The organism is Nocardia sp. NPDC055321, assembly GCF_053645575.1.
Genome location: NZ_JBSHMS010000003.1, coordinates 368,850 through 484,192, shown reverse-complemented (window position 1 = coordinate 484,192; position 115,343 = coordinate 368,850). Strand labels below are relative to the sequence as shown.

The following is a 115,343-nucleotide window of genomic DNA, read 5'->3' as shown; positions in this document are numbered from 1 at the left end:
CGACGCCGACGGCGTCCTCCTGGCGACCGCCACGAGCGCCTGCCTGATCATCGGCGCCTGAGCGCGGCGGCTCGAATCTGATCCGGCCGCAGAGCGTCTGCGGTGAGTTGCCAGCCTCGGTGACCGGCGTCTCGGACGATGTCAGCGGCGCGGCCGGGGCTTATCGTCCGCCGGTGCCGGGCACACCGATGGGCTGATCTCGAGCCCGGACCGAACACCGTGGGGCGCGTTGAATCACGCACGATCGACCCCGCGACAGCGGCAGCGGCGTCGATGGCACATGTTCGAACCGGCGGCAGCCCCGTGGCGCGCCGGACCGGAGTCGTTCGGCGCTCAGGGCACCGCGAGGTCCAGGACCGTCAGGGCGAGCTGTTCGGCGGCGTCCGGGTGGCCCATGGCGTGGGCGGCCGCGCCGACGGCCTTGCGGGCCTCGGGGTCGGTGAGCAGTTCGAACAGGGCCGCGCGCAGGTTCGGGGCGGTGGCGTCGTCGCCGATGACCGCGCGGGCCGCGCCGTTCTCAGCCAGGATGCGGGCGTTGCGGATCTGCTCGCCGCCCACCGAATGCGGGTAGGGGATCAGCACCGAGGGCTTGCCCAGGGTGGTCAGTTCGGCGAGAGTTCCCGCCCCGGAACGGGATACGACCACGTCGGTGAGCGCGAGCACGTGCGGGAGCTCGGCGCCGAGGAAGTCGCGGACCAGGTAGCGGGGGCGCAGGTCGGCGGGCAGGGCGGCCGCGCGCTCGCGGACCTGGTCGTAGGAGCGCGCGCCGCACTGGTGAATCACGTTGGCCACGGTCAGCAGCTCGGGCAGGAACTCGTTGATCAGGTCGTTGATCTGCACCGCGCCCTGGGCGCCGCCGGTGATGTACACCGTCGGCAGTCCCGGGGTGTAGCCCTCCCAATTCAGCGCGGGCACAGCGTCTTCGGCGCGGCCGGTGGTCAGCGCGGGCCGAATCGGGTTGCCGGTCACCACGGCTCGGGCGCGGACCCGGGCGGGCAGCAGTTCGACCGAGGCGTCCGAACTCAGGGCGATCCGCGTCGCGGCGCGCGCCAGCAGCTGGTTGGCCTTGCCGATGCCGGTGGTCTGCTCGTGGATGACCAGGGGGCGGCGGCGCAGCGCGGCCGCCATGCCGATGGGTGCGCACACGTAGCCGCCGGTGCACAGCACCGCGTCGGGCCGGAACCGCCGCACCACCGCTTGCGCGGTGAACACGCTCAGCGGCACCCGCACCGCGTCCTTCGCGTTGTCCGCGTTCAGCATCTTGAGGGGGTTGCGGTCGCGCCGCAGCTTGCCCGCCTTGATGCCGGTGAAGGCGATGTCGTTCTCGCCCGCCACGCGCTGTTCGAGGCTGTCCGGGGTACCGACCCACAGCACCTCGACCTCGCTGCCCGCCTCGGCGACCAGGTCGCGCAGCGCGCGCATGGCCGAGACCGCCGGGTAGGTGTGCCCGCCGGTGCCGCCGCCGGCGACGATCACGCGCACCTTCGCGTGTGCGCCGACCCGGCGCAGGATGGTGGCGCGGTCGAGGGCGGGACGTGGCATGGGCGAGCCTCCTGGGTGGATCGGTCGGCTGACGGGGCGGGGCCTGGTCCGGCCGCAACGCCCGGTTCAGGCTAGCGCGCGCCCGCCGGCCGGGCGTGGGAGCCCGCTCGGCAGGCTCGGCGCCGTCGATACTGGTCGGTCGCCGATGATTGCGGGGTGTTGGCTATCGACCAATGGGCCTTTACCATTGTGGTGATTCGGATCACCGTGCAGCCGTGCGTGTTCCGATGCCGGTGCCGGATGCACCGGTGTGCCGCCGAGCGTTCGCGCCGTCGTACCGGGGAGAGGGGCCCGCCATGCCGCTCCCTGGCCGTCCGGCGCTCGATTCGCCTGTCCGGCAGTGCTTCTCCCGCTCCGCAGCCCCCGCGCCGCCGCCCTGTCGCCGCGGCCCGGACGGGCTCCTCGGCCCTGTGCTCAGCACCCCGGCGACGTCGTATCGCGCACCCGCGCGCATCCGATAGTCGCGATACATAGCCCGGCGAGTCACTGGAGGTAGCCATGAGTTCGTCGACCGCGGCGGATCCCGCATTCGGCTCGGGATCGGAGTGGGAAGACCGGTGGGGCACGATCATCGGCCCGGAGGGCGAGGGAGCGGATCCGCTGGTGCGGGCCCAGCGCCTGACCACCCCGATTCTGCGCGGGGCGGTGGACAACCTGCCCGCCGAGCTACGCCTGATGGCGGGCTACCACCTGGGCTGGTGGGACGCAGAGGGCATTCCGGCCGCCACGGATTCGGGGAAGGGCCTGCGGCCCGCACTGGTGCTGGCCGCCGCGCGAGCGCTGGGCGCGGGTCCCGACGCGGCGCTACACGCCGCCGCGGCAATCGAACTGGTGCACAACTTCACCCTGGTGCACGACGACGTCATGGACGGGGACGTCATGCGGCGTGGCCGGCCGGCGGTGTGGCACGTCTGGGGTGTGGACGACGCGGTGCTGGTCGGCGACGCCCTGCACGGTCTGGCCATCTGGACCCTGGCCGACGCGCCGCGCGCGGCGCAGACCGGGATGGGCCGCCTGGCCGAGGCGGTGATCGAACTCTGCCTGGGTCAGCATTTCGACTGCGCCGAAACGAGTTTCGCGCTCACGGTGGAGGACTGCCTGCAGACCCTGCGCTACAAGACCGGCGCGCTGCTCGGCTGCGCGTGCGCACTGGGTGCGGTGTGTGCCGAGGCGCCGGCGGAGACGATCGCCGCCATGGACGGGTTCGGCCGCGAGCTGGGTGTGGCCTTCCAGCTGGCCGACGACCTGCTGGGCATCTGGGGCGACCCCGCGCTCACCGGGAAGCCGAAGGGCAGTGATCTGTTGCGGCACAAGCGAACCCTGCCGATTCTGGCGGCATTGGAATCCGACACCCCGGCGGGCCGCGAGTTCGCCGAGCTCTATTTCGCGGATCGGCCGCTGGACGATTCGACGGCCGCGCACGCCGCCGATCTCATCGAACGGGCCGGCGGAAAAGGCTGGGCGCAGTCGGAATCGGCGCGGCACGTGCGGGCGGCCAAGGCTTATTTGTCGGAATTATCCGGAACTACCGGATTCGCCGATCCCCGTGAGCTGTTCGCGCTGGCCGACAGCGCGATCGACCGGGAGCGCTGACGTCATATATCGGGCAAATCGGAATTGAAATTCGACCGCCCGGTACCGGTAGGGACTTTGGTACTCAATTGAACGGAGTCCATTGCTCCAAAACCGCTGTGCTGTCAGGATTACTTGCGAGCGGTGATTCGGAAGCTCGAGACACCGCCGAAAGTTCAAGCAGGCGTAGTTCTTTCGCAATCTTACGTGTGCCCACGCGAATACGCCTGTGTCAGTGCGGTTATTCCCAGGAGTGCCAACATGACGACGGGGCCATTCGCCGAGTCGGGACGATTGCTGGCACTGGGGCGAGAGCCCACCCGGGAATTGGTGGCGGAGCTGGTGCGCGCCGCCACCACCGCACGCACCGGAGTTCTGCGCGTCTCCGGTGAACCCGGTGGCGACCTCTATATCGTGCACGGCCAGGTCGTCGCCATCGAAACACCCGGTGCTCCCGGTGTGCGCGAATTGCTTTCGCGTCCCGGACGTACCTGCGGAGGCGTCGCCGACCTGCGCGTGGTCGCCCTGATGGCCGCGCTCGACGGCGCCTTCGCACTCACCTCTGGCTGGATCGGCGACTGTACCTGGCAGGAGCTGCCCGCCGGCCAGAGGTGGCCGGACCACCCTGTACCGCCAGTTCCCGGTGTGGAACCCGGCTGGTTGCTGTCGGAGACCGAGCGGCGGCTGCGCGCCCTGGCGCACGGCCGGGTCTCCCCGCACCGCAACCAACTGGTGCTCACCGATCCGGGCCGCGCCCTTCTCCGCGGCCCGGACGGTGGGCAGTGGGCGGACATCCTGCTCTGGGTGAACGGCAGGCACAGCTGTCGGGATATCGCGATGCTGTTGTGCCGCAGTCTGTATGGGGTGACCGTCGAAGTTGTTCGCCTTCTCGACAACGACCTGGTCGCCATAGCGCCGCCCGTGCGGGAGCCGGCTCGCGAACCCTCGCGCGAGGCCGAACCCGCACGGGGCGGTCCCGGCCGTTCCATGCTGCCGCGTCGCCGGCGGGGTGCCAGCGGCATCAACGACACTCTGCTGCCGCGCGCTCCACAGCCGGTGATCGGCGCCTGATCGCGGACCGCGCGCGAACCCGAAAGGACGTCATGAATTCTCCCAACGGACCCGGCACGGCCAGTCTGGCGGATCGAATCGGGGTGCTGGTCAAGGATTTGCGCACCGAGGTCCCCGATTGCCTGGCCTCGGGTGCGATCGACATGTCGACGGGCATGCTGCTGGCGGTCGAGACCGTCGACAACCATCCGCAGGAGGTCCTGGATCTGCTCGCCGCCGCGACGCTGGATCTGTTCCAGGGCCGCAATGTGGTGATGATCGAGGACATTTGGAAGGAGCGCCGCGGAATTCGCCAGGAGCGGCACTACTTTCAGGAGATCCTGGTCAACAGCGACAACCTCACCCACCTGTTCATTCGCACCGAGAGCCGCGACGACGTGGTGATCGTGGTGGTGTGCCGCAAGGCGGTGAACGTGGGGATGCTGTTCGCGCAGACCCGTCGCGTGCTCAAGGACACCGGGCGGCTCTGAATCGCTCGGTGTCGCCGGGCGCGCGTTACGGAATGCGCGCGACCGCGCCGAGCATCGAGACGGCCTCGGCGCGCGGATGCGGGCGGTAGATCTCGGGCCGCCACTCGGTCACCGCGCTGATGCCCGGGGTCACCATGTCGAAGCCGGCGAAGAATTTCGCGAACTCCGCGCTCGAGCGCAGCTGGAACGGCACCCCGCTGCGCTGATTGGCCTCGGTGGTGCGGGCCAGATCCTCGGCTTCGAGGTGATCGCTGGTCGCATGGGACATGACCAGGTAGCTGCCCGAGGGCAGCGCCTCGCACAGCCGCCGGACGAGGTCGTAGGGCTGCTGGTCGTCGGGGAGGAAGTGCAGGACCGCGACCAGCATGAGCGCCACCGGCCGGGTGAGATCCAGGGTGGCCAGCAGGTCGGGATGGGTGAGGATGCGTTCGGGATCGCGCAGGTCGGCGTCCAGATACGCGGTCTTGCCCGCGGGGGAGCTGTGCAGCAGCGCGCGGGCGTGCGCCAGCACGATCGGGTCGTTGTCCACGTAGACGATGCGCGATTCCGGGGCGATGTCCTGGGCGATCTCGTGCACGTTGCCCGCGGTGGGCAGGCCCGCGCCGATGTCGAGGAACTGGCGTATACCGGCCTCGCGGGCCAGGTAGCCGGTGGCGCGTCGCAGGAAATTGCGGTTCTCGACCGCGGCCAGGCGTACCGTGGGGAAGGCCTCGGCGACCGCGTCGGCGGACTCCCGGTCGGCCGCGAAGTTGTCCTTGCCCCCGAGCCAGTAGTCGTAGCGGCGCGCGGGATGCGGTTTGGTGGTGTCGATCCGATCCATCGCGGACTCCGAGTTCACAACGCCCCCAATCCATCTGGACTACTGTTTCGATCATGGTGCCGAGCTACAGCCCGTACGACTTCGATGTGCACGCCGATCCGTACCCTTACTATGCCAGCCTCCGTTCGCAGGCCCCGGTCTACCGTAACGAGACCGACGATTTCTGGGCGTTCTCGCGGCACGCCGATGTGCTCGCCGCGCTGCGCGATTCCGACCGTTTCTCCAGCGTGAACGGCATCCGGATGGAACCCGCGTTCTGGGGTCCGCAGGCCGAGCGCTTCTTCTCCTTCGTGGCCATGGACGCGCCCAAGCACACCCGGTTGCGCGGGCTGGTGTTGCGCGCGTTCACCGCGCATCGGGTGCAGGGTCTGGCGCCGCGACTACGGGAGATCGCGCGCGGGATTCTGCAGCCGCTGCTCGAGCGCGGCAGCTTCGATCTGATGACCGATTTCGCCGGTCCCTTCCCGACCGATGTGATCTCCGAGCTGGTCGGGGTGCCCGAGGCGGATCGGGAGATGATTCGCAAGCTCGGCATGGAGATCATGTACACCGACGCGGAGTCGACCGATCTGCGGCCCGAGGCCATGGCGGCCATCGGCGCGCTGGTCGGGTACTACACCGAATTGACGATCGAGCGGGCCAAATCCCCGCGCGAGGATCTGCTGTCCGGGTTGCTCGGCGCGGCCGACGGGGCGGACCGGCTCACGCCGGAGGAGATCGTCGGCATTCTGATTCTGCTGGTCGGGGCGGGGATCGAGACCGCCATGCTGACCTTCGGCAACACCTGGCACGCGGGGTGGCTGCATCCGGACGCGCGGCGGGCGGCCCTCGGCGGGCGGGTGGACGACTGGATCGCGGAGTCGATGCGCTGGGATCCGTCCTCGCAGAGCCAGTTGCGGACCACGACCGAGGCGCTGGAGCTGCACGGCGTCGCGATTCCGGCCGGGGCGCGGATTCTGCTGCTCACCGGCGCCGCGAATCGTGATCCCGAGGTCTTCGCCGACCCCGATACCTTCGATCTGGATCGGGACACGAGCGCATCACTGGTGTTCGGCAGCGGCCGGCACCACTGCCTCGGCTCGAATCTGGCTCTGCTGGAGCTGCGCATCGCGCTGGGCGAGATCGCGGCGGCGGTCGCCGACTACGACATCGACCCCGCCGGGTTGCGGCGCGTCCACTCTTCGAACAATCGCGGTTTCGCGAGTCTGCCGACCACGGTCACCCTGCGCTGAGGGTTGCCCGTCGATCCCGGAAGGTGCTGCGGCACGGCCCGGTTCGGCGCAGTGGGCCCACTGCGCCGGCCGGAGCCCACACGGCCTACTTCAGGCTGAGGGTGATGACCAGCGTCTCGTCCTCGACGGCGGCGACGACCTGCCCCGGCGCTCCGCCCGCGATGCCGTCGAGGTCGATGACCGACCCCACGGTGCCGGCCGCCAGCTGCACCAGCGCGCCGCGCCGTCCCGAGCCCGCGACGTAGACGATGGAGTCGTCCCCGCTATCGCCCGGCTGCGGGAAGTTGATGTCGTCCGAGGACCCTCCGGCGTTCAGGTCCAGCTGCTTGAGATGCCCGCCCGCGGCCTCGAACGCCGGGAACTGCCCCTCCTGGTACCGCACGTCGTACCGCAGCGAGGTCCCGAACCCGAACGCGACGTCACGCCCCTCCTGCCCCCACAGCACTTCCCTGATCTGCAGCGACCGGTACTTGTTCCGAACCTCGAGAAACTTGACACTGCCCGGCTGAAAGTCCGACAAGACCCCGCCCCTTCCTGATGCTCCGCCGGCCCAAGTACCGGCACCCCGCCGGACTCTACCACCGCCCGAACCAATCCACCTGCCCCAGAACAACTTTGAGCAAACCGTCCGCAAACGACGAATAGTCAGGCGTTTTCGTCGTCTGCGGACTCAGCGGCACGCGGCTCGGTTTGCTTGGGTGCGGCGGGAACCCACCCGCGCAGCGGTTGCACGACCGCGCCGTAGAACGCGTCGGTCGCGGCCTTGACGCTCGTGATGAAGCTCGCCGCCGTTCCGGAACGGCCCTTGCCCATCGTGAAGGTCTGCTGCAGGACGAACGAGGTGATGTCCCCGGTTCGCCCGGCCGTCAACGACTTCGGATCCGAGCGCAGGGTGCCGAGCAGCTCGCACGCCGGGGTGCTCTGCCCCGAGAACGCCGCTTCGACCTGCAGATCGGCGGGTGCGTCCTCGAGCTGCTTGAGCAACCAGGACACCCGCCGGCCCGCGGTGCCCTCGTTCGGTGCGTCCAGCGTGGTCCGGCAACGCACCTTGTTGACGCGCAGATCGGCGCACACCGTCAGATCGCCCGCGGTATCGGGGATCTGGAATACCGCCTCGAAGCTGCCGTCGGCCGCCAGCCGCTCGGCCACCGCGGCATTGCGCGCGACGGGATCGGTGCGATGCCGCCGGGGCAGTACATGTTTGACGGTGACGCCGAGTTCGGCGGTCAAGCGCAGCGCCAGATGGCGGGAGAGCGAAACCCAGGTGTCGGCGACCGCGAGCGCCTTCTGATCACCCCCGCGCAGCGTGCCCGCGGTGACGGCGTCGCGCACGGCAACCCAGTGCCGTCCCATGTCCACGAACTCCACCGCGCCGGACCGGGGATGATCGAGGTAGCGCAGGAACTCCCCGAGCATCCACGCCTGCAGCGGATCCTCGATACCGCCGTGTGCCTGCAGCATGCGCGCCTCGTGCGCCACCTCCGCCCAGGACAGATGGCGCAGCGCGACCTTGGTCAGCTTGCGGCGGTCCACCTGGACCGGCAGTTCGCCCGCGCTCGCGGGTACATCGTTGGACAGGCTGACCACCACGTCGTACTTCTGCCTGCGCGCGATATCGAGATAGTTCTCGAGCTGCTCGCGCCGGAGCTTGCCGTTGCCGGTCTTGACCTCGAGCAGGCCCGTCCACATGCGACTGCCCCGGGACACCTTGAGCACCGCGTCGGGGATGACCTTCGATTCGCCCCTGGTGTACTGAACCTCGACATAGCCCTCGAAAGAGCCTGCCGGAGCGCCGATTCGAGCACAGACCGCGCGGGCGAAAGGACGCACCGCCTGCATGGTGGCGATCAGCGCGGAGGTAGCGCGTCCCTCCTGCTCCTCGCCCGCGCCGACGCCGACGACCGAGAACAGCCGGGCGGGCTGCCAGGATTCGAGCTCGGCGAACTTGAACTCGATCGGCTTGACCTTCTTCGGGGGCTGCTTGGCGGTGCGCACACCGCGCGGCTTCGCGGCGGGTCGAGCACTCGGCTGCTCCGGCTGCCTCGCAACGGGTTCCGCGGCGATCGTGTCACCGGCCTCGACCACGGCCGACTTGATCAGGTTCGCGGTGTCGCCGGAGACCTCGGCCTGCTCCTCGCCCTCGTCGTCCACGGTGACGCCGAAATCCGTTGCCAGTCCGGCGAGCCCGGAGTCCCAGCCCTGTCCGACGGCGCGGATCTTCCAGGCCCCGTCGCGGCGGTACACCTCACCGAAGAGAAAGGCCGACTCGACGGTGGCATCGGCCGTGGCGTACTCGGCCAGCGAATCGCCCGCCGCGTCCACTACCCGCAGGGCGAGCTTGCCCAGATCTCCGAAGGTTCCGGTGGTCAGGCTGCCGACCAGGGCGACGGTGTGCACCTTGTCGGGCACCTCGGAGAGATCGATGGAGATCCTGGCCTGTGCGCCCTCCTCGGTGGCGCTGCGACCCAGGAATCGCACGGAGCCGTCCGGGGATTCGGGCTGGTTGTAGAAGACGAAATCCTCGTCCGACCCGACCGTGCGATCGGCTCCCAGCAGCAGCGCGGAGGCGTCGACCTCGATTTCCGACTCGGTCCAGCCCAGGACGACGTCGATGCGGAGCGCATCGTCCGGCAGCGGCAGATTCTGACCCTTGACCAACATCGACGTCACAGCGCTCGCCCTCCCGGCAATTCGGTACTCGGAACCGCAGGCAATGACGAACCGACCGGTTCCCGTACCGCCCCCGATTGTCTGTGCCACGCGCGAGCGCGGCACCGCACTGTTCTTCGACGCCCGCCGTCCGCGTGTTACACGCGTCACATCCGGTCCGGTTCGCGCACAAGGGATTCGGGCAAAACGGGCCGGGATGGGTGTGCCTGCGGCGAGCGTTCCGCCGGGGCGGCCTCAGAAGCTGAAGCGTTTGCGGCGGGGTTTGGGTGGGGTGGGGAGGGGCTGGAGGCGTGGGGGGTGGGCGGCGGCGGGGTCGAGGGTCAGGATGTCGGCCACGCGGTGGGGGAGGTTCAGGTGGCGGCGGAGGTGGGGCCAGGCGGGGGTCAGGAGGTCCACCAGGGCGGGGGAGTCCAGGTCGAGGGCGCAGGTGGCGCGCATCAGGGCGTGGGGATTGATGTTCTCGTGGCGGGCGCAGGCGGTCACCAGGGCGGGGAGGCGGTCGTGGGGAGCGCAGGTCAGGACCTGGGCGAGAATCGCGGCGCCGCTGGTGGATTGGGAGCGTTCGGCCATGCAGCCGGCGACGTAGTCGATGTCGGCGGCGATCGCTGCGTTGAGGATCTCGAAGTGCTCCTCGATGACCAGGCGGTCGTCTACGGCGGCGCGCAGTATGCCCGCCACCTCCGCCTTGCTCCACAGGCCGTCGGTGCGATTGCGGTTGAACACGTTGAGCCGCAAGCCGAATCGGTTCGCGGTGGCAGCCGGTGTGGCGGGCGAGGCATCGAGCGTCGTTACCGCCTCCAGGGCCTCGGGCAGGCCGAGGCAGCCGCGCAGCCGGCGCCAGGCGGGCTTGAGGGCGGCGACGAGCTCCTCGGGTTCGGCCTTGACCAGGGTGACGGCCTTCATGAGTTCGAAGGCGTCCACGGCCTGGTACTTGGCGCATTCGGCGACGAGCCGGGGCAGCTGATCGTCGGGGGCGCACGCCAGGATCTGTTCCAGCACATAGCGATCGCGGCTGTTGCAGGAGACGTTCACCAGGAGCTGGGCGACGATCGCCAGGTGCGAGTGCATGGCCGAGCGCAGCAGCTGGCTCGACCCGGTGTGCACCGCCGGATCGCTGATCTCGGCGCGAATGGTCTCGTACACCAGGAAACGGTCGGGCGAGGCGATGGCGTGCTCACGCAGCGCGCGATGGCGCCGCACCTGGTCCAGGATCCGGTTGCGCTCCTCGGTCTCCCCGGTGGCCCAGTCCTTCTTCAGTTGCGGCCATACGACTTTGGCATCGCTCGCGGACAGCGACCCGTTCTCCAGCCGCCGGAACGAGGACTCCACGACCACCGCGCTGATGTCGAACCCGAGCTGCTCGGCGACCCGCGTCGCGCGCGCGTGCCCGCGCGCGTCGGCCAGTACGTAGTCGGTCAGCGTCTTCTCGAAGGTGTTCAGCACCACCGTGTGATGGTCGATGGCGGCCAGCGCCGCGGCCACCTCCGGGTTGTCGATCGCCAGCGTCACGGCCCGGCGCGCCACGGCCTGCTCGATGAACCAGTCCGGGCCCAGGGTCGGATCGGTGATCACCCGCACCAGCTGCCCGTCGTCCAGCAGCGCGGGTTCGACGGTGCGCAAATGCTGTTGGTAGCACCACTGCCGGACGTCGTGCACGCTGCGCAGCGTCGCGGGCACCGCCAGCCCGGCCCGGCGGTGCGCGACGATATCGCGGCCGAGGCGCGGATAGGTCTCGGCGTCCGCTTCCACGTAACTGTCGGGGTTGATGGCATGGCGGCCCGCGGGCAGCGGCGTATCCCACCCGACCACCGTGCTGATCGCCGGCGCCTCCGGTGAATACTCGGGCCCGGTCGAGAACGTCAACTCCCGCAGCAGATGTCGCGGCAGCACCCCGTACAGCGCCTTCAGCATCGTCACCGAGTCGCGCACCTGCTCGACGTGCAGCGCGATCGGCGGCCCCTGCCCGGCCAGCAGCGCGAGCACCGCCCCGACCAGCACCGGCAGCCACGGCTGCTCCTGCGATGCCGCCGCGGCGCCCTCGAACAACGTCTCGTCCGGCTCCGCCGCGGCCGCGGGCCAATGCTCGGTCGGCGACACCCCGTCCTGCAGCGAGGTGACCAGCGCCCCGGATTCGAAGAGCCGCAACGCCACACCGCCGTCGAACGCTCCGCGCTCACCCGCGACCAGGTGCGTCACGCACGTCCCCGGCCGCACCTCGGAGGGCGTCTTGAGCCCGGCGACCGCGATCCCGCGCGCGAGGGTGAACTCCAGCACGAATCCCGGCGCGTTCTCGACCGGCGACACCAGTTGGCCGAGCTCGCGAACCGTGGATCCCAGTGCCGCGGGCCAGTTCCCGGACCGCGCGACCACCCCGACCCCCGCGCCCGAGGACTCCAGGTTCACCAGGGCCCAGCCGCACACCAGTTGCGCGTAACCCGTCATGCGCGGATCCGCAGGTCGTCGATCATGTCGAGCATGTATACCACCGGGTCGGCCGCTCCGTAGGGCTTGAAGACGGGATAGGTTCCGTCGCTTCGCTTTCCGCAGCCCACCGCCGACACCGGGAAATACATGTTCCACGGGAAGTGAATGCTCAAGGCCGAATCCACGGCCGGGAACAGTCGCCGCACCAACCCGCGCGTGATCTCGGCCCGATGGGTGATCTGGGCCGGGTCATAGGAGTTGCCCGCGCCGTTGGCGCTGATCGGGCTGTCCGCCCAATCGGCGGGCGGTGCGACCATGTTGATCTCCGGCAGCGGAATCAGCGACAGCAGATCGGTTTTGGCGATGATCGTGGACACGTGCACGCGCGGCGGTTCGATCTGCCGGTCGATGGGGAACGAGTTCGCCGCCCGCCACAGCTTGGCTATCTGATCGATCATCAGGGTCGTGCGCCCGACGGTCTGCGAATGCTCCACCGCGTTGGTCAGACTCTCCTGATCCTCGTCGCCGGCGTGCTCGCGCATGAGCGCCAGGTACTGCTTGTTGAGCGTGGACGGCACCACGAACCACAGGAAGTCCGCCACCGTGAGATGCGGGCTCACCCGCGCCGCCACCGCGCCGTCGGCGATGTCCTCACCCGCGACGTCGATGAACGCCAGGTTCACCGCCCGCGCCGAGTGCAGCGAATACGCCGTCACCAGAATGGGTTTGCGCTGTTCGAGCCCGGCCCACACGTGGCCCTGGGTCTGCCGCTGGGTCTGCACCGTGATGCCGTCCGAGCGCTGGGTCATGTCCATGGTCATGCGCCGCGGCCCGGTGGCGTCGAGCGCGCGCCGGTCCAGCAGCCGCGCCTCGAGCTGGGTCCACAGGCTCGCGGATTTGGGCGAGACGATGAACGAGTACCGGCTCGCGAGGTTCGGATCGTTCATCATCGAGTGGATCATCGACACGATGAGATGGCTTTTCGACGAGGCGGATTCGCCCACGAAGCCGATCACCTTCGTCGGGTGGTCCAGGGTCACCGGATCGAGTTCGCACCCGCGCGGGCAGCGCAGATTCAGCTTGTCGAAATAGGTTTCGATCTGCTTGGCGTGCCCGCTGTTGCGCTGGCGGATCACGGTGTACCAGCGATTGTGCTCGCGGTCGTACTTGAACTCGGTGAGACAGTTCAGGCACACGGTTCGCATCGGCCGCACCTCAGCTCAGCACGGCGATGGTGAGCAGCACGATCGTGCAGCCGAAGGCGACCGCGCCGACGCGGAACGCGCGGCGCAGCCAGGTGGAGGCCCGGGAGCCGGGATACACGTAGAGCTGCCACCCGGCGCCGGTCGGTCGATTCACTGCTCAGCCTCCCACGAAGTTCACGACCTGCACGCACACCCAGGTGAGCAGGATGAAAGCCAGTCCGCCCGTGAGGATTCCCACGGTGACGGCGGTGGCCAGCACGCCGCCGATGATGCGAAAGTCGTCGCGATGCAGCCCGGCGAGAATCCGCTGGCGGGATTCGATCATCGGCGCGGTCAGGAATTGCCAGGTGGTGTGCGTCGGCAGCGCGGGGGCCGGCGGCTCGGGGTCGAGATGGCCGGTGTCGCCGGGCGTCAGCAGGGTGGTCTGCATGCGTTTGGTGGTCTCGAGCTCGGGCGGGGGATTGCGGACCGGGTGCATGGCCCGGTCTATCGCCTGCCGGAACAGGTGCTGGAACTCGGCCGCCGAGCGATGCCGCAGCGCTGGGTCCAGCGAGCGGGCGCGATCGAGTTCGAAGCGCAGATCGGTGGGCAGGGGCTCACCGCCGTAGGCGAATTCGAGGGCCTCGGCGCACACCACGGCGAAGGAGTAGACATCGCTGAGGTGGGTGATCTCGCCGTGGTGCAGGTATTCCGGGGCCGCGTAGGGCTGGGTGCCCAGGGCCCGCTGATCGTGGGTGAGTCTGCGCATGGTGGCGCGCATCTCGATGGCGATGCCGAAGTCGGCGAGCTTGGCCGGGCCGTCGCGGCAGATCATGATGTTCTCGGGTTTGATGTCGCGGTGCACGACGTGTTTGGCGTGCGCGTAGACCAGGCCCTCGAGTGCGTCGGTGAGAATGCGGAAGAGCGCGGGCAGGGAAGTGTTCTGCTGGTCCCGCAAATACTGGCGCAGGTTTCTGCCGTGGATGAATTCCATGACCAGGAACGGGTAGCGTCTGCCGTTCTCGGTGAAGATGCCGGAATCGTGGACTATCACGATATTGCGGCAGTTCATCTGCGCGGCGATATGGGCTTCCTGTTCGAAGCGCTGCCGCTGTATTCGCTCATCTCGTTCGAGCGGCGGCAGACTCCCGGAATCGAGCACCTTGACCGCGACCTGGCGGCGCAACTGTCTGTCCCACGCTCCCCAGACCTCGGCCATTCCCCCTCGGCCGACGAGTTCGCGGAGCTCGTAACGGTTATTGATGAGCCTCAAGCGCGTGCGATCCCTCCACCCCGGATGGTTCGCCGGCCGGCCTCCTTGGACGGCTTGTCGGACGAACCAGAATCACCGCCGAGTGTACGCGGGCGTCAGAACGGCCGCCCCGATATTTTCTTCCGCCCCAAGTCATCTGACGGCCATTCAGCGACGATTGAAACCGTCTGTTTGGTTGGTCGCGTCATCGTCCCCGCGGGTGCCTCGAACGTCGTTCGGCGCGGTTCGGGCCTGCGGTTTCTCCAGTGCTGCGGAATTTCCTGCGCCGCCCTTGTCCGGCACGGCGGTGTATCGCGGCCGCCAATGGGCTTGCGCCACCGCGGCAATGGCGACCGCGGTGCCGCCGAGAATGGTGCCGCCCACCACATCGGTGAGCCAGTGCACCCCGAGGTATAGCCGCGTGAGGCACATGGTGATGACCAACACCACCCCCAATGCGACTGCGCCCCAGGCCCGCAACCGCCCCGGCCGGGTGCTCAGGTATGTCAGCAGCACCACGCCCACCAGCGCCGTGGTGGCCCCCGCGTGCCCCGAGGGAAACGACATGTTGGTCACGACCGTCATCCGGGTGTCGGCCGGCGGCCGCGACCGGTCGAGCACCTGCTTGAGCATCGCCCCCGCGAACGCCGCCCCCGCGACGGTGCCCCCGATCAAGACCGCCGCCCTCCAGTCCTTGGCTCGCCACCCCACGAATACAGCAACCGCTGCCGCGACGACGGTGGCCCGCCCCGGGTTCCCGAAGAACGTGAACTCCCGCGCGGTGGTACTCCACCCGTCACTCCGGTGCGCGACGAACCACTCCAAAACCCCCACGTCCCACCTGGTCAGCCATCCGCCCGCAACCACCTGTGCGGCGACAATGACGAAAAGCCCGACCCCCATGAGCACCCACCGCACTCGCAGAATGCCCCCCACGACCTTCTCGCCCCAACCGTGTCCCATGTAGCCCAACATTAACCCTCTCGCTGGCTCGTGCTCGCGGTCTCGCCCCACGGCCGGCACCCGGGTCCACACGATTTGCCCTGACCCCCAGGTCATGGTGTAACTTCATCCCCGCACTCGGACACCGAGCGCAAGGTTCGGGGCTATGGCGCAGCTGGTAGCGCACCACACTGGCAGTGTGGGGGTCAGGGGTTCGAGTCCCCTTAGCTCCACAGAAATAGCAGGGCGGGCCGGATCTGAGATCCGGCCCGCCCTGGCTTTTCCGTGCTGCCCCCGAACCTCCGTTTTGGCCATGTGTTTGATGGACGCGGCCTGCAGACTGCTCCGGCCGCAGTTTCGATCACTACCTACCTCTGTCGCAGGTTCGATTCTTCGGCGGGGCGCATCGAAAATGGGAACGGGGACCTCCTGCGGTTTTCGGGAGGGCAGTTGGTGATCGAAGCCAACTCCCGTTGGCTCGGTCCACGTCATCCAGGGCGAACCAAACAGGTCCCATCATCAACAGCACTTCCTGCTACAAGGAGTAGTTGGCCTTCAAAGAGCCAACTGAAGCGGGATGCCCCAAACCTACTGCCGGTTCACATCAGGATGGCGTGCGTCGGGCGTGCAGTCTGTGAGAAGGTCGTGGGCGATCATCGGTCAGATCCACGAGTTCATCCAGGGGTACTGCGTGCGCGTCAGTCGGGTCCGTATCAAGAACTTCCGAGGTATCTCCGCGGGACGAGTTGATTTCAACGGCAACGCGCTACTCGTTGGTGGCAACAGCGTAGGTAAGTCAACGGTGTGCGAGGCGCTCGATCTAGTCCTGGGTCCTGAGCGTATGTTCCGGCGGCCAGTTATCGATGAGTACGATTTTTTCGGCGCCGACTACCAGCCATGCGGTGACTCGACCCCTCAGGTCGAGATCGAGGTCGTCCTTGTTGATCTCAGCAACACTGCGCTGACCAGGTTTGGCAACTTCGTCCGGAAATGGTCGGTTGGAAAGCGTGACTTTGCCGACCAGAACCCCGATGCCGTCGACACTGCCGATGAACACCCTTGGTGCCTTCCGCTTGTATTCTTGGGACGGTTCGACGCGAGGGAGGACGACTTCGAGGGCAACACCTTCTTCGCCCACCCCGATCCGGTCATCGATGACCTGTCAAGCGCATCAACTGAGCTCGGCGAAGGTCGCCGTATCTTCAATCGCGATGACAAGCGCTACTGCGGGTACTTGTACCTGCGAACCAACCGCACGGGCACCCGGGCCATGAGCTTCCAACGGGGCTCGTTGCTCGACACCATCGTTCGCCTCGAGGATCAGGCCACCGGAGACCTGTGGGAACGCGCCCGTGCCGCTCTAGCCGACCTCGACCTGCGCGAGAAGTCCAAACTCGACGCAGTCCTGAACGAGGTGCAGACCCGCGTTGGCAAGTTCATGGCACTCGATGACCGAGGTGTGCATGTTCACCCGTCGGACCTGACACGTGAGTCAATCCGCGAAACCCTGCGAATGTTCGTCACAGCGTCGCCGGGCCACCACGCCGTGCCATTCAACCGCCTCAGCACCGGCTCTCTGAACCTGCTGGTCTTCGCGCTACTCACTTACATTGCTGAACTCAAGGGTGACCACGCGGTAATTTTCGCTATGGAAGAGCCAGAGATTGCGCTGCCGCCGCACGCGCAACGCCGTCTCGTCGACTTCGTGCGTGGCCGTATGGGGCAGGCCATCGTCACCTCTCATTCGCCGTACGTCATCGAGCGATTCGCACCCGAAAGCGTCTTGATGCTGTCACGGACAGATGAGGGTGTTCTCACCAGCGACCCATTTGATCTCGGTGCCTTGATGAAGCCGAAAAAGGTGCGGGAGGAACGCCGCCAGTTCGCCGAAGCCATCCTCGGTCGAGGAGTCCTGGTGGTGGAAGGCGGCACCGAGGCTTCTGTCATACCTGCGGTCGCCGATGTCATGGAGGCCGATCCGACCGTGACCTACACCCATCTCGACCTTGCTGGTGTCTCGGTCTACGACGCCAAGAGTGACGCTTCCGTCCCTACGCTAGGTCCCGTTTTCAAGGCACTCGGCAAGCGTTGCTATGGCCTTCACGACACCCCCAACAGCCCATTCCCAGCCGATGCTGCGCAGCAAGCCCAAGCGTTCGACATCTACATTCAGATACCCCACAAGAGCATTGAGAAGCTGCTTATGGACGAGATGCCGATTCGACCCAAGCGAGCCTTCCTTGCCACGGTTGCATCACGGTCGGACTACCCAACAGAATGTGGCTACCTCGACCCAGGCGACGATGACCAGGCTGCAGAACGACTGGCGGAGAAGGTCCTGCTCACCCGTAAGGGCGCGTACTACGGCTATGCCGCCCTGCTGGTTGCCGAGGCCGCGGACGTCAGCGAGCTGCCCAAGACCTACGTCGACTTCCTGCGAGCTATCGACGCGGACATTGCCATGAGCACAAATGCCGTTGCGGCGTCGAATACCCCGAGTGACGAGCAGGGCGCCGTGGCCGATCCCGTTGCGCAGTGAAAGCGATCGAACTCGATGAGCAGCGAAAGGCCATCCTCGCAGCTCCCGGCCACATTGTCATCGAGGGCGGACCTGGATGCGGCAAAACGACGATCGCGCTCCTCAAGGCAGCCAAGGACAGTACGGAACTTCATGCCGAGCAGCGCATCTTGTTCCTCAGTTTCTCTCGGGCAGCCGTCCGCCAGGTATCCGACCGTATGCAGAGCACCCTGAATCGCGAGCAGCGGTCGAGCCTCTCTGTAAGGACATTTCACTCGTTCTTTCTCGATCTCGTGCGTAGTCATGGCCGCCTTCTAACCGGCGCACAGGCGAGATTTATCACCCCAGAACGAGAAGCGCAGAGACGCGCGGACTTCGATGGAGATGCGGACGCCTGGGCAGTCGAGAAGCGGCGTCTCGCGGCCGAAGAGTCGCTGTATGTCTTCGACACACTCGCGCCGACTGTGGCGGAACTTTTCGAGCGCAGCGCGGACCTGCGCAATTTATACAGCACTCGCTACCCTGTGGTCATCGTCGATGAGTTCCAGGACACCAACACCGACCAGTGGCGAGTGGTTCGCGCGCTGAGCAAGAGAAGCACGATCATCTGCCTCGCAGACCCAGACCAACGGATCTTCGACCACATCGAGGGCGTCGACGAGCATCGCCTCGAGGAAGCGAAGAAGACACTTGAGCCAGAGACATTCGACCTGTCCTCGGACAACCACCGCAGTCCCAGCTCGGGAATTCTCGAGTACGCCAACGCAGTCCTACGCAACACCCCTATCTCGAAACCAACCAACGTCCATCCGGTGCGGTATCGCTACGAGAAACCGGAACAGGTGACTCATCGGGTTGTCCAACGCGTATTGGAAAGGCTCCGCGAACAGCTATCAGTCCCACCCACTCTCGCGGTTCTCACACGAGTGAACGCGTTCGCGGGCAGGATCTCCACAGCCCTGTCTCAAGACGAAGCCCTAAACGGCGATGATCTGAGGCCCATCGATCACATTTTATACTGGGATCCAGAGTTGGCAGCCGCTTCTGCTCTTGTCGTCGGCAGCATCCTCGAGTGGCCGACGCGCTCGGCCGAACAGGGCACAATCAGCACACTTCAGAGCCTCGCCGACTACTACCACGTCAAGGTCGGCCTCGGTACAGCTGGCGCACGGAGCAAAATAGCGACGCTCGAACGCGCCATACGCGCCATCCAGAGCGGAAAGAAACCCGTCTCAAAGACCGCGACATGGCTACTCCAATCAGCCGAGGCCGCACCGTCGTTCACCGGTCGATCAGTCACAGACTGGCAGATCGCACGAACCACCCTGCGGGGCAGTGCTGAACTCGATGAGGTCGCCACCAAGGCCCGCCTGATCCGACTCCTCAACGCGACTGACGCCGTAGCGTGGGCGCTATCAGACACGTGGAACGGCACATCCGGGTATCCCGGGGCCGTCGATTCCATACGGACGGCGCTGGCGACCGAAGCCCTCGACGTGCAACAACCCAGTGACTCAGCCGTACACCTCATGTCGATGCACAAGTCCAAAGGCAAGGAGTTCGATGCTGTCGTCATCGTCGAAGGTCGCCATGATGTGCCGCTCCTCGACTCTGATCCAGTGTCGAAGCAGCAGCAGGCCGACCGTCGACTTCTGCGAGTGGCTATCACTCGCGCCCGCCATCTCGTCGTACTCGTCCGACCAAGCGGCGCACTAGCCTTGACACCCCCACCACCATGAAACTGAATCGGCCTGGTGAGTCTGGAGACTCATCAGTGTGACAGCTCGGCGGGTTGCTGAGCGTAGTAGGCGGCTTCCATCTCGGCGGCGCGGCATATCGCCGCAGTACTAGTAGGGCCGCCGGCGGTTGAACCAGTCCACCCATTCGGCCGTGGCTAACTCGACCTGATCGACCGTGCGCCACGGGCACGGGTTTGATCAGGTCGGTTTTGAACGCTCGTTGATCATCTCGGCGAGGTGTTGCCATATGGCGAGCCGACCGTTCCGACCGAGGGCTGGATCCCGGCTTCGGCGAGCCGTTCGGTGACGGCGATGGAGATGTATTGGTCCGCGATCATGATGGTAAACAACATCTTTCACGTCCCAACCGTCCCGCTCACGAGTCCAGCGACGCCCCCGCGGTGGTGCCTCGGTCCGTAGGGGCGTCGTCGAAAATCAGCGCTAGATCTGGCTCGATTTGGCACCATCCTGGCTGTCGTCGTCCGTTTTTAACGAGACGTTCCAGTTGTCGTTGCTGTCGCCATTAGGCCCCGGCTCCTCAATGAGCGTGTCCACTTCATCACCTCCCTTCGATCCTGTTCCGCACGTTGGGCTCTCGCGGCTCCCAGCGTTCTCGGCGAGCCGGGCGAAGACCGCGCTTGCGGACACACCCGCCCCGATGGTCGGGTTCTCGCGACTGAGGGCTTGCTCGGCGAGCCGGGCGAAAACCACGCTGGCAGGCAGGCGCATCGCATCGAACTCGTGGACAGGGATCAAGGAGGGATCGCGCAGCAGGTGAAGCAACATGTGTTCCACGCCCATCCTGTTGGCGCTCTCGGCCTCGGCGATCTCCAACCCGCCACTGATGGCGGCCCACACCCTGTGTCCGCATTGCATTTCGGATTGCGGCCGACGTGCGGGGGCGACGAGTGCCTCGCCTGTGCGGGGGATTTCGTTCTGGCGTTTCTCCCGGTCGCCCGGCAGCTCGGTCGCATTCACGGCGACACACCTCGCACGGTCCCGAGATTCCGGTGCTTGGTCCAACCGGACCGGCGAAACGCCAAGTCGCCGCGGTCGGTCGACCGGTACCTCGCCGGACCTTGATTGGTGTGGGATACGAGACCGTCGCGGGTCAACCGCGCGAGCGCGCGGCGGATCGTCGACTCGCCGATCTCGATCGTGGCGCGAAGCTCGTTCACGGTACGAGAGGCAGGCACGTCGAGGTCGGTGAGCTCGGCCAAGATCTCAGCCTCATACGGCGTCAGAGTCATTGGTCACCTGCGCATTTCGGGAAGGCGGGCGCGATCGAGTTCGGCCTCGATTCTGGCCATGATCGCCGCGACGCCGAACTCGTCGTTGCGGCGCGGGCCTCGATCGAATTGGGTCGCGGCGCCGAGCACCAGCGCGACGACCGCGAGCAAGAGGATGATTTCCATGTCGGGTGTTCCTCCAATTCCCTTACGACGGATGGAGAGCACCCGACGCCGGGGGTTCACCCGGCGTCGAGGCCAATTTCAGCCTCATCCATTCGCCTCTCTCATCCCACCCACGGAGCTACGACGCTGGTCGTACGCTTCTCCTACGAACCGTTGCGAGGGGGAGCGATGATCGTCGAGAAGTGGACAGCTACCGAGGTCAAGGCGTTGCGCGAGGCGGCGTTGCGTATGACGCAGGAAGAACTCGCCGCGGTCATCGGCTTCGATCTGTCCACCATTCAGAAGTGGGAACAGCGGGCCACCAGCGAGCGGCCGGTCGTGCGGCGTTCGGCCGAGGCGCTCGACACGATGCTCGAGGGCTTGAATGCCGCTCAACTCGACCGGTTCACCGCCGCGCTTGTCCCTGCACGATCGCAAAGTGGACGGCATCCTGGACTCAATGGAACCGAATCCTCCAATCCGGCAACGGGTACGCCGGACTCGTTCGGTGTGTACGCATGGGAGGTCGACGACAACGTGAGACGCCGCGAATTCGGACAGTTGGCCTCGCTCGGCGCGGTGGTCCTGCTTGCTGGTGAACAGGATCGTCTCGACACGGGAGACGTGCGCCGTCTGCTCGCCGGTGTCGACGCGCTGGAACGTGAAGACCAACAATCGGGTGGCGCAGCTCTGGTCGACTTCGCCGTGAAGCAGCTTGCACTCGCCAAGAACAAGCTCGATACCTGCGCCTACGATGACGCGACAGGGGACGCATTCGCCAGCGCGACAGGACATCTCGCCGTCCTGACCGGCTGGCTCGCGTACGACGCCGACCGGCACCCGCTCGCACGCCGGCTGTACGCCGATGCGATGGCGCTTGGTACGGAAGCCAACGATCCCGATCTCATTGCTCACGCCTGCCTGAACGGAGCAAATCAATCCATCGCCCTGAGCAGGGCCGGCGCGGGAAGCCCGCACCATGCGCTCAAGCTCATTCGCCGGGCGCGTGATCTCATGCGCGGGCGTCCGCCGGGCCGTATTCATGCACTCGTCGCCGTGCGTGAGGCGCAAGCCTACGGCGTGATCGGCGACCGGCTGGCTTTCGGTCGCGCCCTCGCAACGGCATGGCGCGAAATGGACAGTGCCGCACACTACGAACCTATCGACGAGTGCCCACACTGGTTGCGGTTCGTGACGCACTCAGAGATTGCGGGACACGAGGCCCGCGGGTATGGAGACATGGGCGAGATCTCACGGTCGGTTGAGCTCTACGGTGCCGCGTCCCATAAGGAAGCGAGCACACGCAATGCGATTCATCTCAGTGCGTGGTCGGCCGCAGCGCGGGCGCAGATCGGTGACATCGGCGGCGCGGTTGATGAGGGATTGCCGGTCCTGGCGAGCCTTGCATCCGTGTCGTCCACGCGAACCCTGAAGGTTCTCGAACCCGTCCGATCGGCAGTCGACGGGCTCGCGCTCGGTGACGAGTTCCGCGGCCGGTTCGACTCTCTCACAAAGGCAATCGCATCGTGAACACACCACTTGCCGGGCTGACATTCGAACACTGCTCGGCCACGAGGGCACGCGAAATCCGAGAGGTCGTCGAGGATATCTACCGCCGGTCGTACGTTGACGCCATCGCATCGGGCGACTCGTTCGAATCACCAGCCGAATTCATGCGCAGGTTCGAGGCCTATACCGACCCCGACCGCGGCAGCGGGTTCGAACTGGTCCTCGCACATGTCAACGGTGCGCCCGCTGGCCAGACCTGGGGCTGGCCACTCGGAGTAAATGCGCGGTGGTGGTCGGGGCTCGTGCTCGACGAGGGTGACCACGACGAGTTCATCGCCGAGGACGGAACACGAACCTTCGCCCTCAGCGAGATCATGGTGTGCGCGGAGTACACCGGCCATGGACTCGCTCGCGCGCTACACGACAAACTGCTCGCTGCGCGGTCGGAGCGCCGTGCGACGCTGCTCGTCCAGCCGGCCAACGAGCGCGCCTACAAGGCATATCGCAAGTGGGGGTGGCGGAAGGTCGGTGCTCTGCGCCCGAGTTGGCCTGATGCGCCGCATTTCGACGTGCTCATTCGCGAGCTGTAGCCGCATTCGTTCGTTCCGGAGGCAGCGGAGTTCCTCGGGATGTGGATGTCCGACTAATCCTGCCGGGGGAGATGGTTCATGACCCGCTCACGCAACGCCTCATACCGCCGTCGCGTGCTGTCGTAAGACAGGCAGTACTCGCGAGTCGAGGCGAATTCCTTCGTTTTCGGCCTTGGATCGGAAAACCGGGTACCCGCGGGGAACTGCGTTCGCGTCAGGTCGACGAACCTGCCGGCGACGCTATTGAAATAGTGCGAAACCTGCTCGCCACCGGGCAATGTCGCAGTTGTGTGGAGGATCTCTCCGCCGAGGTCGTCCTGAACCACGCAGGCGGTGACCGCGCACTGGCCCTTCGCGCGATTGACCTCGGACCAGCCGGACCCGGCGGCCGTGTCAGCCGACCATGACTGCTCTACAGCGTTTCTCAGGGCTTCGAGGGATGCCGCTCCCATGCCCGAAACCGTAGCGCGGTCGAACCGTGGCGACGAAAGGCATTGGAGAATTTTTGGTTACAGACGCGCCCACCGCACACATCGTTGGTGCCGGACGCCCCGACACGCGTAATATGTCCCGCAATAGAGCAATTGTGCGAGGAGGCGAGTGATGGGCGCGTTGACACAGGGACCCAGTCGCGTCACCCGGGTGACGCTCACGTCGGAGCAGATCGCCGAGCGCCGTCGCGAAGCCGAGAAGATCCTGAAGCGGAAACTCGCGCGTGCCGCTTCGGTTCTCAAAACAGCCAAGTAGGGCGGCGGGCAGCGCCACTGCCCGAACGAACCGCTGCGCGACATCGAATGTGCCCGGCCCTCCCGCGACTGCGGGCGCTGAGAGGAGCGCAAGTGCGGGCGGGGAGAACACCAACTGATTGCGTCCGCGTGGACGGCAATCAGTCGGCCTACACCTACCTCTGACCCCGCGGAATCAGTTCATCTTCCCCTGCATCGGAATATAGATCTCCGCCGCTTCCACGAATCCGCCGCCGATTCGCACCGCCAGCGCGAGAGCCTCGTCGGTCTTGCGCAGCGCGGTGCGGAGGTAATCGTCGCCGTCCTCCTCCTCGGCGAGCAGCTCGTCGGAATTGCGCGCCAGCCAGTGGCGGGTCAGCTTCACCGCGGCGGGGCTGACGTAGCCGCCGACCTCGTAGTTCGCCGGAATCGTGTAGTTGGCTTGCCATTCGAGTGACGGGAATTCCGACTGCAGCATGCCGAGCAACGCCGAGTTGTCGACCAGGCCGGAGTAGCCGTCCAATTCGGCGGTGCGCTCGAGCAGCGTCGGCCACGCCTTTCCGCGCTGAATCCAGCCGGGCAGGATGTACGAGAGAAACTCGACCAGCACGAATTGCAGGTTCCCGACCAGGATGTCGCCCGGATCGGCGCGCTCGCCGTCCGGCTTGACGAACGGCTGCCCGGACCGCAGTGCGCGAACAGCGTTGCGCAGCAGCACGATATGGCCGCCGACCTCGTCGGCGAGGTGGTGATCCGCGGGCAGTGTGCCCTCCGTATCGGGCCGCACGCGGCCGGGCAGCCGCCGGTCGAGCAGCGACAGCTGATGCGTCGCGAGCTGATCCACCTGATCAACCGTGCACCGGTTGTACTGCAGCACCGCCTCGGCGACATCCTCCGGCGCCTGCGCGGTAATGAAATAGGGGCGGCCCCACACGTACAGGTGCGGGTCGAAGCCGTCATCCCCGCCGAGCGCCTGCATAGCGCCCAATCCCCACCCGTTCGCCCGGAATCGGACCTTCGCCTGTTCCACCCCGAACCTGATCAGATCATCCAGATCGCGTTCATCCCCGTACCGTTCCTATTCGGTGAGCGATGGTGAGTGTCGCTCGGTGGCGGTCCGAACGGTCTTGACCGCCGACGCAGGCTGCTGACCGCCGGACCCGTCCGGCCGCCCGTAGGGGCCGGGGGTGGGACAGTGCTTTGTCTGCGTCACGCGTACCCGAGGTGAGGCTCCCGCCAGGCTCGAGGGTTGACCCGCCACGCTCCTCCGTGCGTGAGGGGGACCACTCGAGTGACGCGAGAGTTTGAGCCCGAGTCCACGTCGACCGATCGCCACCGCCGCCCCGTGATGAGCGGTGACGGTGGGACCGGAAGTCTGTGATTGTTCCTGCAAGAGCGTGCGCCAGTGCTTGGCACCGGCCTTGCTGGTGTACGCGGGATCGACCGCCACCACCGCGACACCACGCTGGGTGCCCATGCCGCACAAGCGGTCCCGGAACCGGGCGGTGGGGATTCCCGCGACCGTGCGGCGAAAGCGTTTACCGCGTGTGCCGCGTCCCAGGGTTTCGCGGCCGGTGGCGCGCGCGTCGGCGAAGTCGAGGTTCTCGATCACGACCGCCGAGCACCCGGCGACCTCGGCCTGATCCAGCACGGTGGTGAGCGCGGCGCGCAGGTGCCCGTCCCGTCGTGAAGACGAAACCCCTTGTCCGGCCAGGGCGATGGTGGCCGGTGCGCCGATCGGGTTACCGCAGCGATCGAGCACGCAGGTGGCCAGGTGCCCGTCGTTCAGGTCCACCGCCAGCACGCGCCCGGACCGGAGCGTATCGAGCGGCACGGGCGGGGCCGATTCCATGGCCCAGGACGCATCCAGGTACCAGCGATCGCGTACCGGGTCGTGCACGATGTCGTAGCGGACAGCGCGATGGTGCGCGATCCGGTCGTGCCATTGCGCGCGCCGGTGAGCAAACGCGACGGGAGTCGCGATCACCAGGTGCGTGCCGAGTCGATCGGCCAGCGCGGCAGGAACTTTGATCCGTAGCTGCCCGGTGCCGGGTGTGACACGCAGGGTTTCGTTGCCTCCGGCTTTGCCGGTTTCCCCGTCCGCGGTCAAGAACATACGGGCCGCGTCCCACTCGCGCCGCCACTGGATTTCGGACCGGCCCGCCTCCTCGAGGTGGTTGCGGGTGCGCCACAACCGTTTCCCGCCCGCCACGATCACCGGACGCCCCGCCGTCCAGGCCGCACGTGCGTGGCGGGCGCGGTCGCGCAGGCTCGTGAGGCGGCGGGTCTTGGCGAAACGTTCGGCCGCGTCCCGGTAGCCGGTGATCTTCCCGTCGCGTTGCCTCGGCGCGAGTGCGCATCGGGCCTCGAGGATCGCGATCGCCGTGTCCAGCTCGCGCACATGCGCGTCGAGTGCGCGCATCCCCGACCGGTATTGATCCTCGACCGTGCGAGTGATCGCTCCGGCCCACCGCGAGGAGGTCTCGGCGGTGAGCGCCCGTTTGCGTTCGGTCCGGTACGCGCTCTGACCCTCGCGATCCAAGGGGCCACGGGTGATGCGTGCGGCGAGCTCGCGGCGATACAGTCCGCCGGTGAAATCACCGATCTCGCACAGGGTTCGAGCCTCGGCCGGAGTGAGATGCAGACGAGTACGGATACGCACCCCCGAGGGTGCGGCCACGACGAACGGTACCCGGAACCGTCTCTTGCTCCTGCCCAATCTCGCACCTCCCTCACTCGACCACCCCGGCACCAGCAAGGATAGGGAATCGAACGTGTGTTCATATGGTTTTCGGTGAACCGGGCGATCCCGCGAGATGATCGCGCGCGCCGCGGCCACCGAACGACACGCACCCCCCAAGAACGTGGTGAACACGTACTCACGCAAACGCACATTCGCTCACGAACACACACGATTCACCGAAACAGCTGAACACCCCATGCGGCCCGCCAGTGCATACGCGCCGGCGACGTCGAAGGGAGCTGGACCGCGTTCGTCCAGCAGTTCCAGATAGCGGGCGACCAGTCTGGAAAGGCACTTCGTAGGTGCGCTTATCTCATGTGCCGTCGCGGGCGGCGGTGAGGTTCGAGGATCTGACTCACGAAGCTGGCGTCCGAGCCGGAGCCGGTGCGCGGGCTCAGCGCGCTGGTCGCCACCGTGTCCACGCCGATCGCGGCACCGGTTGTACTGCAACACGTCTCGGCGACATTCTCAGGAGACCGGTTGCACAGCGGAAGCCCGGCCCCGATCAACCCGTCACACGATGCCCCGGTCGACCAGGTCGGCCAAGCCCTCCTCGTCGATGCCCAGCAACTCCGCGTAGACCTCGGCGTTGTGGCTGCCCGGACGACGCGGTCCGCCCCAGCGCACCTCGCCCGGAGTATCACTGAACAGCGGTAGCGGCCGGACGCCCTTGACCGGGCGCGCGGCGTTCTCGTCGTCGTGGTCGACGAACAGGCCCCGCGCGAGGAACTGCGGTTCCCGCATGACCTCCGCGACCGTGTTCACGCCGCCGACCACCACGTCGTGGTCGTCGCACAGCTTCATCAGCGCGTCGGCATCGAACCCGCGTGCCCAGGTCGCGATGATGTCGTCGAGTTCGTCCTGGTTGTCACCACGCGCCGTATGGGTGTCGAACCGCGAATCCTTCGCCAGCTCCGGCATTCCCATGGCCTCGCACAGCCGTCCGAAGACGGTGTCCTGATTGGCGGCGATCAGGACCCAGAGGTCGTCGGCGCTGCGGTAGAGGTTCGACGGCGCGACCCGATCGAGTCGGGTGCCCGACGGCCGGCGCACGTGGCCGGTCTGGTCATAGTCGGGGACGGTGGACTCGAGGACCGACATGCTCGCCTCGGTCAGTGCGGCATCCACCACCTGTCCGCGCCCGGTGCGCCCGCGCGCCAGCAGTGCGGCGAGGATGCCCTGGTAGGCGACCATGCCCGCCAGCGAATCACCGAGCGACAACGCGATGCGCGGCGGCGCCTGACCCGGATAGCCGTTGACGTACCGCAATCCGCTCATGGCTTCGGCGACCGACGCGTAACCCGGCTGGGACGCGCGCGGACCGGTCTGGCCGTAGCCGGAGACGCGCGCGAGCACGAGGCCCGGATTGAGTTCGCTGAGAACGTCATAGCCCAGCCCCCAGCGCTCGAGGGTGCCCGGCCGGAAGCTCTCGATCAGGACGTCCGCGCCCTTGATCAGTTCGAGCGCGAAGTCCCTGCCTTCCGGGTTGCGCAGGTCGAGCGTGATGCAGCGTTTGTTGCGGGCGTGGACGGTCCAGAAGAATTGGTGCCCTCCCGAGGCCTGCCCCCACTCGCGCAGCGGGTCCGGCCGGTCCGGCGCCTCGATCTTGATGACGTCCGCGCCCATGTCGGCCAGCAGTCGGCCCGCGTACGGACCGGCGATCAGCGTGCCCAGTTCGATGACCCGGAACCCCTCGAGCGGTCCCATCAGAACATCATCTGCACGGTCTTTTCCTCGGTGTAAGCCTCGATGCCCTGCGGGCCGAGCTCACGTCCGAGGCCGCTGCCCGCGCGACCGCCCCAGGGGGTGGTCATGTCGGGGATGCCGAAGGCGTTGATCCAGACGTTGCCGACCTCGAGTTCGCGTGCCGCGCGCTGGGCGGTGTGCAGGCTCTCGGTGTAGACGATCGCGTTGAGGCCGTAGTGGGTGTCGTTGGCCAGCGCGAGCGCCTCGTCCGTGGTCGAGAACGGGATGACCGTCGCCACCGGTCCGAAGATCTCTTCGCGGGCAATGCGCTGGTGCTGCGCGCCGCGGTAGACGGTCGGCTCGACGAACCAGCCGTCCCGGTCCGCTCGCCTGCCACCGGTGACGAGGGTGGCGCCGTCGGCCTTCGCGCCGTCGAGGTAGCCGGTGATCTTGGTGAGCGCTGCCTCGTTGATGACCGGTCCCATCGTGACACCGTCGGCGAACGGGTCACCCAGGACGATGCCCTTCGCGTGCGCCGCGAGCCGCTCGCACACTTCGTCGACGAGCGAATCGTGCACGTAGACACGGGTTCCCGCCGCACACACCTGGCCCTGGTGCAGGAAGTTCCCGACCGCCACGAACGGCATGGCGCCGTCGAGGTCGGCGTCCGGGAAGACGATCTGGGGGTTCTTGCCGCCTAATTCGAGTGTGACCCTGCGGAATTGGGCGCCGGCCGGACCCCGCGCGTGGAGGGACAGCAGGGCACCGACTTCCGGGCTTCCGGTGAAGGTCAGTTTGTCCAGGCCCGGATGATTCGCCAGGGCGGCCCCGGTGGTTTCGCCCTCGCCGGTGACGACATTGAACACGCCGGCCGGGACTCCGGCCCGCTCCAGCAGTTCGGCCAGGCGCAGGATCGACAGCGCGGCGTCCTCCGGCGGCTTGATCACGACGCTGTTGCCGGCCGCGAGCGCGGGCGCGATCTTCCAGCCCGCGACCACGATCGGGTTGTTCCACGGTGTGATCGCGCCGACGACCCCGAGCGGTTCGCGCAGTGTGTAGTTGAGGCGATGGCGACCGGCATAGTCGGGCAGTTCAACGGTGGAGCCGTACAGCTTGTCCGCGAAACCGGCGTAGTAGCGGAAGGTCGCGAGGGCGGCGGGGATGTCGCCGTACAGCCCGTCGCGGTAGAGCTTGCCGACCTCGAGCGTCTCGAGCGCGGTCAGGTACTCGGCGTCGGCGGCGATGAGATCGGCTGCGGCGAACAGGATCCGGCCGCGCTCGGTGCCACCCATCGCCCGCCAGCCGGAGGTCTCGTACGCGTGCCGCGCGGCCCGGACAGCGGCGTCGACGTCGGCCGCGGAGGCGTGCGCGATCTCGGTGATTGCGGCGTCGTCCACCGGGTTTCGCGAGGTGTAGGTGGCTCCGCCGCTCGCGGGTCGCCATTCGCCGCCGATCCACAGGTCACGGGGTGGGAACTCTGTCGGGCGCTCGGCTACCACCGCGTCGGTGGAGAGGTAGTCGGAACTCATCGCGGGCAAGCCTCCTGGGCGGAACGGTACAACGGACCCACCCTAACGCGCCGTCCCGATTTGTGAAGTCCTCCGTCCGATATTCGTGAATCCGGTCCGATCGCCTACTGCTGGTTGAGGATTGCTTCGAGATCGACAGCCGCGGCGCGAACGTGCGCATCCCAGCCGGTTGTGTCGGTGCCGGCCAGGGTGACGACGCCCAACGCGCAGGCCAGCCCCGGGATCCCCGGCAACGAGGCCACTATGCCGCGCGCCCCGGCGACGATCTGTCCCTCGCTGGTGAAGATCTCCCGTTCACCGCGGCGGGCGGCCACCAGTGCCCGGCCCATGGCGCCGAGTTCGAGGGGTGTGCGACTGCCGGTCCGGTACGACACGTGGAAGGTGGTCGAGCGGGGTTCGACCACCGCGACAGCCAGCGCTTCGTTGCCGTCCGCGATGCTCAGGTGGGCCGTGGCTCCCAGCTGCTCCGCGAGCGTCTCCAGGATTTCGTGCGAACCCTGGCGCAGCGTGGGAACGAGATTCTGGGTGAGCGCGAGCGTGCCGAGACCCGCGCTCAACAATCCATCCGCGTTGCGCCGCACCAGCCGGTGCTCGACCAGCGTCCCGACGAGCCGATACACGATGGTGCGCGACAGATCCAGCTCGGCGGCGATCTGGGCCGGCGTCAGCCCGATATCCGACGCGCACACCAGCGCCAGCACGTCGAGCCCCCGGCTGAGGGTCTGCGATGTGTCACTCGAGCGCAAGCGTTCTGATCCCTGGGCCTGTGGCGCGTCCGTCATGAGACAGCAGCGTATCGATCGCTCACAGCAGGTTTCGAGCCCGACACCAGGCGTCGATGACGTCGAGACACTCGGCGAGATGGCCCGGCTGGTCGACGTAGTAGTGGGTCGCGCCCCGGATGACGTGATACGTAGCGTCTTCGGTACCCAAGGCGTCGCGGACCAACGTGTTATGGGTGGCCGGGACGGCGTCGTCGGCGCTGTTCTCGATCTGCAGCACCGGCGTCCGGCGGATGCGCGCCGCGTTCCGCAGGCCGGACCCGCGGGAGGCGGTGAGGCTCCATTGGCTGAGCCAGGACCGCAGCGTGGTGTAGCGCGCCAGCCCGACCGGGCCGACATTGGCCGTTCGCGGGTCGCCGAGATAGCACCGGTCCGGGCGGCGGTCGTTCGGATCGACCGCCGGGTCGAGCCAGCGCACGTCGCACATGGTGCGGTGCACGATGAACGGTTGCTCGACCTCGAGCCCGCCGGCCTCGCGCAGTTCGAGCAGCCGGTGCCGCGCCCAGTCGGTGATGCGCTGGTTGCGGGCCCGCTGCGCCGCTCGGAAGCGGGCCACGAATTCGTCGCCGTACGGCGGACTTCGGAGTGCGTCGGCCGCGTAGATGTCGAGTTCGCGGTCGCGGTGGGCGGGGTCGGACTCGTCGAGCACGGACGGGTCCATCCACTCGGTCAGGGTTTCGGCCCGGGACAGGTGCGCGGCGATGAAGATCACCGCGTCGGCCGGGGCGATGCCGGCGCCCACCACGTCCACCGGATCACCGGCCGGTGTGTCGGTGATGGTCGGGTCCTCGGCCTCGGCCTGATAGAGCAGCGACAGCGAACCGCCACCGGACCAGCCGACCAGGATGACGCGTTCGTACCCGGCCGCCTCGCGCGCCCAGCGCACCCACGCGCCGAGATCGAGGACCACCTTTTCCAGAATGAGGGCGCTGTCGTTCTTCGGATAGCGACCGGCCGCGCACAGGACGTGATGTCCACGCTCGGCGAGTGCCGCGGGCATCGGCAACAGATTCAACGTGCTCGTGGGGTGCATGAACACGAACACCGTGTCGGCGTCCCGCTCGGCGCGCAACAGCTGGCCTTCCAGGACGGTACCGTGCCCGGCGGCGAAGCCGTAGGTCTCACGCGCGGTGGGGATTTCGTCGCTGTGCAGGATTACCGGCACCCGGCGGAAGGATTCGGCTCGCACGTGCGCCCTCATCGGGCCACCGGGCCGTTCGGTCCGCGTCCCGACCAGGTCCACGGGTAGTCCGGCTGGTTGCTGGCCAGGCCGGCCTCGCCCACCTCCAGCGGGCGGAAGGTGTCGATCATGAATGCCATCTCGTTCTGCTCGGTCATGGTCACCGATTCGAGGTACGCCTCGCGGCGCGGGCCGTGCGTGTAGGCCGCGGGATGCAGTGACACGGATCCGGTGACGATCCCGGATCCCTTGCGGGCCGCGGTCTCTCCGGCGAAATAGAACATGACTTCGTCGGAGTCCACGTTCGAGTGGTAGTACGGAACCTTGAACGTCCGCTCGCCGAATTCCAGTGGGCGCGGGACGAAGTTGCAGATGACGAACCCGTCACCCCCGAAGACCTGATACGTGGGCGGCGGCATCAACGACTGCCCGACCACCGGTGCGAAGTCGCGGTAGTTGAACGCGTAGGGGTACAGGTGCCCATCCCAGCCGACGACATCGAAGGGATGGTGGTCGTAGACGACGATCGACCCCGCGATACCGGACGAGCCCGCGCGGTGTTTCACGTAGACCTCGTGGTCACCCGCGCGGTCGGCGGCCACCAGCGGCTCGGTCGGCCCGCGCAGGTCGCGCTCGGTCATCGGTGAGCCCTCGAGGAATTGGCCGTAGCGGGAGCGGTGTTTGTCGGGCGGCCGGATGTGCCCGGCGGCCTCGACGATCAGGACGCGCAGCGGGCCGTTGGCCTCGACGTCCACCGGGAGCCACCGATGGATCGTGACCCGGGGAATGACCACGTTGTCGCCCTGGCGCACCTCGAGCCGGCCGAAGATCGTTTCGAGGACGGCCGCACCGGACTCGACGAACACGACCTCGTCGCCGATGCCGTTGCTGTACAGCGGAGTTGGCTCGGTTGATACGGCATAGGACAGCCGCACGTCCGAGTTGCCCAGGAACAGGCGCCGATCACGCACGATATCGCCGGCGGGGCCACCGGCCCACAGGTCGGGCAGGCGCATGTGCAACGGGCGCAAGGGCAGATTGGGCGTCAGGCTCTGGTCGGGCACATCCCAGGTTCGGCTGTCGACCAAGCTGGACGGCACGCCGCGGTGGTAGAGCAGGGAACCCGTGCTCGAGAACCCCTCTTCGCCGATGAACTCCTCGAACAGCGGCTGTCCATCCTCGTCCTCGAAGAGGGTGTGGCGCTTGGGTGGTACGAGTCCCACGGTCCGGTAGTACGGCACCGTTCCTCCGCTCTCCTTGCACCATGCCATGCTCGATATTCGGTGCACGGTGTCCTATATTCGAACACCGTAGAGCGCGTGTGGCCGGTTGTAAATCGGCCACTCTGCCGTCCGGGTGCGCCGGTCCGCTCCCGCGGCCGGATGTCCGCCTCGTCCGGATTGGTGCAACAGCGAACAGCGTGCTACTACTCTCAGCTGTGCTCCACCTCGGTTCCTGCCCGTCACCTGTGTTTCGACATTTCGGCGGCTTTCCCTCATGACGGTCGACAGCCCCATCGCGCCCGCGGTCGCCCCCGTGGAACCAGTGGCGCGCGGTCGCGCCGGGCGATTCGAGTTTCTCGACGCATTGCGCGGCCTGGCGGCTCTGGCGGTGGTGGTGCAGCACTGTTCCGAGCGGCTCTGGCCCGAGTATTTCCGCTTCTCGCAGGCGTATTTCGGACTCGGCGAGTTCGGTGTGTTCGTCTTCTTCATCGTCAGCGGATTCATCATTCCGGCCTCGCTCGAACGCGGCCGCTCGCTGGGCGCGTTCTGGGCCGGCCGGTTCTTCCGGCTCTTCCCGCTGTTCTGGGCCTGCCTGGTCGCGGCGATGCTGCTGAACTCGTTCGGCAGATATGAACTGCCGGATCCGTTCTGGGATCAGCCTGTTCTGAACTTCCTGGCGAATCTGACCATGATGCAGTTCTTCATCGGCGGCTGGGACATCCAGATCATCGGCGCTTCCTGGTCGCTGTCCTATGAGCTGGTGTTCTATCTGATCCTGTCGCTGCTGCTCATCGCCCGGATCAATCGCCGGTCGGTGCCGCTGGCGGTGGGCGCGCTGGTCCTGATCGTGCCCGGCGCGCTGTTGCCGCCCGCACTGCTCACGAGCGCGGACGCCGGCGCCCTGACCCGTTCGATCGTGGTGGTCGCGACCATCACCGCGGCGACGGTCTTCGCGTGCCTGGCGACCGACCGCCGCGCCGCGCTCGCCGCGATCCTGATCTCGGTGATCGCCGTGCCCCTGTTCCTGAATCAGCCCGGCGCCTCGGTGCTGACCTTCGGCTACCTCGCCACGATGTTCCTCGGCACGGTGCTCTACCGCATGACCGCCGGCGAGATCACCGCGCCGCGCGGGTGGCTGGTGTTCGCCTTCGCCATGTGCCTGATCTTCGGCGTCAGCACCTTGGTTCCGGCCGTCGTCGATCCGATCACCGGCGTGTGGGTCACCTGGGTCAAACAGCCCCTGACGATCCTGCCCGCCTACGTGATGTTCGCGGCCTTTCTGCTGCTGCGCCGCTACTCGTTCCCCCGCCCGCTGCTCTACCTGGGCCGAATCAGCTACTCCCTCTATCTGGTTCACGCGCTGATCCTCGACGCCATCCCGCGCTGGAACACGTCGGTCCTGGGCGTTCCCGCCCAGTGGCTGACCCTGCTGACCTGGGTGACGACGGCGCTGCTGATCTCCGCGCTCACCTACCGTTTCATCGAGAAGCCCTGTCACACTCTCGGTCACCGCGTGATCGCCAGGATCGACTCCCGCGCGAACGCGGCCGAACGACCCGCGACCGTCGCCGCGTAGCGCCCGCTGTCACGATCCATCCGCTCGCTCTCTGACGAACGAGCGGGGCAACCGAATGATGCGCGGGGAGTTAGCCGACCACCCGCGAGGCCGCGGCTGCTAGGTTCAGCGGGCAGGGAACACCGGTGTGAATCCGGGGCTGTCCCGCAACTGTGACCGGGTAGCAGACCTTCATCTGACGGCCACGACCTTCCTGGGTTGGAAGGCCGAAGGCGAGCGTTGATCCGGGAGCCAGGATACCTGCGCCCGTTCAGGATCGAGCTTCACGAGGATGAGAATGCGCGTGTACGCACGCCGCCGGCCCGGTGCCGAGCGGCTATCCGACCATGCTTCCGGTGCGGGGCGACATCGTCGCTCCCGGGTTGCGGGTGTCGTCGCCGGATTGCTCGCGGTGGCCATGGTCGCCGCCGGGTGTTCGGCGAGTGAGAGTGACGGCGCGGCTTCGGCCCGCGCCCTGCGGGAGTCCGGCGACGGCACGCTGACCATCTACAACTCCTACAAGATCGCCGGGCTGGATCCCGCGGGCACCGGCACGAACTGGCTGTTCGACTGGGGTGTCGCGGAGAACCTGCTGCAGGTCAACGAGACGGGTGAGGTCGCGCCGTGGCTGGCGGAATCGGTTACCCGTGAGGGGGATAACCGCTGGGTCGTGGCCCTGCGCGAGGGCGTGACCTTCCAGAACGGCAAGCCCGTCGACTCCGCCGCGGTCGCGGCCGCGCTGACCAGGCAGATCGCCAAATCCGCCGCGGCCCGGGTGTATCTGGACGCGGCCACGACCGTGCGGGCCGACGGCAAGCGCGTCGTGATCACCACGCCCGCCCCGAACGCGATGGTGCCCGCCGCGCTGGCGGCCCGGGACAACTCGCTGCAGATCTACGATGTCGCCGCGATGGACGCCGCCAACGGCGATTCCGCCAAGATCGTCGGCGCGGGCGCGTACTCGGGCCCGTACGCCATCACCGCGTGGTCGCCGGACAACCTGGTGCTCGCGCCGTTCGGAAACCATTGGGAGGGAACGCCGCCGCTGCGGGGCGTCACCGTGCGCGTGGTCCCCGACGAGCAGGCCCGCCTCGCCGGCGTGCGCAGCGGTGAAGCCGACATGGCGTTCTACCCGTCCACCTCGGCGAAGCTGGAACTGCGGGGCGAGAAGGACATTCACGTGCTGTCCTCCGAACTCGCCCTGCAGTCGCTGCTGGTGGACATGAATCTGAAGGCCGGAATCTTCACTGATACCGCCGTGCGCAAGGCCTTCACCGCCGCCATCGACTACGCGGGCATCGCCGCCGATGTCGGCAACGGCCAGTTCGCACCGGCCGCCGGGCTCTACCCGCCGACCATGTCGTTCGCCTCGGGCAACCAGCGGTACGACCTGAACGAGGCGAAGGGCCTGCTCGACGCGGCCGGCTGGACACCCGGCCCGGACGGCATCCGGGTCAAGGACGGCCGGAAACTGCTGGTGCGGTTCGTGACTCAAGCTCAGGGCCCGGAGACCACCGATGTCGCGATCGCGATGAAGGACCAGGTCGCCCGTGCCGGTTTCGAGCTGCGGATCGACAACGCCGAGGATTCGGCCGCGGTGAAGAAGGACCCGGCCGCGTGGGATTCCTCGGTGGCACTGAGCGGTTCGCTCTCGGGTACCGCCGATCCGATCCAGCCGTACCTGGTGCGCTGGACCACCGGCGGCTCGGCGAACGCGCAGGGCGTGGCGAATCCCGAGATCGACGCCATCGGCGCCCAGCTGCGCGGCGAGTTCGACACCGCCCGCCGCGACGCGCTGCTGCAACGGGCACAACAGATTCTGGTGCGTGACCAGGCGTACGTGGTGGCGGGCACCTTCAAGTACTTCACCGTGGTCACCGGCCCGGAGTGGGCCGACTACACGGTGTCGAGCGTGCGCAGGCACATCACCAGCCGGACCGGCGAATAGCCCGGCTCGGCAATGCGATTGGTAGCCCTGGCCCGGCGCCGGGTCGTCGAGGCACTGCTCACCCTGCTGGGCGCGAGCGCGCTCATCTGGGCCCTGATGCCGCTCGCCCCGGGTGATCCGGCGCGCATGATCCTTGTCGCGCAGGGCGTTCCGGAGCCGCCGCCCGAGCAGATCGCCGAGCTCGAGCGCACCCTGCACCTGGATCAGCCGGTGCCCGCGCAGTACGCGCACTGGCTGTGGGGCGTGCTGCGCGGCGATTTCGGGCTGTCCTTCGTCTCCGGCCGCCCGGTCGCGGGGGAGTTCACCGAGCGGCTGCCCGCGACGCTGCTGCTGGCGTCGGTGTCGCTGGCGCTCGCGCTCGTGCTGTCGGCCGGGCTGGGCGTGGTCGCGGCGCGGTATGCGCACCGCTGGCCCGACCACGGCGCGCGCTGGCTGGCACTGGTTTTCGCCTCGGTGCCGGGATTCATCGTGGCGCTGCTGTTGATTCAGGTGGTCGTCGTCGGAATGGGTGTCGGCAAGGCCGCGCTGGACGGCACCTGGCGGCAGGTGTGGCTGCCCGCGATCTGTCTCGCGGTCGGATTGTTCGACACCTGGTCGCGCCTGCTGCGGGCGAATCTGCTGGCATTCCTGGATTCGCCGACCGCCGCGGTGCTGAGCGCCCGGGGCGCCTCGCGGTGGCGGATTCTCTGGCGGCACGCGCTGCCCAACAGCGCGGTGCCGTCGCTGCACGCGCTGGCGGTCGGTGCGGCCGTGCTCATCGGCGGGGCGACCGTCGTCGAAACGGTGTTCACCTGGCCGGGTCTCGGCTCGTATGTGGTGGAGTCGGTGAAAACCCGGGATCTGCCGGTGATTCAGGCGTTCACGATCTTCGCGACGGCGAGCTACGTGCTGACCAGCGTGGCGGCCGATCTGCTGTCCGCGGTTATCGACCGCAGGATCGCGGTGGAACCGTGAGGGCCGCCGTCCGCGCCCACCTGTCGGCGGCGCCCGCGTCCGTCCGCGTCGGCGCCGCCCTGCTGGGAGCGCTGGTGCTGCTGGCGATCCTGGGACCGCACGTGGCGGCGTTCGGACCCAACGAGCCGCACTACGCGGACAAACTCGTCGCGCCGAACTCCGAATACTGGCTGGGCACCGACCAGTACGGGCGCGACCAGTTCTCCCGGGTGATGCACGGCCTGCGGCTGTCGTTGTTCTCGGCCTTCGCGGTGCTGGCGGGGTCGGCGACGATCAGCCTGCTCGTCGGGCTCGGCTCCGCCCTCTTCGGCGGCGGATTCGATCGCGCGGTGTCGCGGCTGACCGATGTCGTCTTGGCCGTGCCCGCGCTGGTGCTGGCCCTGGCCGTGGTCGGCCTGCTCGGTCCGGGCTATCTGAATCTGCTGCTGGCACTGGTGATATCGAGCTGGGCGGCCGATGCCCGGGTCGCGCGGGCGCTGACCCTGGACGCGCGCAATCGCCCGTACGTGATCGCCGCGCGGGTCGCGGGGGTCAGCAGGCCCGCCATCGGGGTCCGGCATCTGCTGCCCGCGGTGTTCGGCCCGTTCCTGATCGTGGCGACCCTGCGGCTCGGCGGCATCGTCGTGGCCCTGGCCGGGTTGTCGTTCCTCGGACTCGGCGTGCAGATGCCGGAGGCGGAACTGGGCGCGATCATGGGCGACGCGCGCCGATTCCTCACCGCCGCACCGTGGTTGCTCATCGCTCCGTCGATGCTGATCCTGGCCATGGCCGCCGCCGCGAACCTGCTGGCCGAGGGGCTGCGGGACCGGCGCGATATCGAGGGGATCCGATGAGCGTGCCGATCGCGGAGATTCGCGGGCTGACCGTCGCGTACGGCGGGGGCGAACCGGTGCTGCGCGAGGTGTCGCTGACGGTGGGGCGGGGCGAGACCGTGGCGGTGGTCGGGCCCAGTGGCAGCGGCAAGACCACCATCGTTCGCGCGCTGCTCGGAACCCTGGGCGATGTGTCGATCCGCGCGGGCGACGTGCTGTTCGACGGTGTCGCGGTGTCCGGCAGCCGGTTTCGGGATCTGCGCGGAACCAGGATCGGATATGTGAGCCAGGATCCGTTCGCGGCGATGGATCCGATCATGTCGGTGCGCACCAATATCGCCCAGCCGTGGCGTATCGCGCGCCGCCCGGTTCCGCCGGGGCGTATCGTCGCCGATCTCGCGGCGGTCGGCATCGCGGACCCCGCGGCTCGAATTCGCCAGCGGCCCTTCGCCTGGTCCGGCGGCATGCTCCAGCGCGGTTCGGTCACCACGGCCCGCGCTCTCGACCCGGAGCTGGTCCTGGCGGACGAACCCACCTCGGCGCTGGACGAGGCGAACGCGCACCGGGTCATGGCCGCCTTGACCGCGGGGTCGTCAGCGTTGTTGATCGTCAGCCACGATCGGCGACTGGTCGAGCAGTACGCCGACCGGATCTACGTGGTGCGGGACGGCTCCGTCGTGGAAGCCGGCCTGTCGAGTCCCGTTGTCGAACAGCGTATGTCGACTCGCAAGCCGATCGTTTCGGCACCGCCGATCCTGCGGGCGCACGGCGTGCGCAAGCGGTATCCCGCCGGAGGGGGTCTGGCCGCAACGGATCTCGCCGTCCGCCCCGGCGAGATCCTCGGCCTGGCCGGACCGTCGGGCGCGGGCAAGAGCACGCTGCTGCGCATCCTCGCGGGTATCGAACCGCCCACCGGCGGCCGCGTGGTCTGGGACGGCAGCGACGGGACACCGCCGCCCGGACAGGTCGGTGTGGTGTTCCAGAACGCGGTCGGCAGTCTCGACCCTCGACGCCCGATCCACCGCGCCATCACCGAGCCGCTGCGACCGCGCCTGCGCAGCCGCCTGCCCCGGACCGAGTCCGTGGTGATCGCCCGGAAAGCCCTGGAGCGTGTGGGATTGGGCGGCATCGACCCGAATCGCTTGCCCCGGGAACTGTCCGGCGGTCAAGCCCAGCGGGTGGCACTGGCCCGCACGCTGGCCGGCGACGTGCGCCTGCTGTTGGCCGACGAGCCGACCGCGTCGCTCGACGAGTCCGCCACCGCCCACGTCCTCGACATCCTGCGGCGGCTGGCCGGCGACGGCGTGGCCATCGTCCTGGTCTCGCACTCCGAACGACTGCTCGCCGACCTCGCGGACACGGTGATCAGGCTCGATCCGGATCGGTCCACGGCGCCATGACCTCTTCGGCGAACATCTTCAGGCTCGTCCGCACCGCGGCGGGGGCCGGCCCGGCCGGCTGTACGTTGCACAGGAATTCCGTCGCCCCCGGCAGCCCCGGGTCCCGGCGGATCGCGGCGCCCACCGCCGCACCCGTTCCCAGATACCCGTGCCCGGTGTCCACGTAGTCCAGTGCGCTGAATCCCGCCGGAAAGCGGCCCGCCGCAATGGAAGTCGACACCCAGCGCTCGATGCCCGGCCGCATGTGCTCGAACGCCGCCGCCGCGCTCTCGGCGCACAGGACCGATCTGGACAGTCCCACCCTGGGCTCGCGGCCCGCGGCTTCCTGCGCCGCACGGTATTTCGCCACCCGTTCGGCCGCGATCTCGTCCCTGGGTCCCTGCGGTGACGACGTCCGGCCGGTCAGCACCCCGAGATCGAACTCCGCGGCCAGCTCGAATCCCGGGTCGGACGCGGTGCCGATCCAGAGTCGTTCGCGTAGCCCGTTCCCCGCCGGCACCAGATCGCCGTCCTGCCCGAGCAGCGCGCACAGCTCGGCCAGGTTCTCGGCGAACCGCGCGTGCCGCTCCTCGTGCTCGTGCCCGAACCGCGCGGCGGTCCCGGCATCCGCCCCCGCCCCCAGCCCCAACTCCACCCGCCCGCCGCTGAGCGCGTCCACCGTGGTCGCGTCCTCGGCCAGCCGGATCGGATCCTCCAGTGACCCGATCATCACCGCCGTCCCCAGCCGGATCCGCTCGGTCCGCTGCGCGATGGCCGCCAGCACCACCAGCGGCGCCGGGCAGTGCGCCCGCTGCGCCCCGAAGTGGTGCTGTGCCAGCCAGAACGAGTCGAATCCGCACTCCTCGGCCAGTACCGCGAGCTCCACCACCTCCCGCAATGCCGTCGCGGAGTCGCCGTCGCTCACCACATGCGAGATGAACCCGAATCTCATACGCAACCCATCCCCTCACCGCTGCCTCGGTCGCGTCCACCGTAGACCGCGCCGCGATCGGGCCTTCGGGGAGCGGTGCCGGCCGTCGCCTCGGTGGGAGAGGGAGGTGCACCGAATCGGCCGGTGCACGTACCTACCGTGAGGTGCGCCGGGCTCGAGAGGCTGCGCGGCGGCATACCGGTCGCCGGTGGAGGCAGGGGTGAGCACGCCTGCGTCGCGAGGCCCCGTCGGCTCGTCGCGCTCGCGCACGGCCTCGCGGAAACCGGCGGTCGCCGAGCGCATCTGGAAGGCGGCGGCGCGGGCCAGCTTGCGGCGCTCGGCCATGCGGCTCGTGCTGTGCCTGCCCCCGGAGATGCGCCGGCGCGGTCCAGCCACATCGTCTCCCGGATATCGGGTGGACAGCCGCGTCGCGTACCTGGTGTTCTTTGCCAGTCATCTCGGATGTGAGGGTTCGCGCCGCGTCGGAGCGGCGTGCGCCCCGGCTCCGACCGGAACGGCGGTCCTACTGCGAGGCGCGCAGGGCGGCGGCGTTCGCGTAGTCGGTGCGCCAGCCTTCCGGGGTGGGGGCCAGGACCACGCGGGTCACGCCGGCGGACTCGTAGGTGGTCAGCAGGTCGGCGGCCGCGCGCGGGTCGGCGGGGAGGGTGGGGGCGACGACGGTGATGGAGGGGGCGGGGCGGTTGTGCTGGGCCGCACGGGTCTTCAGGTCCGTGAGCAGGGAAGGCAGGTCGGCCAGGGGCGGATCGATCGGCATCCAGGCGTCGCCGTGGGCGGCGGCCCGGGCCCGGGCGCGGGAGCTGTTGCCCGCGACGAGAATCGGGGGAACGGGGGACGGCGGGGACAGGACGGGGTGCAGATCGTCGGCCAGGGGTGCGGGGGCGCCCGAGATGAGGGCGGGCAGGTGGGTGAGGGCCCGATCGGTACGGGGGCCGCGTTCGGCGAAGGGCACGCCCGCCGCGCGCCAGCCGATGTCACCGTGCGCGGGGTTGCCGGTGCCGACGCCCAGGAGCACCCGGTTGTCCGAGAGTTGCTGCAGGGTGGCGATCTCCTTCGCCGCCCAGGCCACGGGTCGCAGCGCCACCAGCAGCGCGCCGAAGCCGACCTTGATCCGGTCGGTGACCGCCGCCGCGGTGGTCAGCGCCACGGTGCTGTCCAGCATCGGCTGGCTCGCGATCAGATGGTCGGTGGCCCAGAGCGATTCGAGCCCGGCGTCCTCGGCGGCCCGGGCGGCGGCGCGGAGCTCGGCGCCGGTGTGGTGCGGTCCCGAGGTGGGCAGGAAGACGCCGATCTGAACGGGCATCGGGATGACCTCCGAAGTCGTAGCGAGTGGTGTGCCACCAACGCTAGGTCGCCGCGGGGACCGTTCCAATGTGCGATGCGCTCGGGCCCATGCCCGGAACGCGCACCGCCCTCGCGGCGTCGTCCCCGCGCGCTGACTCCCGGCCGACTGGCCGGTCAGACCCGCGCCCAATCGGTCCAGCCCTTGAATCGTATTGAGCTGTGATGCCTTCGGATCAGACCCAGACGTTGGGGCGCCGCACGCTCGAGGCAGACTCGGCCCGCCGACGGGGCCGTCAGCCGACGAGGGCGCGGCGGGAAGGCCGGACAACGCGTCGGGCCGGACCCGGCGAGTTCGCCCGGTCCGGCCCGATGGGTATCGCGTCAGCGCGCCGCCGCACCGAGTTGTTCGGCCAGCGCGCTCGCGGTGGCCGGGAAGCGGTCCAGCAGCTCGGTCAGCTCGCGGTCACCGACCGGACCGAGTTCCTGCCACGAGCCTTCGACGCCCAGGAGCGCGGTGAGCGCGTCGCAGGCGGCGGGGTGGGCCGCCAGCAGTTCCGCGGCCGCTCCCTGGGGGAGGGCGGCCGACGCCGGTGCGGCCGGCGTCGCGAACTCCACCGACCACGGGGGTGTGAAGGCGTCCACGGCCGGTAGCGCGCCGGGGAACGTGCGGGCCGCTTCCCGTACCAGCCCGGGAATCAGGTCGGCCGTCTGCTCCTTCAGCGTGGTGATCAGCTTCGGCAGCCACGGCAGCAGCACCGTGTCCGGCAGCGAGCCGAACGCCTTCGACAACAGCTCCACCACAAAGGGTTTCAAAGCCGGAGCGGGGTCGATCGCCTGGACGAAACCGCTGACGTACTGCGGAACAGTCGGCAGCACGAGGGGATTGGCGAGCATCGCGTCGCAACGCTCACGCAGGTCCGCCAGGCTCAGCAGACCGAGCTGGAACCGGGCCGCCCACAGCAGCGCGACCTTCGCGGGCGCCTCCGGATGTGACTGCAGGACCGCCAATTCCAGCTGCGTGTGATCGCAGCCCAGGGACAGGGCCAGGTTCTCCATGCCGAACAGGAACCCGAGCATGGCCGCGACCTGAGCCGGGCCGGTCTCCTCGGCGGCGAACGCGGTGGGCAGCAGGGTGCAGTAGTGGGAATAGCCCGCGGTGACGAACCGCTCGCACCAGGCCGGCAGTCCCTCCTCGGTCGAACGGAAGTAGTTGAGCAGCAGCCGAATACGCCGCAGTACCACCGGCGCGTCGTCCACCGTGCGTTCGGCGGCCAGCAGTTCGACCGCGCGATTGCCCAGCTCCGACGCCAGGCGCACCGAGCCCAGATACACCAGCGCGTCCTCGACCGCGCCCAGCGCCACCGCCGCGGTCGCGTCCGGTGCGGTGACCGCCCGGCGCAACCGCTGCTCGAGCACCTGCTCCACCGACACGCCCTCGTAGCCGAGTTCGACCAGTGAACGCTGGTACTTGCCCAGCCCGATATCCCAGCTCTCCTGGATGGAGGTCTCGCCGAGCCCGCGCGAACCCATGATGGGCCGCACCGCGTCCTGCGGCAGCAACCGCCGCAGCAGCCAGAGCAGATCCGAGCACGGCCGCAGGTCGGGCGTGGCCTTCACGTCCAGCAGCGCGCGCTGCAGTGTCCGCTTGGACAGATCCAGACCCAGCGGCGCCAGCCGATCCAGCACATCGCGAGCCAGCGGCGGCAGGGCCGCGTAGCCGACCTGGCCGATACGGTCACCGCCGAGCAGGATCTCGCACAGCCTGCGCACATCGCGCCGCCCCGGCACCCGGTCCTTCTCGATGCAGGTGACCGCCGCGTCCTGGAAGTCGTACGGGGTCGGACGCGCTCGATTACGCAGGCCCGCCAGCAGAATCGAGGTCTCGAAGATCGCGATGGCGTCGGCGGTGCTGGCCAGGTAGCCGTTGCGCCGGGCCAGCCGGACGATGTCCACCGACCATTCCAGTAGCTCGGCCTCGTCGAGCGGATCCAGGGCCGGCGGCCGGGACAGGAACCCCGACAGCTGATCCCGCACCTGCGCTTCGGTCTCGCCCGCGAGGACGGGCAGCTTGCTCGCCCGCGGCTTCGCACCGGGCTGCCCGGCCAGCTGGAAGGGCTGTAACTTCCCGCGCCGCAACCCCTTCGACCAGGTCGCCGCCGCGATCGACACCGCGCCGCCGGCCAGCCCGAACTGCGCCTCGATCGCCGAATTGCTCGACGGAATGAGCCCGTAGTGCCAGGCGGTGGCCGAACGCGGGGAGATCTCGAACGGTGCGTCCGAGTCGACGCCGAACTGCTCCACCGGACTCGCCGCGTGCGCGGCGCCGCAGATGTACAGTGCCCGCGCCGGGTCGATCGCGTTGGCGGACAAGTGTTCCCGCATGCGGGTCCACATGTACCGCTCGCGGTCCTCGTCCTCCACCGTGCTCCCGCGCCGCAGCCGGCGGAACAGGCTGCCGATCATCACCATGACCTGGCGGTAGGTGTCGTAGTCGGCGCCCGCGAGCGGCTGCTCCACGTACTGGTCCCACCACTCGGACCAGTGCCGGACCTTGCCGTGATGCAGCAGATGCTCTTCCAGTTCGGCGAAACGCGGTCGCAGGTCGCCGATCTCGATACCGACCGCCGCGCCGTGCAGGCCGTCCTCCTCCGGCCGCTCGCTCTCGGCGGGCAACCCCGGTTCCTCGGATTCGCGCGGCGCCCACTGGAAGACGTGATCGGTCGACCGATCCACCAGCACCAGTTCGACATCCGGCGTCTCCAGCGCGTACGCGATGGCCTGGTACTCGGCCGAGGCCTCGGTGATCGGCGCGACCACCGACAGCGGCGCCCATTCCGCCGGGAAGCCCGCGGTGTCGGTGGCGAACGCCTGCAGCGCTACCGGCAGGCGGCAGTTGCGCAGCTCGTCCAGCAGCGGCCGCATGTCCTCGCACAGCTCCAGATAGATGACGGCGGGCTGCTTCTCGCGCAGCCGCCGCACCATGGCGAGCCCGGACGCGGGCGAGTGGTGGCAGACCGGGAAGATCTCCAGGCGTTCGGACAGCGCCCGGTCGACGTCGTCGACGATGCCCGCGAGGATGTCGCCCGCCGCCCCGGGCGCGCCGGCGAACGTCACGGCGGCGTCGGCCAGCTGATCACGCAGTGCGGCAAAGGTATTCGGCGCGCGCCGAGTCTCGGAGACGGTCACGAGAGCCTCGCGATCGCGGCCCGCCCGCCCTCGAGGAACTCGCCCCAGGGCGCCTTGCCCTTCTTGTCCTTGGTACGCGGCTCGACCACCCCGTGCAGATACTTGTTCAGAATCGCCAGGTCCTCGGGCGCGCGCCGGGCCAGCGAGCCGACCAGTGAACCCGCGAGGTCCTGCGCGCTCAGCGCACTGGCCCCGAAGAACTGGCTGTGCAGGATGGCGTCCTCGAGAACGCCGATCTGCTCGGCGGTGGACAGCGCGGACTCGAGTTTGTCGTCATCGCTGGTGGCGGCGGCCGCGGCGGCCCGCAGATCGGCGAAGCTCTCGAGCAGGATGTCCAGCAGCGTGGGCGGCACCTCCAGCTCGATCGAATGGCGGCGCAGCAGTTCGGCGGTGCGGAAGCGCACGATCTCCGCCTCGCTCTTCTTGTTGGACACCACCGGGATGCGGACGAAGTTGAACCGCCGCTTGAGCGCCGAGGACAGATCGTTCACGCCGCGGTCGCGACTGTTGGCGGTGGCGATGATCGAGAAGCCGGGCTGGGCGAAAACCACGTTGTCGTCGTCGAGTTCGGGAATCGAGACGTACTTCTCCGACAGGATGGAGATCAGCGCGTCCTGCACGTCGCTGGTGGACCGGGTCAGCTCCTCGAAACGCCCGATCACGCCCTGCTCCATGGCGGTCATGATCGGGGACGGGATCATCGACTCCCGCGACTGTCCCTTGGCGATGACCATGGAGATGTTCCACGAGTACTTGATGTGGTCCTCGGTGGTGCCCGCGGTGCCCTGCACCACCAGCGTGGAGTTGCGGCTGATGGCCGCCGAGAGCAGTTCGGCCAGCCAGCTCTTGCCCGTACCCGGATCGCCGATCAGCAGCAGCCCGCGATCGGAGGCCAGGGTGACGATGCTGCGCTCGACGAAACTCCGGTCGCCGAACCACTTCTGGTCGATCTCGCGATCGAGTCCGTCGGCGCGTTCGGAACCGAGTATGAACAGCCGCACCATCTTCGGGCTCAACCGCCACGCGAAGGGCTTGGGGCCGTCGTCGATGGATTCGAGCCAGTCGAGCTCCTCGGCGTACTTGATCTCGGCGGGGGCGCGCAAAACGTCGTTCATGGAATGTCTCCTAGTCGAGGAAGTTCTTGAGCTCGTGCACGAGCTTCTGGATGCGTCCGGACAGCACCGGGGTGCCCAGCGCCTTGAAGCGCTCGCGGAACCACGGGTTGACGCTCTGGTGGCCGGAGCTGTTCACCGAGCCGACGGGGATGAGCTTGACCCCCGAACGGTGCACGGCCTCCATGGATTCGAACAGCGGTTGCGAGCGGTCGAACTCGTAGAAGTCCGAGATCCACACCAGCACCGTGTTCTTCGGGTCGGTGATCTTGGGCTGAGCCATGGCCATGGCGATCGGCCCGTCGTTGCCGCCGCCGAGATTGGTGCGCAGCAGCACCTCGAACGGATCGTGCACCCACGGCGTCAGATCCAGGGCACGGGTGTCATAGGCGATCAGGTGCACGTCCACCTTGGGCAGGCCCGCGAAGATCGACGCCAGAATGGTGCAGTTCACCATGGAGTCGACCATCGATCCGGACTGATCCACCACCACGATCATGCGGGCGGGCACGGTGCGCTTGGCGGTCTGGCGATAGTAGAGCCGATCGACGTACAGCCGTTCGTCCCGCGGATTCCAGTTGGGCAGGTTCTTCCAAATCGTGCGGTCCACATCGAGATTGCGCAGAATGCGCTTCGGCGGAACCGAACGATCGACGGTGCCGACGCTGGTCTGCTGCACCTGGGTGCGCAGCACCTCGGCCACCTCGTCGATGTAGCGGCGGATGAGGCGTTTGGCGTTGGCCAGCGCGACCCCCGACAGATTGTGCTTGTCCCGCAGCAGTTGTTCGATGAGCGACATGCTCGGGGTGAGCTGCGCGGCCAGTTGCGGATCGGCCAGCACCTCGCGCAATCGCATGCGGGACACCAGCTCACCTTCGAGCCCGGTCAGCACGCCGTGCACGCTGCCGGCCTCTTCGCCGAGGCAGCGGCGCAGCCAGTTGGCGTCGGACTGCCAGCCCGACAGCTGTGTGGCGCTGACCTGCCCGGTGCCGGTGGCGAACACGTTGAGCAGCAGCTTGGAAACCAGTGCGGCGGTGCGGACATCGGCCGCGCCGATCGCCGCGGGCGCGCCGGCGACGAGCTCGGTCGCGCCCTCGGCGGTCTCGGCGTCGCCGGTGACATCCGCCTCGGTGCCGGGCGTATCCGTGTCGGCGGTGCCTTCCGTGAAATCGAGCCCGTCGAACTCGGCCCGCATGTCCGGATACCGCTGCACCACATTGTCGATCGAGATGCCCGGATCCAGCACGGCCAGCGGCAGTCCCAGATCGTCGACGATCCCCGCGCTCGCCTGCTCCAGGGTCGGCTGCTGATCACCGGCGAACACGCCGGCCAGCAGTCGCCAGTAGAGCACCTGGCGGCGCGCCTCGTGATTGGGTTCGGTCATTTGCGCAGCAACCGTCCCGCGCGTTCGCGCAACACCGCGACGGCGTCACCCGACTTCGCTTGCGCCTTGGCGACTTTCGGGTCGGTGGGGCCCAGCGCCCAGTCACCGTTGTGCAGGGTGGTCAGCGTCGTCTTGACCTTGCGCTGCACGGCGAGCGGCCGGACCGACCAGCCGTTCGCGTCCCAGCGCAGCAGGCCGATCAGCAGCGCGGAGCCGGTCACCGCGGCGGCGGTGAGCGGACCGGCCGCGGGCAGCGCGTCCAGGTCCACCGCGATGCGCTGGTCGCCCGATTCCAGTGCGCCCTCGTGGATTCGGTAGCCCTCGAACAGCACCGGCACGGCGACGTGCACGGGGTCGCGATCCAGCGGCGCCACCGCCTGGGCCGTGGCCTGCGGCAGTTGCACGGCGGCGGTGGCGAACGGATCGGCGTCCGTACCCGCCTTCGCCCGATCGTCGTCCCACAGCAGGTCGCCGGTAACCGTCAGCGCCATCTCGGTGAGATCCAGCGCGCGGTGTTCGGCGAGCGCGGTGAGCAGCTGCCGATGCGTTCCCAGCAGCTGCCAGACGGCCGGGCCCACGATGGTGTCCACCTTGGCGGCGGCCACCGAGACCCGCACCAGGCGGGCCGGAGCGTCGGTCACCTCCAGGACGCCGTGCACCTGGATCTGCACCGCGGTCCCGTGCTCGTGTACGTCCACGCCCAGGGGCAGGAGCCGCCCCGAAACCGACTCGACGGCAAGGGGTTCCGTGCCGCGCCAGGACAGCAGCAGGGCGCGCGCCCACAGATCGGCCCAGCGCCGCGCCGGCACCCGGTCCATGGTCGCGACGGGGGACGAGGCGGCGAGTTCGGCGGTGAAGCCGTCCAGCAGCACCGCCAGGCGGCGCAGCGCCGGTTCGGCCAGCAGCGCCTCGACGGTGCGATCGGCGGCCGACACCAGGTCGTGGTCCACGCCCCGCCAGCCCGCGATGGCGAGTTCGCCGAGCCAGGCGCGCGAACCCGCGGCCAGCGCGCTCGGGGTCCCGGCCGTGGCCGCGGCGGTCCACTCGGATCGGTTGCGGCCCAGGGCCTTGTCGGCCTGTTCGAGCAGGGCGTCGTGCACCGCCCCCAGCAGCGCGGCGCGGGCGGCGGCCAGCGCCGACAGTTCGTCGGGACCGACGGCCCCGGCGCTCACCTTGGCAACGGCGTTCGACACCGCTTCTGCCAGAGGCGATCCCGCGACGCCCGCCGCCAGCGCGGTCAGCGCCGCGTGCTGCGGTTCGGATACTCGGGCGAGCCCGTTGATCAGCGCGGTGTCGAAACCGCGCACCGCGTCCAATGCCGCGGTGACACCGGCGGGCGTCTCCGCCAGCGCGGACAGTTGTACGGCCTGCATCAGCGACCCACCCCCGCCGGGAACCAGTGCAGCTCCGGAATCGGCGCCGTGCTACCCGGCAGTTCCAGGTAGGTCAGATGCCGCAGGAAGCGGCTGAACACCGCCGCGGCGGGCGCGGGATCGCGAGTTCCGTTGAGATACCGGGAAAGTCGCTCGCCCTCGGGCACCTCGACGCGCAGGTACCTGGCCACTCGATCCTGGCCGTACTGCAGCACCGCCTCGCTGATGAGCGCGTCCAGATGCTTGCAAGCCCACCCCTGGTTCAACCCGCCGCACGGCCGGTTGTTGTTGGTGCTGCAGCTGAGCCCGTGCGTGCCCGCGGTCACCGAGGCCACGTAGACCCGGGCGATGTCCGAGCCGCTGGACACCACGCCCTGCAGCCGGCCGTCGGCCAGTTCCACGAACGGCACCTTGTTCAGCTTGCGCGGTGCGACGGCGGGCAGAACCCGCACTACAGAAGCATTTTCCCAAGCCGGTTCCTCCGGCGTGGCACTCGTATTCGAGGCCATCGTTCTCCCTCCCGGTCGATCACGATGCGCCCAAGGTATGTGACCCCACCGACAAGCCGCGGGCGGGTCGGAAAGCGCACGGGGACGGCGGGTTCCGGGCGTACCCGCGGCGGCAGGGCCGGAGTCGCACGCATGCTCTCGGAGCCCTCGGGCAACCGGTGAGCCACCTGGATTTCTCGTACTCGCAGCGCAATTGTGCGGCGTCGGAAACGCTTCGCCGGTGTTCGAGAGGTGATGTGTTCCCGGAGTAATTGCGAAGCCAATCCCGTTAGGGGATCGGGCTACGGAGTCGGGCGCCTGTTAGGGGCAATAGGGGGATTAGGGGCCGGTCGAACGCCGCCTAAATCTGGTCATCCGTCCATCTGAAATTTTTGAAATGCTCGCGTTTTCAAGAAGATAAACCCTGTTCAGGGTGCTCTTTGTGAGATGTTGCCCGGATTCGTGGACGGCGTTCATCTCGCATGCCGGGACGGCCGACCGGTGCCCGTAACAATTCTTCGCGAACCGGCGACACCTATTCAAGCACTTGACGAGTCGTCTACACGGCACCGTTGACACCGGCTGTTCGCTGTCGATTCTTTGCGTCGGCACCGGGCCGCACTGCTTCCCCGCGGCGGTGGAAGTTGATGAATGAGAGGTCGAAATCTGATGTCGGACTATTCAATCGCCAACTCTCGGCGATCTCGACTAGCCGCCGCCGGGGCCGTGGTCGCCCTGGCGCTCGCGGTGACCGGGCCCATCGCGGCCACGGCTGCGGCCGATCCGGCGCCCTCGACCTCGGCCACGGCCGATGCCAAGGCGGATGTGAACGTGAACGTACAGGTGCCGCCGATCACGGTGCCCTCGGTCGCGGTGCCCGCGGTGCCGACCAAGGCGCCCGAGGTCGCGGTTCCCCCGGTCAAAGCCCCCGAGGTGAACGTGCCGCCGGTGCAGATCCCCGAGGCGTCGGCGCCGACGGTCGCGGCGCCGAACGTCCAGGCCCCGGTCGTCAACGTGCAGGTCCCGCAGGTGCAGGTCCCCCAGGTGCAGGTGCCACAGGTCCAGGTTCCGCAGGTGCAGGTGCCCGAGGTGCGGGTGGACGGCGCCGCCGCGGCCGCGGGCAATGCCGCCGCCGGGGTGCAGGCCGACGTGACCGCCGCGCTCTCCGACGCCGATATCCAGGCGCGGGCCCAGGCCGAGGCCACCACGAAGACGACCGTCGACGCGGTCGCGAGCGCCCAGCGCGATCACGATGCCGCCGTCGCCGCCGCCGCGCAGTCCAATGACGCGGCCGCCCAGGCCACCGTGGCCGCGACACAGGCGAAAGTCGATGCGGCACAGGCATCCGCGGCCTCGGCGCAGGCCGATCAGAACCTGGTCATCGCCGCGCAGACCGTGACCAAGCTGCAGGCCGACGCCACCGCCGCGCGCACCGCGGCCGACGCCGCCAAGACCGCCGCCGCCGATGCCGCCGCGGCCGCGCGCGCCGCCGCGGACAAGGCGACCACCCTGGAGGCAGAGGCCGCGGCCGCCACCGGGGCCGAAGCCTCGGCGAAGCTCCAGCTGGCCACCCAGGCGCGGCTGGACGCCCAGGCGCTCGCCGACGCGGCCGCCAAGGCGCAGCTGGCGGCCGACGCCGCGGCCCAGGTGGCAAGTGCCGCACAGGCTTCGCTCGACGCCGCGCTGGCGCAGAAGCTGACCATCGAGAAGGGCGCGGCGCAGGCCACGGCCGCGGCGAACCTCGCGCTGGCGACCAAGCTCGCCGCCGACGTCACCGCGGCCCAGACTCTCACCACCGGGCTGACCGCGAAGCTGAACGACGCCAAGCTCGACGCGCAGACGGCGCTGGACGCCGCGCTGGCCGCGCAGTTGGCCGCCGGGGTTCAGGCCGGCGTGGACCTGTCCACCGTGGTCGCCGCGAACGCCCAGATGCAGGCCCTGCTGGATACCGCCCTGCAGGCCAAGCTGGCCGCCGACGCCGCCGCGGGCGTCGTGACCGGTCTGCAGCTGCAACTGGACGCCGCCAATGCGGGCCTCGCCGCCGCATTGAGCGCCCAGGCCGCGCTGACCGCCGCCGCGGCGGCCGCGCTCGCCGCCGGTGTCGCCCTGGTGGTGGCACTGAACCTGGGCGGGCAGCTGTTCGACGCCATCGGCATCACCAAGATCGACTCGACGACCGCGATCGTCACCGATACCGGGGTGAAGCTGGTCGGAATCTTCGACGGCGACGGGGCCTTCACCGTCGTGGACTACTACCGCACGGGTGAGAACGGCGTGGAGACCCTCGCCGGTGGCCTGCCGCCGGTGGAACTCGCGCTGGGCGACGGGCCCGCCGACGACTCGGGCGTGCCGTTCGCCCTGCTGGGCGCGGGGGCGCTCGGTCTGGTCGCGGCGGCGGGCGCGGGCACGCTGGTCATCCGGCGCCGGCGCGGCGCGACCCACGACGCCCTTGCCTAGGGCACGGCTCTGGCTGGTGGGCGCGGCCGCGATCGCGCTCATCGCCGGATGCTCGAGCGAATCGGCCACGCTGCCGCCGCCTGATCGTTCACCGGTACCGTCCCGGATCGAAGCGACCGCCGCGGCGGGCGTCATCGCGCCCGCCGAGCCGACCGCCATCGAACTGCGTTCCCCGGCCGGGGAGACGTACCTGAGCAGCCCGCTCAACGCCGAGAAGCTCATGCGGGTGGGACAGCGCCTGAATCCGGTCAACGAGCTGCCGGTGTGGTGGGGCGAGAGCGGTGTGCCCGGGACCGACACCAGGGAGACGGTTCTGGTCGCGGGACACAACTACAGCAAACGCGTCGCCCCGTTCCGGTCGCTGCGCGTGGTGCAACCCGGTGACCTGGTGCTGTTGAGCACGCCGAACGGGGTGCTGCGGTACACGGTCGAGCGCACGACCCCGCTGCCCAAGGGATCGCTGCTGAGCCAGAACGAGTTGCGCGACCACGTTCCCGGTCGCCTGATCCTGGCCAATTGCGATGTCGTGGACGGTGAACCGACCGACAACAATTACCTGGTGATCGCCCAGCTGGAACGGCCCGCGAGCTGAACCGGATCGGCGACCGCCGCGGATCGCGGGCACCCGGCTTCCTCGTTACGCCGGGTGTCCGCGATGTCGTTGTGCCACAGTGCTTTCAGCGCGGCTCGGCATACTTCAGCGCAGCGGGAAGCCCTGCGCCTCGAGCTGCTCGCGCAGCCGGTGGCGGCCGTTGAGGGCGGCCGCCGAACGCAGCCGGCCCAGTACGCGCTCGGTCCAGGAGTGCGCGAGGTTCTGCTCGGCGTAGAACTCCGCGATCCGGGTCTCGTACTCGGCGATGTGGCCCAGTTGTCCTGCCGCGTCGTAGGTTTCGGCGTGCAGCACCGCTTCGCGGGGCAGGCGCGGCTTGACGCGGGCGTCCTCGGCCGGGTCCGGTACACCGACGACCAGGCCCACGACCGCGAAAACGCCGGGGGGAAGGCCCAATTCGACGGCGACCTGCTCGGGATTGTTGCGGATCGCGCCGATGTACACGGTGCCCAAGCCCAGGGATTCGGCGGCCACCAGCGCGTTCTGGGCGGCCAGCGCCGCGTCCAGGAAGGCGACGTAGCTGGTTTCCAGGTAGTCCGCGCCGGTGAGTTCGGTGTCGCGGTCGGCGGCCAGTGCGCGCAGGCGGGCCACGTCCGCGGTCCACACCAGCAGGACCGGGGCCTGGCGGATGTGCTCCTGGTCCCCGGCCAGCGCCGCCAGGCGCGCCTTGCGCTCGGGATCGCGGATCGCGACCACGCTCCACACCTGCAGGTTCGAGGAGGTGGGTGCGGACTGCGCCGCCGAAATCAGCAGCGAGAGCACCTCATCGGACACCGGATCGGGCAGGTACCGGCGCACGGATCGATGCTCGTGCAGCACCTGCAGGACGGAGTTCCACGCCGCCGGGGCGGACGGCGCGGGGTCGCGGTAGCGCTGGGCCACGATCTGATCGGGGGCGGAAACGGTCTGCGTCATGCCCGCCATCGTCGCCGCCCCGCCGCGCCGCGTCAGGTATTGCCCGCAGCTCGAGCCGAACTGCGGGCGCCGTCCCTCGGCTACCGCACCGACTCGGCCGGTGCCGGATGCGCGCCGACCGGGGTGAGTCCGGACAGCACCGGCGGCAGCGGTGCGGTGTGTAGCACGCCGAGGCGCTGGGTCGCGCGGGTCAGCGCGACATACAGTTCGGTCGCGCCGCGCGGGCCGTCGGTGAGAATCCGCTCCGGATCCACCACCAGCACCGCGTCGAATTCCAGCCCCTTGGTCTCCGAGGCCGGGACGGTTCCCCGCACGCCGGGCGGCCCGATCACGATGCTGGTGCCGGGCCGGCCCGCCTCGTCGCGCACGAATTCGGCTATGGCGCCGGGAATTTCATCGACCTCGAGCTGCCGGGACCAGGGTTCGACACCGCAGGCTCGGACCGATTCCGGCGCCCGGACATCGGGTGCGAACTCGGCGAGCACCGCCGCCGCGACCGCCATGATCTCGGCCGGGGTGCGGTAGTTCACGGTCAGCGAGCGATAGACCCAGCGGCCGGGCACGTAAGGCTCGAGCATCTCGCCCCAGGTCCGCGCGCCCGCCGCCGATCGGCGCTGCGCGAGGTCGCCGACGATGGTGAAGGAACGACCGGGACAGCGGCGCATGAGAACTCGCCAGTCCATCGCCGAGAGTTCCTGCGCCTCATCGACAACGATGTGCCGGTAGGTCCACTCCCGGTCCGCCGCGGCGCGTTCGGCCAGCTCCCGGGTGTCGCGTTCGAGAAAGCGATCGGCCAGATCCTCGGCGTAGAGCATGTCGGTGGCGAACAGATGGTCCTCGTCGTCCATCATGTCCTCGCGGCTGACCATGTTCTCCAGCACGGTCGCCGCGTAGGCCGCCTCCGCCCGGCGTTCGCGTTCGGCGCCGTCGTCCGCGGGCTTGTCCGGGCCGAGCAGATCCACCAGCTCGTCGAGCAGCGGAACGTCCGACACCGTCCAGGGGGCGTCCGCGTCCCGGCCGAGCGCGGGGTCGGCGCCCGCCGCCGCCAATCGTTCGGGCGACGAATACAGCTGGGACAGCAGCGTTTCCGGCGTCAGTACCGGCCAGAGCTCATCGACCGCGGCCTGGAAAGGCCGGTGCTCGGCGAGTTCTTCGAGCAGGTCGGTGCGCAGCTGCTCCCAGGCTTCGCGATCGGATCGGGTCAGCCAGCCCTTGCCGATCCGCGCGATCGCCCGTTCGGTCAGCGCCCAGGTGAGGATCTCCAGGAAGACCGCCCGCGCCTCGTTGTGCGGGCGGCCGCTCTCGCGCGCCTCCTGCCGGGCCCAGCCGGCGATCTCGGCGTCGATGCGCACGGTGACGTCGGCCAGATCGATGGGCAGCGGATCCAGCGGTACCCGCTGCCGGTCGGCGATCGCCGCCGCGAGCACCTCGAGCATGCGCAGTGAACCCTTGTGCCGCGCGGCGTCCGGGGTGTCCTCGGCGGTGGCGTGCAGGCCGGGGAGCAGGTCCGCGGTGGTGGTGAAGACGACGTTCGTCTCGCCCAGCGACGGCAGCACGCGGCTGATGTGGCGCAGGAACGCGGGATTGGGGCCGACCACGAGCACGCCGTGCCGTTCCATCTGCTCCCGTTTTGTGTACAGCAGGTACGCGACGCGGTGCAGGGCCACCACGGTCTTGCCCGTACCCGGGCCGCCCTCGATCACCAGGACGCCCGGGTGATCGAGGCGGATGATCTCGTCCTGTTCGGACTGGATGGTCGCCACGATGTCGCCCATGCCGTCGCCGCGCGGCGCGTTCACCGCGGCGAGCAGTGCGGCGTCACCGCGTTCGGCGCCGTCCGGACGGCCGAGCACCTCGTCGGTGAAATCCGTCACGATGCGCCCGCGCGTGTGGAATTGCCTACGCCTGCTCATGTTCTCGGGGGTCGCGGCGGTGGCGGTGTAGAACGCGCGCGCCGCGGGCGCCCGCCAATCCAGCAGCAGCGGTTCGAATTCGTCGTTCTCGTCCAGGATGCTGATGCGGCCGATGTACGAGTGCTCGCCGTCGATCGTGTCCAGTCGCCCGAAGCACAGGCCGTTGTCGGCCACGTCGAGCCGTTTGGCCTGCTTGGCCAGCGCGCGCACCTCGAATTCCCGTTCCATGGGCGATCCGGCCTGACCCCGCAGTGCCGCCGCGTACTGTCCCTTCACCCGTGCGCGCTCGGCGTCGAGTCGCGCGTACAGCCCGGTCACGTACTCGCGTTCGGACCGCAGTTCCTCGTCATATCCCCGTACCGACATTCGTCCCTGCCTTCCGGGCGATGGCATCGCGGCCACCACCGTCCCGTCGGCGCGGACCGGACCGCCCGCCGGTCTCGGTCCACGCATCGTGTCGTCTCCTGTTTTCGCTGGTTCCAGGCTCAGGTGAGCGAGTATGCCCCCGCCCCCGGGCCTTGCCGCAAGCCCCGGGGTGCGCTATAGATTGGAAGGGGAAGAGAGAGCCGCTCGCTCGCCGAGCACGTGCCCCGCCCCGCACGATCATTAAGCGCTGTTTCGCAATATCGGCAAGAAACCATCGCTGGACCCGGTCTATCGGGCCGCGCACCATAGAACCATGACCGCGCCCCTGCACCCCGCTGAGCTGCTCTTCGGCACCAATCTGGTCGCGATGGTGACCCCCATGCAGCCCGGCGGCACGATCAGCCGACCCGACCTCGACACTCTCGTCGACCACCTGCTCGCCACCGGCTGTGACGGACTCGTCGTCGGCGGCACCACCGGCGAATCACCCACCCTCACCGACACCGAAGTGGCCGGTCTCGTGCGCGCGGTCTCGGACCGAGCCGGGGGCCGCGCCCGCGTGATCGCCGGTGTCGGCACGTACGACACGGCCTCGACCGTGCGCAAGGCCCGCGAGGCCGAAGCGGCCGGCGCGGACGCGCTGCTGCTGGTGTGCCCGTACTACTCTCGCCCGCCGCAGGCCGGCGTGATCCGGCACTGCCTGGCGGTAGCCGACGCGACCGAACTGCCCGTCATGCTCTACGACGTCCCCGCGCGCACCGCCATGGAGCTGACCGCGGCCACGATCGTCGAGCTCTCCGGCCATCCGCGGATTCGCGCGGTGAAGGACGCGAAAGGCGATCTGTACGAGGCGATGACGGTGATGAACCGTACCTCGCTGGCCTACTACTGCGGCATCGACGAGCTGAATCTGCCGTACCTGGCGGCCGGGGCAGCCGGTGTGCTCAGCGTGGTGGGCAACGCCGTCGCCGACCGGAACGCCGAACTCATCGCGGCGGTGCGCCGCGGCGATCTGGATTCCGCTCGCGCCCTGCATGTTTCGCTCATTCCCATCATCGACTCGCTGATGCGGACCACCGGGGGCGCGATCATGGCCAAGGCCGCGCTGGCCGAACTCGGCATCATCGAGCACCCGACCGTGCGGCTCCCGCTGGTCGAAGCACCGGCGGCGGATCTGCTCGCTCTGGGAGCGGCCCTGTCCACCATCGGCGTTCGCGTCTGACGCGACACGCAGTACGCGCTGGCAATTCCCGATGAGAACCGAGCGGTCGGTAAGAATTCGGGAATGGCCACCGATGATGCGAATTCGCCGTCGCGACTGATCGACGCGCGGATCGAGGAATTGGGCGATTGGCGTGGCGAGACCCTGGCCCGGATTCGCGCCCTGGTGCGGCGCGCCGATCCGGAGGTCGTGGAGGAATGGAAGTGGCGGGGCGTTCCGGTGTGGTCGCACGACGGGATGATCTGCACGGGCGAGACCTACAAGGATTACGTGAAGGTCACCTTCGCCAAAGGCGCGCTGCTGCCCGACCCGCAGGGGCTGTTCAATTCCAGCCTCGACGGCAATACCCGCCGCGCCATCGATATTCGGGCCGAGGACACCCTCGACGAGCACGCGTTCAAAGCGCTGATCGCGGCCGCGGTCGCGCTCAATACCGCCCGATAGGTTCGGTATATCCCGGACGTTTCCCTACCGCGAGGTGAGATCGCGGTCCGGCCGCAGTTCGCGGCGCGGCGGGACCGGCAGCGTCCGGACCGCGCGGACCGTGCCCCGCAGCAGTCGCAGCACCGGCACGGTGAAGATCCCGGCGAGCCGGGTGTACGGCCAGATCGCGATGAGCACCATGACGATCAGCCCGCGAATCTGGTAGAGCGCGGGCGCGTGCTGCATGACCTCGGGATTCGGCTGCAGCGTCAGCAGCGAGCGTATCCAGGTGAAAAGCGTTTCGGCGGTGCGATACCGGTCATCGCTCGAGTTCGGATCGAAGGTGATCAGCACCGCGCTGACCATGGTCGCGACCAGCACCGGCAGCGTGATCCGGTCGATCGGGGTCACCCGCGGCCGGGATTCGGCCGCGATGAGCGGCGGCACCAGAATCAGTCCGGCGCCCACGATCGCGAGCGGTACGGCGACGAACTGACCGATCATCAGAATCACGTACACCGTCCCCTCCGGCCGTGAATGCGGACCGGAGACAACCATTTCGGTGAATCGGACCGCGGCCAGCAGCGGCACCCCGGTGCGAAATGCCAAGCTGCCCAGCCATTGCGCGCGATCGATCCGGGGCCCGTACAGGTAGGCCAGGAAACGATCGCGCCGATAGCGCCAGATATGGCCCGCGACGCAGGAAAGCAAAGCGGCACAGGGCAGGAAGACCCATACCAGGTACATCATGGCGTGACTTCCTTGCCCGAGCAGCTACCGCGTTGTCGCACCACTCTTGCACGAACGCGGTGCCGGGAAAAGAGGGCAGCGGGAGTGTCCGCACGAAGCCTGGCCCGACTGAAAAGCCGGGCCTGACCTTTATGTCTGAGTCCTGCGCGAGGTTACTTGGTGGCCGGGGGAGTGAACGGCTGGTTGATGGTGGTGAAGTACTGCACCGCGGCCAGAATGGCGACCGGGGCGGTGATCAGAATCTGACCGGCGAGGGTGCCGAGGAACCCGACCAGGCTCGCGCCGACGATGCAGCCGCCCAGCGGTCCCGCGCCGAACAGGGCGAGCAGCGGGGTCGTCGCGGCGAAGGCGACGCCGGCGCCGACCAGGCAGCCGAAGGCCGCGCCGCCGATGCCGCCGACGACGGTGGCGATGCTGGCGCCGAGGCTGATGGTGGAGCCCAGCCGGCTCCAGGCCGCGACCTCCCGGTCGTACTCGGACTTCCAGGGCGCCTGGTTCTCATAGGGCAGGGCGACCGGCTGGTAGACCGCGTGCGCCAGATCGAATCGGGGCGTCAGGGTCGCGGTGCGGTCGGTGATGTCCGCGGCGATCGGGAACACGAAATCGTCGACGCGGAAGGCGAGTTCGGTGCCCGCGACGGTGACGCCGTTGGCGGCCTTGACCTTGAAGACGCCATCCTCGACGACCATGGAGCCGGCGTCGGTGGTGATGACGGTATTGGTCTGTGTGGTGGTAGTGGTGTAGTTGATCGCGGTTGACTCGGTCGAATCTGCCTGCGGTGCAGCACTACTCGTTCCCGTCGCGATCACGGATGCGGTGCTCAGGGTGGCGGCGAGTAGGGCGACCTTGGTGAATCTCACTGCGGGTGAACCTCTTTCCATTCCCTCATCAGGGCGTGCTCGGGTCAGCCCCGGCACGAACGCGTTCGATTGCGTTGCGGGGCTGAATATTTCGATCTCGTCCGACCGGATCTCAACACTCGCGACTGCTGCGAATTTCCTGAGCAGTTGCTGTGAATCGGACAAGCGACACACTAGGGTAGGCAAGCCTTACCTTTCAAGACCTTCGTTACCTTCCCTCACGAGAAATCCGGAGAGAACGAAAACATGGATGCGAGCCCGCGCACACGGCCCCGGCACTGGCCGGGCTGGCTGCTGACGGTGGTGATACTGGCGGCAACATGCCTGCTCAGCCTGCTGATCGGCGCCAAATCTATTCCGGTCGGCGAGGTCTGGCAGGCGCTGTGGTGGGCCGACGGCTCACCGGACCATCTGATCATCACCGGGTACCGGGTGCCGCGCACCCTGCTCGGCCTGCTCGCGGGCCTCGCGCTCGGCGTCGCGGGCTGCCTCATGCAGGGCCTGACCCGCAATCCCCTGGCTGATCCGGGCCTGCTCGGCATCAACGCCGGAGCCGCTTTCGCCATCGCGCTCGCGGTCGCTTTTCTCGGCGCGACCGAGATCACCTCGTACGTCTGGTTCGGCTTCGCGGGAGCCGCGGTGGTATCTCTCATGGTTTACCGGCTCGGTACAGCGGGTAGACAGGGCGCCGATCCGATTCGGCTCACCCTCGCCGGGGTCGCGGTGACCGCGGTTCTCACCGGCCTGACCAAGGGTTTGATCCTGTTGAACACCAAGGCTTTCGAAGAGATGCGGGAGTGGGATTCGGGGTCGCTCACCGGCCGCGGGTACGACGTCATCGCCGGCGCCGCACCGTTCATCGGACTCGGTCTGGTGCTCGCGGTGATCGCCGCCCGCTCGCTCAACGCGCTGGCGCTCGGCGATGACCTGGCGCACGCGCTGGGCGTGCACGTGGGCCGCACCCGCCTGCTCACCGCCACCGCGCTCACCCTGCTGTGCGGTACCGCGACCGCCGCGGTCGGCCCGATCACCTTCATCGGCCTGGCGGTGCCGCACATCGCGCGCCGGCTGGTCGGGCCGGACCAGCGGTGGATCGTCACCTACTCCATGCTGCTCGCGCCGATTCTGGTGCTGGGCTCGGATGTGATCGGCCGCCTGCTCATTCGGCCCGACGAGGTACCCGCCGGGCTGGTCACCGCCTTCCTCGGCGCACCCGTGCTGATCTGGCTGGCGCGCCGGGACCGGGTGAGTGCGGCATGAGCTCGACCATCGACTTCGGCCGGTCGCTGCTGACGGTGCGTACCCGGCGGGTGACCGCGCGGGTGGGGTTGCGCACCACGGTGGTGTGCGCGGTGCTGGTGATCGCGGCCCTGCTCATGGGCGTGGTGGCGCTGGGCACCGGCGACTACGCCATCGCCCCCGACCGGGTGGTGCGGGCGCTGTTCGTCGGCGATCACCGCTTCGATCGACTCGTGGTGTGGGAGTGGCGCTTTCCGCGCGTGATCCTGGCCTTGGTGCTGGGCGCCGCGCTCGGGGTGAGCGGCGCCATTCTGCAGTCGGTGACCCGCAATCCGCTGGGCAGCCCCGACATCATCGGCTTCAACACCGGTGCCTACACCGGGGCCCTGATCGTCATGCTGAGCCTGGGCGGCGGTGGATTCCAGACCGCCACCGGCGCTTTCGTCGGCGGGGTCGTGACCGCGCTCGCCATCCAGCTGCTGGCGTTCCGGCACAACGTATCCGGCTTCCGGCTGATCATCGTGGGTATCGGGGTGAGCGCCATGCTGTCGGCGGTCAACACCTGGCTGATCCTGCGGGCGGATCTGCACGCGGCCATGTCGGCCGCGGCCTGGGGCGCGGGGTCGCTCAACGGGCTGTCCTGGCCGCAGGTCGCGCCCGCGCTGATCATTCTCGCGCTGCTCGCCGTGGCGCTCGGCCCGGTGGTGCGGTGGCTGCCGGTGCTGGAACTCGGTGACGATCAGGCGAGTTCGTTCGGCATCCGGGTGGGGCGGGCCCGCCTGTCGCTCATCGTGCTGAGCGTCGCGCTCACCGCCGTGGCCACCGCGGTCGCCGGGCCGATCGCGTTCGTGGCGCTGGCCGCACCGCAATTGGGCCGGAAACTGGCGCGTACGCCATCCGTCGCGCTCGCCCCGGCCGCCGCCATGGGGTCGCTGCTGCTGGTGACCTGCGACTGGATCGCACAGCGTTTGTTCGCGCCCACCCCGCTGCCGGTCGGCGTGGTCACCGTCTCGATCGGTGGGCTGTATCTGGTGTATCTGCTGCTGGCCGAGGCCCGGCGGACTTAGGAGGACGGGACGATGCTCGACAAACAGGATGCCGTCGCGGAAGCGGGCGCCGGCGCGCGGTTGCGCGCGGACCGGGTGCGGCTGGGGTATCGCGGGCGCACGATCAGCGATCAACTCTCGGTGGACGTGCCGGACGGCGCGTTCACGGTGATCATCGGGCCGAACGCCTGCGGCAAATCGACCCTGCTGCGCGCGCTGGCCCGGTTGCTCGCGCCCGAGAGCGGCACGGTGCTGCTGGACGGGAAGGCGATCGGCTCGTATCCGGCCAAGGAGGTGGCGCGCCGAATCGGTTTGCTGCCACAGACTTCCACCGCGCCCGAGGGGATTCGGGTGGCGGATCTGGTGGCGCGCGGACGCTATCCGCACCAGTCGCTGCTGCGCCAGTGGTCGCGGGCCGACGAGGAGGCGGTGACCGCGGCGATGGCGGCCACCGGGGTCGGTGAGCTGTCCGCGCGGGCGGTGGACGAGCTGTCCGGCGGGCAGCGGCAGCGGGTGTGGATCGCGATGGTGCTGGCGCAAGATACGCCCGTTGTGCTGCTGGATGAGCCCACCACGTACCTGGACATCGCCCATCAAATCCAGTTGCTGGATCTGTGCCGGAACTTGAATCGGGAGTCGGGGCGGACCGTTGTCGCGGTGCTGCACGATCTGAATCACGCGTTCCGGTACGCCGATCACCTCATCGCCATGAAGGACGGCGCCGTGGTCGCGGCCGGACCGCCGCGGCGCATCGTCACCGCCGAACTGGTCAGCGAGGTGTTCGCGCTCGGCTGCCGGATAATCGACGATCCGGAAACCGGTGCACCGCTGGTGATTCCGTGGGCGGAGAACGCGGCGCAGGCCGGGTAGGGCGCTGACCGGCGCGAATCGAAGGTTCCCCACGCTAAGTAAACGTAGGCTAACCTACCTTCTGCTGCGCCGGCGTCTCCGGTCGAACCGGATACGCCCGCCACCGAATTCGAATCTCGTTGTAGGTGAGGGGAGTTGCCGTGTTGCCGTTGACCGGACCACAGCTGGGCATCTGGAACGCACAGCGCTTCGATCCGGAGTCGGGCCGCTACCTGGTCGGCGAGGTGCTGGAGATCTCCGGAACCGCGCCGATCGGGGTGGATGCGCTGGCCGAGGCCATTCGCCGGACAATTGCTGAAGCCGAGAACATGCGGCTGCGGTTCCACGACACCGAGGACGGCCCGCGGCAGTCCGTGCTCGACGGCGCGGGCGAACTGCGGCCGCTGATCGACCTGCGGGCCGCGGCGGATCCGACGGCGCTGGCCCACGAGGCCGTGGCGCTCGAGCGGCGGCGGGCCGCGGAGTTCTGCCGGGGCATGGTGGATCGGCAGCTGTACAGCTACACGATCATCCGGCTCGGCGAGAACCGGGTCTGGTGCGTGCAGCTCTATCACCACCTCATCGTGGACGGGTACAGCGCGGCGCTGCTCTCGCGCCGGGTCGCGGCGCACTACACGGCGCTGCGGCGCGGAACGGCGCCGCGCGGGAACACCTTCGGGACGATCGAGGCGCTGGTCGCCGAGGAGCGGGAGTATCGCGCGGGGGAGCAGTTCACCCGCGATCGCGACTTCTGGCGCGCGCAGCTCACGCCGTGGCCGGATCTGGACGGGCGCGGCACCCACGTCGGTGGCGCGGTGGAGCGCACGATTCGCGCCGAGGCCGCGTTGCCGGCCGAAACCCTTGCCGCCCTGCGGGAATGCGCCGAACGGCTGGGCATCACCTGGGCCGATGTCTTCGTCGCCGCCTACGCCGCGTTCTTGAGCAGGCACCTGGGCACTTCCGATGTGGTGATCTCCATGCTGCTCATGGGCCGCGTCGGCCGCGCCGCCCTGACCACCCCCGCCATGGCGGTGAACGTGCTGCCGCTGCGGGTCGGGGTCGCCGCGGGTGACCGCCTCGGGGAACTCGGCCCGCGCGTCGCCGCCACCCTGGGCGAGATACGCGCGCATCAGCGCTACAGCGGCGACGATCTGGCCCGCGACTTCCACGGCCGGGGCGCCGGCGAGCTGCTGCACGGGGTCGGGGTCAACCTGAAGGTCTTCGACTTCGCGCTGGATTTCGATGGCGCGCAGGGCATTCTGCGCAACGTGGCGGGCGGGCCGCCCGAGGATCTCGGCCTGACGGTGACCCCGCTGGCCGACGGCACGCTGCTGCTCGGCTTCGAATCCGATGCGCGGAACAATGATTCGGAGTCGGTCCGCGCCCGCCTCGACGGCCTGGTCCGGGTCCTGGAAGCCTTCACCGGGCCGGACAAGCCCGCGGTCGGCGCACTGGAACTGCTGGATCACCGGCGCCGGTCCGACCTCCTGACGGCTCGGTCCGTCTCACCCCCGCCCGGACGCCCCGAGTCGGTCCCCGCCGCCCTCACCCGCCTGGCAGCCACGCAGCCGGACGCGATCGTCCTCGAGGACGACCGGGTGCGCTGGACCGCGGCGGAATTCGACGCCCGCGTGAACCAGCTCGCCCGGCTGCTGCGCACACGAGGGGTCGGCCCGGAGGTCGTCGTCGGTGTCGCTCTTCCACGCACCGCCGAGTTCGTGGTGGCCGCCTTCGCGATCTGGCGCGCGGGCGGCATCTACCTGCCGCTCGATCCCGAGTATCCGGCCGCCCGCCTGCGCGACATGATCGCCGATGCCGCACCGTTGTTGGTGCTGAGCACGGGCGACGCAGCTTCCGAACTGATCACGAATGCAGCCGCACGAGCGGATGAGACCGCCGGTGGCGAAGCGGATTTCCCGGCCTCGAGGGCCATACCGCGGGCGGACGACCTGGAAGGCCCGGCGAATCGCGCTGTAAAGCAGCCCGATCCAAGGTCGAGCGATCGATCGCCGCTCGCCGACGCCCACCCCGGGTTCATCGCCGACCCGCTGCGGTACGGCGATTCCGACGTCGTGGCAACCCCGCCGGAGGTCGAAGGTGTCGCGACAAGGACCGGCCACGAGGCGATGGGGCCCGAGCCGGTTCGCTCTGTAAAGGAGCCGGATTCAGCGCCGTTGCCACAGGTTGTGCGAGCGACGGCAGCTCGGGCCTGGCCGGACGTGGTTGCCGTCGACGGGCCGGAATTCGGTGCCGAACTGGCGCGGTACGACGGTACGGCGGGGGATCTCGGCGCGGTGGACGAGTCGAACAGTGGCGCGTACCTGATCTACACCTCGGGGTCCACCGGCCGTCCCAAGGGCGTGCTGGTCGAGCACGGGGCCCTGGGGCAGTTGCTCGCCGCGCACCGGGACGGGATGTTCGCGGCCGCGCGGGGGTGTGACCGGCCGTTGCGGGTCGCGCACACCACGTCGTTCGCGTTCGACGCCGCGCTGGACCCGCTGCTGTGGCTGCTGGACGGGCATCGGGTTCGCCTGTACGACAGCGTGATCCGGCGGGATCCGGCAGCGCTGGTCGCCGCGTTCGAGCGGGACGGGATCGACGTCGTCGACGGGACGCCGGGGTTCGCCGGGGCCCTGTTCGAACACGGGCTGGCGGACATCGCGCCGCGACTGGTCGCGCTCGGGGGCGAGGGATGTCCGCCGGAGCTGTGGCGGCGAATCCGGGCCGAGGGGGTGAACGCGGTCAACCTGTACGGGCCGACCGAGGGGGCCGTAGACGCCAGCCGGGCGGTCGTCGCCGGGGACGTGCCGGTGATCGGGCATCCCCTGCCGGGTACGCGAATGTATCTGCTCGACAACGCATTGCAGGTAGTCGACGACGCGCGGGTGGGGGAGCTGTACCTCGCGGGGCCGAACATCGCGCGGGGCTACCTCGGGCGGCCCGGGGCCACGGGGGAGCGATTCGTGCCCGACCCGTTCGGCCCGCCGGGTGCGCGCATGTACCGCACCGGTGATCGGGCCCGCTGGATTGCCGGGGGCGGCTACGAATACCTGGGCCGGGTCGACAACCAGGTGAAGATCCGCGGGCACCGAGTCGAGTTGGGCGAGGTGGAGGCCGCGCTCGGCGCGCTGCCGGGGGTCCGGGCCGCCGCCGCGGACATTCGCGAGATCGCGGGGCGGGCCACGCTCGTCGGCTACGTGGTGGCCGAGCGGAGCGATGAACCCGATGTGCTCGAATTGCGTTCGCGAATGGCCGATTCGGTGCCGGATCACCTCGTGCCCGCGCGGGTGGTCGTGCTCGCCGCACTGCCGTTCACCGTCAACGGCAAGGTGGATCGGGCGGCGCTGCCGGCGCCGGATGCGCTCGCGGCCGGACGCGCGGCGACCACCCCGGCCGAGGCCGTGCTCTGCGAGATCGTCTCCGCCGCACTGGGTCACGACGCGGTGAGTGTCGACGACGACTTCTTCGGGGCCGGCGGCGACAGCATCACTGCGATCACCGTCAGCAGCCGCCTGCGTGAGCGCGGGCTGCTGCTGACCCCGCAGGAACTGCTGACCCGGCGCGGGCTGGGTGAGCTCGCGGCCCTGGCGGGGCCGGTGGCAGTAGCCGGAGCGGGCGGCGGGGAATCGAATCCGATTTCGCCCGAGACGAGTTCGCTGCCGGGGGCCGGTACTGTCGCCACCGCGCAGGCACAGCCCTGGAACGGGCGCGATGTCGGCCGGGACCGGGTTGGCGCGGCGCCCTTCGCAAGCACGGACAGGCGGTTCCCCGAACGCTCCACCGAACCCGACGACCACCGCACCGCTTCGATCGCGCTATCGCAGCGCGAGATCGATGACCTGACCGCCGAATACGGCCCGATCGCCGACGTGCTGCCGCTGTCTCCGCTCCAGGAGGGTTTGCTCTACCACGCCCTCCGGGACGGCGCGGCGGACGTCTACACCATGACCGCGCGCTTCGACCTGGCCGGTCCGGCCGATGCGGCGCGGCTGGCGGCGGCGTTCGACCGGGTGCTCACCCGGCATCCGAACCTGGGCGCGGCGTTCTGCTACGAGCGGTTCGACCAACCGGTGCAGGTGATTCCGCGCGACCCGCGCGTGCGCTGGCGTACCGCGGATCTGCGTGACCTGGCGCCGGCCGAGGCCGAGCACGAGGCCGCGGAGCTGGCCCGCCGGGCCGGAGTCGAACCCTTCGACATCGCCCGGCCGCCGCTGCTGCGCGTCCAGTTGATCCACCTGACCGACTCGGTGCATCGGCTGATCCTCACCGCCCACCATCTGCTCGCGGACGGATGGTCGGTGCCGATCATTCTGCGCGAGGCGCTCACGCTCTACCACGAGAGCGAGAGCGAAAAGCTCACCGCACCGGGCTATTACGGCGACTATTTGGCCTGGCTCGCCGCCCGCGACACCGCGGGCGCCATCGAACGGTGGCGGACCTACCTCGGCGGCCTGGCGCGGGGATCGCTCCTGGGCCGGCCCGGGCAGCGCTCGGAACCCGTGGCGCTGCGAGTGCCGTTGCCGGACAACGCCTCCTCCGCCCTGAACGTGCTGGGCCGCGAACACGGCCTGACGATGAACACCCTGCTGCAGGCCGCGTGGGCCCTGACCCTGGCGGAGCACCTGGGTTGCGACGACGTCGTCTTCGGCACGGTGGTGTCCGGCCGCCCCGCCGAACTGCCGGGCGTCGAGTTCACCGTCGGCCTGTTCAGCAACACGGTTCCGGTTCGGCTGCACTGGGACTCGGACCGGCCGCCCGTCGCCCAGCTCGCCGAATTCCAGCGCGACAGCTTCGACATGCAGGCCCTGGGCCACCTCGGCCTGGCCACGCTCGAACGCGCCGCCGGGCTGGGACAGCTCTTCGACAGCCTCGTGGTGTACCAGAACTTCCCCAAAACCGGCCTGCGCCAGCCGGAATCCCACGATCTGCGGGTCGCGGACGTCGAGGTGCACAGTCTCACCCACTACCCGGTCATCGTCACCGCACTCCCCGGCGACGCCTTCGAACTGGTGCTGCACCACGACCCGGCGGCGGTATCCGCTTCCCTGGCAACGCATCTGGCCGCCCGGCTGAGTGGAATGCTCACCGCGCTGACCGTGAACTCCGCGGCGACGGTCGCGTCGATCCTCGAGTCCGCACCCGCCGCCGACACCCGCGGGTCGACCCTGGCCTGCTGGGAGTCCACGACACCGGTCGGCCCGCACGAACCCGCCGTCACCGCGGGGGACCACACCCTGACCTACGGCGAGTTCCAAGCGCGCGTCAATCGCCTGGCGCGCTGGCTCATCGCGCGCGGCGTCGCGCCCGAGACGGTGGTCGTGGTCGCCATGGAACGCGGCGTGGAGTCCGTGATCGCCGCCCACGCCATCAGCCGCTCGGGCGGCGTCTACCTGCCGATCGACCACACGCAACCGGCCGAGCGCATCGACGTCATCCTCGAAACCGCCGGTCCGGCACTGGTTCTCACCCGCACCGCTGACGACTTCACGACCGGCCGCGCGCCCGTCGTCACGCTGGACACCCTCGATACCGCCGGTTTCGCGGCCACCCCGATCACCGACGCCGACCGCCGCGCGCCACTGCACGCGAGCAACGCCGCCTATCTCCTGTTCACCTCGGGCTCCACCGGCGTCCCCAAAGGCGTGACCGTTCCACACGCCGCCATCGTGAACACCTTCGAATGGCTGCAACGCCAACAGCGTTTCGGCGCGGGCGACACCGTGCTGTACCGCACCCCGCCCACCTTCGACGCCTCGCTCCTCGAGCTCTATCTACCGCTGCTCGTCGGCGCGCGCATCGTGCTGACCCGGCCCGGCGGGCACCGCGACCCGTACTACCAGGCCGGGCTCATTCGCGCCGAGCGGGTGAACGCCATCCAGATGACGACCTCCATGCTGACGGTCCTGAGCGAGGAAGCCGACCTGTCCGGCGCGACGACCCTGCGCAGCGTCTGGACCGGCGGCGAGGCGCTCCCGCCCGCCACCGCCCATCGCATGCGCGCGCTGACCGGCACGCGGGTGTTCAACCTGTACGGTCCCACCGAGGCCGCCGTCTGCATCACCCATCACGAAACCGCCGACGCCGACGTGGATTCGGTGCCGATCGGCGTGCCCGCCACCGGCGCCGGGGTCCGCGTCCTCGACGAGACCCTGCACCCGGTCCCACCCGACACCCTCGGCGACCTCTACCTGACCGGCGTGCAACTGGCCCGCGGCTACCTGACCCGCCCCGGCCTGACCGCCGCGACGTTCGTCGCCGATCCCGCCGGCGTCGGCGACCGCATGTACCGCACCGGCGATCTGGTGCGCTGGGGCCCGCACGGCGAACTCGACTACCTCGGCAGGTCCGACACCCAGATCAAACTCCGCGGCCAGCGCATAGAACTGGGCGACATAGAGTCCGCCCTCCTCCGCTGCCCCGGCGTGGCCCAGGCCGTGGTCCTGCTCCGCGAGGACACCCCCGGCGACCAACGCCTGGTCGCCTACCTGATCCCCGCCGCCGCAACAACTCTCGACACCGACGCGGTCACCGCACACCTGCGCACCGTGCTCCCGGCCCACATGCTCCCCGCCGCGCATGTGGTCCTGGACAAGATCCCGCGCACCGCCAGCGAGAAGATCGACCGCAAAGCCCTGCCGGCCCCGGCAGCTGACGGCGGACCCGACGAAGGTGCGGTCCGTACGGACACGATCGACATCGGATCGGACGCCGATCGGGCCGAACCGCAGCCGGGCACCGGGACTTCCGGCCGGACCGTCGACGACATCCGCGCCGCCATGGCCACCGTGCTCTCCCTGGCCGATCTCGCCCCGGACGCGGACTTCTTCGCCACCGGCGGTCATTCGCTCACCGCCGTTCGGCTGACCGGCAGGCTCCGCCGCGCGGGCCTGGACGTGGTGCTGGACGACATCTTCGCCGCGCCCACCGCCATCGGACTGGCCGCGCTCATCCAGGAGCGGGCCGGATTCGGTTCCCACCTACCAGCGGCGTCCGACGCCGAGCACATCGAAACCTGGGCACCGCAGGGTGATTCACGCTCGGCTGCGCGTGGCCCGGCCGGCCCCGCCGATGACGCACCGGTAGCGACCACCGCTCACGACACTGCCGCCGCCGCGCGACTGCGACTCGGGTCCGGGACAGCGCAGGTCGCCGCGTCGACCGTGGCGACGCGAACCGGGGTTTCGGTTGCCAGTGAGCCCGAGCTCTCGGATTCAGGGCTGGCCATGCTCGGGAACCGCCTCGACCACGTGCTCGAACTGCGCGCCACCGGCACCGCCGAACCGTTGTTCTGCATCCACCCCGTCGGCGGCACCGCCTGGCAGTTCGGGCCGCTGGCCCGGCTGCTGCGGGCCGACCGCGCGATCGTGGGTGTGCAGTGTCCGACGTTGCGGGACAGCGAGTTCCGGGCGGACACGCTCGACGAGCTGGCCCGGCACTACCTCGCGTCCATCCGCCGGGTCCAGCCGCACGGCCCGTACCACCTGCTGGGGTACTCCCTCGGCGGCGTGATCGCGCAGGCCGTCGCCGCGCTGCTCGAGCAGTCGGGGGAGACCATCGCCTACGTCGGGCTGATCGACTCCCATCCGCTCGCGAACCTGGTCGACCGCGCCACTCGCGCGCTGGCCGATCCTGCCGAACTGGACCGGCTGCTTCCCGAACTACCCGGGGACGCACCGGAACTCGCGCACGCCATCCGCACCTCGGCCACCGGGCTGCTCGGCATGGTGACCCGATCCACCGCCCCGCACTACGGCGGAGAGATGGCGCTGTACGCCGCCGACACCGGGGACGAACCCGCCCGTACCGACGCCCAGATCGCGGGCTGGCGGGCGGCCAGGGCCCGGGTGACCGTGCGCCGCCTGCCCTACTCGCACTTCGACATCGTGTCCCCGCCCGGCTGGACCGAGGTCGCCGCGCTGCTCGACGCCGACCCGGCGCTGCGCGGCTGACCCCAGTCCCCGCACAGACCCACCCCCGAAGAAGAAAGAACACCCATCCAATGACGCTGTACCGCATGACGGCCCGCTTGCGCGCCGCCGTCGTCCTGCTCGTCCTCGCGCTGGTCGCGCTCGTCGCGGGCTGTAGTTCCGGCTCCGACGACGCGAGCGGATCGGGCACCCGCGAGGTCCAGACCGACAAGGGCGCGATCACCGTGCCCGCCGACCCCCAGCGCATCGTGGTGGTCAACGGCTCCCTCGCCGGATACCTCTTCGATCTGGGCGCGAAGGTGAAGGCCGCCGACCCGCGCGTACTCGGGGTGACCCTGAAGCCCGGCGAGTTCCCGGCCGCCTGGTCCGAGGACGCGAAGAAGCAGGGCACCGAGGTGCTGCCGTCGGGCGACAACATCAACCTGGAATTCATTGCCGCGCAACAGCCGGACCTGATCATCGGCGGCGGCCAGGGCTACCCGGGCCAGCAGTCCATCGACGCCTACGACAAGCTCGCCGCCATCGCGCCGACCGTGCTGATCCCCTCCAACAGCTCGAATTGGCAGGACCACCTGAAGGCCGTCGCGAACGCGGTCGACCGGGCCGACCGGGTCGACGCCATCATCACCTCGTACAACGACAAGGTCGCGCAGGTGAAGTCCACCATCAAGGTGCCGCAGGGCGCCGTCGCGGTGTTCCAGTCCCGCAAGGACCAGAAGCCGTCCGTCATCGCGCCCGGCACCCCCATCGCCTCGCTGCTGAGCGCGGTCGGTTTCACCATCGACGACAAGGTGGAAGCCAAGGCGGGCAACCCCTCCCGGCCCGCCGCCGCCGACTGGGTGTCCTTCAGCCCCGAGGTGACCACCACCGTCGTGGACGCCCCGGTGCTGTTCGTGGTGCAGCTCGAGGGCGGGCGCACCATCGCCCAGCTCAAGGAGGACGCCATGCTCTCCAAGCTGCCGTCCTTCCAGGCAGGCAAGGTCTACGACCTGCCCGCCACCGCCCAGCGGCCCGACTACCGCAACGCCATGAGCACCCTCGATCTGCTGGGAGCGACCTTCAAGTGACAGCCGTCGGCGGCCTGCTCATCGATCTCTCACCCCTGCGGGCGAGCCGGGAATTCCGCTGCGCCTTCGCGGCCCGGCTGATTTCGGTGCTCGGGATCGGACTGCTCATGGTGGCCCTGCCCGTGCAGGTCTACCAGCTCACCGGATCCTCCCTGCACGTCGCCGGCGTCACCACGGTCACAGCGGTCGCCCTGTTCGCCGGAAGCCTGGCGGGCGGGGTGATCGCGGACCGGTACGACCGGCGCGACACCATCGGGTGGGCCCGCACCGCGGCGGGCGTCGGCTTCCTGGCACTCGGCGTGAACGCCCTGCTCCCGGATCCGCTGCTGCCCGTCATCTACGCCGCGGGCGTCGTGGACGGCCTGGCGGGCGGGGTGAGCGGATCCGCGCTCATGGCCCTGATTCCCGCGCTGGTCGGCCGGGAGAAGATGGCGGCCGCCGGCGCTCTCACCGCGCTCACCACGGACCTGGGCACCATGATCACCCCCGCCCTGGCCGGGGTGCTCATCGCGCAGGCGGGAGTCGGCCCGGCCTACTTCCTCACCGCCGCCGCGACCGTGGCGACCGTCAGCTTGATTCGCGCGATCGGCCCGCAACCGGTCCCGGCCCGGGAGATCCGCAATCCCCTGCGCGAACTCGGCGAGGGAATACGTTTCGCACTGCGGCACAGCGTCATTCGCGCGACCCTGCTCACCGGTGTGATCGCCATGCTGGTGAGCGGCCCGCTGGTGCTGCTCCCGGCCCTCGTCGCCGACGAATTCGACGGCAGCACAACCACCCTGGGCATCCTCTACGCCGCCCCCGGCGCGGGCGCGGTGCTGGGCTCGCTGACCAGCGGTTGGATGGGGCGCACGAGCACGCCGGGCCGCGGCCTGCTGATCACGCTGGCGCTCATGCCCCTCGGCGTGATCGCCGCCGGACTGTTCCCGCACGCCGCGGGCGTGTTCCTCGGCCTGGCCGCGTTCGGTATGGCCCGCGCGATCGGCATCGTGCTGCGCTTCACCGTCCTGCAGCAGCACGCGCCGGACGAACTGCGCGGGCGGCTGTCCGGACTGCTCATGGTGCAGGCCGTCACCGGCACCGCCATCGGGTCCATGGCGGCCGGTGTGGCCGGCCAATTCTGGACGCCCGGAACCGCTCTCGTGGTGTACGGGCTCGTCGTACTGGTACTCGGCGCGGTCACGGCCCTGGCCGCCGCGCCCCTGTGGAGAAAGGAGGCGGGCTGATGGATCGAGCCGCCTACGCCGAACGCATCGACGAGGTGCTCGCGGGCGAACACGGAGCCAAAGTCGGCTACCCGATCGGATTGTGCGCGGTGGAGGTGATCCGCACGGCGCCGGTGGGCGCGGGCCTGCTCCGCATCACCTTCGGCGGCGCGGATCTCGCCGGCTTCCACAGCTACGTGCCGGACGAGCACGTGCGCCTGATCTTCCCGGACGAGACCGGTGAGCTGCGGCTGCCGAACCGGGACGGGCTGTCCCTGGAGTGGGGCAACCCGCGCCCGGTCTCGCGCGAGTACACGGTGCGCCGATTCAGCGCCGCGGACCGCGAACTCGACATCGACTTCGCCATTCACCCCGGCGGCCTGGCCTCGGAGTGGGCGCTGGCCGCCACCCCGGGCACGCCCATGCACATCGCGGGACCGCCCGGCGGGGTCGTGGTGCCCAAGACGTACGACGCCTACCTGTTCGCGGGCGACATCACCGCGCTGCCCGCCATCGCCCGCTGGCTGGAATGGCTGCCGCGCGAGGCGACCGGCTGGGCTTTCATCGAGGTCACCGGCCCCGAGGAGGAGATTCCCCTGGACGCGCCCGCCGGTGTGCGGGTGACCTGGGTGCATCGCGGCGCGGCCGAACCTGGCACCGGGGATGCCCTGGAACAGGCGCTGCGCACCGTGGAAGTGCCCGCCGGACAACGGCTTTACCTCTGGCTGGCCGGTGAGTCGGGCGTCCTGCGCCCGCTGCGCCGCTGGGTGCGCACCGAACTGACCGTGGGACCGAAGGACTATCTCATCGCCGGCTATTGGAAGCGCGGCGTGGCCGACTACGACCGGGACGAGTGACGATGACCAACGAGACGACCGCCCTGCGGCAGTACGTGATCGACGATGTGGCAACGGTACTGGGCATCGACCCGGCCGAGCTGACCCCGGAGACCAATCTCCTGGACGCCGGCCTGGATTCGGTGCGGATCATGTCGCTGGTGGAGAAGTGGCGCGCGGACGGGCACGCGCACATCGACTTCCCCACGCTCGCTTCGGATCCGGTCCTGGCGTCCTGGTTCGAAGCGCTGTCGTGAACGCCAGTGGCGCGGTGCCCGGACTCGGACATCGAGCCGGGCGTTCCGCGCCACCGCCCGGCTCACCGCCCCCGCGCGCCCTCGGCCAGCAGCCGCCGCAATTCCTTGCGACTGGTCTTGCCCACGCCGGTCTCGGGGAAGTCCTCGACCACCACCACGGCGTCGGGCATCTTCCAGGCCGCCACGCCGCGCTCGCGCACGAACGATCGCACCGACAGCAGCGACGGCGCCCGCTCCGGGTCGGCCGGTCGCACGAACGCGCAGATGCGCTGTCCCAGTACCGGATCGGGCATGCCGATGATCACGGCATCGCGAATGCCCGGATGGTCGAGCAGTTGTGCCTCGAGCTCCTCCGCGGAGACCTTCTCCCCGCCCCGGTTGACCCAGTCCCCGGCCCGGCCCTGTACGACGATGTTGCCGTCGGGCCGCAGTCGCACCACGTCTCCGGTGCGGTACCAGCCGTCGGGGGTGAAGCTTCGGGCGTCGGCGTCGGCGTTGTCGAAGTAGCCGCGAATCGTGTACGGCCCCTGCGTGATCAGATGTCCGTCGGTGCCCGCCGGGACGTCGGCCCCGGACTCGTCGACCACCCGCACCTCGTCGAACTCGGACATCGGCCGGCCCTGGGTGCCGATCACCACGTCGATCGGATCATCCAGGCGGGTGTAGCAGACCAGCCCCTCGGCCATGCCGAAGACCTGCTGCAGGGTCGCCCCCAGCGCGGGCCCGATACGCCGGGCCAGCTCCTCCTGGCAGCGGGCGCCGCCGACCTGGACCACCCGCAGGGTCGAAAGATCGGGCGTCGCACCGGCTTCGGCCCGTTCCACCCACAGCCGCGCCAGCGGCGGGACCAGGCCGGTGATGGTCACCCCGAACCGTTCGACGGCCGCGAACGCGGTGGCGGGGGTGGGGTCGGGCGTCATGGCCACCGCGCCGCCCGCCCAGAGCGCGCCCAGGATGCCCGGCGAGCTCATCGGGAAGTTGTGGGCCACCGGCAGGGTCGCGAGATACACGGTGCTCGAATCGAGTTCGCAGATCTCGGCGCTGCGCCGCACGCTGTAGAGGTAGTCGTCGTGGGTGCGCGGGATGAGTTTCGGAATCCCGGTGCTACCTCCGGAGAGCTGCAGGAAGGCGACGGCGCTCGCGTCGAGTACGGGCAGCGGGCCCGGTTCGTCCCGGAAGTCGGCGAGGTCGTGTACCCCGGCGGGCAGGGTGTCCGCGTCGTCGGTGATCGCGAGGATGTGACGCAGGGTGCCGACCTCCGCGCGGATCGAATCCGCCAGGGCCGCATGGTCGAAACGCTGGTGGGTACCGGCGGTGATCATGGCGGTCGCGCCGCTCGCGACGGCGATGGGGGTCAGCTCCGCCCGCCGATGCGCGGGCAGGCAGAACACCGGCAGCGCGCCGAGCCGGAACAGTGCGAAGATCACTTCCACGAACTCGGCGCGGTTCGGCAGCTGCACGAGAACCCGGTCGTCCCGGGCGATTCCGAGACGCGCCAGACCCGTCGCCAGCGCGCGCGAGCGGTGGTCGAGTTCGGCGTAGGTCCAGCGATTTCCGGCATCGAGTACGGCCACGGCGTCCGGGGTGGCGGCGGCGCGGGCGGTGAGCACGTCGCCGAAGGTCTCGCCGGTCCAGCAACCCTGTTCCCGGTACCGGCGCGCGGCGGCCGGAGGCCACGGGGTGAAGCCGTTGAGCACGGTCGATGGCATTGTGGTGCACCTCTTTTCGTGAAGAACGGGCGGTGCGCCGGGCGGCCCGGAGCGCACCGAAGACGAGCGCCCCACATTCTTATCAGGTTAGGCTAACCTTATGTTCATGATCGAATCGGGTGCACCATCGGTCGTGGTCACCGGCGCCGCGGCGGGTATCGGGGCGGCCGTGGCGACCGCGCTCGCGCCCGGGGCCCGGGCCGTCGCGCTGTGGGACCGCGACGCCCGCGTGCACGAGATCGCCGGTGACCTGGACGCCGCGCACGACGCGATCGTGCAGTCCGCGCGGATCGACATCACCGATCGCGCGGCGGTGGGCGTGGCCTTCGATCGGCTGATCGCCGATTTCGGGGTGCCCGACGTTCTCGTGCACGCGGCGGGTGTCATGCACGCCGGTTCCGCACTGGACATCTCACCCGAGGACTGGGAGCGCTCGCTCGCGGTCAACGCCGGTGGCACCGTGCACGTCACCCAGCGCGCGGCCCGCGAGATGGTCGCCGCCGGGCGCGGTTCCATCGTCGTCGTGTCCTCCAACGCCGCGAGCACCCCGCGGTCGGGCATGGCCGCCTACTGCGCGTCCAAGGCCGCGGCCACCGCCTTCACCCGGGCCCTGGCCCTGCAGGTGGCCCCGCACGGCGTCCGGGTGAATCTGGTCTCCCCGGGCTCCACCGACACCGACATGCTGCGCGGGCTGTATCCGGGCGACCCGCTCGATCCGGCGGCACCGGCCGGCCCGTCCCCCCTGAGCACTGCCGCCCGAGCGAGCCTGCTCGACGGCGATCCCGGGGCCTACCGCCTCGGAATTCCCCTGCGGCGCATCGCCGCACCCGCCGATATCGCCGCGGTGGTCCGCTTTCTGGTCTCCGACGACGCCCGCCACATCACCATGCACGACCTGCGGGTCGACGGCGGAGCCACGCTCGACATGTGATTCGAGAGGATGATTGCCATTTCTGCCATCTCAGCTTCGGAGCCCGCCTTCGTGCTGGCCAGACCACATCGCACGGTGATCGCGCACGGCGTCGGCCGCGTGTTCCACACGGCGGGCGACGCGGCGGCGGCACTGCGCGCGGGGGAGGTGAGTCATATCGTGGGCGCGCTGCCGTTCGCGGTGGGCGCGCCCGCCGCGCTGTTCGCGCCGGAATCGATCTCGATCACCGCGACCCCGTATCCGGCCCAAGCCCCGAACGCGCTGCCGGACTTCGAGATCGACGCCGCGTTCCCGTCGCCGGAGACCCATGTGCGGCACGTGGCCGCGGCCGTGCGGCTGCTCGCCGATCCCGCGCATCCGCTGTCGAAGGTGGTGCTGGCCAGGGCGATTCGCGCACGCTCGGACCGGCCGATCACGCCGGGTGAACTGCTCGACCTGCTGGTGTCGACCGATCCGGTGGGCAACGGCTTCCTGGTGGATCTGTCCGCGGCGGGGGCGGCCTACCGGGGTAGGCACCTGGTGGGTTCGAGCCCGGAGGTGCTCATCGAACGCGTCGGCGATGCCGTCCTGAGTCACCCGCTGGCCGGATCCGCCCGGCGCGCGGGCGATCCCGACGCCGACCGGATCGCGGCCGACACCCTGCTCGCCTCGTCGAAGGATCGGCACGAGCACCGCTACGTGGTCGACCAGGTGGGCGGTGTCCTGCGCGACCGCTGCACCGCCGTGCACACCCCCGAGACGCCCGAACTGACCGGCACCCCGGAGATGTGGCACCTGGGCACCCCGATCACCGCCGTCGTCCCCGCCGACGGTCCCTCCGCGCTGGAGCTGGCCGCCGCCCTGCATCCCACCCCCGCCATCTGCGGCACCCCCACCGCGCCGGCCGCCCGGCTGATCGCCGAACTCGAAGGCGATCGCGGCTTCTATGCCGGAACGCTGGGCTGGTGCGACGCCGCCGGCGACGGCGAGTGGATGGTCAGCATTCGCTGCGCGGAACTGGCCGCGGACGGCCGCAGCCTGCTCGCGCACGCGGGCGGCGGCATCGTCGCCGAATCCGATCCGGCCGCCGAATTGGCCGAGACCACCGGCAAATTCGGGCGCATCCTGGGCCCGCTCGGCATCTCGGATCTGCCCTTGTCCGTCGCCTGACCCCGCGCATCAGTCACAAGCACGCACGCACCCGACGACCCGGAGGCTGTCTTGCCCATCCCATCGATCGCGCCCTACGCCATGCCCACCGCCGACGAGGTGGAACCCAACCAGGTGGACTGGCTGCTCGATCCCACCCGCTCGGCCCTGCTCATTCACGATATGCAGCAGTACTTCCTCTCGGCCTACGACGCCGACCAGGAACCGGCGAGCACCCTCGTCCGCAATATCGACGCGCTGCGCCGGCGCTGTCACGAGCTGGGCATTCCCGTGGTGTACACCATGCAGCCCGGTGATCAGCATCCTTCGCGGCGCGGCATTCTCGCCGACTTCTGGGGCAGCGGGATGAGCGACGGCCCGGAGACCGAGGTGGTGGCCGAGCTGCCGCCGGACCCCCGCGACATCCAGGTCACCAAGTGGCGGTACTCCGCGTTCCAGCGCACCGATCTGCGCGAGCTGCTCGGCTACTACCACCGCGACCACCTGATGATCACCGGCGTGTACACCCACATGGGGTGCATGCTCAGCGCCGCCGAGGCGTTCATGACCGATGTCCGCCCGTTCCTGGCCCTGGACGCGACCGCCGATTTCAGCCGTGACGAACACCTCATGGCCCTGAACTACGTGGCCCGCCGCTGCGGCACCGTGGAAACCACCGCGGATCTGTTGCGGCAGTTGGGCGGCGCGCCGTTACCGCTGGCAGAGGCGGATTCCGCACGCGAATCCGAGACCGCTCGGCACGGGTGAACACGCCCGGGCGACCGAGCATTTTCAGCGACCGATCAGTCGGATTCGGGCACTGCGACGGTGGATTTGCCCGAATCCGTGCCGAACCTGAGAGAACTCCCAGTAAACGCTCAGGCTTTGACAAGGACCGCACGGCACTGTGGAGGGAGGTTGAAGACGTCGGCGAAAGAGGTTGCGACATGGTCGAGCTGGAACTCACCGGAACCACCGTGACGGTCCACGTAACCGGAGCCCACCGCGTGCTCGCGCTCCGTGAAGAGGTCACCTTCGACCTCTCGCAGATCACTTCGATAGACCTGGCCGGCGTCGACATGCGGCCCCCGTGGTTTCGCGTCGGCGCCTTCTTCCCCGGCGTCATCGCCGCCGGGACCTTCCGGGGCAAGGGCCGCAAGGAGTTCTGGGACACCCTCTTCGGCGGCCACGCCCTGCGCATCGATCTGGCGGGCAACGAGTTCACCCGCCTGGTCATCGACATCGAGAATCCGGACGAGGCCCTGCGCGCCCTGAAGTCCGCCGCGGCGGCCTGACCGCCGGCCCCCACACCACCCCACCCGCCCGCCGCACTCGTCGAGCGCGGCGGGCCTTGGGGATTCACGTGGAACACACGCGGTACCGGTGCTAGCTCGAGCAGCAGGGTTCGCCGGGGTCGGCCGTGCGGCAGAAGCAGGACGCCTCGATGGGAACATCCGCCACCGCGGCGGCCAGTCGCAGTTGCTGGGCGACTATGCGCGCTTCACCGGATTTGCCCAGGCGGGTGAGGCATTCGTGATAGCCGTGCAGACTCCAGACGTTGCCGGGATGCTGGCAGGCGCGGGGCAGGGTGTCGTCCAGTCCGAGATCGGCGCGATAGACCGCCTCGGCCTCGGTGACGTGGCCCTGTTCCAGGAGCAGGGCGCCCAGGGCGTGCCTGGTCGGCTGCATCCAGCCCCAGGGCTCGTCGTACGGCAGGGCGTCGTCGAGCTCGACCGAACGGCGCAGCGCGCGAAAAGCGCTGTCGTGGTCGCCTTCCCGGTACCGCAGTTCGCCCTCGAGCATGGCGGCGGCGATGGTGAGCAGATCCTGGCAGGTGTTGTTGAACAGGGTCCGGGTGGCGGGGACGCGCGCGGTGGCCGCGCGCAGGTGCCGTTGCTGATCCAGGGCGGCGGGCAGATCGCCGGTGGCCGCGTACGCGATTCCCTTGCCGTAGTGCAGCATCGCGGTGCTCACGCAATACAGGTCCGGATCGGCGGGCAGCGGCAGGTCGATCAGCTGCTCCCAGAGCCCGAATCGGATCAGCACGTGCACGCGCATGCCGAGGAAGCCCTCAAGCCAATCCGCCATCGGGGGCGAGGGGACCAGCAGCAACTCCTCGGGGATGGCGTCCTCGAGCCGTGTGACAGCGGCCAGCGCGGTCGCCGACTGCCCCAGGAACATCGCGCCGTAGATCTGGAAGTGCAGATTGTGCGCGCGGTAGAGGGTGTAGAAATTGATCGCCCCGGCCGCGCGCACGTATTTCTCGTCCGCGCGGTAGGCCGACTCGTTCGCCGCCACCACCGCTCGGTAATCACCGCACAGCACGTACAGGTGCGACGGCATGTGCTCGAGGTGACCGGCATCGGGCACCAGCCCGCGCAGCCGATCCGCCACCGTGAGCGCGGCTTCCGGCATCGGGGACATCTCCATCAGATGCAGGTACAGGTGCAGCGCGCCGGGATGGGTGTGCCCGGCCGCGGTGGCGAGCGCCGCGTCGAGGGCGGCCTCGGCCTCCAGCGTATTCGGGCCCGCGACCAGGGTGTGCGAGCCCGGGTCGGCGCCGGCGTCCCGCACCCACAGGCCCCACGGCGTCAGGTTCATGAGCGCGTCCGCGAACAGCGCGGCCACGTCGAGATCGTCCGGGAATTCCCGGTATACGGTGCGCATGGCATCGGTGTAGCCGAGATTCCACACCGAGCCGTCGCCCTCGGGCGTACCGCTGGGATAGCGAGCGGCCAGCGCGCCGATGAGCGCGCGCTCCACCGGAGCGGCCGAGGCCGCCAGCGCGACCGCGCGCTGTGCGGCGGCGTGGGTGCGCTCGACGGTGTCGGCGAGTTCCTTCTCGTCGAAGAATTCCCACGGCTTGTTGTAATTGGGTCCCGACGCGTAGGCGATGCCCCAGTACGCCATGGCACAGCCGGGATCGTGATCGAGGGCGCGCTCGAAACAGCGCACGGCCTCTTCGTGATTGAAGGCGTAGGTCCACACCAGGCCGCGATCGAACCAGAGCTGCGCGCCGGGGGCGGTGGTGGTCACCGGACGTGAATAGTTCCCGAGGTCGTAGTAGTCCACGGTCATGGTCGAAATCGTGCCATCAGCGCGCGCACGCCGCGCTGGTAATCCGAAACCCCGCTGACCAGCGGCATCGGATAGCACACCGGGTGTGCGAACCGACCGACATCCTTCCCGGGTTCGGCAACGAATAGGAAACAGTCGGTCCGGTGATGTCGCCATCGCCGGGCCACGTCGTTCGTACCCCCGTACCCCTCGTCGTGAAGGAGCAGAACATGATCCCGAATTTCATCGGTGACCTCGTCTCGGCCGTGAACTCCCTGATCGGAAAGCTCTTCGTGTCCTGACGCGCCACCCGCGCAGACGACTCGGGCCCGGCAGGTTGCCGGGCCCGAGTCGCGTCAGCGGCCGATCGCGCGGATCAGTTCGCGGTCAGGTGCACCGGCAACTCGCGGTGACCGTTGGAGATGAAGCCGATCACCGGGGCCAGTTCGGCCGGATCGGTGGCGAAGCGCAGCTCCGGGAAACGCGCGAAGAGCGCGGGCAGCGCGATGGCCGCCTCCAGGCGAGCCAGGGGCGCGCCGATGCAGTGGTGCGCGCCGTGCCCGAAGGCCACGTGATCCTTGTTCACCCGGGTGATGTCGAAGGCTTCTGCACTGTCGCCGTGCACCTTCGGATCGCGGCCCGCCGCGGCGTAGGAGGCGAGAATGGCCTCGCCCTTGGCGATGTGGAACCCGTCGATCTCGATGTCCTCCACCGCGTAGCGCAGCGGCAGATGCGCCACCGGCGATTCGTAGCGCAGGGTCTCCTCGATGACGTCGTCCCAGCTCACCGTGCCGTCCAGCACCGCGGCCAGTTGCTCGGGATGGGTGAGCAGCGAATAGATCGCCTGATCGAGCAGATTCACGGTGGTCTCGTGCCCGGCGTTGATGACGAGCATGAGCGTGTCGACCATCTCCTTCTCGGTCAGCCGCTCGCCGTCCTCGTCCCGCGTCGCGATCAGCACGCTGATCATGTCGTCACCGGGATTGTCCCGCTTGTGCGCGACGAGATCCTCGATGAGACCGAACATTTCGACGTAGTTCGCGCCGGCCGCCTCGGGCGTGATCTCGGTGTCGAAGAAGCGCGCCACGCAGACGCGCAGCGCGGGCTCGCGATCCTCGGGCACGCCCATCAGCTCGGTGAGCACCTGGATCGGCACCGGGTAGGCGAAACCCTCACGCAGATCCGCGATTTCACCGGCCGGCGTCTCGGCGAGCCGATCAAGCAGCGTCGTCACCAGCTCCTCGATGCGCGGGCGCAGCGCCACGGTGCGGCGGTGCGTGAACGCGGGGGAGACGAGCTTGCGCAGGCGACGATGATCGGCGCCGTAGGCGGTGAACATGTTGGTCGCGGCCACCCACGGGAACAGCGGCCACTCCGGGGTGACCTCGCCGTTGATGAACGCCGCCCAGTGCTGCGCCGGATCCTTGGACACGCGGGGATCGGCCAGCAGGCGCCGGAGGATATCGGCATCGGTCACCGACCAGGCGGGCACGCCCATGAGCTCGACCAGGGTCACCGGTCCGCGCGCACGGATGCGGGCGTTCTCGCCTTGAATGTCGACACCGGTCAGATCCAGCGCCAGGGGTTCGATCGTCACTAGGTTGTTCTCCTACTTCACGTTCAACGGCGGGCACGCCGGGAACGTGACCGGCAGACCCGCCAGCGCCCGATGGAAAGGACCGGGCCGCCAAGACAATTCATCAACCTGAACGGCCAAACGCAACTCGGGGAGCGCATCGAGCAGCTGATCGATGGCCTCCTGGGCGACCAGCGACGCCACCGATTTCGCCGGGCAGGCATGCGCTCCCAGGCTCCAGGCCAGATGAGAGCGATTTCCGATGCGCTCACCGCCCGCGATGGCGGGATCGTTGTTGCATCCGGCGAGACTGATGACGACCGGCTGGTGCGCGGGCAGCCAGATGCCGTTGATCAGCATCGGCTGGCGCGGATAGGAGATGGCGAAGTTCGCCATGGGCGGATCGTTGAAGAGCACCTCGTCCAAAGCGTCACGCGTGGAGAGACTTCCACCGAGCACGTCACCGGCGAAGCGGTCGTCGGTGAGGATCAGGCGCAGGGTGTTGATGATCAGATTCTGCTGCGGCTCCAGGCCCGCGCCGTAGATGCTGATGATGTTCGCCAGCATCTCGGTGTCATCGAGACCGGCATCGTGCTGCAGCAGCCGGGTCACCATGTCGTTGCCGGGCTCGCGGCGCTTGAGATCGATGAGCTCCAGCAGCGCCCCGCTGAGCATCTGCATGCCGAGTTCGGCGTTCTCGTCCACCGAATCGAACAGCGCCGCCATGCCCGCCGCCACCCGCTGGCCGATTTCCGGTGGGCAGCCCAGCATTTCGTTCAACCCGGCGAACACCAGCGGGAAGGCGTACTGGCTGATCAACTCGGCTGCGCCGGTCTCGCAGAAGGTATTGATGAGCGGAATCGCCTCGCGCTCGACGATGGCGTGCAGGCCGTGCAGATCCACGCCGTCCACCGCGCTCACGTTGGCCTGGCGGTAACGCCAGTGCGCCGCACCGGCATTGCGCAGCACGTTGGGATACCACTCCATCATCGGCTTGACGGGGCAGTCGGCCGGAATGTCCTGCTGCCAGATGCGCGGATCGGCGGGGAAGTGATCGGGATCGTTGAGAATCCGGACCGCGTCGTGATAGCCGATCACCAGCGTGGCGGTGATTCCGGGCGCCAACTCCACCGGCACCAGAGAGCCGAAGCGACTGCGCATTTCGCGATACCAGCGATGCGGATCGGCGGCGAACTCCGGGTCGTACAGCGCGAAACGAGCACCGTCGATGAGCGGGGCCGGACCGGTCGACGTGGTCAAATGCGTGACTCCTGACGCGAGTGGAACAGGTATTCGACGAGGGTGATGAGCGCCTCCACGCAGGTGCGCCGATCGCGGGCATCCAGCGAGGTCAACGGAGTCTCATCGGCGAGATCGAGCGCGTCGCGCACCTCGGCGAGCGGAAAGCGCTGTGCGCCTTCGAATTGATTGACCGCCACCGCGTACGGCACCCCGCGCTGTTCCAGCACCGAGAGCACCTCGTCGGACTGTTCGATGCGCCGGGTATCGACCAGCACCAGCGCGCCGAGCGCGCCGAGGGCCAATTCCTCCCAGAGCGGGACGAAGCGCTGCTGGCCCGGCGTACCGAAGAGATACAGGGCCAGTTGCGGATTGAGCGTGACGCGGCCGAAATCCATGGCCACCGTCGTCGTCGACTTGTTCCGTAGTCCGGCCAGATCGTCCACGCCGACACTGGCTTCGGTGATGGTCTCCTCGGTGCGTAGCGGCTTGATCTCCGACACGCTGCCGACGAAAGTCGTCTTGCCGACGCCGAAGCTTCCTGCCACCAGGAGCTTCACCGACTTGACGACGGTGCTGGGCAGATAATCAATGCCCGACTCGTGCGGTTGAGCGGACTCAGACCGCAAGGGCGCGAAGCCCATTCAGTACCTCTTCTAGAAGGCTGACGTCCGGCAGGGTGTGTGCGGGCGTCCGGGTTATCAGGTGACCGCTGTCGAGCAGATCCGCGACGACGATCTTCACCACCGAGGGCGGCAGGTCGAGATGGGCGGCGATCTCCGCCAGCGACAACGCACTGCGGCACAGCGCGAAAATGCGCCGGGCATCGGGCGAACCGCCCTGCAGGGGACTGTCGGCGGCGACGATCACCGTCACCAGGTCCAGGACCCGGGTGGGACGCGAGCGCCCACCCGTGCGCACGTAAGCCCGGACCAGATCCGGATCACGCCGCGATCCGGTCATGGCCGGGCGGCGCCGCGCGGTATCGCGCCGAGCTCGTGCCCGACCCGCGCGGCGAGCTCGTTGAGCCGGTGGGCGACCAGCGCCACATCCACTTCGAGGGTGGCGGAAACGCCGATGACCGCGCCCTCGCCGGCAGCGGTAATGAAGATCATGCCCTCGTCGTACTCGGTGACGTTCTGGCGCACGTTGTCCTGTGGGCCACCGCAGAATTCGGAGAGCGCCTTACCGAGCGACCGCAGACCCGACGCCGCGGCGGCGAAGCGCTCGGCATTGTCCTTGGTGATATTGCCCGAGTGCGCGATGCGCAGGCCGTCCTCGGACAGCAGCACCCCGAAACGCACACCGGGGATATCGAGTTCGGCTAGTAGCCAGCCCAGCCGATTGGAGCCGTCGACGGGGTCCGCGACAACTGCGTGCGCATCGGTCACTATCGGTGAATTCACGAGATCTTCCCTTCGGTCTGGTCGGCTTCGGCCGCGGCGACCCGGCCGCTGACCGAACCGTTGTGCCACGCCACCGCGATATCGGGCCGGGCGAGTTGCAAGGTGGGAGCGGGAGTGGGAGCGGGAGCGGGAGCGGAATGCAGCACGGGCGTCTGGGTACCCGACTGCACCACCGTGCGCCGCCGCCGGCGCGTCAAACCGCTGGCGGTCAGCGCCGCCGCGATCTCGGCATCCTCGACGAGTTGCTCGTCCACCTGCACGGCAGCCTGCGGGATCGCCACCGGCTGCTCCTTGACGTCCTGCGGTGCCACCAACAGGGTTTCGGGGATGTAGACCATCGCCCGCACACCGCCGTACGCGTTGGGGGCATCCACGTAGACGTTGAATCCATAGCGTCGCGCCAGTGCCGCGATGCTGGGGAAACCGATCTTGGGCGCGGGGCCCAATTCGAGAATGTCCACGGCTCGTTCGCCCGCGAGCACGCGGCGGGCATCCTCGAGCTGTTCGGGATTCATGCGCACGCCGGCGTCGTCGATCAGAATGGTGACGCCGTGGTGGCCTTCTTGAAAACTGACGTCCACGAACGACGTCGGAGGCGAATAGCGCAGCGCGTTGTCGAGCAGCGTGGCCACGGTGTGCACCAGCGGTTCGACCACGCGACTCGCCACCACGCGATCGGCATGCGCGGTGCGTACACGCAGGTAATCGCGTACGCGACCGGTCGCGCCGCCGACGACATCGGTGACGGACTGCTGCGGCCAGCGCCGGCCGGGGAGGCCACCGCTGACGATCACGTAGGACTGCGCCTGGCGAATCATCTGCTGCACACTGTGATCGATGCGAATGAGCGTCTCGTACACCGCGTCATCACGGTGCTCGCGCAGCGCGGCACTCACCACCTTGCCGACGTCGGCGCCGAGGCTCACGACGGACGTGCCGAACGAGCGAACGGCGGCGCCCGTCACATCCTGCGAAGCCTGCTGCGCCTGAGCGCGAACGGAGTGCTCGGCGTTGGTGATGGCTTGCTGAGCTTGAACTTCGATCTCGCGCCGCGCCTGATCGGCGACTTCGGCGCAGAGCATACGGAGGTCATCGGCGTGATACTGCACGGCTTGGCGCAGCGTGCCGATGAAGGTCGAATTCTCCAGGTTGGGACCGATTTCCGGTGCGGTGATCGGCAGACCCGGGCGGCGGATGGCCTCGGTGACGGACGGAAGAGTCTTGCGGGCAACCTGATCCAGCAGATTTTCCCACTCAGCGGTACGCGCTTCCAGTTCATCCGCGCGCGCCGTCTCACCACGCCATCGCACCGCCACATAGGCCGCCGCCCCGACGGCGAGTACTAGCAGAGGCGCCAAAATCCATAGAAACAACACGGCCATAGAGGTTTTCGTCAATCCTGTCGGCTATACCGGGGGCGGACGCGCCCACTTCGCAGGGCGACCGTAGCTGACAACATACCTATTTCGTTATCCAAGCGACACTTTCAAATGCAACCCCCGCAAAGTGGGGCCTCGCGACGCACGTGGATCGGGTACCGGAGTCGCGTCGCGGGGCGCGGCTACAGGTCGTGCCACAGCACATCGGTCGCCAGCGTGAGCCACGGCAGGTTGTACAGGCCGCCGTAGGTCATGCCGATTTCGATCTCTCGCAGACTGAGCTTTCCGACCGCGATGTCGATCGAGCAGAGTTCGAACGGTCTGTGCACGATGCTCCTGACTTCGGGTGAATTGACGGCGATCGCCGCCCGCAACTGGTATGGGCGATTACCCCGCCGCCGTTATCGCGGTCCCGTCCGCGCCCCACTCGCACCCTAAGGTGGAAACCATGACGATCAACCCGTTCTTCGAGCGCAGCACGCTCCCGTACGAGCTTCCGGATTTCGCGGTGATCGACGAGGAGCACTACCTGCCCGCGTTCGAGCGGGGAATGGCGGTGCAGCTGGTCGAGGTCGCGGCCATCACCCGGACCGAGGACGCGCCCACCTTCGCCAACACGATCGAGGCGCTGGAGCGGTCGGGGGCGGTGCTGACCCGGGTGGCCAACGTGTTCTTCAACCGATCGTCCTCCGACTCGAGCCCGCGTATCGAGGAGATCGAGGCGGAGATCTCGCCGCTGCTGGCCGCGCACCGGGACGCCATCCACCTGGACCCCGAATTGTTCGCGCGAATCGAGGCGCTGCACGCGGAGCGGGAGCAGCTCGGGCTGGGGCCCGAGGAAGTACGGCTCATCGAGCAGTATCACCTGCGGTTCGTGCGGGCCGGAGCGCGCCTCGACGCCGGGCAGCAGGCTCGGTTGCGGGAGCTGAACGCCGAATTGGCGGCCGCGAGTACCGAATTCGGGCAGAACAACCTGGCCGCCACCAACGCCGCGACGCTCGTCCTGGACAGCGAGGCGGAGCTGGCGGGGCTGGGGGCGGCGGCGGTCGCGGCGGCGGCGGAGAACGCTCGGTCGCTCGGCCACGCGGGTAAGTGGGCGCTGAGCCTGCAGAACGTGTCCAACCAGCCGATCCTGGCCGAGCTGGCAGACCCGGGCGTGCGGGAGCGGGTCATGTCGGCGTCGCTGGGGCGCGGGTTCGGGGAGCACGGGGCCAACGCGGGGCTCGCGGTCCGGATGGCCGCCATCCGCGCGGAGCGGGCCGCGCTGCTCGGGTACGGCGACCACGCCTCGTACGCGGTCGCCGACCAGACCGCCAAGACCGCCCCGGCCGTCGAGGAGATGCTGGCGCGGCTGGTCCCGCCGGCGGTCGCCAACGCCGAGCGCGAGGCGGGGGACCTGGCCGCGGCCATGCGGGCCGATGCGGACGAGCGGGCCGAGCTGCGGTCGTGGGACTGGCAGTTCTGGTCGGAAAAGGTTCGGGCCGAGCGGTTCTCGGTGGACGCCGAGGCGCTGCGGCCCTACCTCGAACTCGAGCGGGTGCTGTGGGACGGGGTGTTCTTCGCCGCGGGGCTCGCCTACGGCATCACCGTGCGGGAGCGTCCGGACCTGCGTGGATATCACCCGGAGGTCCGGGTTTTCGAGGTGTTCGACGCGGACGGCTCCGCGCTGGGGCTGTTCCTGGGCGACTTCTTCACCCGGCCCTCCAAGCGCGGCGGGGCCTGGATGAACGAGCTCGTGAGCCAGTCGCGGCTGCTCGACCAGCGCCCTGTCGTGGTGAACAACCTCAACATCGTCAAGCCGCCGGAAGGCGAACCGGCACTGCTGACATGGGACAACGTGCGCACGCTCTTCCACGAGTTCGGGCACGCCCTGCACGGGCTCTTCTCCGACGTCCGGTACCCGTTCTTCTCCGGCACCGAGGTGCCCCGCGACTTCGTCGAGTTCCCGTCACAGGTCAACGAGATGTGGATGTCGCATCCGGCGGTGCTGGTCAACTACGCCCGGCACGTCGAGACCGGTGCGCCGATTCCGGCCGACCTGGTCGAGCGGCTGGCCGCGGCCGAGCGTTTCGGTGAGGGCTTCAGGACCGTCGAATACCTCGCCGCCGCCCTGCTGGACTGGGCGTGGCACCGGCTGCCCGAGGCCGACGCCAAGGCGGGCATCGACGCCGAGACCTTCGAGGAGCAGGCGCTTCGTAAAGCGGGACTGGCGCTTTCGACGATTCCGCCGCGCTACCGCACCGGCTATTTCGCGCACATCTTCGCCGGCGGGTACGGCGCGGGCTACTACTCCTACATCTGGAGCGAGGTGCTGGACGCGGACACCGTCCAGTGGTTCGAGGACGGCGCCGCCACCCTGCGCGAGAAGGGCGAGAGCTTCCGGCGCGAACTGCTCGCGCGCGGCGGCTCGGTCGATCCGCTCGCCGCGTTCGAGACCTTCCGGGGCCGGGCGCCCGAGATCGAGCCGTTGCTGGTCCGGCGCGGGCTCACGGTCTGACCGGCCGGGCCCGGCACACGGCCGGGCCCGGCCGTACTGTCAAGCCACGCTGGAGCTTTCGGCGTCCGGCGTGGCGGCGACCGCCCCGGGGGTCTGCTCCCGGGGAATCGTCCACACCGCGACGACGGATCCGATGGCCACCACGAAGCAGGCGAGGGTGAACCACAGGTTGCCGATCGGATCGCCGTTGGCGGTCCGGCCGTCGACCGCGTCGAAGAAGTCCGGCAGCGCGGTGATCCAGAAGATCGCGAAAACGACCAGGTACAGCGCGCTGTAGACCTGCACGAAACGGTTGGTGTACGCCGGGATGCCGGACTCGCCGCTGCGCAGAATCCGCCACTGCCGGAACAGGATCGGAATGGCGACGACCGCGATCAGCACCAGCTCCGCCGCGTAGATGACCCCGCGGACCGTGGTGCTGCCCATGCCGAGCACCGTCGCGGGCAGCGGCAGGATGAAGGTGCCCAGCGAGGCCAGCAGCCCGATGACCACTGTGCGCCAGACCAATTGCACGCCGGTGAAGTGCTGACCCGCGTCCACCTGCCGCCCGACGAACCAGCGCACGCAGAACGCCAGCGACATCGGCCACAGCGCGGCGAAGACCACCACGCTCGGCAGCGGCACCGAATCGAAGAACGGCGCGTTGATCGGATTGTCGAGAGACCATTCCCACCAGCGCAATTGCGGTCCGATGTGATCGAAGATCTCGTAGAACGCGTGGTGCACGAAACCGACGCAGGCCGCGCCCAGGAACGCGCCGTAGCGATGGAAGACCCCGAGCATGCGCACGATCTCGTACGCCACGGTCGCCATGAACGGATAGATGGCGATGATGTAGAGCGGTAGTCGGCCCCACATGAATTCCACCGTGAACACGTTGTGCGCGAACATCGTGTCCACGTGCTCTTCGATGCCGAATGCCGCGGGGAAGTACAGCGGCGGCTCGATGATGAACAGGTAGGCGGTGGCGCCGAACCAGAGCACGAGGTTGGTCGGATCGCCGTTGCGGCGCAGGCGAACCACGGCCAGCGCGAGCGCCAGGATCGAGCCGACCACGATGAGCAGCTCCAGCACCGGGAGCGTCCAGTTCTCCAGGTGCAGCGGGCTGCGCAGTTCGAAGAGCCCGCCGGCCTCCTCGCAGGTGAAGCCGAGGGCCTTCGACAGCTCGTCGAAGGTGGGGGTACAGCGATCGGACATCAGCGCACCTCGGACTTGGTGCTATCGGCCGTATACCACTGCGTCACATCGTATCCGGCCTCGTAGCGCTCGAACCACACGTCGGCGAGCGCGGGCAGGGCCTCGTACTTGGGGTTGTGCTTGGGCAGCTGGCTGCGGATGACGCCGCGCAGGGCGATGAGCTGCTCGCGCAGATTCAGGTCGTCGAACGCGCGCGGCATCGGGCCGTTGTCGTGGGCCTCGAGCCACGGCACCACCCGGCGCAGGCGCTGCATGTGGCGGTACGAGGCGAACATGGCCATGGCGTCGACGCCGCGATCCTCCAGCGGCACATGCTTGTTGAAGCCCTCGCACGCGATGCGGATGACGTCCATGACGTGCTTGAAGATCGACGGCGCCTTGCGCATGCGGTAGACGTCGCTGCCGACCAGCGAGTCGAAGATGATGAGCGCGGAACTGCGGTGCTCGACCTCCTCGACGAAGTGCCAGATGAACAGCGAGGACACGCGGTCGTCGCCGGGGGCGAACAGCGTCGAGTCGTTGTCGAGCATGAGCTTGAAGACCGAGGTGAAGGTGGCCTCGAGGTCCGCGGTGTAGGCGAGCCGGTATTCCAGCGGCGTGTTCTTGACCAGCAGGTCGAATTCGCCGACCACCTCGTCGAGGGTTTCCTGCAGGCCCGGCCAGCGCTTGATCAGCCCGCGCACGTGCCCGCGGTGCGCGGTCGAGTGCTGGCCCTCCTGACGCATGAAGGCATCGGCCTCCTCGGCCACTTCGGCGTCGGTGAACTTGGGCTTGGCCTGCAGGATCGTCTTCACGATCATCTTCTCGAAGCCGATGGCCAGGAACGAGACCGCGTTCGCCATGGCGGAGAAGGCCGGGTTCTCCTGATTCCACAGGAACGGCACGTCGTGGTCTTCGAACGCGAAGGTCAGCTTGCGCACTATCAGATCGGTCATTGTCGGCGGTACCTCGTCTTTCCCGACGTGGGCTGGGGCTGCTGGTTCGGCTCGGATGCTCCGAATCAACGCGACCATACACGGAACGTCTCATGTGTATGATAACAATCGGCGCGGCCGAGCAGAATCCCCGAAACCGCGAACGGCATCGGCCCTGGTAGCGTCGGGCAGTGGCGAGAAGGCGCGGGTGGGGCGGGAGTCCGCCGGAGAACGACGACGAGGCATCACGCCGAATCGTCGCTGCGGCAGTGGAATTGATCGGCCGCACGGGGGCCGAGATCAGCATCGCCGACGTGGCGGAGTCGCTCGGGGTCATCCGGCAGACCGTGTACCGGTACTTCCCGAGTGCCGCCGCGCTCATGCAGGCTTCGGCGATCGCCTCGGTCAGCGGCTTCCTGGACCGGCTCACCGCGCAGGTGCGCGGCATCTCCGATCCCGCCGAGGCCATGACCGAGGCGATCGTCTTCACCCTCGCCGAAGTGCGCCGCACCCCGCACCTGGGCATCGTGCTCTCGCCCACCTCGGTCAACGCGCACCCCGAGGAGATGACCTCCGAGGCGGCGCAACAGTTCGGCATGAACATGATCGGTCGCTTCGATGTGGACTGGGAACGTTTCGGCTACGACGAACCGTCGCTGAACGGGTTGGTCGAATTCGCACTGCGCACCATGCAGTCCTTCTTCGTCTCCCCGGGAAATCCACCGCGCACCGATGACGAACTCCGGGTATATCTGCGCCGCTGGGTGGGGACAGCGATCATGGCGCAAATGTCGGAGCGCTCGGTGCAATAGCGCCGCCGCGGTACCCCCGGACTATCGAATTCTGGCGTGTAGTAGACAGATTGGGCTGAGCGACAGCGCAATTCGGTCGGATTCGGTATTTTTACCGGGGGATAACGCAGGAGGTAATCCGGTGGGAACGACAACTCGGAACGGGAAGGCACGCGGCGGCCGGGGGTGGGCGTATCGGGCCGGAACCGTGCTCGCGGCGGGCGTTCTCGTCTCCTCGGCCGGAATCGGCACGGCGGTGGCCGCACCCGCGCACGGTCCGGTGCTGCGCACCCCGGCCGGTGGTTACCAGGAACTCTGGGTTCCCTCCAGCATGGGCTCGATCAAGGTGCAGGTGCAGTGGGCCGCGCGCGGCGGCAGTTCGGCGCTGTATCTGCTCGACGGCCTGCGCGCGCCCGGTGACCACAGCCAATGGGTGAGCGACACCGACGCCCTGCGCCAATTCGCGGGCGACAATGTCACCCTGGTTTTCCCGGTCGGCGGCCACTCCAGCTTCTATACCGATTGGCGGCGCCCGAGCAGCACGAACAAGCAGGGCACCACCTATCGGTGGGAGACGTTCCTGACCAAGGAACTCCCCAATTTCCTGGCGAAGTACGGGGTTTCGCGCACCAATAACGCCATTGTCGGCGCGTCCATGGGCGGTAATGCCGCCCTGATCCTGGCGGCCAATCATCGCGATCAGTTCAAGTTCGCGGGATCGTTCTCCGGATACGTGAATCCGACCTTCCCGGCCTGGAGCGAAGGCATGCGCGCGGCCATGTGGGACGAGGGCCGGTTCAACATGGACGACATGTGGGGCCCGGCCGGTGATCCGGCGTGGGCGCGCAACGACGCCACCGTGCAGGCCGAGCGGCTACGCGGACTGCCGACCTACGTCTGGTCCGGCAACGGCGTGCCCGGTCCCGCGGATCTGCGCTTCGGATTCGGCAACACCATCAACGCCATGGGCCTCGAGACCATGACCATGGCCGCGGCCCAGATCTTCCGGGGCCGGGCGAACGCGCTCGGTATCGGCGCGCGGGTGGATATCGGGCAGGGTACGCACACCTGGCCCTACTGGCAGCAGGCCCTGGCGACGTCGCGGCCGATGATCCTGGACGCACTGCGCCTGAGCTGATTCGCCAACGCGCGCATCGTCTTTCCTTCGGAGGCGGCCCCGCCCGCGCGGGGTCGCCTTTGTCGGCGCGGGCGCGATCAGCGTGCGCCGAAGCGCTCGGCGGAGTACTCGGCGTCGAACTGCTCGACGAACTCGCCCTCCGGCGGGATCTCGGTGATGACGTCGATCAGCAGGCCGTTGGGGTCGGTCACGATGAAGTGCCGCTGGCCGAACTCCTCGCTGCGCAGCTCCTGTTCGGCCGCGAGTCCGCCCTGGACGACCAGGCGATCCCATTCGGCGTCCACGTCGTCGACCTCGAAGTTCAGGATCAGGCCCTGCGTGGGGGTGCGGTACTTCTCGGGGACGCTGGGGTGCGTGGGATCGAGCAGGGCCAGCTCGTAGGTCCTGTCGTCGGCGGTGCGGCGCAGGCTCACGTACCAGTCCGCTTCGAAGGTGATGTCGAAGCCGAACCACGAAGTGTAGAAGTCGCGGGATTCCGCGACCCGGGTCGTGCCGATAACCGGGTAGAAGCTGCTGAGTTTCACTGTTTCGCCTTTCGCGCCCGTGTTCACATACCGTTGGTACGTGAGCTACGCTAGCTGACATTCCATCGGTATGTCAACGGAGAGGTTCGGGATGGCGAGCGAGCTGCGCAACCGGCAGCGGGAACAGACCCGGCGCACCCTGCTGGACGAGAGCAGGCGGCTCTTCGCGGCGAAGGGGTATGCCGCGGTGGGCCTTTCGGAGATCACCGCCGCGGCGGGGGTGACCAAGGGCGCGCTCTACCACAACTTCGCCAGCAAGACCGAGCTGTTCCGGGCGGTCCTGCAGGAGGTACAGGACGAGGTGGGGGAGCGGGTCGCGGCGGCGGCCGACGCCCGGCCCGAACCGTGGGATCAGCTGGTCGCCGGGTGCGAGGCTTTCCTGACCACGTGCGTCGATCCGGAGATCCAGCGCATCATGCTCATCGACGGGCCGGCCGTCCTGGGCTGGCGCGAGTGGCGGGCCATGGACGAGGGCGCCTCGGCCCGGCATCTGCATGAGGCGCTGAGCGAGTTGGCGGCGACCGGTGTGATCGCGCCGCAGCCGATCACACCGCTCACCCATCTGCTGTCCGGCGCCATGAACGAGGCCGCCATGTGGCTGGCCGACGCCACCGAGCCGAATGCGCTGGCGGACACCATCTCCGCGCTGCGCCGGTTGCTCGACTCGGTGCGTTCGGAATCGAGGTGAATCAGGCCGCGCGGCCGGTCGAGCTGTCGTGCTCGCCGTGATCGCGACCCGCGAGCTCGTCGCGCAGGGCCTGGTGCTTGCGGCACAGCCGCCACAGGCCGGTGCGGGCGAAAGCGGGGTCCAGGCGCTGGACGAAGGTGAGGTTTTCCTGCCGCCAGCAGTCGTGGCACTTGTCGTTCATCGCGGCCTCCTTCGTATCCTCGGCGTCGTTGCCTCGGGATCGAGTACCTGATGAATTCCCCACGCGCGCGTACTCACTCGTCCCGCGCGTACCGGTTCAGCCACAACTGGGTTTCACCTCGCGGCGGATCAGCGGTCTGTTTCCCGGCCGCTATAGCGTTCGCGGTATCGGCGTTGCCACGCGTGGGAGGGCGTGCCAGCCTGGTGGAAGCGGGAACGCCGGGGGCCGGCGCCCAGTGGCCGGCCGGTCGTCGGAGCGAGTGCGCGAGGAGGAGAGTCGTGAATCATCGGGCGGAGCTCGACGGGGTCGCCGGACTGCTGGTCGCCATCGAATTCGCCGACGCCGCGCACCGGGAGATCGGCGTGCGCTGGTCGCCCGCGAACGCGCACAAGAAGCTCGAGTACGCGCGCATCTTCCTGGTGCCGGTGACGCCCGAACCCGAGCGCGTGTACCTGGAACTCGTGGACACGCTGCCGTACGGATCGGTCACGCTCCCCGAATCCCTGCCCGCCGGTGAATACGCCATCGAGGTCGACGCGTACGGCAGCGCGAGCTGGGGCGACGGCCGGCTGGACGCGCACGGGCGCAGCGCGTGTTTCACCGTCGGGACCCCGCTGACGCACGCGGGCTGAGGCGAGGGCCGCGGCGGGTTCACGCGGCCCTGTATTCATTGCGAACCCCGCGCGGGGGCGCGTTATGCTGCTCGGCGAGATCCGCCGCGGTATCAACGCGCGGGTGGGTGTGGGGAGCGGCCGAAATCTGGGCCGCACAACGGAAAGGCATAACAGGATATGGGTGGCGTAGCTGTGCGAGGGGCGCGCTCGCGCCGACACAGATACCGGGGAGGGTGGGTCAAGCGCAGCGTCATCGGCGCCGCCGTGGCCGCGTTGCTACCGTTCGGGGCGTCGGTGGCAGTGGTGGTTCCCGCTGCGGCGGAAGAGAATCCGGCGGCCTTCGACTTCCTGGTCGACTCCAGCATGGGCCAGGTCAAGACGCGCATCGTGCGCGCCGCCGACGGCAACACCGATCGGGTGGTCTACCTGCTCGACGGCGAGCGCGCGCTGAGCACCATGAACGGCTGGGAGATTCACACCGACATCCCCGCCGAGCTGGCCAAGTTCAACATAAACGTCGTCATGCCGGTCGGCGGGCAGTCCAGCTTCTACGCGGACTGGAAGGAGCCGAGCAACATTCTCGGCAACACCGACGCGGGCGGGCTGCTCGGCTCGGACTCCGGGTCGGCGGTCTCGGGCTGGGACGATCAGCAGGGCAAGTCGAACACGTACAAGTGGGAGACGTTCCTGACCAAGGATCTGAAGACGGCGCTGCGGGATCGACTGGGCTTCAGCACGACTCGCAACGGCGTGTTCGGACTGTCCATGGGCGGGTCCGCCGCGCTGCTGCTGGCCGCGTACTACCCCGAGCAGTTCGTCTACGCGGGGTCGCTGTCGGGCTACCTCTACATGTCCGCGCCGGGCATGCGGGAGGCGCTGCGCCTGGCCATGCTCGCCGCGGGCGGCTACAACATCGACAACATGGCGGCCGCCGGCAGCCCGGAGTGGAAGCGGTTGGACCCGTACGGTTTCGCGGCGCAGCTGCAGGCCAACGGCACCCGCCTGTACATCGGTTCGGGCAGCGCCCAGCCCGCCTCGCAGGACCTGTCCTCGTTCGACGCGGTCACCCTGGGCATGCCGCTGGAGGCCATCGCGCTGGCCAACACCAAGGCGTTCCAGACCAAGCTGGCCGACATCGGCTACGACAACGTCAGCTACGACTTCCCGAGCCTGGGCCTGCACAACTGGGGCAACTGGGAGCAGATGGCCAAGCGGATGATTCCGGATATGGCGTCCCGGATCGGCAAGCCGCTGCCCGCCGGGCAGAAGCCCCCGGGCGAGGGCCAGCCGCCGGGCGAGGGCCCGCCGCCGGGCGAGGGCCCGCCGCCCGGTGAGGGGCAGCAGCCGCCGAAGTAGGCGCTGACAGCTGTAGCGGAACGAAAAGAGCCGCCGCCGTTCGATATACGAACGGCGGCGGCTCTTTTCGTGTTGCCGAGCTAGCCGGTGCGGATCGGCTCCTCTTCGGTCCAGCCCCAGCGGTTCTCGACCTCGACGTTCAGATTCGCCAGCGGTGCCTTGGCATCGGCGACGAACTGGTACTGCTGGAGCTCGCCCCAGTCCCGGGTCCAGTCGTTCGCCAGGTAGGCGGGGACCGTCCGGGGTTGCAGCAGCAGATCTATCCAGCCGAGGGGACCGCCGCCGGACAGGCCCTGCCAGGGGGTGGAGACCTGGGCGTTGAGCTTGTCGGGCTGGATACGCCAGCTCGGGAGTTCGGCGACGCCGTCCCGGTGCCGGAACGGGCGCTGGCACGGGAAGGCCAGGCCCACTTGGAAATCGGCCAGCACGGGATCGTTCTTGCCGATCACCGTGTTGAGCGTCGACAACTTGGGCAGGCGGGGCGGGGTCACCGCGAGCCAGCCCTTGTCCGAGAGGCCGTCGGTCCCGGCGACGAGGCGAATCGCGTTGGTGTCGGCCGGAATCCGATCCAGGTCGATCGGCAGATTCCGCCATACCGGCGCGCCGCCGATGTTCGGGGGCGTGAGATCGCCCAGGGGGCGGACCGTGCCGTCGTCGGCGCGGTGCGCGAACTCCAGGCGCAGCTGCTGACCCTCGATCTCGCGGCCGTCGTCGGCCCGGGCGGCGATGCGCCCGGCCACGGTCAGCACCAGTACCCGGTAGGCGGAATCCTGGTGCGCCGCGGCCAGATCCAGCTTGTACCACTGGGTGGTCAGGCTCGCGGGCCGCTGCTCGCCGGAGGCGTAGCTGCCCAGCACCGGGGTCCGGGCGGAGTCCAGGCCGAAGGGCAGGTCGACGGTGCTGCCGTTGATCCCCTTCTGAGTGCGTGGCTGCTCGCCGCCGGGGCCGCTCGGGCCACCGGGACCACGGGCACCGCCGGGGCCGCCCGGCGGGGGACCCGGCTGCCGCTGGCCGCCGCCGGCGCCGCTGTCCGGTGCGCCGCCGCCAGGCGGGCCACCCGGTGCGCCGCTGTCGGGGCTAGCGCCGTCCGGACCGTCGGGAACGAGGTCACCCACGCCGTCGGCGGTGAACCCGATGTTCTCCGCGGCGAGTCCGTCGGCGGGCTTGCCGGTGTAGGGCAGCAGCAGCGACTCTGTCGTATTCGTCTCCACCAGAACGTCTTCGGCCAGGCCGCAGGGCTTGCCGGTCAGCGCGCGCAGGTTGGACAGCGCCACCGAATACCCGGGGTACTGGGCGCAGGCGGCGTGCGCCATGGACGCCACCTCGAACAGCACCACGGCCGCCGCGGCGATGGTCAGCGGGCGGATGGCCATCCGATCGGCACGGCCGCGGTCGGTCGCGGGTCGGTAGGGCTCGCGGTAGTACCGCCAGCCGGCGATGCCCAGCACCAGCACCGCCGCGATCAGGAACAGCGTCGACACCGCCGTTCCGCCCAGTTCCGGGGCCCGATTCGACCACGGCACACCGTATCCGGAGACGTACCACCAGCCGTTGGAACCGGTCGCGGTCACCGCCAGCAGGAACAGCACGCCCGCGGCGAACAGCGCGCGCTTGTAGCCCGCGCGAATCACGCTGCCGCCCACCGCGACCGTGGTCACCGCCGCCAGCGCGGCGGCCAGGCCCGCGTACACCCCGAGGTGGTGGGTCCACTTGGTGGGGGTGAACATCATGAGCAGCAGGGACATGAACACGATGCCGAGCACCCGGACCACCGGCCCGCGTGCGGTATCGGGAATCCGCCCGCCCCGGGCGCGCAGCACCAGCGCGCACACCACCAGGCAGCCCAGCATCGCCAGAATGCCGAAGCGGCGGGCCAGGGAACCGTCCGGGTTCAGTGACAGCAGCGTCTCCCAGCGCGAGAACTCCTCGAACCAGGACTTGTCGGGACCGATGAGCTTGCGCACGCGGGTGGCCTCGAGCACCGTGGCCACGGTCTGATCGGCGAGGACCACCGTCAGCACCAGCGTGCCCGCCGCCGTGATCGGCGCGAGCAGCGCGGCCAGGGCCAGGGGCCGCCCGGCGGGGGTGGTCACGGCGCGGACCCGGGTGACGATCGTGTGCAGGACCGGTCGGGAACCGGCGACGAGCGCCGCGAGACAGATCAATCCGCTCGGCCCGGCGGCCAGTGCGAACGCCGCGATCAGGACCGCGACGGCGGCCGGGAGCAGGCGGCGGGTGGCGATGGCGCGTTCCATCGAGCACCACGTCAGCAGGGCGGCCAGGGCGATGAGCGGTTCGGGGCGCAGGCCGTTGTTGTAGGGCAGCCAGACCGCCAGGAACACCAGCCCGGCCGTCCACCGGGCCGCCGCGCTGCCGCGCACCCGGGAACCCAGGCGCGGCAGCACTTCCCGGCTGATGACCCACCAGCACAGCAGGCCCGCGAACAGCGCGGGCAGGCGCAGGAAGACGCTCGCGTCACTGATCCGCGTCAGATACGCCAGCACCTCGTACGGCCAGCCGAAGGGAGCCTCGGCGACGCCGAACCAGCGGTAGTAGTTGGCCGTGTAACCGGCGTGCTCGGATACCCGGGCCATGGTCAGGATGTAGCCGTCATCGGAGGTGTTGGCCCCGATCACATGCCACAGCGCCAGCGTGGCGCCGACCACGCCGTCGGCGGGGGTGACCCGCCACCAGCGCGCGGGCAGGAAGCGGCGCGCCCGCCTGCCGTCGGCGGAATCGATGCGGTGCAGGCAGATCAGGGCGATCAGGGTGCACAGCAGCGCGCCGATCATGGCGGCGAGCTTGAGGCCGCCGGGGGCCGAGGAGAAGCGGGAATCGATGTCCGCGTGCAGTGTCGCGTCGCCGAGTGCGGCGCGTTCGAGATCGGTGTAGACGCCGACCAGCTGCGGGCGGACGTCACCGTCGATGGTCTTCGCGAACGGGGAACCGTCGGCTCGGGTCACGCCGGTCACCTCGACGGTGGTGGCGGTGGCGGTCGAGCGCAGGATCAGCGCGGCGCACTTCGGCGCGGGCGCGGGTTGCGGATTCGCGGCGGGCGCAACGGCATTGGCGGGCGGCTTGGTCCCGGGCGGCGGGGTGGTGCCCGGCGGTGGGGTGCTACCCGGCGGCGGGGTGCTGCCGGGCGGTGGGCCACCGATCGGCGGCGGTCCACCCGGTCCACCCTGCCCACCGGGGCCGCCCGGCGGCGGATTACCGGGCGGCATACCGCCTTCGGGGCCGTTGCCGTTCGGCCCGCGCAGACCCGCGGGCCCGGCCGGGTTTGTCGCGGGGACCGCCTTCGCGGCCTCGGCGCCGAGGATCTCCGACAGCGGCGCGCTCAGCAGTGGCACTCCCCGCACCACCACCGACAGCGTCCGCACGGTCTCGGTCTTCGTCTCGGACGCGGCCTCGGGTGCCGCCCCGGACGTCGACTCGATTCGTGCGATCAGGCCCTGCTCGGCCGCACCCGGCGCCTTCGCCGGAACGGTGGAAAGCACCGTCCCGGTGGCCAGATCACGCAGGGCCGTACACGGCACACTCGCATTCAGCGACAGCGGAACAAAATCCACCAGCGGAGCGGTCACCTGGACCGACTGCGCCTGTGGCCATTCCACACTCGTTCGATCCTGCCGAACCGGCAGCAGCGGTGTGAGCACCGCCAGTAGAACTCCTAGAACCCCCGACACAAGGGCGATCAGTTGTACCCGGAGCAATCCGGGAGAATCTGCACGCACGAACGCCGATGCTAACCATAGGACCCGGTAAACACCCCGTGGGTTTTCCGGAGCCCTGGTCAGGGAATCGGGCGTGAGCGAGCGCGCGGGCGGTCCGAGAACTCGGCGGTGCGATGCGGCGAGCCGGCCGGGACCCGCGATGACCCGCCGCGGCCGGGCCGGCGAATCGCCGGGCCGACCGCGACGGGCACCGCGCGGGACGGTCGGGGTCCCGCGCCGCCGGTCAGTCGATGGTGAAACCGAACGTGGGCGCGGAGCCCTCGCCCTTGGTCGCGTCGTAGGTCACCACATAGGCGCCCTCGGCCGGACTCGGCACCACGAAGACGACGTAATTCTTGGCGTTGTCGATGGTTTCGTTGCGATTGAGCAGTTCATTGATCGGACCGCGAATATCGGCGGGCAAGGACTGCCCGTCCGGCGTCTTGATGGTGAAGTAGTCGTAGAAGACATTCGTGCCGCCGTCGGGAATTCCGGACCCGCCGCGCAGCGTGATACGCAGAGCGAGATCCATTTTCCCGTTCTCGTTCTTCGTATAACTGGGCGTCAGTGTGCCGCCGGTGATCTGCACCGTGGTCTGATCCTGGGTCAGGGTGCCCGAGACGTTCAGGGTCTCAGGCGCGACGCTGACCACCTTGCCGCCCGCCGCGAGCGGAATGATGGTCTGGTTGTCCGCGGCCTGGCCGTAGACCAGGGTCAGGGTGTCGATGAGATGCCCGGGGTCCGAGAGCTTCTGGATCGAGGTGGTCGCGCTGCCGGTGGCGGTGCCCTTGCCGGGCACCGTCGGATTGTCGAAGCCGGCGCCGCCGTCGACCTCGCCGCCGAACTGCAGCGCCGGGTAGACGCTCAGGGTCTTGGTGTCGGTCGTGGTGTTCTTGTAGGTGATGTCGACGCGGATCTTCGCGCCGCCGTACTCGTCCGGCACCACCGTCGCCTTGTCCACGGTGATCTCGAAGCCCTCGTACCAGCCGGTCTTGCCGATCGTGCGCACGGTGGCCTGATCCTGTCCGCCGCCGCCGGACGAACTCGGCTGTCCCGGTTGGCCGGTGCCCATCGGCGCGGCGTTCTCCGAGGCGCCGGGTCCGTTGCCGGTGTCCTCGCCGGTGCACGCCGTGCCCAGCACGGCCGTCGCCGCGATGAGCAGGGCCGCCGCGACGGCTGTGCCCCCGCGGTATCCGCGCCCGGCGGTTCCCGCCCTGGTCTCGTTGGTCGATCGCACGCTGCCTCCCATAGATTCGCGATCCCGGTGCGCGTCGCTGCCCCTGACGAGCGAGTGTTTCGCAAGGAGATCCCCTGTCGCCGCGTCGTCGTTAACGCGGGGTCCGTTCCGGCGCCGGTCAATTGATCGTCGTCGGGTGAATGTGGTCGTCGTAGGGGAGCGGGCCGTCCACGAACGAGCGCACCCACAGTCCGTTGACGGTGATGTCGCCGCCGTGATTGCCGAGGAAGGCGATATCGGCGGCGTCGCGGCCGGTGGCGATGCGCACCAGGCTCGAGCGCGGCGCGAGCCGGGTGGGATCGAACACCTGCCAGCCGCCGCCCACGTACGCCTCGGCGACCGAGTGGAAGTCCATGGGCATGCAGCCGGGCGGGTAGACCGAGGCGACGCGGGCCGGAACGCCCACCGCGCGCAGCAGCGCGACCGTGAGATGGGAGAAGTCCCGGCAGACGCCGTTGCTGGTCAGCAGGGTGTCCACCGCGCTGTCGCTGGGCGCGCTGCTGCCCGGCAGGTAGCCGATGCGGCGGGCGACCCAGGCCGCCACCCGGCCGGGCACCTCCGGATCGTCTATGCCGCAGCCGAACTCGGCGGCGGCGAAGCCGAGCATCTTGTCCGACTCCACGAATCGGCTCGGCCGCAGGTACAGGGCGAGGTCGTAGTCCGAGGCGGGTTCCGGCCGGGCGGCGCCGAGGACCCGCGCGCTGTAGTTCGTCCGCAGATTGCCCGCACCGCAGCGCAATACGTGGATCCGGGACCCGTGCGGCCCGCTCACCTCCTTGGCGGTCTGTGGCACGCCACCGAGTTCGAAGCTCAGTGTTTCGATCACCTCGACGCCGGGCTGATGAGCCACCGCGATCTGGAATTCGAGCAGGGATTCGGCATGGACCTCGACGTCGAGAAGAACCGAGACGTCACGCTTCACGATCCGATTCTCGCAGGCGAGGCCATGCCCCCGTGGGGTACCGGCGCGATACAACTAAGCTTTCTTTCTCATGGCCCTCAGCGCGACTTTGTTCAACTTCTCCGTTCAGCTCGCGGACGTCGATCGCGGCGTCTACGAGGATCTGGAGTTGCGGCTGGCACGGCACCCCTCGGAGAACGACGAGTTCATGCTGACGCGGTTGCTGGCCTACTGCCTCGAGTACGAGGAGGGCATCGCCTTCAGCGACGGCGGCGTGTCGGCGACCAAGGAACCGGCCGTGCTGGTCCGGGACCTGACCGGGCGGGTGACCGCCTGGATCGAGATCGGCTCGCCCGACGCGGACCGCGTGCACCGGGGCAGCAAGCTCGCCGATCGGACCGCGGTCTACACCCACCACGATCCGGCCAAGGTGCTGGCGCAGCTCAGCGGCAAGAAGATTCACCGGGCGCGGGACATCACGCTGGTCAATTTCGAACCGGACTTCATCGAGAAGGCGGTCGAGGCCATCGAGCGGCGAAACACGGTGTCGCTCTCCATCACCGAGGGCGATCTGTACCTCGACATCAACGGCTCGAGCTTCAAGACCGTCATCGAGAAGCGGACGCTGAGCTAGCGCCGCGGGTCAGGACCCGGGGCGGATGATCATCAGGACCACGACGATCGTCCAGAGCAGGTTGTAGATTCCGGCCAGCATGCCCAGGGTGCGCAGGCGGGTGCCGTCGTCGGGGGCCTCGAGGGCCTCCTTCTGCATCGGGTGGATCTGTACGGCCAGCAGCACGCCCGCCAGGACGGTGATGACCATGGCCGCGGTGATCCAGATTTCGCCCATGCGGCCCTGGACCGAGGCCAGGATCATGCCGATGACGGGGACCGCGATCCCGGCCACGGCGTACCTACCGGTGATGCGGTGCAGCAGCCGGGCGACCGCGGCATCGCGCTCCGAGGGTTCGTCCGCCGTAGCATCCGCACCCGCGGTGACGAGCGCGTAGCGCGGGAAAAGACTGGTCGCGACGGCCGAGCCGCCGATGAAGACGATGCTCGCCACCACGTGCACCGAAAGCAGAAAATGCTGCAAGGCCAACTCCAGTATCCTTCAGGTGCATTGAAGCTTAGTCGCAAGCTTCAATAAGGTTGAAGGATATGGCGGAATTCACTCCCCGCTGCGGTAGGCGCTGCTCAGGGTGCTGTCCAACCGGCGAAGGCGGCCAGCAACGCCGCGCCGACCTGTCGCAGGATGGGATCGGAGTCGGGTCCGAAGAGCAGCTCGTCCACCTCGGTCACCGCCTTGCGCGCGTCGCCGAGCAGGGCCGTGCCCGCCTCGGTCAGTTCGATGGTCGAGGCCGAACCCGCCCGCGCGTTCCGGTCGCGCACCAGGCCCGCCGCGACCAGAGCCTTCACCGCGGTGTGCACGCTCTGCACGCTGGTGCCCGACATCCGAGCCAGGTCGCTGAACGACGCCCCGGGCACACCGGAGATATGACCCAGCAGCCCGAGCCGGCTCACGGTCAACTCGAGCGGCGCGAGCGCGGCGGCGAGTTCGGTCTCGACCCTGCGGGCCAGGGTCAGCACCAGAATCGACGCACTCGACACCGGCGGGCGCTGTGCCGAATCCTCGGAGGTCATCCGGTCATCTTCGCGCACGGCCCGGTGCGCGGTCGAACCGCACGCCAACCCATCGGGACAACTCGACGTATACGCGGCGGGGTGGCCGCGGCGGGGTTTCCCCGGCGTGCCCAGGCAGCCGCGGTCAACGGAATCGACCGGGGCAGCCGGGGCCGAAGCAAGCGCCGGCCGGGTATCCGGAGTGGTTGGGCAGCCTGGCAATTCACCGCGGTGCTGTCGGAAACACGGATCGGGCCCGGCACATGCCGGGCCCGATCGTTGTCATGCGTGCCGCGCGCGTGAATTCACGCGCGCCGCTCAGTAATTGCGCGTGCCGCGGCGCTGCTGCTCGCCGGTGGCGGCCGACTGCGGGCGCGAGGCCCGGCGGCGGGGCGCTCCCGCGTGGGCGCGGGCGCCGTCGGTGCTGCGGGTCGCGGTGGCCGAGCGCTCGTCGGAGCGGGCCGCACCGGCGGCACGACGCTCGCCGGACTGGGGGCTGCGCACGCCGCCGGTCGCGGTGCGGCCACCACCGGTAGCGGTGCGACCGGCGCCCGCGGTGGTGCGACCGCCGCCGGTGCTCGCGCCGCGGTTGCCGGCGCCCGTGCCGCGAGCCGCGCCGTTACCGCCGCGTCCGCCGCCCGCCGGGCGGGCCTTGGCTGGGCGGGCGGACTGCCCGCCGCCGGGGCCGCGGCGACGGCCGCGGTTGCCGGCGACATCGCGATCGTCGGAATCGCTTGCGCCGGTGGTGGTTCCGGGGGTGACCAGGGGTGCGATCGGGCCGACCAGGGCCGTCACCGCGGGGGACTGCGCGGTCACGCGCTCGGGGCTGACGTTCAGGCCCGCCTTGCGCAGCAGCACCGCGACGTCCTTGCGCTGCTCGGGGAGAACGACCGTGACCACGTCGCCGGAGGATCCGGCGCGGGCGGTGCGGCCCGAACGATGCAGGTATGCCTTGTGTTCGGCGGGCGGATCGACGTGCACGACCAGCTGCACGTCGTCGACGTGCACGCCGCGGGCGGCGACGTCGGTGGCGACCAGGACGCGCGCGGTGCCCGCGGCGAACTGGGCCAGGTTGCGATCGCGGGCGGCCTGGGACAGGTTGCCGTGCAGATCGGTGGCCGGGATACCGGCCGCGGTGAGCTGCTTGGCCAGCCGGCGCGCGTGATGTTTGGTGCGCATGAACAGGATTCGGCGGCCCTCGCCCGAGGCCAGGGCGTAGACCAGGTCGCGCTTGGCGTCGCCGCCGCCGCTGACCTCGAACACGTGGTGGGTCATGTCCGGCACCGGCGAGTGAGCCTCATCGACGGAGTGCGACAGCGGATTTCGCATGAAGCGCTTGACCAGCTTGTCCACGCCGTTGTCGAGGGTGGCCGAGAACAGCAGCCGCTGCCCGGTGGCCGGGGTGGCCGCCAGGATGCGGGTGACGCCGGGCAGGAAGCCCAGATCCGCCATGTGATCGGCCTCGTCGAGGACGGTCACGCGAACCGCGTCCAGCGAGACCAGACGCTGCTTCATCAGGTCTTCGAGCCGGCCGGGGCACGCGACGACGATGTCGACGCCGGACTTGAGGGCCCGGGCCTGACGGTTCTGCGGCACACCGCCGAAGACGGTGGTCACGGTCAGTCCGACGGCGCGGGCCATGGGCTCGAGCGCCGCGGCGATCTGGGTCGCCAGCTCGCGGGTCGGGGCCAGGATCAGGCCGACCGGATGGCTCGGGTCGGTCGCGCCCGCGCCGTCGGCGAGCCGTTCGACCAGCGGAATCGAGAAGGCGAGGGTCTTGCCGCTGCCGGTGCGGCCGCGGCCGAGCACGTCGCGCCCGGCGATGCTGTCGGCCAGGGTCGCGGCCTGGATCGGCAGCGGTGCGTTGATGTCGTTCTTCGCCAGGGCGGCGACGATCGCCTTGCGCACGCCGAGGGCGGCGAAGGACACGGGAGGAGTCGTCATAGGAAGTACGGGTGCCTTTCAGCATCGGAAGTAGCCGCAGCGGTCACAGGACTGTTCGTCCGTACCTTGCTGAGTGCGCTGCGTGGCCGACGCGAAGAGAAGACATCCACGACGGAAGGAGTATGCAAGATCAATACTCGGTAGTCACAACCATAGCCCACCTCGCCGGATTCCCCGCTATCGCTGTGACGTGTCCGGCATTCTCCCCACACCGGTGCGCCCGCGCCCTGCCCGGCGCGGGCGCGTGGCCCCGGCGCCCGCGCGAGGGTGCGGGCCGCCGGGCCGGAACCGGTGGCGCTACATACCGATTGCGTACAGCAACCACCCGACGACGACGTCCTGGGGCGCGCCCATCAGGAATTGCGCAATCGCGTTGGAAACGCCGTTGATGAAGTTCATCGCACTGATCCTTCGTCGTAGTCGATGTCACCCCCGACTGGCCCGTCTGTCCGGTCCATCGGGGTCCGCGAGATGCCCGTTACCGATCGGCAATCGTGGTGGGCTGCTCCGCCGTTCGAATCGTCCGGCGCTAGCGCGAACCGTTCCTGCCCGGTCGCGGCATGACGTTCCGGGTGCTGCGCGGGGGTAGCGGGCGAACCTGCCGGCGCTGGTGAGCGAGCTGCGCGGGGAAGGTGCTGTGCTGCTTTCGCATGTTACCGCCTCAGATGTAGTACTCTGCGTGAACTGACTGAAACGTAGTACTACGGATGGAGTGGTGTCAAGTGGTTCGGACGAATCCCGAGCGACGGCAGGCCCTGCTGGACGCGTCGATCGAGGTCCTGGCCCGGGAAGGGGCCCGCGGGCTCACGTTCCGGGCCGTGGACAAGGAGGCCGAGGTGCCCGCGGGGACGGCGTCCAATTACTTCCCGGGCCGGGACGCGCTGCTGGTGCAGGTCGGGAACCGCTATTACGAGCGGCTCATCCCCGGTGAGGAGGCCATGGCGAAATCGCGTGGCCCGCAGACGCGCGAGTCCATGACCGAACTCATGACGGAGGTGGTCGAGCGGGTGTCCCAGTTCCGCACCGGATATCTCGCGATTCTGGAGTTGCGGCTCGAGGCCACCCGCCGCCCCGAACTCCAGGCGCTGCTGACCGAACGGGTGCGCGCGGACCTGGATTTCAATATCGCCAACTACCGCGATTCGGCGCTGCCCGGCGACGAGGAGGCGGTGGTGATGCTCTATCTGGCCTTGAACTGGCTGATCCTGGATCGCCTGACCCTGCCCGGCATCTTCGACGAGAAGCGCGCCGCCGAACTGGTGAAAACCCTGGTGGACCGGGCTATTCCGGCGACGTGAGCGGGCGTCAGGTCTGGCGCAGCGGCTCGTACTCGTCGGCCTCGAGACCGAAGGTCCAGGCGACGCCCTGCTTGGCGGTCGTCGTGTCCGGGGGCACGCGGAGCCAGTAGGTGTTGAAGGAGCCGTCGGGCTCGGGGGTGCTGTTGACGACCTCGACCATCGCCACGTCCTCGTCGTCGGACAGCGGTATGCGCCAGAGGATTCCGGTCTCGTCCCGATGGACCGGCTCGGCGTTGGACTCGGCGAGGTACCGGTCGTAGCCGAAGTGCTCGAGCATGACGCGGCGCAGTTCGGCGTTGGACTCGGCGCGGATGCGCGCGGGGGTCAGGGACGCCAGTTCGTCGAAGAAGCCGTCGGGCACGGGCATGCCGTGCCAGGCCGCCGGGGTGAAGCCGTCGGCGTAGCGCAGGGCCGGGCCGTCCTCGCTGTGCAGGCGGCCCGCCTCGTCGCGGCGCAGGCGCACCGGGCGCTCGCTGAAGACCACCACGTGTTCGAAGGGCCACCACCAGCCCGTGTTTCGCGCCAGATCCGCGAGCGGGGCCAGCCGTTCGCCGCGCTCGTGGAACGCCACCAGCCACGGCGCGTCGTGCTGTCCCAGGACGGCGTCGAGCAGGATTCCGCGAATCTCGCTCACCGCCGCGCCGCGCGTCCGGCGGGTCTCGGCGGTGTCGCGCCGGCCCTCGGGAGCGGGGCCGAGCAGCGCGTCCACCACGCCCGCGCGAATGCGATCGGTGAGAGTGCGCGTGGTGTCCCACAGTTGCGCGCCGGTCGCGTTCCACAACTCGGCCCAGCCGCCGGGACCCAGATCCCGGTGCGCGCTCTCGCGTTCGGCCGCCCACGGCCGCGTGCGCACCGCGTCGCGCACCGAGTCACCGCGCCGTTCCAGCGTGCGAATGGCGTGCACGGCCGCCAGCGGCGAATCGACCCAGACGTAGCGGGTCGGCACCGCGAGCCCGGCGGCGCGGTACGCCCGGCGCGCGGCGGCCTCGGCGGCGGCGCGGTCGGCCGGACCGGTGGCGGCCGCGACCGCGCGCCACTCGTCGATGTGTTGCATGTGAAATCCCGTCTGTGGCCGGTGAATCGGAAGCAGGGTAGGTCAGTCGGCGACGATGCGCACGGCGCCGGGCAGATACTCGCGCTGGCGCACCACGCGATACCAGCCCTTGGGCAGCACGATGGCGGCGTGCTCCTCGTGCACGAGTCGCCCGCCCTCGGGCAGATGCATGAGGGTCCGGGCGCCGGCGCGAATCAGCCTGCCGGGCGCGGCGACGGCGTGCGCGTGGCCGGTGACCTCGCCCAGCGCCAGCACCATGCGGCCCCGGGTGTCGCGCGGCAGCCCGGAATCGGCCCGTACGTGCGCCTCGACGGACTCCTCGGCGATCGGCGCGATCAGCACGTCTCCCTGACGGAACATGAGCTCTTCCCTTCCCCGGCCGTCGCCCCGCGCTTCGGCACGTTCACGAAAGTACGGGCGGGGTACGACAATTCGCGGCGCCCGGGAATTTCGCCGGGGCCGCGCCCCCGGGCTGTCGGGCGGGCTTGGTAGAACTGGCAGCGCACCTCGACCACCATCACCGAACAGGCGTACGGAGCCCGCGATATGGCCATTTCCACCCATCTGCAGGAGTTCCACGGGCTGCCCGTGTTCGACTTCCCCGATGCCACCTCCACGGCCGAACTGCCGGCCGCCGATCGCACGGCCTGGCGAATCGCCATCGAGGCGTGGGATTCCAAGGAGACCTGGGCGGAGGCGTTCGCGCGGTTCCTCGTGGCGGTCGAGACCACGGCGGTGCGCGCGCTGATCGTGGGCACCTGGGGCGAGGGCGACGAGGATTCCGAGCCGGTGGTGGAGGCGCTGATCGCGGCGCGGGAGTCGTTCCCGGCGTTGCGCGCGATCTTCCTGGGCGACATCACCTACGAGGAGAACGAGATCTCCTGGATCCACCAGTGCGATGTGACGCCGCTGCTGGAGAACTACCCCGAGCTCGTCGAGTTCGGCGTGCGCGGCGGGGAGAACCTGTCGTTCTCGCCGATCACCCACGCGCGCCTCGAGTCGCTGACGGTGGAAACCGGCGGTCTCGGTGTGGATGTCGTGCGGGGCATCGGCGCGAGCGAGTTCCCCGCGCTCACCAAGCTCGACCTGTGGCTCGGCACCTCCTGGTACGGGGCCACCGCCGCGGTGCCGGATCTGGAGCCGTTCCTGTCCGGCGCGCGCCTGCCGAAATTGACCTCGCTCGGCCTGCGCAACAGCGAGATTCAGGATCAGATCGCCGTCGCGGTCGCCGCTGCCCCGGTCGTGGCGCAGCTGCACACCCTGGACCTGTCGATGGGCACCCTCGGCGACGAGGGCGCGGAGGCGCTGCTCACCGGTCAGCCGCTGACCCATCTGCGCGCGCTCGATCTGCACCATCACTTCATCGGCCCGGCGATGGTCGCCCGTCTCACCGCCGCTCTCGAACCGGCCGGGGTCGTCGTGGATCTCACCGGCGCCGAAACCGAGGAGGACGAGGAAGATTCTCGGTTCCGGCGCTACACCGCCGTGGCGGAGTGAACGCCGGACCCCGCCTGGCCGTCGTCGGCAATCCGGAGAACCGCCGCGTCACGCTGTTCCAGGACGCGGTGCACCGCGCCGGATTACCGCCGGCCCGGCCGGTGCCGTGGCTCGACGTGCTCGGCGGGAGCGCCGAATTCGAGGCGGGGGAGCTGGTGCGCTTCGATTCGCCGGGGGAGAACCCGGAGGTCGAGCGGATGCTGCGTGGAGTGAGCGATCCGACCCGGGTCGAGGGGACCGCGCGGTGGTACACGGGGTTTCGCGCGGCGGCCGACTCGGTGCGCGAACGCGCCGGGGCCGCGGGCGCGCGGCTGCTCGATGATCCGGCCGAGCTCGCCGTGCTGTTCGACAAGCGGCTGTGTCACGCGCGGGTGGCGAATGCCGGTGTGCCGGTGCCGTTCTCGCCGACGTCCGGCTCCACGGCCGTTCTCGGCTGGGACGAGATCCGCGCCCTGATGGCCGATTCCGGGCTGCGCCGGGTCTTCGTCAAACTCGCGCACGGCTCCTCGGCCTCGGGGGTCCTGGCGGTGGAGACCGCCGGGCGCGGCCGGGTACAGGCCGTGACCTCGGTGCAGCGGGACGAGCGCGGGCGACTGTTCAACACGCTGCGCGTGCGCCGCTACCGCACCGAACTCGAGGTCGCCGCCATCGTCGACGCGCTCGCTCCCGACGGCCTGCACGTCGAACGCTGGCTGCCCAAGGCGTCGCAGGACGGGCGCAGCGCGGATCTGCGGGTGGTGGTGATCGGCGGGCGGGCCACCCACGCGGTACTGCGCACCAGCGCATCGCCGCTGACCAATCTGCATCTGGGCGGTGCGCGCGGGGATCTGGGCGCGGCGCGCGCGGCCATCGAAGCCGCGGGCGGGCGGTGGGAAGAGGTGTTGCGCCTGGCCGAGCGGGCCGCGGCCTGCTTCCCGGGCTGTTCGCGGGTCGGGGTGGACGTGCTGCCCGGTGTCGGCTGGCGGCGGTTCGCGATCGGCGAGGTCAACGCCTTCGGCGATCTGCTTCCCGGACTGACCGGTCTGGACGGTAGCGGTGCGGAAACCCGCACCACCTACGATGCGCAGGTCGACGCGATAGCCCGCGGAACCGAGACGGCCCGCAGAACGAGGAATGAATCAGGTGTCAGCGCCTAACCCGCACCCCGGTCAGCCGGATATGAACGAGGTCATCGGCCGCGACGATCTGCTGCTGGTCACCCTGGACACCCTGCGCTTCGATGTCGCCGCCGAATTGCTCGCGGCCGGGCGACTGCCGAATCTCGCCCGGCACCTGCCGAACGGCGAGTGGGAACGGCGGCACGCGCCGGGCAGTTTCACCTACGCCTCGCACCAGGCCATCTTCGCCGGCTTCCTGCCGACCCCCGCCTCGCCCGGCCCACATCCGCGGCTGTTCGCCTCGCGGTTCGCGGGCAGCGAGACCACCGCGGGCCGCACCTACGTCTACGACACCCCGGATCTGGTGTCCGCGCTCGCGGCCGAGGGCTACCGCACCGTGTGCGTGGGCGGGGTCGGATTCTTCAACCGGCAGGGCGCGCTCGGCTCGGTCCTGCCGAATCTGTTCCAGGACAGCCACTGGGAGCCGGAGTTCTCGGTCGCCGCGCCCGCCGCCTTCGAAGCGCAGATCGAGCGCGCCGAACAGGTCATCGCCGCGCTACCCGCCGAGCGCAGGCTCTTCCTGTTCGTCAATGTGTCCGCGCTGCACCAGCCCAACTGGTTCCATCTGCCGGGCGCCACCCGCGAAGCCGGCGACTCCCGGGAAACCCACGCCGCCGCACTGGAATACGTGGACCGGCACATCGGCAGGCTGTTCGCGGCGGTCAGCGCCCGGCGGCGCTGTTTCGCCATCGTGTGCTCCGATCACGGAACCGCCTACGGCGACGACGGTTTCACCGGCCACCGGCTCGGCCACGAATCGGTGTGGACGGTGCCCTACGCCCACTTCTTTCTCGAGGCAGCCACATGAGGACGATCACCCGGCCGCGGCCCTACCGGAACTACGTCTACGGGTACCCGCACAAGACGGCGTACCGGCCGCTGGCGGACCGGCCGGCGCTGGAGGAGCTGTGGGCGGACGAGCCCAAGGACGCGCTCTCGCTCTACGCCCATATCCCCTTCTGCGAGTACCGATGTGGGTTCTGCAACCTCTTCACCCGGGTCGGCGCGCCCGAGGATCTGACCGGTCGCTACCTCGACGCGCTCGAGCGGCAGGCCCGCGCGGTGCGGGCGGCGCTGGGCCCGGGACCGGTGCGATTCGCCGCCGCCGCGTTCGGCGGCGGCACCCCGACCTTCCTGAACGCCGGTGAGCTGGAACGGCTCTGCGACATCGCCGAGCTGCGCATGGGCGCGGACCTGCGGGAGATCGCGCTGTCGGTGGAGACCTCGCCCACTACCGCCACCGCCGACCGGCTCGCGGTACTGGCCGAGCGCGGGGCGACCCGGCTGAGCATCGGCGTGCAGAGTTTCGTCGACACCGAGGCCCGGGCCGCGGTGCGCCCGCAGCGCCGGGCCGAGGTCGAGGCCGCGCTGGAAAGAATTCGGGCGGTGGACATTCCGATCCTGAACATCGACCTGATCTACGGCATCGACGGGCAGACCGAGCGGAGCTGGCTGACCTCGCTGAACGCCGCGCTGGCGTGGCGGCCCGAGGAGCTGTACCTGTATCCGCTGTACGTGCGGCCGCTGACCGGACTGGGCCGCACGCAGCCCGGCAGCGAGGCCGACTGGGACGAGCAGCGGCTGCGCCTGTACGCGATCGGCCGGGATCACCTGCTGGACAACGGCTACGAACAAACCTCCATGCGCATGTTCCGGCGGATCGGCGCGGCGGCGAGCGGTCCGGACGACTACGCGTGCCAGACCGACGGCATGATCGGGCTCGGCTGTGGCGCGCGCTCGTACACCGCCGGGCTGCACTATTCGTTCGACTACGCCGTGGAGACCCGCGAGGTGCGCGGCATCATCGACACCTACACCGAGACGGTCAATTTCACGCGCGCCGAGGTCGGCCGGCGGATGGACGAGCACGAGGCCCGGCGCAGACATCTGCTGCAATCGCTGTTGCAGGCCCAGGGCATGGAGATCAGCGAGTATCGCGCGCGTTTCGGCGGAACCCCGCACGAGCACTTCCCGGCCGAGCTCGCCGAGTTCGAGGAATTGGGCTGGCTCGCAACGGGAACCGGTCCCGATCTGCTGCGGCTCAGTGCCGACGGACTGGCCTACTCCGACGCCCTGGGCCCACGGCTGTTCTCCCCGGAGGTACACGCGGCCATGGCGGCCTACGAAGCGAAGTGAGCCCGTGGATCTGACCATTCTCTATCGCGGTCCGCTGGCCTCCTGCGATTACGACTGCCCGTACTGCCCCTTCGCCAAGCGCCGGGACTCCCGCGAGCAGTTGCGCGCGGATCGCGCCGCGCTGGAACGATTCGCCGCCTGGGTCGGCGAGCAGCGCGGGGACCGGCTCTCGATCCTGTTCACCCCGTGGGGCGAGGGCCTGGTCAGATCCTGGTATCGCCGCACGCTCGTGGAACTCTCGCGGCTGCCCCAGGTCGCGCGGGTGGCGATCCAGACCAACCTGAGCTGCCGCACCGACTGGCTGGCCGACGCGGATCCGGACACCCTCGCGCTGTGGTGCACCTACCACCCGGATCAGACGCCCTACGACCGCTTCACCGGCAAATGCGCGGAGCTGGCCCGGCTCGGAATCCGGTACAGCGTCGGCATCGTCGGTTTCCCCGACCACCTGCCCGCCGCCCGGCGGCTGCGCGCGGACCTGCCCTCGCACGTCTACCTGTGGGTCAACGCGCCCGAGGGACATCCGCTGACCGACGCGCAGGCCGCGGCCTGGACCGAACTCGATCCGCTGTTCGGCTACAGCCGCCACCCGCACGCCTCGGCCGGAATGCCCTGCCGGACCGGTGAATCGGTGATCTCGGTGGACGGGGACGGCACCGTGCGCCGCTGTCATTTCATCCCCGCCGAACTCGGCAATCTCTACGATGGCACCTATCGGGCGGCACTGCGCCCCCGGGCCTGCCCACTGGCGCAGTGCGATTGCCACATCGGCTACGTCCATCTCGAAACCCTGCCGCTCTACGACGTTTTCGCAGGTGGCGTCCTCGAGCGCATTCCCGTCGGACTGTCCGGCTAGTCTGCGTCCACGTGGACACATTCAGCGAATCGCTAATGTCCTTCGCACGGGGGGTACTCGGCGGGGCGATAGAACAGCACATGTGGTTTTCCGGGCAGATTCCGCCGGGCCGGACCGGGTGCAGCGTGATCACCGGGATCGCGCGCATCGGGGAGCGCGAGTTCACGCGCTCGGGGCAACTGGGGAGTTTCGCCGAGGACCTGACCTTCATGTGGACCTGGGCCAAGCCCGACACCGCGGGCAGGCCGGGGGCCGAACACTCGGCGCGGCTGCGGGACATCGGGCTGCGGCACGACATTCCGGAGTTCACCACCGAACTGGTGGATCTGGGCGGCTTCCACGACCCGAAGCTGGCCGCCGATCACCTCGCCCTCATCTGCATGGGCGCGCTCGGCGCGCGGGGCATGACGAAGTTCAATCACGGCGGCCGGGCCTACACCTATCTGGTGACCGACGACGAGAGCGTGACCCGCGCCGAACCCGACCCGGCGCAGACGGGTTCGATCCTGCGCATCGCGGCGGAGCTGCTGCCCGGCGGCGGTGCGCGCGCGGTGATCAGCGGCTACGCGCACGGGCGCGGGCTGCCCGTGCGCGTCGCGCCCGCACCCGAGATCGCCGAGCTGACCCTGCCGGGGGACTATCGCCTCGCGTTCGAGATCGACGAGTGGGACACCATCGCCGACGTCGCGGTCTTCGGCCCGGACGGCCGGGCGTTCGCGCCGTCCCCCGCCCCGAGCCAACCCGACCGGCGCGGAACGCCTTTCGTACCGGACGCGCTGCTCGCCGCACTCGCGCCCGCGGTGCCGATCGTGGCCGGCCATCGCGGGGACACACCGGGCTACGGTGATCCCGCGCTGTTCGACGCGGAGCCGCGGGGCGCGGAGATCGGCCACTTCGACCCCGAGACCGAGACGTGGACCTGGGCGCCGGCCGACTGGGCGGGCAGCGCCGCGGTGCGCGCGCTGGCCGTCGAACACGGTGCGCCGCAGTTGAGCACGGACCGAGTGGACCTGTCGTCCGCGCCGGTCGCCCGCAATCTGGCGACGCTGCTGGCGACGGCCGCGGTCCGGCTGGGGGGCGGGCGGGGACTGCAGTACTACCGCCGCCCCGGCCGCGCGGGCTATGCCTGTTACGCGGTGACGGACCCGAATGTCGAAGTCTCCCCGAGCGATCCGGATATCGCCTGCCAGGTGATCGAGCACGCCGCGGACGTGGTGAATCCCCTCACCGACCCCGCCAACCGCTACCAGGTGATGCGGGAGATGATCGTCGGCTACTTCCAGCACCACGGCCTGCCCGTGCTGTACGTCGCCGAGCCGGAGCTGCTGATGGCCCACTTCGGCCTGTACGAGGTGCGCGCCGAGTTCGGGATCGACGGCTCCCTGATCCGCGCCGGATACGGCCTCGTGGGCGGCATACCCCTCTGAGGAGGTAGATATCTCTGCCGCACAACGTCATCCGCGCACGGAAAAGCGCCGCGGGCGGGGCCTGCGGCGCTCGAGCCAGGTGGTGCGGCGGTTACGCGGCGTTCAGGGGCAGGGAGATCACCAGGTCCTGTTCGTTCTCGGGCAGGTAGTGCACCCGCACCACCCGGCCGATCTGGACCTGGCCGACCTGGCTGGTCGGGAGGAACTTCTCGGTGCGGGCCTCGAACATGCTGCCGTCGGGGCGGGTCACCAGCAGGGTGAGATCGAGGCGGGGGTGACCGTCGCGGATCTCGCCGGGCACCGACAGCGACCGGACCACCGCCTGGGCGGGTACGCCGCGGCGGGCGATGTCGAGCTTGGCCGGGGTGGTGATGCCCTTGCGGACCATCGCGGCGTTCATGGCGTCCTGGGCGGCGACCGCGTCACCGGAGTGGTCGATCTCCACCCGGTCGGTGCGGCCGGGCAGGTACCGCACCGGCAGCACCACGCCGGTGCGCAGCAGGGCCAGTTCGGTGAGCGGCACGATCATCTTGGCGTGCGAGGGGAAGACCTTGCCGTCCACGCCCTCCACCCGCAGATCGATCCGCACCTGCGGCTGATCGTTGAGGGTGACGCCGGTGTGGCTGATGCCCTGCACGGTGCCCAGGCCGATCAGGCCGTTGCGGAATTCGGCGCTGTTGTTGCCGGTCAGGGCGGACATGATGCCGTCGCCGGTGAAGGCGAAAGCCATGGAGACGATGGTGAATCCGATGATCGGCAGGGCCATTTGCCAGCCGACCCAGCCGAAGACGTCATCGGAGGTGAGGCCGTGGAACAGGTAGTAGGCGATGGACAGGCCCAGGAAAACGAGGGCGCCGACGCGGATCTGGTTCTTCATGATGTCCTCGGGATCGGTGCTGATGAATCGAGTTGGGGGAGCCAGGTACGGACAGGCCCGGCACCAGGGGGGGGGGTGCCTGGGAGCGGTTTCCGCGTCGCGGGGCCCGGTGAAAACGTCGGCCTCAAGCGCGA

The 115,343-nt window shown here is 69.2% G+C and carries 99 protein-coding genes, 1 tRNA gene, 1 pseudogene and 1 riboswitch (1 of these 102 only partly in view); of the genes and pseudogenes, 47 read left to right on the top strand and 54 right to left on the bottom strand.

Annotated features, from left to right (window positions below):
* Window positions 1-61, top strand: the end of a protein-coding gene (locus ACWIGI_RS07015) for a PaaI family thioesterase (protein ID WP_454201422.1). The gene continues 470 nt to the left of window position 1, outside the view; 61 of the gene's 531 nt are visible here — the last part of the coding sequence; its start codon lies beyond the left edge, outside the window; the stop codon is at window positions 59-61.
* A 272-nt stretch (window positions 62-333) separates the two neighbouring features.
* Here the strand turns inward: ACWIGI_RS07015 and ACWIGI_RS07010 are convergent, their stop codons facing one another.
* Window positions 334-1,542: a UDP-N-acetylglucosamine--N-acetylmuramyl-(pentapeptide) pyrophosphoryl-undecaprenol N-acetylglucosamine transferase gene (locus ACWIGI_RS07010; RefSeq protein ID WP_454201421.1), complete on the bottom strand. Its 1,209-nt coding sequence runs from the start codon at window positions 1,540-1,542 to the stop codon at window positions 334-336.
* A gap of 498 nt (window positions 1,543-2,040) precedes the next feature.
* On the opposite strand from ACWIGI_RS07010, the gene ACWIGI_RS07005 reads away from it, so the two are divergent.
* The 3 genes from ACWIGI_RS07005 to ACWIGI_RS06995 all read left to right on the top strand — a co-directional run bounded on the left by ACWIGI_RS07005 (window position 2,041) and on the right by ACWIGI_RS06995 (window position 4,655).
* A complete protein-coding gene (locus tag ACWIGI_RS07005; RefSeq protein ID WP_454201420.1) occupies window positions 2,041-3,135 on the top strand; it encodes a polyprenyl synthetase family protein in 1,095 nt (364 codons plus the stop codon).
* Between the two features lie 240 nt (window positions 3,136-3,375).
* Window positions 3,376-4,185 carry a hypothetical protein gene (locus ACWIGI_RS07000; protein WP_454201419.1) on the top strand — a complete coding sequence of 270 codons (810 nt, stop codon included), beginning with the start codon at window positions 3,376-3,378 and terminating at the stop codon, window positions 4,183-4,185.
* Between the two features lie 32 nt (window positions 4,186-4,217).
* Window positions 4,218-4,655, top strand: coding sequence for a hypothetical protein (locus ACWIGI_RS06995; RefSeq protein ID WP_454201418.1), 438 nt, complete (start codon window positions 4,218-4,220; stop codon window positions 4,653-4,655).
* 25 nt (window positions 4,656-4,680) lie between these two features.
* Here ACWIGI_RS06995 and ACWIGI_RS06990 read toward each other — a convergent pair whose 3' ends face one another.
* Window positions 4,681-5,475 carry an SAM-dependent methyltransferase gene (locus tag ACWIGI_RS06990; protein ID WP_454201417.1) on the bottom strand — a complete coding sequence of 265 codons (795 nt, stop codon included), beginning with the start codon at window positions 5,473-5,475 and terminating at the stop codon, window positions 4,681-4,683.
* Between the two features lie 53 nt (window positions 5,476-5,528).
* On the opposite strand from ACWIGI_RS06990, the gene ACWIGI_RS06985 reads away from it, so the two are divergent.
* A complete protein-coding gene (locus ACWIGI_RS06985) occupies window positions 5,529-6,707 on the top strand; it encodes a cytochrome P450 (RefSeq protein WP_454201416.1) in 1,179 nt (392 codons plus the stop codon).
* 85 nt (window positions 6,708-6,792) lie between these two features.
* Here ACWIGI_RS06985 and ACWIGI_RS06980 read toward each other — a convergent pair whose 3' ends face one another.
* From ACWIGI_RS06980 to ACWIGI_RS06950, 7 genes are all read right to left on the bottom strand, one after another.
* Window positions 6,793-7,227, bottom strand: a complete 435-nt coding sequence (locus ACWIGI_RS06980; RefSeq protein ID WP_454201415.1) for a hypothetical protein — start codon at window positions 7,225-7,227, stop codon at window positions 6,793-6,795.
* Window positions 7,228-7,352: 125 nt separating this feature from the next.
* A complete protein-coding gene (locus ACWIGI_RS06975; RefSeq protein ID WP_454201456.1) occupies window positions 7,353-9,368 on the bottom strand; it encodes a TerD family protein in 2,016 nt (671 codons plus the stop codon).
* A 243-nt stretch (window positions 9,369-9,611) separates the two neighbouring features.
* Window positions 9,612-11,819 carry a GAP1-M domain-containing protein gene (locus ACWIGI_RS06970; protein ID WP_454201414.1) on the bottom strand — a complete coding sequence of 736 codons (2,208 nt, stop codon included), beginning with the start codon at window positions 11,817-11,819 and terminating at the stop codon, window positions 9,612-9,614.
* Entirely contained in the window at window positions 11,816-13,006 is a 1,191-nt protein-coding gene (locus tag ACWIGI_RS06965; RefSeq protein ID WP_454201413.1) for a hypothetical protein, read from the bottom strand. Before ACWIGI_RS06965 ends, ACWIGI_RS06970 begins: the two co-directional genes overlap by 4 nt.
* Window positions 13,007-13,016: 10 nt before the next feature.
* Entirely contained in the window at window positions 13,017-13,160 is a 144-nt protein-coding gene (locus tag ACWIGI_RS06960) for a hypothetical protein (protein WP_454201412.1), read from the bottom strand.
* Between the two features lie 3 nt (window positions 13,161-13,163).
* Window positions 13,164-14,258, bottom strand: a complete 1,095-nt coding sequence (locus tag ACWIGI_RS06955; RefSeq protein WP_454201411.1) for a serine/threonine-protein kinase — start codon at window positions 14,256-14,258, stop codon at window positions 13,164-13,166.
* Window positions 14,259-14,405: 147 nt separating this feature from the next.
* Window positions 14,406-15,200 (bottom strand): phosphatase PAP2 family protein, encoded by a 795-nt coding sequence (locus tag ACWIGI_RS06950; RefSeq protein ID WP_454201410.1) that lies wholly within the window; start codon window positions 15,198-15,200, stop codon window positions 14,406-14,408.
* A gap of 139 nt (window positions 15,201-15,339) precedes the next feature.
* Between ACWIGI_RS06950 and ACWIGI_RS06945 the strand changes: the two genes are divergently transcribed.
* The 3 genes from ACWIGI_RS06945 to ACWIGI_RS06935 all read left to right on the top strand — a co-directional run bounded on the left by ACWIGI_RS06945 (window position 15,340) and on the right by ACWIGI_RS06935 (window position 19,436).
* Window positions 15,340-15,412 (top strand) — tRNA-Ala (locus ACWIGI_RS06945).
* Window positions 15,413-15,870: 458 nt separating this feature from the next.
* Window positions 15,871-17,718: an ATP-dependent nuclease gene (locus ACWIGI_RS06940; RefSeq protein WP_454201409.1), complete on the top strand. Its 1,848-nt coding sequence runs from the start codon at window positions 15,871-15,873 to the stop codon at window positions 17,716-17,718.
* A complete protein-coding gene (locus ACWIGI_RS06935) occupies window positions 17,715-19,436 on the top strand; it encodes a UvrD-helicase domain-containing protein (protein ID WP_454201408.1) in 1,722 nt (573 codons plus the stop codon). Before ACWIGI_RS06940 ends, ACWIGI_RS06935 begins: the two co-directional genes overlap by 4 nt.
* 117 nt (window positions 19,437-19,553) lie before the next feature.
* On the opposite strand, the pseudogene ACWIGI_RS06930 reads toward ACWIGI_RS06935, so the two are convergent.
* The 4 genes and pseudogenes from ACWIGI_RS06930 to ACWIGI_RS06915 all read right to left on the bottom strand — a co-directional run.
* Window positions 19,554-19,787, bottom strand: a pseudogene (locus ACWIGI_RS06930) (integrase core domain-containing protein); the annotation flags it as partial.
* Window positions 19,788-19,877: 90 nt separating this feature from the next.
* Window positions 19,878-20,414, bottom strand: coding sequence for a hypothetical protein (locus ACWIGI_RS06925; RefSeq protein WP_454201407.1), 537 nt, complete (start codon window positions 20,412-20,414; stop codon window positions 19,878-19,880).
* On the bottom strand, window positions 20,411-20,656 hold the full coding sequence (locus tag ACWIGI_RS06920) for a GntR family transcriptional regulator (protein WP_454201406.1): 246 nt from the start codon (window positions 20,654-20,656) through the stop codon (window positions 20,411-20,413). The genes ACWIGI_RS06925 and ACWIGI_RS06920 overlap by 4 nt, the downstream gene beginning before the upstream one ends.
* A 33-nt stretch (window positions 20,657-20,689) precedes the next feature.
* Entirely contained in the window at window positions 20,690-20,851 is a 162-nt protein-coding gene (locus tag ACWIGI_RS06915) for a hypothetical protein (RefSeq protein WP_454201405.1), read from the bottom strand.
* A 168-nt stretch (window positions 20,852-21,019) separates the two neighbouring features.
* Between ACWIGI_RS06915 and ACWIGI_RS06910 the strand changes: the two genes are divergently transcribed.
* A complete protein-coding gene (locus tag ACWIGI_RS06910; RefSeq protein WP_454201404.1) occupies window positions 21,020-22,360 on the top strand; it encodes a helix-turn-helix domain-containing protein in 1,341 nt (446 codons plus the stop codon).
* Window positions 22,357-22,929, top strand: coding sequence for a GNAT family N-acetyltransferase (locus ACWIGI_RS06905; protein ID WP_454201403.1), 573 nt, complete (start codon window positions 22,357-22,359; stop codon window positions 22,927-22,929). Before ACWIGI_RS06910 ends, ACWIGI_RS06905 begins: the two co-directional genes overlap by 4 nt.
* Before the next feature lie 53 nt (window positions 22,930-22,982).
* On the opposite strand, the gene ACWIGI_RS06900 is transcribed toward ACWIGI_RS06905, so the two are convergent.
* Window positions 22,983-23,381: a YunG family protein gene (locus tag ACWIGI_RS06900; RefSeq protein WP_454201402.1), complete on the bottom strand. Its 399-nt coding sequence runs from the start codon at window positions 23,379-23,381 to the stop codon at window positions 22,983-22,985.
* Window positions 23,382-23,532: 151 nt separating this feature from the next.
* Here ACWIGI_RS06900 and ACWIGI_RS06895 point away from each other — a divergent pair, with 151 nt between their 5' ends.
* Window positions 23,533-23,676 (top strand): hypothetical protein, encoded by a 144-nt coding sequence (locus ACWIGI_RS06895; RefSeq protein ID WP_454201401.1) that lies wholly within the window; start codon window positions 23,533-23,535, stop codon window positions 23,674-23,676.
* 174 nt (window positions 23,677-23,850) lie between these two features.
* Here ACWIGI_RS06895 and ACWIGI_RS06890 read toward each other — a convergent pair whose 3' ends face one another.
* The 7 genes from ACWIGI_RS06890 to ACWIGI_RS06860 all read right to left on the bottom strand — a co-directional run bounded on the left by ACWIGI_RS06890 (window position 23,851) and on the right by ACWIGI_RS06860 (window position 32,815).
* Window positions 23,851-24,684 (bottom strand): hypothetical protein, encoded by an 834-nt coding sequence (locus tag ACWIGI_RS06890; protein ID WP_454201400.1) that lies wholly within the window; start codon window positions 24,682-24,684, stop codon window positions 23,851-23,853.
* A 48-nt stretch (window positions 24,685-24,732) separates the two neighbouring features.
* Window positions 24,733-26,334 (bottom strand): hypothetical protein, encoded by a 1,602-nt coding sequence (locus ACWIGI_RS06885; RefSeq protein WP_454201399.1) that lies wholly within the window; start codon window positions 26,332-26,334, stop codon window positions 24,733-24,735.
* Between the two features lie 576 nt (window positions 26,335-26,910).
* On the bottom strand, window positions 26,911-28,104 hold the full coding sequence (locus ACWIGI_RS06880; protein WP_454201398.1) for a CaiB/BaiF CoA transferase family protein: 1,194 nt from the start codon (window positions 28,102-28,104) through the stop codon (window positions 26,911-26,913).
* Complete coding sequence (locus ACWIGI_RS06875) at window positions 28,104-29,612, bottom strand: aldehyde dehydrogenase family protein (protein ID WP_454201397.1); 1,509 nt, start codon at window positions 29,610-29,612, stop codon at window positions 28,104-28,106. Before ACWIGI_RS06875 ends, ACWIGI_RS06880 begins: the two co-directional genes overlap by 1 nt.
* A gap of 104 nt (window positions 29,613-29,716) precedes the next feature.
* Window positions 29,717-30,394 (bottom strand): IclR family transcriptional regulator, encoded by a 678-nt coding sequence (locus ACWIGI_RS06870; protein WP_454201396.1) that lies wholly within the window; start codon window positions 30,392-30,394, stop codon window positions 29,717-29,719.
* Window positions 30,395-30,416: 22 nt separating this feature from the next.
* Window positions 30,417-31,583, bottom strand: coding sequence for an alpha/beta hydrolase family protein (locus ACWIGI_RS06865; protein WP_454201395.1), 1,167 nt, complete (start codon window positions 31,581-31,583; stop codon window positions 30,417-30,419).
* An 8-nt stretch (window positions 31,584-31,591) separates the two neighbouring features.
* Window positions 31,592-32,815, bottom strand: a complete 1,224-nt coding sequence (locus tag ACWIGI_RS06860; RefSeq protein ID WP_454201394.1) for a homogentisate 1,2-dioxygenase domain-containing protein — start codon at window positions 32,813-32,815, stop codon at window positions 31,592-31,594.
* 256 nt (window positions 32,816-33,071) lie between these two features.
* Here ACWIGI_RS06860 and ACWIGI_RS06855 point away from each other — a divergent pair, with 256 nt between their 5' ends.
* From ACWIGI_RS06855 to ACWIGI_RS06835, 5 genes are all read left to right on the top strand, one after another.
* Window positions 33,072-34,373, top strand: a complete 1,302-nt coding sequence (locus ACWIGI_RS06855; protein ID WP_454201393.1) for an acyltransferase family protein — start codon at window positions 33,072-33,074, stop codon at window positions 34,371-34,373.
* A 73-nt stretch (window positions 34,374-34,446) separates the two neighbouring features.
* A riboswitch (cobalamin riboswitch) is annotated at window positions 34,447-34,635 on the top strand.
* A 15-nt stretch (window positions 34,636-34,650) separates the two neighbouring features.
* Complete coding sequence (locus tag ACWIGI_RS06850; RefSeq protein ID WP_454201392.1) at window positions 34,651-36,300, top strand: ABC transporter substrate-binding protein; 1,650 nt, start codon at window positions 34,651-34,653, stop codon at window positions 36,298-36,300.
* Between the two features lie 12 nt (window positions 36,301-36,312).
* Entirely contained in the window at window positions 36,313-37,254 is a 942-nt protein-coding gene (locus tag ACWIGI_RS06845; protein WP_454201391.1) for an ABC transporter permease, read from the top strand.
* Window positions 37,251-38,087: an ABC transporter permease gene (locus ACWIGI_RS06840; protein ID WP_454201390.1), complete on the top strand. Its 837-nt coding sequence runs from the start codon at window positions 37,251-37,253 to the stop codon at window positions 38,085-38,087. Before ACWIGI_RS06845 ends, ACWIGI_RS06840 begins: the two co-directional genes overlap by 4 nt.
* A complete protein-coding gene (locus tag ACWIGI_RS06835; protein ID WP_454201389.1) occupies window positions 38,084-39,466 on the top strand; it encodes an ABC transporter ATP-binding protein in 1,383 nt (460 codons plus the stop codon). Before ACWIGI_RS06840 ends, ACWIGI_RS06835 begins: the two co-directional genes overlap by 4 nt.
* Here the strand turns inward: ACWIGI_RS06835 and ACWIGI_RS06830 are convergent.
* The 7 genes from ACWIGI_RS06830 to ACWIGI_RS06800 all read right to left on the bottom strand — a co-directional run bounded on the left by ACWIGI_RS06830 (window position 39,432) and on the right by ACWIGI_RS06800 (window position 49,185).
* The gene (locus ACWIGI_RS06830; protein ID WP_454201388.1) at window positions 39,432-40,397 is read right to left on the bottom strand and encodes an LLM class flavin-dependent oxidoreductase; all 966 of its coding nucleotides are present in this window, start codon (window positions 40,395-40,397) and stop codon (window positions 39,432-39,434) included. The genes ACWIGI_RS06835 and ACWIGI_RS06830 overlap by 35 nt on opposite strands.
* A 502-nt stretch (window positions 40,398-40,899) precedes the next feature.
* On the bottom strand, window positions 40,900-41,697 hold the full coding sequence (locus ACWIGI_RS06825) for an LLM class flavin-dependent oxidoreductase (protein ID WP_454201387.1): 798 nt from the start codon (window positions 41,695-41,697) through the stop codon (window positions 40,900-40,902).
* A gap of 362 nt (window positions 41,698-42,059) precedes the next feature.
* Window positions 42,060-44,864 (bottom strand): DUF5682 family protein, encoded by a 2,805-nt coding sequence (locus ACWIGI_RS06820; protein ID WP_454201386.1) that lies wholly within the window; start codon window positions 44,862-44,864, stop codon window positions 42,060-42,062.
* Window positions 44,861-45,979 carry an ATP-binding protein gene (locus ACWIGI_RS06815; RefSeq protein WP_454201385.1) on the bottom strand — a complete coding sequence of 373 codons (1,119 nt, stop codon included), beginning with the start codon at window positions 45,977-45,979 and terminating at the stop codon, window positions 44,861-44,863. Before ACWIGI_RS06815 ends, ACWIGI_RS06820 begins: the two co-directional genes overlap by 4 nt.
* A gap of 10 nt (window positions 45,980-45,989) precedes the next feature.
* A complete protein-coding gene (locus ACWIGI_RS06810; protein WP_454201384.1) occupies window positions 45,990-47,360 on the bottom strand; it encodes a vWA domain-containing protein in 1,371 nt (456 codons plus the stop codon).
* Window positions 47,357-48,733, bottom strand: a complete 1,377-nt coding sequence (locus ACWIGI_RS06805; RefSeq protein WP_454201383.1) for a hypothetical protein — start codon at window positions 48,731-48,733, stop codon at window positions 47,357-47,359. Before ACWIGI_RS06805 ends, ACWIGI_RS06810 begins: the two co-directional genes overlap by 4 nt.
* Window positions 48,733-49,185, bottom strand: coding sequence for a hypothetical protein (locus ACWIGI_RS06800; protein ID WP_454201382.1), 453 nt, complete (start codon window positions 49,183-49,185; stop codon window positions 48,733-48,735). The genes ACWIGI_RS06805 and ACWIGI_RS06800 overlap by 1 nt, the downstream gene beginning before the upstream one ends.
* 705 nt (window positions 49,186-49,890) lie before the next feature.
* Here ACWIGI_RS06800 and ACWIGI_RS06795 point away from each other — a divergent pair.
* Together ACWIGI_RS06795 and ACWIGI_RS06790 are read left to right on the top strand one after the other, a co-directional pair.
* Window positions 49,891-51,678, top strand: coding sequence for a hypothetical protein (locus tag ACWIGI_RS06795; RefSeq protein WP_454201381.1), 1,788 nt, complete (start codon window positions 49,891-49,893; stop codon window positions 51,676-51,678).
* Window positions 51,671-52,270, top strand: coding sequence for a class F sortase (locus ACWIGI_RS06790; protein WP_454201380.1), 600 nt, complete (start codon window positions 51,671-51,673; stop codon window positions 52,268-52,270). Before ACWIGI_RS06795 ends, ACWIGI_RS06790 begins: the two co-directional genes overlap by 8 nt.
* 105 nt (window positions 52,271-52,375) lie before the next feature.
* On the opposite strand, the gene ACWIGI_RS06785 is transcribed toward ACWIGI_RS06790, so the two are convergent.
* Together ACWIGI_RS06785 and helR are read right to left on the bottom strand one after the other, a co-directional pair.
* Entirely contained in the window at window positions 52,376-53,203 is an 828-nt protein-coding gene (locus ACWIGI_RS06785) for an NADPH-dependent oxidoreductase (RefSeq protein ID WP_454201379.1), read from the bottom strand.
* An 80-nt stretch (window positions 53,204-53,283) separates the two neighbouring features.
* Window positions 53,284-55,482: an RNA polymerase recycling motor ATPase HelR gene (gene helR / locus ACWIGI_RS06780; protein WP_454201378.1), complete on the bottom strand. Its 2,199-nt coding sequence runs from the start codon at window positions 55,480-55,482 to the stop codon at window positions 53,284-53,286.
* Window positions 55,483-55,795: 313 nt separating this feature from the next.
* On the opposite strand from helR, the gene dapA reads away from it, so the two are divergent.
* Window positions 55,796-56,704 carry a 4-hydroxy-tetrahydrodipicolinate synthase gene (dapA, locus tag ACWIGI_RS06775; protein ID WP_454201377.1) on the top strand — a complete coding sequence of 303 codons (909 nt, stop codon included), beginning with the start codon at window positions 55,796-55,798 and terminating at the stop codon, window positions 56,702-56,704.
* A gap of 63 nt (window positions 56,705-56,767) precedes the next feature.
* Window positions 56,768-57,148, top strand: a complete 381-nt coding sequence (locus tag ACWIGI_RS06770) for a DUF1801 domain-containing protein (protein WP_454201376.1) — start codon at window positions 56,768-56,770, stop codon at window positions 57,146-57,148.
* Between the two features lie 24 nt (window positions 57,149-57,172).
* On the opposite strand, the gene ACWIGI_RS06765 is transcribed toward ACWIGI_RS06770, so the two are convergent.
* Window positions 57,173-57,877 (bottom strand): respiratory nitrate reductase subunit gamma, encoded by a 705-nt coding sequence (locus tag ACWIGI_RS06765; protein WP_454201375.1) that lies wholly within the window; start codon window positions 57,875-57,877, stop codon window positions 57,173-57,175.
* 152 nt (window positions 57,878-58,029) lie between these two features.
* The gene (locus ACWIGI_RS06760; protein ID WP_454201374.1) at window positions 58,030-58,737 is read right to left on the bottom strand and encodes a hypothetical protein; all 708 of its coding nucleotides are present in this window, start codon (window positions 58,735-58,737) and stop codon (window positions 58,030-58,032) included.
* Window positions 58,738-58,983: 246 nt separating this feature from the next.
* Here ACWIGI_RS06760 and ACWIGI_RS06755 point away from each other — a divergent pair, with 246 nt between their 5' ends.
* The 8 genes from ACWIGI_RS06755 to ACWIGI_RS06720 all read left to right on the top strand — a co-directional run bounded on the left by ACWIGI_RS06755 (window position 58,984) and on the right by ACWIGI_RS06720 (window position 73,164).
* Window positions 58,984-59,997 (top strand): iron chelate uptake ABC transporter family permease subunit, encoded by a 1,014-nt coding sequence (locus ACWIGI_RS06755; protein WP_454201373.1) that lies wholly within the window; start codon window positions 58,984-58,986, stop codon window positions 59,995-59,997.
* Window positions 59,994-61,043 carry a FecCD family ABC transporter permease gene (locus ACWIGI_RS06750; RefSeq protein ID WP_454201372.1) on the top strand — a complete coding sequence of 350 codons (1,050 nt, stop codon included), beginning with the start codon at window positions 59,994-59,996 and terminating at the stop codon, window positions 61,041-61,043. The genes ACWIGI_RS06755 and ACWIGI_RS06750 overlap by 4 nt, the downstream gene beginning before the upstream one ends.
* A 12-nt stretch (window positions 61,044-61,055) precedes the next feature.
* Window positions 61,056-61,892 (top strand): ABC transporter ATP-binding protein, encoded by an 837-nt coding sequence (locus ACWIGI_RS06745; protein WP_454201371.1) that lies wholly within the window; start codon window positions 61,056-61,058, stop codon window positions 61,890-61,892.
* Between the two features lie 149 nt (window positions 61,893-62,041).
* Window positions 62,042-69,820, top strand: a complete 7,779-nt coding sequence (locus ACWIGI_RS06740; RefSeq protein ID WP_454201370.1) for an amino acid adenylation domain-containing protein — start codon at window positions 62,042-62,044, stop codon at window positions 69,818-69,820.
* A gap of 65 nt (window positions 69,821-69,885) precedes the next feature.
* Window positions 69,886-70,866, top strand: coding sequence for an ABC transporter substrate-binding protein (locus ACWIGI_RS06735; protein ID WP_454201369.1), 981 nt, complete (start codon window positions 69,886-69,888; stop codon window positions 70,864-70,866).
* Window positions 70,863-72,092, top strand: a complete 1,230-nt coding sequence (entS, locus tag ACWIGI_RS06730) for an enterobactin transporter EntS (RefSeq protein ID WP_454201368.1) — start codon at window positions 70,863-70,865, stop codon at window positions 72,090-72,092. The genes ACWIGI_RS06735 and entS overlap by 4 nt, the downstream gene beginning before the upstream one ends.
* Window positions 72,092-72,928 carry a siderophore-interacting protein gene (locus tag ACWIGI_RS06725; RefSeq protein ID WP_454201367.1) on the top strand — a complete coding sequence of 279 codons (837 nt, stop codon included), beginning with the start codon at window positions 72,092-72,094 and terminating at the stop codon, window positions 72,926-72,928. Before entS ends, ACWIGI_RS06725 begins: the two co-directional genes overlap by 1 nt.
* A 2-nt stretch (window positions 72,929-72,930) precedes the next feature.
* Entirely contained in the window at window positions 72,931-73,164 is a 234-nt protein-coding gene (locus ACWIGI_RS06720) for a phosphopantetheine-binding protein (protein ID WP_454201366.1), read from the top strand.
* A gap of 62 nt (window positions 73,165-73,226) precedes the next feature.
* Here the strand turns inward: ACWIGI_RS06720 and ACWIGI_RS06715 are convergent, their stop codons facing one another.
* Window positions 73,227-74,873, bottom strand: a complete 1,647-nt coding sequence (locus ACWIGI_RS06715; protein ID WP_454201365.1) for a (2,3-dihydroxybenzoyl)adenylate synthase — start codon at window positions 74,871-74,873, stop codon at window positions 73,227-73,229.
* 100 nt (window positions 74,874-74,973) lie between these two features.
* Here ACWIGI_RS06715 and ACWIGI_RS06710 point away from each other — a divergent pair, with 100 nt between their 5' ends.
* From ACWIGI_RS06710 to ACWIGI_RS06695, 4 genes are all read left to right on the top strand, one after another.
* Complete coding sequence (locus tag ACWIGI_RS06710) at window positions 74,974-75,804, top strand: SDR family oxidoreductase (RefSeq protein ID WP_454201364.1); 831 nt, start codon at window positions 74,974-74,976, stop codon at window positions 75,802-75,804.
* A gap of 9 nt (window positions 75,805-75,813) precedes the next feature.
* On the top strand, window positions 75,814-76,953 hold the full coding sequence (locus ACWIGI_RS06705) for an isochorismate synthase (protein WP_454201363.1): 1,140 nt from the start codon (window positions 75,814-75,816) through the stop codon (window positions 76,951-76,953).
* Window positions 76,954-77,004: 51 nt separating this feature from the next.
* Entirely contained in the window at window positions 77,005-77,700 is a 696-nt protein-coding gene (locus tag ACWIGI_RS06700; RefSeq protein WP_454201362.1) for an isochorismatase family protein, read from the top strand.
* A gap of 179 nt (window positions 77,701-77,879) precedes the next feature.
* The gene (locus tag ACWIGI_RS06695; protein ID WP_454201361.1) at window positions 77,880-78,227 is read left to right on the top strand and encodes a hypothetical protein; all 348 of its coding nucleotides are present in this window, start codon (window positions 77,880-77,882) and stop codon (window positions 78,225-78,227) included.
* A 91-nt stretch (window positions 78,228-78,318) separates the two neighbouring features.
* Here ACWIGI_RS06695 and ACWIGI_RS06690 read toward each other — a convergent pair whose 3' ends face one another.
* Window positions 78,319-80,010, bottom strand: a complete 1,692-nt coding sequence (locus ACWIGI_RS06690; RefSeq protein ID WP_454201360.1) for a tetratricopeptide repeat protein — start codon at window positions 80,008-80,010, stop codon at window positions 78,319-78,321.
* A 143-nt stretch (window positions 80,011-80,153) separates the two neighbouring features.
* Here ACWIGI_RS06690 and ACWIGI_RS06685 point away from each other — a divergent pair, with 143 nt between their 5' ends.
* On the top strand, window positions 80,154-80,291 hold the full coding sequence (locus ACWIGI_RS06685; RefSeq protein WP_454201359.1) for a hypothetical protein: 138 nt from the start codon (window positions 80,154-80,156) through the stop codon (window positions 80,289-80,291).
* Between the two features lie 74 nt (window positions 80,292-80,365).
* Here the strand turns inward: ACWIGI_RS06685 and ACWIGI_RS06680 are convergent, their stop codons facing one another.
* The 7 genes from ACWIGI_RS06680 to ACWIGI_RS06650 form a co-directional block, all read right to left on the bottom strand.
* On the bottom strand, window positions 80,366-81,586 hold the full coding sequence (locus ACWIGI_RS06680; protein WP_454201358.1) for a cytochrome P450 family protein: 1,221 nt from the start codon (window positions 81,584-81,586) through the stop codon (window positions 80,366-80,368).
* 12 nt (window positions 81,587-81,598) lie between these two features.
* On the bottom strand, window positions 81,599-82,825 hold the full coding sequence (locus ACWIGI_RS06675) for a cytochrome P450 (protein WP_454201357.1): 1,227 nt from the start codon (window positions 82,823-82,825) through the stop codon (window positions 81,599-81,601).
* Window positions 82,822-83,448 carry a GTP-binding protein gene (locus ACWIGI_RS06670; RefSeq protein WP_454201356.1) on the bottom strand — a complete coding sequence of 209 codons (627 nt, stop codon included), beginning with the start codon at window positions 83,446-83,448 and terminating at the stop codon, window positions 82,822-82,824. The genes ACWIGI_RS06675 and ACWIGI_RS06670 overlap by 4 nt, the downstream gene beginning before the upstream one ends.
* Entirely contained in the window at window positions 83,423-83,767 is a 345-nt protein-coding gene (locus ACWIGI_RS06665) for a DUF742 domain-containing protein (protein ID WP_454201355.1), read from the bottom strand. The genes ACWIGI_RS06670 and ACWIGI_RS06665 overlap by 26 nt, the downstream gene beginning before the upstream one ends.
* Window positions 83,764-84,210 carry a roadblock/LC7 domain-containing protein gene (locus ACWIGI_RS06660; RefSeq protein WP_454201354.1) on the bottom strand — a complete coding sequence of 149 codons (447 nt, stop codon included), beginning with the start codon at window positions 84,208-84,210 and terminating at the stop codon, window positions 83,764-83,766. Before ACWIGI_RS06660 ends, ACWIGI_RS06665 begins: the two co-directional genes overlap by 4 nt.
* Window positions 84,207-85,592 (bottom strand): sensor histidine kinase, encoded by a 1,386-nt coding sequence (locus tag ACWIGI_RS06655; RefSeq protein ID WP_454201353.1) that lies wholly within the window; start codon window positions 85,590-85,592, stop codon window positions 84,207-84,209. The genes ACWIGI_RS06660 and ACWIGI_RS06655 overlap by 4 nt, the downstream gene beginning before the upstream one ends.
* 179 nt (window positions 85,593-85,771) lie before the next feature.
* Window positions 85,772-85,918 carry a hypothetical protein gene (locus ACWIGI_RS06650; protein ID WP_454201352.1) on the bottom strand — a complete coding sequence of 49 codons (147 nt, stop codon included), beginning with the start codon at window positions 85,916-85,918 and terminating at the stop codon, window positions 85,772-85,774.
* A gap of 119 nt (window positions 85,919-86,037) precedes the next feature.
* On the opposite strand from ACWIGI_RS06650, the gene ACWIGI_RS06645 reads away from it, so the two are divergent.
* The gene (locus ACWIGI_RS06645; RefSeq protein WP_454201351.1) at window positions 86,038-88,086 is read left to right on the top strand and encodes a M3 family metallopeptidase; all 2,049 of its coding nucleotides are present in this window, start codon (window positions 86,038-86,040) and stop codon (window positions 88,084-88,086) included.
* A 39-nt stretch (window positions 88,087-88,125) separates the two neighbouring features.
* Here ACWIGI_RS06645 and ACWIGI_RS06640 read toward each other — a convergent pair whose 3' ends face one another.
* Window positions 88,126-89,283 (bottom strand): hypothetical protein, encoded by a 1,158-nt coding sequence (locus ACWIGI_RS06640; RefSeq protein WP_454201350.1) that lies wholly within the window; start codon window positions 89,281-89,283, stop codon window positions 88,126-88,128.
* Window positions 89,283-90,218: a metal-dependent hydrolase gene (locus ACWIGI_RS06635; protein WP_454201349.1), complete on the bottom strand. Its 936-nt coding sequence runs from the start codon at window positions 90,216-90,218 to the stop codon at window positions 89,283-89,285. The genes ACWIGI_RS06640 and ACWIGI_RS06635 overlap by 1 nt, the downstream gene beginning before the upstream one ends.
* Window positions 90,219-90,388: 170 nt before the next feature.
* On the opposite strand from ACWIGI_RS06635, the gene ACWIGI_RS06630 reads away from it, so the two are divergent.
* Both ACWIGI_RS06630 and ACWIGI_RS06625 read left to right on the top strand, forming a co-directional pair.
* A complete protein-coding gene (locus ACWIGI_RS06630) occupies window positions 90,389-91,009 on the top strand; it encodes a TetR/AcrR family transcriptional regulator (RefSeq protein ID WP_454201348.1) in 621 nt (206 codons plus the stop codon).
* A gap of 121 nt (window positions 91,010-91,130) precedes the next feature.
* Window positions 91,131-92,126: an alpha/beta hydrolase gene (locus ACWIGI_RS06625; protein ID WP_454201347.1), complete on the top strand. Its 996-nt coding sequence runs from the start codon at window positions 91,131-91,133 to the stop codon at window positions 92,124-92,126.
* 77 nt (window positions 92,127-92,203) lie between these two features.
* On the opposite strand, the gene ACWIGI_RS06620 is transcribed toward ACWIGI_RS06625, so the two are convergent.
* Complete coding sequence (locus tag ACWIGI_RS06620; RefSeq protein WP_454201346.1) at window positions 92,204-92,650, bottom strand: VOC family protein; 447 nt, start codon at window positions 92,648-92,650, stop codon at window positions 92,204-92,206.
* 70 nt (window positions 92,651-92,720) lie between these two features.
* On the opposite strand from ACWIGI_RS06620, the gene ACWIGI_RS06615 reads away from it, so the two are divergent.
* Entirely contained in the window at window positions 92,721-93,338 is a 618-nt protein-coding gene (locus ACWIGI_RS06615; protein WP_454201345.1) for a TetR/AcrR family transcriptional regulator, read from the top strand.
* 1 nt (window position 93,339) lies between these two features.
* Here ACWIGI_RS06615 and ACWIGI_RS06610 read toward each other — a convergent pair whose 3' ends face one another.
* On the bottom strand, window positions 93,340-93,519 hold the full coding sequence (locus ACWIGI_RS06610) for a hypothetical protein (protein ID WP_354987925.1): 180 nt from the start codon (window positions 93,517-93,519) through the stop codon (window positions 93,340-93,342).
* 278 nt (window positions 93,520-93,797) lie between these two features.
* Between ACWIGI_RS06610 and ACWIGI_RS06605 the strand changes: the two genes are divergently transcribed.
* Both ACWIGI_RS06605 and ACWIGI_RS06600 read left to right on the top strand, forming a co-directional pair.
* Window positions 93,798-94,151: a hypothetical protein gene (locus tag ACWIGI_RS06605; RefSeq protein ID WP_454201344.1), complete on the top strand. Its 354-nt coding sequence runs from the start codon at window positions 93,798-93,800 to the stop codon at window positions 94,149-94,151.
* Between the two features lie 159 nt (window positions 94,152-94,310).
* Window positions 94,311-95,489: an alpha/beta hydrolase gene (locus tag ACWIGI_RS06600; protein WP_454201343.1), complete on the top strand. Its 1,179-nt coding sequence runs from the start codon at window positions 94,311-94,313 to the stop codon at window positions 95,487-95,489.
* An 80-nt stretch (window positions 95,490-95,569) separates the two neighbouring features.
* Here ACWIGI_RS06600 and ACWIGI_RS06595 read toward each other — a convergent pair whose 3' ends face one another.
* The 3 genes from ACWIGI_RS06595 to ACWIGI_RS06585 form a co-directional block, all read right to left on the bottom strand.
* Window positions 95,570-99,145 (bottom strand): arabinosyltransferase domain-containing protein, encoded by a 3,576-nt coding sequence (locus ACWIGI_RS06595; RefSeq protein WP_454201342.1) that lies wholly within the window; start codon window positions 99,143-99,145, stop codon window positions 95,570-95,572.
* Between the two features lie 301 nt (window positions 99,146-99,446).
* On the bottom strand, window positions 99,447-100,439 hold the full coding sequence (locus ACWIGI_RS06590) for a hypothetical protein (protein WP_454201341.1): 993 nt from the start codon (window positions 100,437-100,439) through the stop codon (window positions 99,447-99,449).
* Window positions 100,440-100,557: 118 nt separating this feature from the next.
* Window positions 100,558-101,361 carry a transglutaminase-like domain-containing protein gene (locus ACWIGI_RS06585; RefSeq protein ID WP_454201340.1) on the bottom strand — a complete coding sequence of 268 codons (804 nt, stop codon included), beginning with the start codon at window positions 101,359-101,361 and terminating at the stop codon, window positions 100,558-100,560.
* A 70-nt stretch (window positions 101,362-101,431) separates the two neighbouring features.
* On the opposite strand from ACWIGI_RS06585, the gene ACWIGI_RS06580 reads away from it, so the two are divergent.
* Complete coding sequence (locus tag ACWIGI_RS06580; protein ID WP_454201339.1) at window positions 101,432-101,974, top strand: YaeQ family protein; 543 nt, start codon at window positions 101,432-101,434, stop codon at window positions 101,972-101,974.
* 9 nt (window positions 101,975-101,983) lie between these two features.
* Here ACWIGI_RS06580 and ACWIGI_RS06575 read toward each other — a convergent pair whose 3' ends face one another.
* The 3 genes from ACWIGI_RS06575 to ACWIGI_RS06565 form a co-directional block, all read right to left on the bottom strand.
* Window positions 101,984-102,442 (bottom strand): hypothetical protein, encoded by a 459-nt coding sequence (locus ACWIGI_RS06575; RefSeq protein ID WP_454201338.1) that lies wholly within the window; start codon window positions 102,440-102,442, stop codon window positions 101,984-101,986.
* Between the two features lie 95 nt (window positions 102,443-102,537).
* Entirely contained in the window at window positions 102,538-102,984 is a 447-nt protein-coding gene (locus ACWIGI_RS06570; RefSeq protein ID WP_454201337.1) for a MarR family winged helix-turn-helix transcriptional regulator, read from the bottom strand.
* A gap of 297 nt (window positions 102,985-103,281) precedes the next feature.
* Window positions 103,282-104,907: a DEAD/DEAH box helicase gene (locus ACWIGI_RS06565; protein WP_454201336.1), complete on the bottom strand. Its 1,626-nt coding sequence runs from the start codon at window positions 104,905-104,907 to the stop codon at window positions 103,282-103,284.
* A gap of 722 nt (window positions 104,908-105,629) precedes the next feature.
* Between ACWIGI_RS06565 and ACWIGI_RS06560 the strand changes: the two genes are divergently transcribed.
* Window positions 105,630-106,205 carry a TetR/AcrR family transcriptional regulator gene (locus ACWIGI_RS06560; protein ID WP_454201335.1) on the top strand — a complete coding sequence of 192 codons (576 nt, stop codon included), beginning with the start codon at window positions 105,630-105,632 and terminating at the stop codon, window positions 106,203-106,205.
* Between the two features lie 7 nt (window positions 106,206-106,212).
* Here ACWIGI_RS06560 and ACWIGI_RS06555 read toward each other — a convergent pair whose 3' ends face one another.
* Window positions 106,213-107,259, bottom strand: a complete 1,047-nt coding sequence (locus ACWIGI_RS06555; protein WP_454201334.1) for a DUF6745 domain-containing protein — start codon at window positions 107,257-107,259, stop codon at window positions 106,213-106,215.
* Between the two features lie 42 nt (window positions 107,260-107,301).
* Window positions 107,302-107,619: a hypothetical protein gene (locus tag ACWIGI_RS06550; protein WP_454201333.1), complete on the bottom strand. Its 318-nt coding sequence runs from the start codon at window positions 107,617-107,619 to the stop codon at window positions 107,302-107,304.
* Between the two features lie 186 nt (window positions 107,620-107,805).
* Here ACWIGI_RS06550 and ACWIGI_RS06545 point away from each other — a divergent pair, with 186 nt between their 5' ends.
* The 6 genes from ACWIGI_RS06545 to ACWIGI_RS06520 are packed head-to-tail and all read left to right on the top strand — an operon-like array spanning window position 107,806 to window position 114,332.
* Complete coding sequence (locus tag ACWIGI_RS06545; protein WP_454201332.1) at window positions 107,806-108,756, top strand: STM4015 family protein; 951 nt, start codon at window positions 107,806-107,808, stop codon at window positions 108,754-108,756.
* Window positions 108,753-109,892: an STM4014 family protein gene (locus ACWIGI_RS06540; protein WP_454201331.1), complete on the top strand. Its 1,140-nt coding sequence runs from the start codon at window positions 108,753-108,755 to the stop codon at window positions 109,890-109,892. The genes ACWIGI_RS06545 and ACWIGI_RS06540 overlap by 4 nt, the downstream gene beginning before the upstream one ends.
* Window positions 109,879-110,721 (top strand): STM4013/SEN3800 family hydrolase, encoded by an 843-nt coding sequence (locus ACWIGI_RS06535; protein ID WP_454201330.1) that lies wholly within the window; start codon window positions 109,879-109,881, stop codon window positions 110,719-110,721. The genes ACWIGI_RS06540 and ACWIGI_RS06535 overlap by 14 nt, the downstream gene beginning before the upstream one ends.
* Window positions 110,718-112,049, top strand: a complete 1,332-nt coding sequence (locus ACWIGI_RS06530; protein ID WP_454201329.1) for an STM4012 family radical SAM protein — start codon at window positions 110,718-110,720, stop codon at window positions 112,047-112,049. The genes ACWIGI_RS06535 and ACWIGI_RS06530 overlap by 4 nt, the downstream gene beginning before the upstream one ends.
* A 4-nt stretch (window positions 112,050-112,053) precedes the next feature.
* Window positions 112,054-112,905, top strand: a complete 852-nt coding sequence (locus tag ACWIGI_RS06525; protein WP_454201328.1) for an STM4011 family radical SAM protein — start codon at window positions 112,054-112,056, stop codon at window positions 112,903-112,905.
* A gap of 35 nt (window positions 112,906-112,940) precedes the next feature.
* The gene (locus tag ACWIGI_RS06520) at window positions 112,941-114,332 is read left to right on the top strand and encodes a DUF6882 domain-containing protein (RefSeq protein WP_454201327.1); all 1,392 of its coding nucleotides are present in this window, start codon (window positions 112,941-112,943) and stop codon (window positions 114,330-114,332) included.
* Window positions 114,333-114,423: 91 nt separating this feature from the next.
* Here ACWIGI_RS06520 and ACWIGI_RS06515 read toward each other — a convergent pair whose 3' ends face one another.
* Window positions 114,424-115,209 carry a hypothetical protein gene (locus tag ACWIGI_RS06515; RefSeq protein WP_454201326.1) on the bottom strand — a complete coding sequence of 262 codons (786 nt, stop codon included), beginning with the start codon at window positions 115,207-115,209 and terminating at the stop codon, window positions 114,424-114,426.
* Between the last annotated feature and the right edge of the window lie 134 nt (window positions 115,210-115,343).

Coding starts and splice junctions, on each gene's coding strand:
- ACWIGI_RS06845 (WP_454201391.1), top strand. CDS start 36,313: ATGCGATTGGTAGCCCTGGCCCGGCGCCGGGTCGTCGAGGCACTGCTC.
- ACWIGI_RS06545 (WP_454201332.1), top strand. CDS start 107,806: ATGGCCATTTCCACCCATCTGCAGGAGTTCCACGGGCTGCCCGTGTTC.
- ACWIGI_RS06610 (WP_354987925.1), bottom strand. CDS start 93,519: ATGAACGACAAGTGCCACGACTGCTGGCGGCAGGAAAACCTCACCTTC.
- ACWIGI_RS06520 (WP_454201327.1), top strand. CDS start 112,941: ATGTCCTTCGCACGGGGGGTACTCGGCGGGGCGATAGAACAGCACATG.
- ACWIGI_RS06830 (WP_454201388.1), bottom strand. CDS start 40,397: ATGAGATTCGGGTTCATCTCGCATGTGGTGAGCGACGGCGACTCCGCG.
- ACWIGI_RS06815 (WP_454201385.1), bottom strand. CDS start 45,979: ATGAACGACGTTTTGCGCGCCCCCGCCGAGATCAAGTACGCCGAGGAG.
- ACWIGI_RS06570 (WP_454201337.1), bottom strand. CDS start 102,984: ATGACCTCCGAGGATTCGGCACAGCGCCCGCCGGTGTCGAGTGCGTCG.
- ACWIGI_RS06895 (WP_454201401.1), top strand. CDS start 23,533: ATGGGCGCGTTGACACAGGGACCCAGTCGCGTCACCCGGGTGACGCTC.
- ACWIGI_RS06640 (WP_454201350.1), bottom strand. CDS start 89,283: ATGTCCGATCGCTGTACCCCCACCTTCGACGAGCTGTCGAAGGCCCTC.
- ACWIGI_RS07000 (WP_454201419.1), top strand. CDS start 3,376: ATGACGACGGGGCCATTCGCCGAGTCGGGACGATTGCTGGCACTGGGG.
- ACWIGI_RS06725 (WP_454201367.1), top strand. CDS start 72,092: ATGGATCGAGCCGCCTACGCCGAACGCATCGACGAGGTGCTCGCGGGC.
- ACWIGI_RS06705 (WP_454201363.1), top strand. CDS start 75,814: ATGATTGCCATTTCTGCCATCTCAGCTTCGGAGCCCGCCTTCGTGCTG.
- ACWIGI_RS06665 (WP_454201355.1), bottom strand. CDS start 83,767: ATGACCGGATCGCGGCGTGATCCGGATCTGGTCCGGGCTTACGTGCGC.
- ACWIGI_RS06580 (WP_454201339.1), top strand. CDS start 101,432: ATGGCCCTCAGCGCGACTTTGTTCAACTTCTCCGTTCAGCTCGCGGAC.
- dapA (WP_454201377.1), top strand. CDS start 55,796: ATGACCGCGCCCCTGCACCCCGCTGAGCTGCTCTTCGGCACCAATCTG.
- ACWIGI_RS06645 (WP_454201351.1), top strand. CDS start 86,038: ATGACGATCAACCCGTTCTTCGAGCGCAGCACGCTCCCGTACGAGCTT.
- ACWIGI_RS07010 (WP_454201421.1), bottom strand. CDS start 1,542: ATGCCACGTCCCGCCCTCGACCGCGCCACCATCCTGCGCCGGGTCGGC.
- ACWIGI_RS06600 (WP_454201343.1), top strand. CDS start 94,311: ATGGGTGGCGTAGCTGTGCGAGGGGCGCGCTCGCGCCGACACAGATAC.
- ACWIGI_RS06950 (WP_454201410.1), bottom strand. CDS start 15,200: ATGGGACACGGTTGGGGCGAGAAGGTCGTGGGGGGCATTCTGCGAGTG.
- ACWIGI_RS06690 (WP_454201360.1), bottom strand. CDS start 80,010: ATGACCGTGGACTACTACGACCTCGGGAACTATTCACGTCCGGTGACC.
- ACWIGI_RS06615 (WP_454201345.1), top strand. CDS start 92,721: ATGTCAACGGAGAGGTTCGGGATGGCGAGCGAGCTGCGCAACCGGCAG.
- ACWIGI_RS06975 (WP_454201456.1), bottom strand. CDS start 9,368: ATGTTGGTCAAGGGTCAGAATCTGCCGCTGCCGGACGATGCGCTCCGC.
- ACWIGI_RS06720 (WP_454201366.1), top strand. CDS start 72,931: ATGACCAACGAGACGACCGCCCTGCGGCAGTACGTGATCGACGATGTG.
- ACWIGI_RS06995 (WP_454201418.1), top strand. CDS start 4,218: ATGAATTCTCCCAACGGACCCGGCACGGCCAGTCTGGCGGATCGAATC.
- ACWIGI_RS06795 (WP_454201381.1), top strand. CDS start 49,891: ATGTCGGACTATTCAATCGCCAACTCTCGGCGATCTCGACTAGCCGCC.
- ACWIGI_RS06655 (WP_454201353.1), bottom strand. CDS start 85,592: ATGGCCGTGTTGTTTCTATGGATTTTGGCGCCTCTGCTAGTACTCGCC.
- ACWIGI_RS07005 (WP_454201420.1), top strand. CDS start 2,041: ATGAGTTCGTCGACCGCGGCGGATCCCGCATTCGGCTCGGGATCGGAG.
- ACWIGI_RS06565 (WP_454201336.1), bottom strand. CDS start 104,907: ATGACGACTCCTCCCGTGTCCTTCGCCGCCCTCGGCGTGCGCAAGGCG.
- ACWIGI_RS06850 (WP_454201392.1), top strand. CDS start 34,651: ATGCGCGTGTACGCACGCCGCCGGCCCGGTGCCGAGCGGCTATCCGAC.
- ACWIGI_RS06825 (WP_454201387.1), bottom strand. CDS start 41,697: ATGCCCGTTCAGATCGGCGTCTTCCTGCCCACCTCGGGACCGCACCAC.
- ACWIGI_RS06785 (WP_454201379.1), bottom strand. CDS start 53,203: ATGACGCAGACCGTTTCCGCCCCCGATCAGATCGTGGCCCAGCGCTAC.
- ACWIGI_RS06710 (WP_454201364.1), top strand. CDS start 74,974: ATGTTCATGATCGAATCGGGTGCACCATCGGTCGTGGTCACCGGCGCC.
- ACWIGI_RS06750 (WP_454201372.1), top strand. CDS start 59,994: ATGAGCTCGACCATCGACTTCGGCCGGTCGCTGCTGACGGTGCGTACC.
- ACWIGI_RS06715 (WP_454201365.1), bottom strand. CDS start 74,873: ATGCCATCGACCGTGCTCAACGGCTTCACCCCGTGGCCTCCGGCCGCC.
- ACWIGI_RS06635 (WP_454201349.1), bottom strand. CDS start 90,218: ATGACCGATCTGATAGTGCGCAAGCTGACCTTCGCGTTCGAAGACCAC.
- ACWIGI_RS06755 (WP_454201373.1), top strand. CDS start 58,984: ATGGATGCGAGCCCGCGCACACGGCCCCGGCACTGGCCGGGCTGGCTG.
- ACWIGI_RS06965 (WP_454201413.1), bottom strand. CDS start 13,006: ATGCGAACCGTGTGCCTGAACTGTCTCACCGAGTTCAAGTACGACCGC.
- ACWIGI_RS06670 (WP_454201356.1), bottom strand. CDS start 83,448: ATGGGCTTCGCGCCCTTGCGGTCTGAGTCCGCTCAACCGCACGAGTCG.
- ACWIGI_RS06745 (WP_454201371.1), top strand. CDS start 61,056: ATGCTCGACAAACAGGATGCCGTCGCGGAAGCGGGCGCCGGCGCGCGG.
- ACWIGI_RS06985 (WP_454201416.1), top strand. CDS start 5,529: ATGGTGCCGAGCTACAGCCCGTACGACTTCGATGTGCACGCCGATCCG.
- ACWIGI_RS06915 (WP_454201405.1), bottom strand. CDS start 20,851: ATGGAAATCATCCTCTTGCTCGCGGTCGTCGCGCTGGTGCTCGGCGCC.
- ACWIGI_RS06855 (WP_454201393.1), top strand. CDS start 33,072: ATGACGGTCGACAGCCCCATCGCGCCCGCGGTCGCCCCCGTGGAACCA.
- ACWIGI_RS06515 (WP_454201326.1), bottom strand. CDS start 115,209: ATGAAGAACCAGATCCGCGTCGGCGCCCTCGTTTTCCTGGGCCTGTCC.
- ACWIGI_RS06695 (WP_454201361.1), top strand. CDS start 77,880: ATGGTCGAGCTGGAACTCACCGGAACCACCGTGACGGTCCACGTAACC.
- ACWIGI_RS06835 (WP_454201389.1), top strand. CDS start 38,084: ATGAGCGTGCCGATCGCGGAGATTCGCGGGCTGACCGTCGCGTACGGC.
- ACWIGI_RS06900 (WP_454201402.1), bottom strand. CDS start 23,381: ATGGGAGCGGCATCCCTCGAAGCCCTGAGAAACGCTGTAGAGCAGTCA.
- ACWIGI_RS06735 (WP_454201369.1), top strand. CDS start 69,886: ATGACGGCCCGCTTGCGCGCCGCCGTCGTCCTGCTCGTCCTCGCGCTG.
- helR (WP_454201378.1), bottom strand. CDS start 55,482: ATGTCGGTACGGGGATATGACGAGGAACTGCGGTCCGAACGCGAGTAC.
- ACWIGI_RS06880 (WP_454201398.1), bottom strand. CDS start 28,104: ATGGGACCGCTCGAGGGGTTCCGGGTCATCGAACTGGGCACGCTGATC.
- ACWIGI_RS06550 (WP_454201333.1), bottom strand. CDS start 107,619: ATGTTCCGTCAGGGAGACGTGCTGATCGCGCCGATCGCCGAGGAGTCC.
- ACWIGI_RS06530 (WP_454201329.1), top strand. CDS start 110,718: ATGAGGACGATCACCCGGCCGCGGCCCTACCGGAACTACGTCTACGGG.
- ACWIGI_RS06875 (WP_454201397.1), bottom strand. CDS start 29,612: ATGAGTTCCGACTACCTCTCCACCGACGCGGTGGTAGCCGAGCGCCCG.
- ACWIGI_RS06870 (WP_454201396.1), bottom strand. CDS start 30,394: ATGACGGACGCGCCACAGGCCCAGGGATCAGAACGCTTGCGCTCGAGT.
- ACWIGI_RS06910 (WP_454201404.1), top strand. CDS start 21,020: ATGATCGTCGAGAAGTGGACAGCTACCGAGGTCAAGGCGTTGCGCGAG.
- ACWIGI_RS06810 (WP_454201384.1), bottom strand. CDS start 47,360: ATGACCGAACCCAATCACGAGGCGCGCCGCCAGGTGCTCTACTGGCGA.
- ACWIGI_RS06805 (WP_454201383.1), bottom strand. CDS start 48,733: ATGCAGGCCGTACAACTGTCCGCGCTGGCGGAGACGCCCGCCGGTGTC.
- ACWIGI_RS06765 (WP_454201375.1), bottom strand. CDS start 57,877: ATGATGTACCTGGTATGGGTCTTCCTGCCCTGTGCCGCTTTGCTTTCC.
- ACWIGI_RS06990 (WP_454201417.1), bottom strand. CDS start 5,475: ATGGATCGGATCGACACCACCAAACCGCATCCCGCGCGCCGCTACGAC.
- ACWIGI_RS06555 (WP_454201334.1), bottom strand. CDS start 107,259: ATGCAACACATCGACGAGTGGCGCGCGGTCGCGGCCGCCACCGGTCCG.
- ACWIGI_RS06970 (WP_454201414.1), bottom strand. CDS start 11,819: ATGACGGGTTACGCGCAACTGGTGTGCGGCTGGGCCCTGGTGAACCTG.
- ACWIGI_RS06770 (WP_454201376.1), top strand. CDS start 56,768: ATGGCCACCGATGATGCGAATTCGCCGTCGCGACTGATCGACGCGCGG.